We start from the raw sequence: 112,278 nt of genomic DNA on the forward strand, positions 1-112,278 counted from the left end.
CCGCCCCTACGGGTCGGCGCTGCGCCAGGACGCCCCCACCGCCCTGCTCCCCATGGCCCTGGTGCCCGCTCTCACCTATCTGGTGTCCTGGACCGGCTGGTTCGCCACCCCCTACGGCTGGGGCCGCGACTGGGCCCAGGCCACCAGCGCCGGATGGCCCTACTGGGTGTTCAGTTCGCTGCGGTCCTGGGTGGGCTACCAGGTGCAGGTGCTCGGCTTCCACACCGGCCTGACGGACCATCACGACTACCAGTCGTGGCCCTGGCAGTGGCCGCTGCTGCTGCGCCCGGTGGCGTTCTACTACCCCGACAACAGCAAGGGGTGCGGCGCGGACAAGTGCTCCGAGGCCATCCTCGGCGTCGGCACGCCGGTCATCTGGTTCGGCGCGGTGATCGCCCTCATCGCGCTCCTCGCCTGGTACGTCTCCACCCGCGACTGGCGCGCCGGCGCGGTGCTGCTGGCGTACGCCGCCGGGTGGCTCCCGTGGTTCTACTACGCGGTCTCCGACCACCGCACGATGTTCCTGTTCTACATGGCCCCCCTGCTGCCGTTCATGATCCTCGCCCTGACCCTGGCCGCCGGACTGATCATCGGCCCCGCCGGGGCGGGCACCACCCGCAGGGCGGCCGGCGCCGCCGTCGTGGGGGCGTTCATGCTGCTGACCATCGTGAACTTCGGCTGGCTGCACCCCGTGCTGTCCGCCGAGCTCGTCCCGTTCGAGGAGTGGAACAGGCGGATGCTGTTCCGCAGCTGGATCTAGGCCTGTTCCGAGGCCACCTCGCGCGGGCGCCGTACCCACTGGCTGAGCGCGACGGCGGCGGCGAGGAAGGCCAGGGGGGCGGCGGGCAGCAGGTAGCGGTAGTCGAACTCGGCCGTCGCGGCGGGGGACACCACCAGGGCGGCCGCCGCGACCAGGGGGAGCAGCGCGGGGCCGCCGAGCCGCCGCCAGCGCGCGACCACCCCCGCCGCGCCGACCAGCATGGCGATGCCGATGCCGAGCCCGGGAAGGTAGGCCACGCGCTGGTAGCGCTCCATGATCGTGGCCCAGGGCCAGTAGACCTTCGTGCTGGCCCGGCCCTGCTCGTAGGCCACCATCTCGCGGTCGACCGTGGTGCCCCCGTACGCCGGCCAGTGCGGCGGCGACTTCAGCAGCCTGACGGAGTCGCCCGCCGAGACGCCGTTGCTGTCGAACTGGTACTGCTTCCAGGTGTTCGCGTCGGGCCAGACCGGGCGGTCCCAGCGGAAGCTGCGCACCAGGTCGCCCGCGACCACCCGGAGGTAGTCGCCGGGCTGCGCGAGGATCGCCCGCTTGGCGAACGCGCCCGCCGTGTCGTTGACCGCCCTGTTGAACTTGTCGGTGCCGAAGCGGTGGAGCACCTCCCCCTGGCCGGTGTACCAGAGGTAGAGCTGCGAGAACGGGGTGGACGGGCTGCTCGGGTTGTTGCAGAGCGGGATGAGGTCCTGCTCGCGCTGGAGGTCCGGCTTGATCTTCTTGCAGTCGGCGAACTTCGCGGTGCGCATGTACAGGATGAGCCCGTCGCTCTGCGTCAGGGCGAACTGCCCGTGGGCGCTGGCGAACCACCCCATGTACGCCAGGACCGGCACCGCGCAGGCGGTGACGACCGCCGCGATCGGCCTCCAGCCGGTGCGCTTGATGACCAGGAAGACCACGACCACGACCAGGATCGGCAGGCCGATGCTGCGGGTGAGCGCGATCAGCGCGAGTAGCAGCCCCGCCGAGATCCCCGTACGCCATGACATGGAGTCATGCCACAGCACCAATGTGACAAGCCCCACGATCAGCACCGTGAACATGGTGTCGGACATGATCAACTGTTCGAGCTGGATCTGGTAGGCGTCGAACAGCACCGGCACGGTGGCGAGCGTGGCGCCCCAGTCGGGCAGGCCAAATTTGCGTCTCAGAAGCACATAGATCAGCACCGCCGTCGCCAGCCCCATGAGGTGCTGGGTAAAGACGACCAGCCCGAAGCTGTGGAAGGGCTTGAGGATCAGCAGCCAGAACCCGTACCCGTCCGGACGGATCGGGTGCGGGCGGGGGTGCAGGGCGACCGAGACGTACTCGTAGGAGTCGTTGAACCACATCGCCGGCCGGTAGCCCAGCATCGTGATCACCCGGAGCGCGGCGCCCAGCGTGAAGGCGATCACGAACAGGCGGCGCCGCTTCAGGAACCCGAGCAGACGCGCGCCCCTGCGCGGCGTGGGCGCGTCGGCCTGTGCCGGTTCGGCAACGGTCACCATGGTTTACAGGATGCCAGCCGTTTCGTGGACTTGACCCGAGCAGGTTGGGGCAGAGGGCATCATGGTCTAACTACGGACCGAAATGATCGACGCGCAGACGAGAGGTTTCGACGTGGAACTGACCGTGGTCATGCCATGCCTGAACGAGGCGGAGACCGTCGAGACGTGCGTTCGCAAGGCACTCGCCTGCATGGCGGAGCACGGCATCGAGGGTGAAGTCGTGATCGCCGACAACGGCAGCACCGACGGATCCCAGCAACTGGCCCGCGACGCCGGGGCACGTGTGGTGCACGTGGACGCCAAGGGGTACGGCAACGCCCTCATGGGCGGCATCCGCGCCGCCCGTGGCCGCTACGTCATCATGGGAGACGCCGACGACTCCTACGACTTCACCGCGCTGCTGCCGTTCGTCGAGCAGCTGCGCGACGGGGCCGACCTGGTGATGGGCAACCGCTTCCGCGGGGGCATCGCGCCGGGCGCCATGCCCCCGCTCCACCGCTACCTCGGCAACCCCGTGTTGTCGTTCATCGGCCGGCTGTTCTTCCCCAGCCAGATCCGCGACTTCCACTGCGGCCTGCGGGGGTTCCGGCGCGACTCCATCCTCAAGCTGGGCCTGCAGACCGGCGGCATGGAGTTCGCCAGCGAGATGGTGGTCAAGGCCACGCTGCAGGGCCTCGACGTGCGCGAGGTGCCCACCACCCTCAGCCCCGACGGCCGCTCCCGCCCGCCGCACCTCCGCTCCTGGCGCGACGGCTGGCGCCACCTGCGCTTCCTGCTGCTGTACAGCCCGCGCTGGCTGTTCCTGATCCCCGGCATCGCCCTGATGGTCCTCGGCCTGGTGGCGGGCACCGCCCTCACCTTCGGCCCGGTCTACATCGGCAAGCTGGCCTTCGACGTCGACACCCTCGTCGGCGCGTCGGCGATGGTGGTGATCGGGTTCCAGGCGGTGCTGTTCGGCCTGTTCACCAAGGTGTACGCCGCCGAGGAGGGCTTCCTGCCCGAGGACAGGCGGGTCAAGCGCCTGGTCGACGTGGTCACCCTCGAGAAGGGCCTGGTCGCGGGCGGCCTGCTGGCCATCGCCGGTCTGGCCGGCATGGTCGCCTCGCTCGCCCACTGGCAGGTGCGCAACTTCGGCCCCCTGCTCCCCGCGGAGTCGCTGCGCCTGGTCGTCCCGTCGGCGACCGCGCTCATCATGAGCTTCCAGACGATCTTCGCCTCGCTGTTCATCAGCATCCTGGGCATCCGCCGCACCAAGGAGACCCCGGTCGACGTCGCCGCCTCCGCGGCCGAGGAGGCCGCCGAGGCCGTGAAGCGCGACTCCGCCCCGGAGTCGACTCCCGCCTGAGCCGTGCGAGGGCGCGCCGGTGGTCAGAGGGAGGAAGGGAGCGGGACGAGCCCGTCCGAATGACGACCGAAGACCATCGGCCCGAGGAGCGCCCTCGCGCCGCCCGTCGGCAGGACGCGCCGTGAACAAGAGCGCCCAGGCGCGGCGCGTCCGAAGGATGCGCCGTAAACGCGGTAATGAGTTCGAGACGGCGCGTCCGGCCCTCTAGGCTTGTCAACATGTCCCAGCACATTCTGACCGCCGTCGCGTGGCCCTATGCCAACGGTCCCCGCCACATCGGGCACGTCTCCGGGTTCGGCGTGCCGTCCGACGTCTTCAGCCGTTACCAGCGGATGGCGGGCAACAAGGTGCTGATGGTCAGCGGCACCGACGAGCACGGCACGCCCATCCAGGTGCAGGCCGACAAGGAGGGCGTGACCGCCCGCCAGCTCGCCGACCGCTACAACCGGGTCATCGCCGAGGACCTCAGGGCGCTCGGCCTGTCGTACGACCTGTTCACCCGCACCACGACGCGCAACCACTACGCCGTGGCGCAGGAGATCTTCAAGGGGCTGTACGACAACGGCTACATCTTCCCCAAGACCACCCTCGGCGCCGTCTCGCCGTCCACCGGCCGCACCCTGCCCGACCGCTACATCGAGGGCACCTGCCCCATCTGCGGGTACGACGGGGCGCGCGGCGACCAGTGCGACAACTGCGGCAACCAGCTCGACCCGATCGACCTGATCAACCCCAAGAGCCGCATCAACGGCGAGACGCCCAAGTTCGTCGAGACCGAGCACTTCATGCTCGACCTGCCGGCCTTCACCGAGGTGCTCGGGAGCTGGCTGCAGTCCAAGCAGGGCGAGTGGCGGCCCAACGTCCTGAAGTTCTCGCTCAACCTGCTCGGCGACATCCAGCCGCGGGCGATCAGCCGTGACCTCGACTGGGGTGTGCCGATCCCGCTGGAGGGCTGGCGCGACCGCGACGACAAGCGGCTGTACGTCTGGTTCGACGCGGTCATCGGCTACCTCAGCGCCTCCATCGAGTGGGCGCGTCGGTCCGGCGACCCCGACGCCTGGCGGCAGTGGTGGCAGAACCCCGACGCCCGCGGCTACTACTTCATGGGCAAGGACAACATCGTCTTCCACGCCGAGATCTGGCCGGCGATGCTGTTCGGCTACAACGGCCAGGGTGCGCGGGGCGGCTCGCCGGGATCGCTCGGCACGCTCGAGCTGCCGTCCGAGGTGGTCTCCAGCGAGTTCCTGACGATGGAGGGCCGCAAGTTCTCCTCCAGCCGCCAGGTCGTGATCTACGTCCGCGACTTCCTGGAGCGCTACGACGCCGACGCGCTGCGCTACTACATCGCGGTCGCGGGCCCGGAGAACCAGGACACCGACTTCACCTGGTCGGAGTTCGTCAACCGCAACAACGGCGAGCTGGTCGCCGCCTGGGGCAACCTCGTCAACCGGTCGATCTCGATGGCCGCCAAGAACTTCGGCGTGGTGCCCGAGGCCGGCGACCTCACCGACGCCGACCGGGCGCTGCTGGAGCGCAGCCGGGCCGCGTTCCCGGCCGTCGGCGCCGAGCTCGGCCGCTCGCGGTTCAAGAACGCCGTCACCGAGGCGTTCGACGTCGTGCGCGACGCCAACCGCTACCTCGCCGAGCAGGAGCCCTGGAAGCTCAAGGACGATCCCGAGCGCGTGAAGTCGATCCTGCACGTGGCGCTCCAGGTCGTCGACGACGCCAAGACGCTGCTCACGCCGTTCCTGCCGACCTCCTCCAACAAGGTGTATTCGATGCTCGGCGGGCAGGGCGTGTGGTCCGGCATGCCGGAGATCCGCGAGGTCGACGAGGAGGGCGGCGGCTCCTACCCCGTCATCACCGGCGAGTACGACGGTGCCGCCACCTGGGAGTCGAAGCCCATCCGGCCCGGCATCCCCCTGGCCCCGCCGACCCCGCTGTTCACCAAGCTCGACCCGAAGGTCGTCGACGAGGAACTCGCCCGCCTCGGCGAGTGACCGCGCCCCTCGCCGCCGAGCGAAGGCGAGGCAATCAAGTACGGGCGCGGCGGTGGTCTGAGGAGGAGGGAGGGTGAGGTACGAGCCCGTACGACGACGAAGCCCGCCGCCTCAAGGAGCGCCCCTCGCCGCCGAGCGGAGCGAGGCAATCAAGCACCGCGAGGCGATCAAATACAGCCCGATGGAGAGCATGCCTGTGACCAGCATCCCCGCCGCCCCGGAGCCGCTCGGGGCGGAGGTGTTCGACAGCCACTGCCACCTCGACATCATGGTCGGCGACCGGCGGGCGTCCTCCGGTGACCCGGTGGCGCTCGCCGCGCAGGCGGCGGGCGGCAGTGTCGAGCGCATCCTCCGCGAGGCGCGGGCGGTGGGTGTCACGCGTCTGGTGACGATCGGGTACGACCTGCGCTCCTCGCAGTGGAACGCCGAGACGGCACGCGTCCACGAGGGCGTGTACGCGGGCGTGGCGATCCATCCGAACGAGGCCCACGCCGCGACGCCGGAGACGCTGACCGAGATCGAGAAGCTCGCGCGCGAGCCGCATGTGAGGGCCGTGGGGGAGACCGGGCTCGACTACTTCCGCGACTGGGCCTCCAAGGACGACCAGCACGCCTCCTTCCGGGCGCACATCGAGATCGCCAAGCGCACGGGCAAGGCGCTGGTGATCCACGACCGCGAGGCCCACGACGACGTGCTGCGGGTCCTGGCCGAGGAGGGCGCCCCGGACGTGGTCGTCTTCCACAGCTACTCGGGTGACGCCGAGATGGCCCGCGCGTGCGTCGACGCCGGATATTTCATGTCATTCTCCGGCCCGGTGACCTACAAGAACGCCGGCTACCTCCGCGAGGCGGCCGAGGTGGCTCCCCCCGAGCTCGTCCTCGTCGAGACCGACGCCCCCTACCTGCCGCCCACCCCGCACCGCGGCAAGCCCAACGCGCCCTACCTCATCCCGCTGACGTTGCGCTGCCTCGCCGAGGTCAAGGGCATGCATGTGGATGACCTGGCGCGCACCGTCAGCGCCAACGGCGAGCGGGTCTTCGGCGCCTGGTAGCTCCCGCTTCGATCCCGGCGTCCGGCCCGGTGACCCCAAGTGAGGTTCACGTCACCGTCTGGTTTCGGTGAACCGGTTGAGGGGGTGCGGGGCCGGCGTTAGCGTCGGCAGCCGGCCTACCCGAAGGACTCGCTGTGGATCGATCACCGGCTCGAAAACCCTGCGCCCGGCGCGCCGGATCGCGCCGTGCCCGGCGTCGCCGCTCCCGTCTGCTGTCGGGCGTACGCGCGGTGGCCCGCTCCCGCTGGACGGCCATCGTCTGCGCCACCGTCGCGGGCGTGGCCGCCGGGTACCTCGTCGGCGTCGTCCCGGCCAAGGAGGTCCACCTGGCCGTCGACGGCGGTGAGGCGACGGTGCGCAGCTTCGGTGACACCGTGGCGGAGGTGCTGGCCGACTCCGGCGTCCGGGTGGGCCCTGGCGACGAGGTGGCCCCCGTGCCGGGGGCGCAGGTGCGCGACGGCTCGTCGATCGTCGTCCGGCACGCCAGGCCGCTGGTGCTCACCGTCGACGGGCGCACGAGCCGGCACACCGTGACCGCGCTGAACGTCGGCGAGGCCCTCCAGCAGTTGAGCCTGAACCGGCGCCCCGCGACGTTGTCGGCCTCCCGCATGCGCCAGATCCCGATCTCGGGCTTCGCCCTGGACGTCCGCACCCACCGCAGGGTGACCATCGTGCGGGGCCACAGGCGCGTGACGACGGTCACCATGAGCCGTACGGTGCGCGCGGTGCTGGCCCAGGAGAACATCAGGCCGGCCCGGGGCGACAAGGTGCGTCCTCCGCTCGGCGCGTTTCCCGAGGACGGCGCGGTGATCCGCGTCATCCCGGCGGCTCCGCCGCGTCCCGCGGCACCGCGGTTCCCGCCTCGCCTGGTGGCCGTCCAGCCGGCGGTGGCGGGCCTCAACTGGGCCGCCCTCGCGGTCTGCGAGACCCTCGGCAATCCCCGGGCGTTCAACCCCAGCGGCCCCTACTACGGCATGTACATGTTCAGCCTGCCCATGTGGCGGGCGGCCGGCGGTATGAGGACGCCGCTCGACTGGCCCCCGGAGGAGCAGACCTACCGCGCCCAGGTGCTCTACCAGCGGGTCGCGGGCCGCTGGCGCGGCCAGTGGCCCAACTGCGGCGCCCGCCTGTTCAACCGTTGACCGCCCCTGGCCCCGCCTCAGCCGCTGACGGCGGCGCCGAAGTCGGCCGAGGAGCCTTGGGGCACGGCGGGGACCCCGTCGCGTCCCGGCACCAGCAGCGCCGTCTGGCGTCCCTCCCGCAGCAGCGCGACCGCGCCGCCCGGCGCCGCCGTGTCGTCCGGCACCCCCGCCACCAGCCCCGTCCCGGGGCCGTACGGCGCCGTGGCGCCGTAGGCGGCGACGGACCAGCCGAAGTGGTCGTGGGGACGCGGTTCCTGCAGCTGCAGCCGGCGCTCGCCGTGGTCGCCGCTCAGGAAGACCTCTCTGATCACGCCCGCTTCGGCGCCGCTCCTGGAGTCGAGGGGGCTGCCGATGGCCAGGCAGAGGTCCTTGTCCGACCCCACCATGGCGAGCGACCAGCCGAGTCCCGCGCCCGCCTCCGCCGGCCCGTCCAGGCCCTCGGCCCCGAGCCGGATGGTGCGCACGGGTCGCACCTTGCCGGCGGAGTCGGGCTGGAAGATCTCCACCAGTCCCGAGTCCGCGGCGCCGCCGGCGTCGGCGAGCGGGGCGGAGGCCGCCAGGTAGGGCTTGCCGCGGAACTCCGCGTAGGCGAGCGCGTAGCCGTACCGGTCGCCGGGATGCTCGGGGACGTCCCGCACCGACTCCGGGATGCCCCAGTTCACGCTGGTGTAGGTGTTCCCCTGCTCGGCGATGTCGTAGATCACCTCCACGGCCCCGGTGTCCGGCTTGCCGGCCGACCCGCCCTGCTTGCCGACCCCGTCGTCGTTCTCGTAGGGCGTGCCGATGACCAGGTCGACCGAGTCGGCGCGCCCGCCGAGGCGTCCGAACACCAGCGACCAGCCGAACATGTCGCCTTCCTCGCTGTTGCCCACGACGCCTTCGGCGTCCTGTGTGACCCGCTTGGGGGTGCCGGGCTCACCGCGCGCGTCGGCGCAGTAGATGTACAGGGCCCCCGCGTCGGTGGTGCCGTCCGCGTCCTCGTACGGGGCGCCGACGGCCAGCACCGCCGGGCGGGCCCCGGCGGGGGCGGCGGCCAGCGACCAGCCGAAGTGCGCGTTCCGCTCCGGGTGGGGCGGGGAGATCCTGGTGACCTCGGGCGGCGTGTGACCGCCGTGGAAGACGTACACCGCCCCGGCGTCGGCCCGTCCGCCGCCGTCCTCGTACGGGGCGCCGACGACGACGTCGAGGCAGGCGTCCCCGTCGTAGTGGGTGGCCCGTACCGCCCACCCGAACGCCTCGCCCTCCTGCGGGTCGGGCGGCGTGAGGACGATCCCCTTGCCGCCGTCGGCGCTCACCACGTGGACGGCTCCCGCGCCCCGCACGCCCGCCGCGTCGGCCAGCGGGTCGCCCACGACCACGTCGTCGTGCCCGTCGCCGTCGAAGTCGTCGGCCGAGCAACCGGCCGCCGTCTCCGCCCTCGGCGCGGCCGTCGCCGGCAGGGACGCCGAGGCCAGCAGGAACACGGCGAGCAGGGCGGACATCGGAAGTCTCTTCACAGCCGCACCTCGATCGCCGTGGAACCGGAGAACCGCACCTTCAACGTGGCCGCGCCCCGGCCGGAAGGAAGGTCGTAAAAGAGGACGCCGTCGGCCCTGCCGCCGGGCGCCAGCGATTCGGGGACCGACGCGGAGGAGAGCGGCCGGTGCTCGCCGCCGCGGTCGTCCACCAGGACCGGGGACTCGCCGCCGGTCGCGGCCTGTTCGCCGCCCGGGTTCAGCAGGGTCCACCCGATCACGCACAGGCGTCCCTGGGGCGCAGGAGCGCCCTGGTAGGAGGTCAGGCCGCAGCGGGCGGGGCGCGGGACGACGAACTGCGGGCCGTCGGGGAAGCCGCTCGCCGCGAAGCGCCGGCCCACGTCCGGGCCGGGCGAGGCGGCCGGGGCCGTGACGGCGGCCACCCCCGTCGCGCGGACCGGTGGCCGCCCGCCCGGGCTCACCATGACCAGCACTCCCGCCGTGACGAGGAGCCCCGCGGCGACCGTCAGCGCGGGCAGCAGCCACCTGCGTGACCGGCTCGGCGGCGGGACCTCGGCCGGGGACGGCATCGTGGTGACGGACGTGTCCGCCGGAGGACGTGTGTCCTCCCCGGCGTTCCCGGCGGCGGGCATCCCCCTCCGGTCAACGGGGACGTCGGGCCCACGGGGGCGGGACTCGGCCCGGACGTCCACGGGAACGTCGGCGGGGCCGGGCTCGGCGCGGGCGGCGAGCGGCGTACCTGTCCTGGCCGTCAGGACGGGAGGCGTCTCGACCTCGGGGGACGCCGGGTCGATGATCGTCGTGCCCGGCACGGCGGCGGCCACGTTCGCGGGCGGCTCCCAGGACTCGTGCAGCACCTCCGTCGCCACCAGCGTCGGAGGGTCCACCGGCACGGCCGGGGACGCCGGGCGGGCGATCTCGCCGCCGACCAGCGCGATCAGAAGATCCTGGGCGGACGGCCTGCGGGCCGGTTCGGGATCGGTGGCGAGCCGCACCAGCCGGTCGAGCGGCGCGGGGAGGGTTCCGAGGTCGGGCCTGCCGGCCAGCACCCGGGAGGCGAGGGCCAGCATGTCGCCGCGCCCGAACGGGTGCCGTCCGTTCCCGGCGTAGGCGACCAGGCACCCCCAGGCGAACACGTCGGCGGCCGGGCTGATCTCCTCGCCGCGCACCTGCTCGGGCGCCCACCAGCCCGGCGTGCCGAGCAGTTCGCCCGACCGCGTCACGCCCTGGCTGGCGTCCAGCGCGCGGGCGATGCCGAAGTCGATCACGCGGGGCCCGGACATCGACAGGATGACGTTGGCGGGCTTCAGATCACGGTGCACCAGGCCCGCGACGTGGATGGCCGCCAGCGCCGCCGCGACGCCGAGCGCGACACCGTGCAGCGTGCCGGCCTCCAGCGCGCCGTACCGGGAGATCTGCCGCGACAGCGGGGTCCCCGCGATGTACTCGGTGACCATGTACGGCCGGCCGTCCTCGGCGTTGCCGTTGTCGAGGACCTGCGCCGTGCAGAACGACGCGACGCGGCGGGCGTTGGTCACCTCGGCGTGGAAGCGCACGGCGAAGCCCTCGTCCACGGTGAGCTGGGCCTTCACCACCTTGACGGCCACCTGCCTGCCCGTGGGCGCCTCGGCGAGGTACACCGTGCCCATGCCGCCCTGGCCGAGGCGGCCGAGCAGGCGGTACGGCCCGATGTGTTCGGGGTCGTCCGGACGTAGCGGCTCCGCACCGGATCGGTCCATCGACGACGCCTCCTCGCTCGTGGCGCGGTAACGCTACCCACCCACGCTTTCGTCCCGCTTGTAGATCGGTTGCGGCCGGTGGTCGTTGCACACGGCATCCGCCTCAGGGTGTTCGGTGCGGGACACTGGGGGGATGGGGAGTTCAATCGTGAGCCTGCTCGGTCCGGTGGAAATACGCAATCTCGCCGACAAGCTCGATCTTCGTCCGACCAAGAAGCTCGGGCAGAACTTCGTCATCGACGGCGGCACGGTACGGCGCATCGCCAGGGTGGCCGAGGTGGCGCACGACGACGTGGTGATCGAGGTGGGGCCGGGGCTCGGGTCCCTCACCCTCGCGCTGCTTCCCGAGGCCCGGGAGGTGGTGGCCGTCGAGATCGACCCGGTCCTCGCCGCCCAGCTCCCGCTGACCGTCGCCGAGCGCGCCCCTTCGCTCGCCGGCCGGCTCACCGTCGTCCAGGCCGACGCCATGCGGGTACGCCCCGAGGAGATCGGCCGTGAGCCCACCGCCCTGGTGGCCAACCTGCCGTACAACGTGGCCGTGCCCGTCGTGCTCCACCTGCTGGAGGTGCTGCCCTCGCTGCGCAGGGGGCTGGTGATGGTGCAGTCGGAGGTCGCCGACCGCATGGCGGCGGGGCCGGGGTCCAAGGTGTACGGCGTGCCCTCGGTCAAGGCGGCCTGGTACGCCGACGTGCGCCGCGCCGGCCCGGTCGGCCGTACGGTCTTCTGGCCGGTGCCGAACGTCGACTCCGGCCTGGTCGCGCTGACCCGGCGCGAGCCGCCGGCGACGAGCGCCTCGCGCGAGGAGGTGTTCGCCGTCGTCGACGCGGCCTTCGCCCAGCGCCGCAAGACGCTGCGGGCGGCCCTCGCCTCGTGGGCGGGCACCGCCGCCGCCGCCGAGACCGCGCTGCGGGCGGCCGGCGTCGACCCCTCTTTGCGGGGGGAGCAGCTCCACGTCGAGGACTTCGCCCGGATCGCCGAACACCGCCCCTGACCTGTTCAGGGTGTCCGCCGGGTTCGGCAGGGGGCGGCCGTTACGATGAGTTCTCGTGACTTCCGTGACCGTTCGGGTGCCGGCCAAGGTCAATCTGCAGCTCTCCGTCGGGCCGCCGCGTGACGACGGCTACCACGACCTGGCGAACGTCTTCCACGCCGTCTCCCTCTTCGACGAGGTCACGGCGTCCGACGACATCGCCCCCGGCGGCGCCGTGTCCAACGGGGCGGCCCCCGGCGGTGCCGCGGTCACGGTCAAGGTGGAAGGGGAGTCCGCGCACCTGGTCCCGCTCGACGGCGGCAACCTCGCGGTCAGGGCCGCCCATGCCCTCGCCGAGCGCGCCGGGCGGTCGCCCGGCGCGCGGCTGACGATCCGCAAGGCCATCCCCGTCGCCGGCGGCATGGCCGGGGGCAGCGCCGACGCGGCCGCCGCCCTGGTCGCCTGCAACGAGCTGTGGGGTCTCGGCCTGTCCACGCAGGAGCTCATGGAGATCGGAGCCGGGCTCGGCAGCGACGTCCCCTTCGCCCTGCTCGGCGGTACGGCCGTCGGCACCGGCCGGGGCGAGAAGCTCACCCCCGTCACCGCCGAGGGCCGCTTCCACTGGGTGTTCGCCCTGGCCGACGCGGGCCTGTCCGCCGGTGAGGTGTACGCCGAGTGCGACCGGCTGCGCGAGGCCACCGGGGAGCGGGTCGGCTGGCCGCAGGCGTCCGAGCCGCTCATGGCCGCGCTCGCCGCCGGGGACGCCCACGGGCTCGGCAAGGCCCTGGTGAACGACCTGCAGCCGGCCGCCCTGCTGATGTGCCGTCCGCTCGTCCGCACTCTGGCCGCCGGGCGCGAGCACGGCGCCCTCGGCGCGCTCGTCTCCGGCTCCGGCCCCACCTGTGCCTTCCTCGCCGAGTCCGAGGCCCACGCGTCCGGCCTGGCCAGCGCCCTGGACGCCGCCGGTGTCTGCCGCACCGCCGTGACGGCCCACGGTCCCGTCCCCGGCGCGACGATCGTGCCGGCCTAGACCGTCACGGGACGAGCTTCACCTCCGGGTACTCCTTGCTGGGGGCGTCGAACAGGTGGGTGCGGCGTCCCCGAAGGTGGAGGTCGAAGAACGCGGTGACGTACGCGCGCTGGGCGGCGATCGAGCGCTTCGGGTCGATGGTCCCGATGAATTCGGTGGCGGGCAAATCCTTCAGCTCGGCGGCGATCGGCGGGACCATGGCCTGGAGGTCGCAGAACGACAGGTGCTCGGTGCCGGTGAACCGGGCTTCCCGCTTCCAGCCGGTCGATCTCTCCCAGAACGACTTCCAGCCGTGGACGCCGTCCCGGGTCGAGCCGTTGCTCGCCATCTGCAGGAACGGCCTGGTCACGCCGGTGTCCGTGACCGATCCGTAGAGGCTGCCGTCCATGTTGATCCCCGCGTCGACGCGCCGGTCGTCGTGCAGGAGCTGGGCGGCGGTGGCCCCGCCGAAGGAGTGGCCGAACATCCCCACGCGGGAGAGATCCAGGGCGCCGCGCAGTCCGGACGGCAGCGTCCTGTGCTCGGCGTCGGGGTTCTGCCCCCGGTCGACGCGCCCCAGCTGGTCCAGCACGAACTCCATGTCGGCCGTGCGCGTGTCCAGCAGGACCTTGATGAGCTTGGCCCACTCCTTCTCGTCGGGGGACTGGGGGAGCCGGCCCTTTTCGAGCCGCCCGCCCGGGAACTCGACCTGGTCAGGCTGGTAGGTGTGGTCGACGGTGACGACCAGGTAGCCGCGGCTCGCCAGTTCCTCCACCAGGACGGTGCCGAGCGCGCGCGGCCCGTCGAGGCCGGGGGAGTACAGGACGACGGGGAGACCGCCCGCGGTGGCGGCCACGGGCGCGCCGACCCGGGCGTGGGTCATGGTCGCCGCCCAGTCCACCTGGCCGGGCTTGACCCCCAGGTCGGCGGCCGTGTCGGTGTCCACGTCGGCGGCGGCGAGCGGTGGCATCTGCGGTGCCAGGGGGAGGTCCGCCGCCTTTCGGGCGGGATACCACAGGCTCACCATGAGCTCCCGGTACGGCTGGGAGGGGCGCAGGGAGTCCGAGCGCGACCGGTCCACCAGGTGCAGGGCGACCGTCCCGATCCGGTGGCCCCCGGTCGGCGCCGGTAGCGAGATCTTGATGGCGTCCGCCGGCGCGCCGTCCGGTGCGGCCGTCGCCGGCGCGGCGGCGAGCGTCACGAAGGCGGCGGCGATCGCCGCCCCTGCGACGGCGGATCGGGTTCGCGGGGTCTTCGGTACTGCCACGGAGACATCTCCTCTTCAGGGGTGGGACCTGCCACCAGGAGCCTTCCAACGATCTTCCGGCCGCTCCTCCGGCGCGAGCAGGATCCGGGAGTCCCCCCGAGGTCTGACAGCGGGCGGTCGTCACCGGAGCGGGTGGTACGGCGGCTGCACCGGGAGTCGTACGGCCGCCGCCGTGTCGTGGGCGGCGAGAAGGTGGCAAGCCGTCGCATGGGCTGCGGATAGGCTTTGAGGGCGATGAATCTGGTAAACCTCGAATCGGTCTCCCATGCCTACGGGCCGAAGCCGCTGCTGTCCGAGGTGTCCCTCGGCATCGAGGCGGGCGACCGCGTCGGCGTCGTCGGGCGCAACGGCGACGGCAAGACGACGCTGATCTCCGTGATCGCGGGCACCGTCAAGCCCGACGGCGGCCGGGTGACCCACACCCGCGGGCTGCGCATCGGGTTCCTGTCCCAGCGCGACGACCTCGACCCCGCGCTCGCCGTCAGGCAGGTCGTGCTCGCCGATCGCGCCGAGCACGAGTGGGCGGGCGACCAGGCGATCCGCGAGATCCTGGCCAACCTCCTCGGCGACATCGACCTGTCGGCCAAGGTCGGCGAGCTGTCCGGAGGCGAGCGGCGCCGCACGGCCCTGGCCCGGCTGCTGATCGACGAGCACGACCTGGTCATCCTCGACGAGCCGACCAACCACCTCGACATCGAGGCGATCGCCTGGCTGGCGGGCCACCTGTCCGGCCGCAGGTCCGCCCTGCTCGTCGTCACCCACGACCGCTGGTTCCTCGACGCGGTGTCCACGCGCACCTGGGAGGTCGTCGACGGCACCGTCCAGCGTTACGAAGGCGGGTACGCCGCGTACGTCCTGGCCAAGGCCGAGCGGGCGCGCATCGCCCAGGCCGCCGAGGAGCGCCGCCAGAACCTCATGCGCAAGGAGATCGCCTGGCTGCGCCGCGGCCCGCCCGCGCGCACGTCCAAGCCGAAGTTCCGTATCGAGGCGGCCCAGGCGTTGATCGCCAACGAGCCGCCGGCGCGCAACACGGTCGAGCTGCTCAACTTCGCCTCCGCGCGGCTGGGCAAGACCGTCTACGACCTGGACGACGTCACGCTGCACGCGGGCGGCCCCGCGGAGGGGCCGCTCGTGCTGGAGCGCTGCACCTGGCAGTTCGGTCCGGGCGACCGCATCGGGCTGATCGGGGTGAACGGGTCGGGCAAGTCGTCGGTGCTGCGGCTGCTGGCGGGCTCGATCGCGCCCGACTCCGGCAAGGTCGTGCGCGGCAAGACGGTGCGGCTGGCCCACCTGTCGCAGGAGCTCGGCGAGCTCGACCCGAGCCGGCGCGTGCTGGAGACCGTCGAAGAGGTCCGCAAGTTCGTGCAGGTCGGCAAGCGCGAGTGGACGGCGTCGCAGCTGCTGGAGCGGCTCGGGTTCCGCGGCGAGGCCCAGTGGAAGGTCGTCGGTGACCTGTCGGGCGGCGAGCGGCGCCGGCTGCAGCTGCTGCGGCTGCTCATGGACGACCCCAATGTCCTGCTGCTCGACGAGCCCACCAACGACCTCGACATCGAGACGCTGAACGAGCTGGAAGACCTGCTGGACGCCTGGCCGGGCACTCTGGTGCTGGTCAGTCACGACCGCTACTTCCTGGAGCGCGTGACCGACCGCTGTGTGGCGCTGCTCGGTGACGGCCGTCTGTCGCTGCTGCCGGGTGGCGTCGACGAGTACCTCGAACGCCGTTCGTCCGGCACGGCCCTGACCGCGCGGGCGGGCTCGGCGCCGACCGGCACCGAGGCGACGGGCGAGGCGCCCGCCGCCGCTGCCGCGCCCGCCGGGCTGTCGGCGAAGGAGCTGCGCGAGGCGCAGAAGGAGCTGTCCCGCCTCGAACGGCAGCTCGACAAGATCGCCGGTCGTGAGGAGACGCTGCACGCCGCCATGGCGGACGCGGCGGCCGACTACGGCAAGCTGGCCTCTCTCGACGCCGAGCTCAAGGATCTCCAGGCGCAGAAGGAATCCATCGAGCTCGAGTGGATGGAGCTGGCCGAGAAGCTCGCCGAGTAGCCCGGCCGGTTACCCGCGCGCATATTCGCGCTGGTTGGGCTATGGTCGCCTCATGGCGTACTCGGGGCGGGCCGCGCATCGGCCCACCGCCGTCTCGACGGTGGTGGGCCTGCTGCTGTTCGCCCTGGTGCTGATCGCCTCGGCCCCGGCCTGGTACGGCAGCGATCCCGCTCAGCGCTCGGTCAGCGTGGCCAGCGAGCTGTGGGCGCCGGGGGCATGGGTCGAGGAGTCCTCGACCATGCCGTCCACGTCGGCCGGAACGACCGCACATCTGCCGGGGCGGGTCCCCCTCGCCTCCGCGCCCGCCGTCGACCGGGCGGACGAAGGGTCGGTGCCGCGGACGTCGTGGCGCGACCCGAACGCCGATTTCTCTCCGCAGGAGTCGGCTCACCGGCCCGCCGACTCGCGTAGCCCGCCTCTGGCCTAGCCACGCTCGTCGCGGGTGGCCCCTGTCGGACGGCCACAGGTCGTGGTGCCGCGGCTGTCGCGGCATCTCCCTTCCGCGGGCCCTGTGGGGACCCGTTCGCTGACGAGCCTCCATCTTCCCTTTCCTGACGGGTCCGGGCCCGGAGGCGACCGTGCCTCCCGCCCTCCCTTCCAGGCGAAAGCCAAGGCTAGGAGTCGATGTCGTCATGGCGGACATCAGATCAGTGCACACACTCATGCAGGAGTACCAGCGGCATGCCGCCCAGCTCGAACGGTTGCGGGCGTTGCTGGAGGACCGGCTCGAAACGGCCGAAGCCGAGCTGGCTCGGCTCGACGAGCGACTCGCCGGGTCCGACACCGTTTCACGGCAGGCGCTCAAGCAGCGCGCGAGGCACGCGCACGTGACCATCGCGAAGATCCGGGCGGCGATCGTCCGCCTGGACCGCGGCGTCTACGGAACCTGCCGGCGGTGCGGGGTGTTCATCCCGCTCGACCAGCTCGCCAAGGCCCCGCACGTCCTGGAGTGCGACGCCTGCCGGCAGGCCCACCTGGAGCAGGTGGCCGTATGAACCACGACCAGGACATCTGGCTCAGCAGCGTGCAGGTGCAGGCCATCCGCGAGGAACTGCAGGAGCAACTGCTGTGGCGGACCAGCCAGCTGGACAATCTGAAGGCCTCGGTGGACGGGGCGGGCGGCGAGGGGCTGTCATGGCAGGACCTCCTCGCCGACATCACCGCGACCGACCGGGCCATCGCCGAGATCACCCAGGGCCTGGACAACCTGGCCCGAGGTGACTACGGCGTGTGCACCGGCTGCGGCTCGCGCATCCCGTTCGAGAGGTTGAAGGTGCGGCCGCTGACCCGCAACTGCGTCGCCTGCCAGCGCCGCCACGAGATGGGCTGACGCCCTCGGATCACTTCCGGCTGCTGCTCAGCACGTCGAGCAGCAGCCGTCCGAACTCCTCCGGGTGGTCGGTGCTTCCGCTGTGGCCGCCCGGGAACTCGGTCAGCTCGATTCCGAGGCGGTCCGCGAGCGCCGCGGCCGGACGGTACGGCAGGTGCCCCCGCGTCTGGCGTCCGGCCGCCAGGACCACGCGGTCGGAGACGGCCGCGAGCGCGTCCACGTCCGGGACGTGCGAGGTGAACTGCCGCAGCTCGTGCTCCATGAACACCGGGAAGTTGGCGCCGAGCCGGGTGATCATCTCGGCGGCGCGCGGCGGCAGGGTGGCCGGGTCCGGCAGCGGCTTCATGGTGCCGCCGATGCCGGCCAGGAAGTGCGCCCCGGCGGCCTCGAGGCCCCTGGTGTGGAAAATCTCGTACACCTCCTCGAAGAACCCCTGCTCGGCCTCCGGCAGCAGCTTCGCGTACGGCGGTTCGTGGGCGACCACCAGGCGCGGCGTCTCGGGGTGCCGCGCGAGCAGGTCGAGGGCGACGATCGCGCCGTCGCTGCCGCCGAAGACGTAGGCGTCCTCTCCGGAGGGCGTGAGGTGGTCGAGCAGGAGGTAGGCGTCCTCGCTCTGCGTCTCGACCCGCTGGTCGGCGGGTTCGGACGGGTCGAGCCGGCTGCGGGAGTACCCCCGCGGGTCCACGGTGACCACCGTGAAGCGCTCGGCGAGCACGTCGCCGAGCGCGTCGTACACGGCGGCGTCGCCACCTCCTCCGGGCAACATCAGCAGCACCGGGCCACCACCACGTACCTCGTAGTAGATGCTCGCCCCCGGCACCCGCAGAGTATCGCTTCGCACGCGACTCACACTTTCCATGTCTCAGGTCACCTAGGACTCCTAGGCGTAAACCTAATATACCTAGGTTTCGCGGGCATGGGCGAGCCGCTTTCCGGGTCCGTGCGACGGCCCGGAGGGATCAGGAGCCGTTCTCGCCCGAGTCGAAGGGGGCGAGGATGGTGCGCAGGAGGGTGGCGAGGGTCTGCTGGTCGGCGGGGGCGAGGCCGGCGAGGAGCTCGTGTTCGCGTCTGAGCAGGTCGGCGAAGGCCTCGTCGACGCGCTCGCGGCCGAGGTCGGTGAGCGAGACGAGCACGCCGCGCCGATCCTCGGGGTCGGGGCGCCGCCGTACGAGCCGGGCGGCGGCCAGCCGGTCGATGCGGTTGGTCATGGTGCCGGAGGTGACGAGCGTGGCGCGCAGCAGGGCGCCGGGGCTCAGCTCGTACGGCTCACCGGCGCGCCGGAGCGTGGTGAGGACGTCGAACTCCCACGGCTCCAGGCCGTGCTCGGCGAAGGACGCCCGACGGGCGCGGTCGAGGTGCTTGGCCAGGCGGGACACCCGGCTGAGCACGTGGAGGGGTGACACGTCGAGGTCGGGACGCTCGCGCCGCCAGGACGTGACGAGCTCGTCCACCTCGTCACGCAGGGTGTCGTCCCCGGTCACATCTCGTCGCCGCGCCGTCATGTGGCCGAGTCTATCTCTCTTGACATCGAGACACCTGTGTCGCTTAGATTTATCTTGATGTCAAGAGATATTTGGGATCCGGCGGTCTACGGCCGGTACGCCGACGAGCGTGCCCGCCCGTTCTTCGAGCTGACCGCCCGCATCCACGCCGCACACCCCACCTACGTCGTCGACCTCGGCTGCGGGACGGGCGAGCTGACCGCCGAGCTGAGCCGCCGCTGGCCCGGCGCCGCCGTCCACGGCGTCGACTCCTCGCCCGCCATGATCGACAAGGCCCCCGAGGGTCCCACCTTCAGCGTCGGCGACATCCGCTCGTGGCGTCCCGGGCGGCCGGTCGACGTGATCGTCTCCAACGCGGCCCTGCACTGGGTGCCCGAGCATCGTGAGCTGCTGCCGCGCTGGATCGCCGAGCTCAACCCCGGGGGATGGCTCGCCTTCCAGGTGCCCGGCAACCACGGCGCGCCGAGCCATGCCCTGGTCAGGGAGCTGTGCCTTTCGGAGGCGTGGAAGGACGAGCTCGCCGGCCTGGTGGGCCCCGAGCCCGTCGACCGCCCCGAGGGGTATCTCGACCTGCTCGCCGGGCTCGGGTGCGAGGTCGACGCCTGGGAGACCACCTACGTCCACGTGCTGCACGGTGAGGACGCCGTCCTGAACTGGATCCGGGGCACCGCGCTGCGGCCGATGCTCGACCGCCTGGACCCGGGCAGGCGTGAGACGTTCCTGGCCGACTGTGCGCGGCTGCTCGACCGGGCCTATCCGCGCAGGTCCTACGGTACGGCGTTCCCGTTCCGCCGCGTCTTCGTCGTCGCGCGGAAGCCGGAGGAAGAGGGGGCCGGGTGATCGTCGGACTGCACCACGTACAGCTCGCCGCCCCGGCGGGCAGCGAGCCGCGGCTGCGCGCGTTCTACGTGGGCGTCCTCGGGCTGGCCGAGGTGCCCAAACCGCCCGATCTGGCCCGGCGGGGCGGGGTGTGGTTCCGCGGGCCGGGTGTCGAACTGCACCTCGGCGTCGAGGAGGACTTCCGGCCCGCCCGCAAGGCGCATCCCGGGCTGCTGGTCGCCGACCTGCCCGCGCTGGTGGCCCGGCTCGCCGAGGCCGGGATCGAGGCGCGTCCGGACGCCCTGCTGCCCGGCTTCAATCGTTGTTACGTGGACGACCCGGTGGGCAATCGGATCGAGCTTCTGGAGCCCGAGTAGAACCGGATCAGAGCGGTATAAGTCTCCCCTGGCCAGCGACTATTAGCGTTAAATGACGACATAAGTGTTCAAAGCGGGCGGCAGGGGAGCGGGGATGGCCATCGAGATCGAGGACAAGTTCGACGTCCCACCGGATTTCACGATTCCTGATCTCGCTACCGTGCCCGGCTGCGCGGAAGCGGTCGAACTGGTGAGCCATCGCCTGGTCGCGGTGTACTTCGACACCGCCGACCTGCGCCTCGCCGCCCGGGGGATCACCCTGCGACGCCGGCGCGGAGGCGAGGACGCCGGGTGGCACCTGAAGCTTCCCAAGGCCAAGGGGGTGCGCAACGAGATAACCCACCCGCTGACCCGCAGCGCGAAGATCGTGCCCCGCGAGCTCGCCGAACTCGTCCGGGCCCAGACCCGGGGCGAGCCGCTCGTGCCCGTCGCCGAGCTCGAGACCGTGCGCAAGGTGACCAGCCTGCGCGACCCCGAGGGACGGCAACTGCTGGAGGTCGCCGACGACAACGTCAAGGGCACGGTGTTCGGCGAGGAACGGCACGTCGAGCGCTGGCGGGAGGTCGAGGCCGAGCTGACCGGCGGGGACCCCAAGCTGCTCAGACGCGTCGGCAAGGCGTTGCGCAAGGCCGGCGCCACCCCCGCCGGCTCCCAGAGCAAGCTCACCCGCCTGCTCGGCGACCGTATCCCCGGCACCCCGCGCGTCGAGGCCGAGGAGGGCACGGCGGGGCGGGTCGTGCTCGACTACCTCAGGTCGCAGGTGGAGGCGCTGACCGCCCAGGACCCCCAGGTAAGGCAGGCGGAGGAGGACGCCGTCCACAAGATGCGCGTCGCGAGCCGGCGGCTGCGCAGCGCGCTGAAGTCCTTCTCCGGCGTCGTCGCGGAGACCTCCGCGCTGCAGGACGAGCTGAAGTGGATCGCCAACGTGCTGGGCGAGGTGCGTGACCTGGAGGTCATCCGCGAGCGCTTCGCCGGGCTCCTCGACGGGCTCGACGCTGAGCTGATCTCAGGGCCGGTGCGGACGCGACTCGGCGACGACCTGGCCGGGCGCGAGCGGGAGGCGTACGGGCGCGCGAGGCAGGCCATGAGCGGCGAGCGCTACTACGCCCTGCTCGACCGGCTCGACACGCTGCTGGTCAGCCCTCCGCTGACCCCGCTCGCCGCCAAGAAGGCCGACAAGGTGCTCAGGCCGGTGGCCGACAAGAGCTGGGATCGCGTGGTCAAGGCGTACGACCGAGCCCAGGCCATCGAGGACACCGAGCAGCGCGAGATCGCCATGCACGACGTCCGCAAGGCGGCCAAGCGGGCGCGCTACACCGCCGAGGCCCTCGAATCCCTGCTGCCGGAGTTGTCCTCCGAGGTGGCCACGCGCGCCAAGGCCGTGCAGGAGGTCCTGGGCCTGTACCAGGACGGCGTCGTCGCCCAGCAGATCCTCCTGGAGGAGGCCGGCAGGGCCCGGGACGCCGGAGAGGACACCTTCACCTACGGCGTCCTGATCGGCATAGAACACACCACCGCCACCCGAGCCCACGAAGATTTCCCCGACGTCTGGTCCAAGGTCACCAAGAACACCTGACGTCCCCCTTCTGTGCGCGGTCTCTACGCCACAGCTTGGCCGGTCGCAGCCTCACTACACCGGCCCTGCGGCTCCGATTTCGGCGCCGGGTCGGCGGGAGGGGGTGCGGCGGAGTCGGCGCCGTACGGCGGGGAGTGGGAGGGGCCGGCGGCGTGGTGGCGTGAAATGTGGGGGCCGGTCCGGTGATCTTGGAGATATGAGACTCACCGGTGCACGGGTGCTGATCACCGGCGCGTCCTCCGGCGTGGGGGCGGCGACCGCGCGGCTCATGGCCGGGACGGGCGCCCGGTTGCTGCTGGCGGGACGCGACCGGGCGCGGCTGGAGGCGGTCGCCGCCGAGGCCGGCGGGCAGCCCCTGGTCGCCGACCTCACCACCGATGTCGCGGCCCTCGCCGAGCGCGCCGGCCACGTCGACGTACTGGTCAACAACGCCGGCGCCGGATGGGCGGGCCCCTTCCAGAGGATGCCGGCGACCGCGGTGGACGCGCTGGTGGACGTCAACCTGGCCGCCCCGATCCGGCTGACCCGCCTCCTCCTGCCCGCGATGGTCGAGGCCGGCCGGGGGCACGTGGCCTTCGTCGCCTCGATCGCCGGGGCCATCGGAGTCGGGCACGAGGCGGTGTACTCCGCCACCAAGGCGGGGCTGCTCGTCTTCGCCGAGGCCCTGCGCGACGAGCTGCGCCCGATACCGTCACGTGGAGGTGTCGGCGTGTCGGTCGTGCTTCCCGGCGTGGTCGACACGCCCTTCTTCGAACGGCGCGGCACACCGTACGGCCGCCGCCGCCCCGTTCCGATCCCGCCGCAGCGGGTGGCACGGGCTATCGTGGCGGCGATCGAGCACGACCGGCCCGAGACGTACGTGCCGGCCTGGCTGCGCCTGCCGGCCCGCCTGCGCGGCGCCGCGCCGGGGCCGTTCCGGCGGCTGGCGACCGCCTTGGGCGGCGCCCGCGGCTCCTGAGGCGGCCGGATCACGGCGACCCGCGGCTCCTGACGCGGCCGGATCACGCTGACCAGCGGCTCCTGACGCGGCCGGATCATGGTGATCCGTGGCTGACGCGGCCGGGACCACGGCGATCCGCGGCTCGGGACGCCCCTGAGCCCGAGGTTGCCGACCGTGGCACCGGGTATCGGCCGGGTATGGGGGCATGGGGCAAGAGGGACGACATGCTGGTGCACGAGTGGGAGCCGTTCAACGCCGAATCCCCTCGTCACGCGCTCGCCGGACGGCTGACCACCGGCGTGGAGAGCTTCTACAGCCGTAACCACGGCCCGATCCCGCACATCGACCCCGACGCCTGGCGGCTTCGGGTGGACGGCCTGGTGGACCGGCCTCTGACGCTGTCGCTGGGCGAGTTGCGGGAGCGGTTCGCGGCGCGGGAGATCATGGCGACCCTGCAGTGCGCCGGCAACCGCAGGCAGGGACTGATCGAGGTCCGGGACATCCCCGGGGAGGACCCCTGGGGGCCGGGCGCCACCTCCACCGCCCTGTGGACGGGCGTACCTCTGGCGGATGTGCTCGCCGCGGCGGGCCTGCGAGCCGGTGCCGAGCATGTCGCCTTCTCGGCGCCCGACGTCTCACTGCTCGCGGACCCTCCCCAGCCCTACGGCGGGTCGATCCCACTGACCAAGGCGATCTCCGGTGAGGTTCTGCTGGCCTGGGGGATGAACGGCAGGCCGCTGCCCCAGGCGCACGGAGCCCCGCTGCGGGTCGTCGTCCCGGGCTGGATCGGCGCGCGGAGCGTGAAGTGGCTGCGAGAGATCACCGTGCAGGCCGAGCCGTCCGCGAACTACTTCCAGGCCACCGCCTATCGCCTGGTACCCCCGGAAGCGCAGGCCGGTCCGGGGGTGGGTGTCTCCCTCGGCCCCGTCGCCCTCAACTGCGACATCCTCCGCCCCGACGGCACCGCCCCCGTACCGCCGGGCCCGACGGAGGTCACCGGCTACGCGTACGCCGGTGACGACCGCAGTGTGGTGCGGGTGGACGTCTCGCTGGACGGCGGCCGCACCTGGGAGCAGGCCGAGCTCGACGCCCCCGTGAGCCCCTGGTCATGGCAGCACTGGCGCCTCACGGTCGATCTACCGCCCGGTGAGACGGTGCTCACCGCGCGGGCCTGGGATTCCACGGCCGCGACCCAGCCCGAGTCTCCCGCCTCGGTGTGGAATCCCAAGGGGTACGTCAACAATTCCTGGGCCCGTCTCCACGTCACCGCGACGCCCTGACCGACAATGGGCCTCGCTTCGCTCGGACTGTGTTTTCTCAGGAGCTTCACTCCCGTACCTAAGCTCACAGCCCCATGAGATGGCACTACCAGAAGTCGCTTGTGGGGGCATCCGAGGGGCGGTCGTGGCTGATCGAGGAGAGAGACGCCCCAGAGGGTCGCCGATTCGCGGTAGACGCGCGTTTCCAGCTCGCCATGGCAAAAAGAAAGCCTCGCATCGTAGCCTGAAGCCGTCGACTCTTCAAAAGAGGGCAGGGCTGTATGAACGGCGGTACCATGCCGGTGAATTTCGGCGACCGAGTCAGGTTTTTCCGGAAGCGAGCCGGAATGACCCGCGAAGTGCTTGCTGGGCAAATCGGCAAATCCGCGTCCTGGCTCAAAGCCGTCGAACAAGGACGTCTACAGCAGCAGCCACGGCTGCCCATTCTTCTGCAGCTCGCTGAGGCCCTGCGCATCCGGAACCTAGCCGATCTGACCGGCGACCAGTCCATGCCGGTTCGGATGTTCACTGGGCCGGGGCACCCAGCCCTTGATGCTGTACGTCGTGCCATCAACGACTTGCCGCTGACCCCTCAGGGCACCGTGCAGCCCCTCACGCACCTTCGCGCACGTCTGGACGCTGCTTGGCGCGCCCGGCACGCCTCCCCGGACCACCGTACGACCCTCGGCGCCCTCTTGCCCGATCTCGTTCGCGACACCCAGCTCGCCGCGGCCATGTACCGAGACGCGAGCCGGCGCCTGGCGCTCGCCCTACTCGCCGAGGTGTACGGGCTGACGCAGATGTTCGTCGCCTACCAACCCGCGGCCGACCTGCTGTGGCGGGTCGCCGAGCGCGGCATGCTCGCCGCCCAGGAGTCGGAAGACCCGCTCGCATTGTCGTGCGCGGTGTGGTTCCTGGCCCAAGCCCATCGTGACGCCGGTGACTTCGATGCGGCCCAGGAGATCAATGAGCAAGGACTGCGAGTAATCGAGTCACAGCTCGATGCCGAGGGGATCGACCTTCTGGCGATGCGCGGTGCCCTGCGCTTCGAGCTGGCGTTCACCGCGGCCCGGGTCGGCAAGTCCGGGGACGCCTGGCGGCACTGGGAGGAGGCCAGGCGTGTGGCTGAGCGACTACCAGCGGACTACTACCAACCGTGGACGTCTTTCTCGCGGGTGGTGATGGCCGCGCATGCTGTCACGGTGGCTGTTGAACTCCATCAGGGCGGCGAGTCCGCCCGTCAGGCGGCATGGGCGATCAATGCGGCGATCCCCTCACGGCCGCGCCGAGGACGTCACCTCATCGAGGTCGCACGGGCGCATCATCTGCAGCGCGACGAGGCGGCGGTCATCAAGACCCTGGACCTGGCCCATGCGACGGCTCCAGAGACAATCCGGTACAACGGGTACGCGCGGCGCATGACGGTGGAGATCGCCGAGACCGGCCCTGCTCATTTGCGATTTCGGGCCCGTAGCCTCGCGAACGAAATAGGGCTTGTGGTCCAGCCGTAACGAGGGGACACATTCCGTGTCTCCACGTCAGAGCAGGTAGACCTACGGTCGCTCGCATGGCTCACGTGACGTAACCCTAACGTCACATAAACGGGCTCACCGAGGCGGTGCAACGCATCGGCGATCCCTCGATCGGACGACGGAGGTCCGACCCATGCGAAAGCCTAGAGTTGCCCGCCCCCGAGGAAGACATCGGCTGGGCGTACAGCCTGCCCCTAGTCCGTCGCGACAGTGGGATCATGCAAAGAAGGCCGCCGCCGCCCAGCTCGATCAGCTGGAACCAGGATGGCTGATCCTCTATGGCACCCACAGTCGCCGGTTCGTAGCCATGGCGAGCTGGGTCACCAGAGGCCCCGTAAGGGTGGAGGCCTCCACGATTGGGGAGCTGTGCGACCTCATGCGCGAGGCCGAGCTTGAGGAGATGGCAGTCGCGCTTCTTGTGAGGGCCGCATGACCGGTCCGGATGAGCACGGGCCAGGGGCCATCGAGCGCGCCGATGAGGACGGAGTGCTGTGGACATGGGCGGCTGACGACTTCGCCGGCCGCGGCGTGCTCGGTGTGACGACTACCAGGCTGCGCGCGCGTCTGGCGCTCCTGGAGGCACTGGGCACCATGCCGGAGCGCGGCCACGGGACGATCCGCCCTGCCGAGCTGGACATCTACGCACACCCTTATCCGTGCTATCGGTACGGCCCCGTCGTGATGCACGCGCGCCGAGACCGGAACAGTGGGGTCATCGTCATCGCAGAAGGTACATGCCCTTGACCTGGAACAACCAAGTCACTCGGACCTGCGGAGACGTACAGCGTCACGCCCCATTGCTCTGTGGCGGTCGAAAGCTTCGCCCGGCGAAGCCAACCCAGCGGATCGGGCAAAGCTTGAGGCGGGCGGAAGCTCTGAATAAAGCAGTCCGAGCGGAGCGAGGCCCTTATTCGCCGTCGCGGCAGGTCATGCCTTCAGCGGGATCGCCGAGGCCCGACCAGTTCTCCCGGGTCGAATGCGACTGTGAACGGCTCTTCCAGGGCCAGGACACTCCCAGGCCGAGCCTCGGCCACCAGGCCGTACTTCCCGTCCTGCTCGATGAACGCCTCCACCAGCGGCATGGCGCCATCGCCGTGCAGCTCGACCCGCATGAACACCGGCACCCCGGCCTCGGCATAGGAAGGGGGCTTGACGACATAGTCGCGCTTCCGGTTGCCGGGGCTGACGATCTCGACCGCCATCAGCACGTCGTCGGAGTGCAGTACGACCGCCCCGGCCACTATCGGCTCCGCTCGGCCGACCACGATGCCGGGGATGAACCCCTCCTCGCCCACTTGAACGTTCGGCCCTTCGACGACCTCGACATCCTGGGGTGCGGCCTGGAGAAGGATCCGAACCAACCGTTGCGCACACAGCGCGTGATCGGTCGCGGGGGCCGGACTCACTACGAAACTCCCGTCGATGAGCTCGATGCGCTCCTCGGTCTGCGGGAGCGCCAGCCAGTCCTCGACGGTGTAAGGCCCGGGGTGTTCCGGAAGCAACACCAGGTGAGCCCGCGCAGCCTGCGGGGCAGGCCATCCCTCGTGGGGAAGCGCGCTCATCGGGTCTCCTTCCACACCGAACAGTCTGCACCGCCTGCGGGGGACAGGCCAGTCAGTACGGATCCACGCTAGTGCAATGACAACAAGTGTTCAGGTCAATACAGAAAGTTTCGACAGGCGAAGCTCTCTCTCATGCTCTGAACGGCCCCAGGAGCCGCGAGGTGGCCGCGGTGTCGGTGGTGGGCTGGTTCAACGGGGCGCATGGAGAGCGGGGCAAGACGCTTTTCACTGGTTGCGGAGGGCGCGTAGGGACTCCTTGAGCGAGGTGAAGGTGGCGAAGACGGCGGTGGGCTCGTAGCCGCAGTGGGCCATGCAGTTGGCGCAGCGCGGGTCGCGGCCCCGGCCGTAGGTCTCCCAGTCGGTCTGCTCGACCAGCTCCCGGTACGTCCGGGCGTACCCGTCGGCCATGAGGTAGCACGGCCGCTGCCAGCCGAACAGGGAGTACGACGGGATCGCCCACGCCGTGCACGGGAAGTCGATCTTCCCTTCGAGGAAGTCGAGGAAGAGGGGGGAGTGGTTGAACCGCCACCGGCGCCGGCCGCCGCCCGCGAAGGCCTGGCGGAACAGCTCCCGTATCTCCCGCACCCCGGGGAAGTGGTCCTGGTCGGGGGCCTTCTCGTACGCGTACGCCGGGGAGATCATCATCTGGTCGACGCCCAGGTCGTCGTTGAGGTAGTCGAGCACCTCCACCACGGTGCGGGGCGTGTCGGTGGAGAAGAACGTCGTGTTGGAGGTGACCCGGAAGCCGCGCCGCAGGCACTCGCGCACGGCGGCGACCGCCTCGTCGAACACCCCTTCCTTGCACACCGACGCGTCGTGGCGTTCGCGCAGGCCGTCGATGTGGACCGTCCAGGCGAAGTACCGCGACGGCCGGAACTGGTCGATCTTCTTCGGGATCAGCAGCGCGTTGGTGCACAGGTAGACGTACTTCCTGCGGGCGACGAGCTCGCGGACGATGTCGGCGATCTGCGGGTGCATGAGCGGCTCCCCGCCCGCTATCGACACCATAGGCGCGCCGCTCTCCTCGATCGCCGCCACGGCCTGCTCCACCGGCATGCGCCGCTTGAGGACGTCGGCAGGGTGCTGGATCTTGCCGCAGCCCGCGCACTTGAGGTTGCAGGCGAACAGCGGCTCCAGCTCGACCAGCAGCGGGAACTTCTCGCGCCTCCGCAGCTTCTGGCCGAGGATGTAGCCGCCCACGCGTACGCTCTGGCGGATCGGGATGCTCATCGTCCCACCTCCTCGGGAACGAGGCCGGAGGCGGCCCAGCGGATCAGGCCGGGGCCGAGGCGACGCAGGGCGCGGCCGGCCAGGCGGACGCCGCGCACGGTCGCCGGGGTCGGCAGCGGAGCCGCGGGAGTGTCGACGATCACCCGTACCGCCGCCAGGAGACGGCCCGAGGCGACGGCCGCGAGCGGCCCGGTCTCCATGTCGACGGCGTCGGCTCCCTCGCGGGCCAGCCGCCCGCGCTCGGCGCCCGTCACCACATGCCCGGAGGTCAACAGCACGCCGGTGCGGGCGGGCAGACCGGCACGCGACAGCAGTCCGGCGAGGGCCGCAGCGGACGGACAGGAGTACGCGAGGTCGCCGTACCGGATCTCGCTCGCCACCAGCACGTCCCCCGGCCGCAGACTCCCGTTCAGCGCGCCGCCGAAGCCGACCACGGCCAGGGCGCGGGACGGCGGCAGGGCGGCCGCCGTGCGGGCGGCGCGGCGCGGCCCGAACCCCGTGCGCATCACCTGCACCCCCGCGGAGCAGGCCGGAAGACCGCGCCGTACGGCCCGGGACTCGATGCCGAGCCCGGTGCAGATGAGCAGGGGGATCACGGGGTCCCCCCGAGCGCGCGCAGATGACGTCCGAGGGCGCTGATCGGGAAGACCAGCCGGTAGAGGTGGTAGTTGATGTAGAAGTCGCCCGGGAAGCCGGTCCCGGTGAAGTAGGGCTCGTCCCAGGTGCCGTCCGGGCGCTGGTGCTCGACCAGCCACCGCACGCCCTTGTGGACGGCGGCCGAGCGTTCCTCCCGCGCTGCCAGCAGGGCGAGCAGCGCCCACGCGGTCTGCGAGGCGGTGGAGGCTCCGCGCCCGATCCACGACGGGTCGGTGTACGAACGCAGGTCCTCTCCCCAGCCGCCGTCGTCGTTCTGGTGGCCGCGCAGCCAGGCGACGGCCCGTCGCACGGCGCGGCTCTCCGGCCGTACGCCGGCCGCGACGAGGGCGGGGACGACGGCTCCCGTGCCGTACACGTGGTTGGCGCCCCACCGGCCGAACCACGACCCGTCGGGTTCCTGGGCCTTCAGCAGCCAGACGACGGCCCGCCGCACGGTCGCCGTCCCGGCGTGCCCTTCGTGGGCCAGGGCCTCGACGACGTGGGCGGTGACGTCGGCGGACGGCGGGTCGATCACCGCGCCGAAGTCGCAGAACGGCAGCTTGGTGCACAGCGTTCGGGTGTTGTCGGCGTCGAAGGCCGCGAACCCGCCGTCGCGGGACGCCATCCCGGCCATCCACCGTACGGCCCGGTCGATCGCGGGCCGTACGCCGGTGTGGCCCGTGCGGCGCAGCGCGATGATCACCTCGGCGGTGTCGTCGACGTCCGGGTAGCCGTCGTTGTCGAACTCGAACGCCCAGCCGCCCGGCGGCAGCCAGGGCCGTCGGACGGCCCAGTCGCCCGGCCCTCTGATCTCCTCGCTCAGCAGCCAGCCGGCGGCGCCGACGACGGCGGGGTGGTCGGCGGCGACGCCCGCGTCCAGCAGGGCGTTGACGGCCAGCGCCGTGTCCCACACCGGTGACTGGCAGGCCTCCAGCCTGCGGCCCTTCTCGTCGTGCACGGTGAACCTGTCGAGCCCCCGGATGCCCTTGCGCATGACGGGATGGCCGACGTGGTAGCCGGACAGGTTCAGCGCGATCAGCGAGTACACCCAGGGAGGCTGGATGCCGCCCCACGAGCCGTCGAGTTCCTGCCGCGCCACGACCCACTCGACGGCCCGCCGCAGCGCCGCCCGGCGCAGGCCCTTGACCGCATGCGGCTCGTAACGGTGCAGGACCCGGTCCAGCGCGGCGAACCCGGCCTCCCAGCCGGGCCTGGGCGGCCGCCGCGTCCGCCGTCCCGTCCGCAGCTCTGCCAGGTCGAACGGGAGCGGGCGCACCGGCCGGTGCGCGCTGACGACGGTGAGCGGGACGATCGTCTGCCGCGCCCAGCACGCCCAGTCGTAGACGTTGAGCGGGAACCACGGGGGCAGGAACACCAGCTCCGGCGGCAGGACGGGCAGGTCCTCCCACCGCCACTGCCCGAACAGCGCCAGCCAGATCCGGGTGAACACCCGCGCCGCCTCGACACCGCCCGCCTGCCGGACGAACGCGGCGGCGGCGAGCATGTGCGGGGCGTCGACGGGGTCCCCGGCGAGCCGCAGCGCCACGTACGCCTCGACGGTGGTTGACAGGTCGGGCGGGCCGCCGTGGAAGTTGGCCCAGGTGCCGTCGGGACGCTGCTCGGAGCGGATCCAGCGCGCCGCCTCGGCCGTCTCGTCCTCGTCCCGGATGCCGAGGAACTCGCGCAGCAGCAGGTCTTCGGCGTCCATGGTCACGTTGGTCTGCAGCTCGCCCTTCCACCAGCCCTCCGGCGACCGCAGGCCCATGAGGTGCTCGACCGCGGCGTCGAGTGCCCGCTGGGCGAGGCCGGTGGACGGGAGAACATCGGCTGTGGTCATGTCAGTGATCCCGAGAGGTGATGAAACCGGCGATGTCCAGGAACTGGGCGCGCACGCCGGGCGGCATGTCCGCGTCGGCGAGGTGGCGTCCCGCGGCGTCGAGACGGTGCTTGGCCTCCTGCTCGGCCCAGGTGCGGCCGCCGGCCTGGTCGACCAGCGCGGCGGCCTCGCGCAGGACGTCCTCCGGCAACGGCCCGGGGCGGGCCAGCAGCTCGGCCAGGCGGTCGCCGGCCTCGGTGCCGCTGGTCAGGGCGGCGACGACCGGAAGGCTCTTCTTGCGGGCACGCAGGTCCGACAGGACGGCCTTGCCGGTCACCTGAGGGTCGCCCCAGATGCCGAGCAGGTCGTCGGCCAACTGGAAGGCCAGGCCGGTCTCGGTGCCGAAGGCCGCCAGCGCGGAGACCAGCGCGGGCGGGGCGCCCGCCGCCATCGCGCCGATCGAGCAGGCGCACGCGAGCAGGTCACCGGTCTTCCTCGTGGCCATCCGCAGGCATTCGCCCAGCGTCACGTCGTCACGTCGCTCGAACTCCAGGTCGAGGGCCTGGCCGGCGATGAGGCCGCGCACGGCCCGGCTCAGCGCGTGTGCCGCGGCGAGGTGGCCAGGGCTTCCGCGCTCGACGAGAAGCTCCGCGGCGAGCCCGAGCAGGGCGTCCCCGGCGAGGATCGCCTCGGAGCGGCCGAACACCGTCCAGGCGGCGGGACGGTGCCGGCGCATGCGGTCGCCGTCCATGATGTCGTCGTGGAGGAGCGAGAACGCGTGCACAAGCTCGACCGCGGCGGCCGCCGGCCCGCACTCCTCGTCGCTCCCGCCGGCCGCCCTCGCCGACAGGAAGGCCAGCGCGGGTCGCAGCGCCTTCCCGCCCGCCGGTCTCCCCTGGGAGGTCCAGCCGAAGTGGTAGGCGGCGACGCCCGCCGTCATCGGGTCGAGCCGGGCGACGGCCTCCCGCAGGACGGGGTCGACCAGCCCCCGGGCGGCGGCCACCACCGGTGGCACGACCGCGGTCATGAGGCGGTTCCCTGTCGCAGGTGCCGCCTGGCCAGGCGGGCGGCCTGGAGTCCGCTGCGCACGGCGCCCTCCATCGTGTCGGGCCAGCCCGTGTCGGTCCACGCGCCGGCGAGGTAGAGGCCGGGCCACCGGGTGGCGGCCGGCGGGCGGAGCGCGCCACTGCCCGGCCGCTGACGGAAGGTGGCCCGCTTCTCGCGGGTGACGAAGAAGTCGGTCAGCCGGGCGTGCCGGGTGCCGGGGAGCAGCCGGTTCAGCGCCGGGACGAACTCCTCCCTGATCTTCGCGGTGGGCATGTCGATCCACCGCTCCGCCGCCGACACCGAGATCGCCAGGTACTGCCCGGTATCCAGACCCGCGACCCGGGTCTTGTCGAAGATCCACTGAATGGGCGAACCGACCACGGCGACGAACGGCGGATCCATGACCCGGCGGTCATAGACGGCGTGCACGTTGACGATGGGGCTGGCCGAAAGGCCGCTCCAGCGGTCCCGGCCCGGCGCCGCCTCGGCGGGGACGAGCCTGGCGGCCTGCTCGTGCGGGGTGGCGACGACGACCGCGGAGGCCGGGACCCGGACGCCGTCCACGACCAGGGACGGCAGGCCGGGGGAGCCGAACTCGACCGCGCTGACCTTCGCCGACAGGCGGACCTCGCCGCCGCGTCGCCTGATGGCCGTCTCGGCGGTGGCGCCGTGCAGTTCGCCGAGGGGGACGGCCGGGACGCCGATGTCGGCGGCGTCGGCGCGGCCGAGCAGGGCGGTCTTGAACACCATCACCGCCGGCCCGAGGGCCGCGTCCTCGACGCCGATGTTCAGCGCGGCCACCGCGAACAGCTCCCACAGGGCACGCCGCGCCGGGTCGCGCTGCCCGTGCGCGGCCAGCCAGCTCCCCAGGCCCACACGGTCGAGCGCCGGGTCGGCCGGGTCGAGCCGCGACAGCGCGAGCGACCCGAGCACCGCCCGCGCCCGGTCGGCGGGCGGCAGCAGCGTGTACGCCGCGAGGGCGGGCATCAGGTGCAACGGCCCGGGGAGCGCGGCCCGGCGCAGCCGCCCCCGGCGCCCGGAGGGGGTGATGACGTGGACGTCGAAGCGGTCCTGCAGGTGCACCCTCGCGGTGGCGCCGATCCTGTCGAGCAGCCCCCGGTAGGCGGTGCAGCACCGCAGGAAGACGTGCTGGCCGTTGTCGACCACCAGCCCGTCCCGGTCGAACGAATGGGTGGCGCCGCCGAGCCTCGGCCGGGCCTCGTAGAGCGTCACGGGCAGGCCCGCCTCCGCCAGGGCCACGGCGGCGGCGATGCCGGCGAGCCCGCCGCCGACCACCGCGACCGGCGCCATCGCGCTCACCTGCCGGCTCCTGTCGCCCGCGCCAACGGGCTCACCTGCCGGCTCCGGCGAGGGCCCGGGCGGCCACCATCGCCTTCTCCCAGGTGGGGAGCGACGGCCTGGCGTCCAGCGCGCGGGCGGGGTGGGAGGCGATGCGGTCGAGCAGCGACCGGTAGATGCCCGCCATCGCGGCCGTGCACGCGGCGCTGCGCCGGTCCAGCAGCGGCAGCAGACGCATCCCCTGGCCGTACCAGTCGCGTGCCCGGTCCGCCTCGAACCGGAGGAGCCGCGCCAGGCGCTGCGGCGGGTCGGTGAACCGGCCGCGGGAGTCGATGTTCAACGTGCACCCGAATCGTTCGAGGTCCTCGAGGGGCAGGTAGACGCGGCCGGCGAGGCGGTCCTCGCGGACGTCGCGGAGGATGTTGGTGATCTGCAGCGCCACTCCGAGGGCGTCGGCGAGCGGCGCGGCCACGGCGGGGTCCTCGGCGCCGAACACGCCGAGCGAGAGCCGCCCGACCGACCCGGCGACCCTGCGGCAGTAGGTAAGCAGGTCGTCGAAGCTCTCGTACGTCACGCCGCGCACGTCGGCCGTGCAGCCGTCGATCAGTTCCTCGAAGGCGGGAAGCGGGATCGGGTAGCGGCCGACCGCGTCGTTCAGGGCGACCAGGACGAAGTCGGCCTCGTCGGGACGCGCCGCGCGGAGCGCCGCCCGCGCGTCCGCCAGCCGTGCCAGCCGCTGGTCGACCGGCCCCTCGGTGTCGCCGATGTCGTCGATGCGGCGGGCGAAGGCGTACACGGCGCTGAGCGCCCGGCGTTTGGGGGCGGGCAGCAGGCGGATCCCGTAGGAGAAATTGCGTGCCCGGGCGCGGACGATCTGCTCGCACCGCCGGTACGCCGTGGACGCGGTCACCGGTTCACCTCCTTGTGATGCTGGTCATGCCTGTCACGCCGGTCGCGAGCAGGCGCAGCCAGGCGCCCGCGAGCCGGGCGCGGCGCGGGCGTACGGCACGGCCGAGGACGTCGTGCCCCGAGCGCCGCAGGGCGGTCGCGGTGGCGCGGCCCCCGGCGACGTAGCCCGCCACCGCGACACGCGCGGGCCCGGCCAGGGACACCACCAGCGGCACCCCGTTCCCGAGCAGCCGTACGGCCCGTTCGACCTGCAGGGCCACCACCCGGCGCAGCGTCGCCGGGGTCGTGGTTCCGGCGAGGTCGTCCTCGGTGCAGCCGAAGCGGCGCAGGTCGCGGCCGGGCAGGTAGATCCGGCCCCGCGCGTAGTCCTCACCGACGTCCTGGCAGTGCTCCAGTACCTGCAGCGCCGAGCACACCCCGTCCGACCAGGCGAGCCTGCGGGGGGTCGCCGCGCCGAAGACGTGCAGCACGAGGTGCCCGACCGGGTTCGCCGACAGCTCGCAGTATCCGAGCAGGTCGTCGAAGGTCTCGTAGCGGCTGACGACCTGGTCGCGACGGTTGGCCTCGGCCAGCCGCCGCAGCGGCTCGGGCGGGATCGCGCACGCCTCGACGGTCGGCGCGAGCGCTCGGATGTACGGCAGGCGCGGCGCCGCCCCGGCGTACAGGCGGGCGAGGTCCGACTCGACGGCGTCCAGCAATCGCAGCCGCTCGCCCGGCTCGGCCTCGTCGCCGACGTCGTCCACGAAACGCGCGAATCCGTACACCGCTGAAAGGTGGGCGCGGTATCGGCGGGGCAGCAGCCGTAAGGCCACCGGGAAATTCTCGCGGGCGGCCTTCGACATGAGGTCGTCGTTACTGTCCAGCCGTGCTGACACCGCTACGGAATTCCCGTGTCATTGCAGGTGAAACGGCATCTGTTGAATACATTGCGCCGCCTCGATCATGAATTTACGCGTTTCCGCGCAGCGGCGGGCGCCGGCGGGGAAAGTATTGGGAATTCACCGTTGAAACGGCGAAAGGAACTGTTTCGGGGAGCGCGCCGAGGAGGACCGTCGTGGCCAGCCCATCAGGTGACGCCGTGGTCGCGCAGCGGTCCGACGCGCAGCCCCATGGCGCGGCAGCGGGCCACCACCTCGGGCAGGGCGCCGAGGGCCGCCCGCCACGATCCGGGGGCCGAGGTGTGGTCGGTGTCGTGGAGCAGCACGGTCGCCCCGCCCCGCAGCCCCGGGGCCAGCGCCGCCATCACCGAGGCCGGGCTCGCCGCGGACGTCCAGTCCCTGCCCCAGACGGTCCACAGCACCGGTCGCAGCCCCGCCGCCCGGGCCGCGCACAGGGTCTCGGCGCTGAGCACCCCGTACGGCGGCCGGTACCAGGCGGGACGGGCACCGCTCACCGCGTGCGCGAGCTCGGCGGCCCCGCGGACCTCTCTCGTGACGCGGCCGGGGCGGGCGAGGAGGGCGTTGACGTGCCGCCAGCCGTGGACGGCGAGCTCGTGTCCCTCGGCGACGATGCGGCGCCCCACCTCGGGGTGGCGTTGGAGCATCTCGCCGAGGACGAAGAACGTGGCCAGGCACTCCAGCCGCCGCAGTTCGTCGAGGAAGCGGGGCGTGGAGACCGGGTCCGGCCCGTCGTCGAAGGTCAACGCCACATGGCCGGGGCTCCCCAGCCCCGCCAGGGCGGGCAGCCGGCGCCGTACGACGGGAAGCCACGTCGCGGCGGGGCCGGCGTGCAGCAGCGCCAGCCCGGCGACCGCCGCCGGTACGACGGCACGGCCCCTGCCCTGCGGTGCTGGGCGGGCCGAGGACGCCCTGGTCATGGCCATCTCAGCGCCGCCTGGAGGTGGCCGTGACGGCGCGGCGGAGGCTGCTGATCCTGACCGCGAGCATGGGCGCCGGGCACGACGGCGTCGCCGCCGAGCTGGCCGGGCGGCTGGAGGCGGAGGGCGCCGAGGTAGAGGTCATCGATGTCCTCCGGTTGCTCCCGATGCGGCTCGGCGCGGTGCTGCGCGGGTGGTACCGCTGGACGGTCAGACGGGCGCCGTGGCTCTACGAGCTCATCTACCAGGTCTTCTTCGTCGCCAAACGGGCGCCGTCGGCCTCCCCGGTCACGGTGCTGATCGCGTCCCGGCTCGCGCGGCTGATCGGCCGCCGCCCGCCCGACGAGGTCGTCTCGGTCTTCCACGTGGCCGCCCAGGCGACCGGGTGGCTGAGGCGGCACGGGCGGCTGCCGGCACCCGCCACGGTGCTGGTGACCGACTTCGCCGTCCACAGGCTGTGGACGGACGGCGGCAACGACCGCTACCTGTGCCCGGCCCCGGCCGCGGTCCGGCACATCACCGCCGCGACCGGTCGTCCCGCCTACGCCTGCGCCCCGGTCGTGCGGTCCGCGTTCACCGTGCGTGGGCGACCGGCGGGGCAGGCACGTGCCCGTATCGGGGCGGGACCGGACGATCTGCTGGTGCTGGTCTCCGCCGGAGCGTGGGGCGTGGGGCACGTGGCCGGGACGGCCCGCCTGCTCGCCCGTTCCGGCCGCTACACCCCGGTCGTCCTGTGCGGGCGGGACGCGCGGCTGCGGCGCCGTCTCCAGCGGGCCGGGCACGGCATCGCCCTCGGCTGGCGCGACGACCTGCCCGACCTCATGGCGGCGGCCCACGCGCTGGTCGACAACGCCGCCGGGCTGACCTGCGAGGAGGCCTTCGCCGCCGGGCTGCCGGTCGTCTCCTACCGGCCCATCGCCGGGCACGGCCGCGACGGCGTGCTGGCCATGGCACGCGCGGGCGTCAGCCTGCACGCGCCGGACGCGGCGGCGCTGCTGGACGCGCTCGACCGGCTCAGGGACGAGCGGCGGCGCGCTCTCCAGATCGCCCGCGCCGGCGCCCTGTTCGCGTCCCCACCGGCGCAGACCGCCCTGATCACCGCCGGAGGCCGGGAACGTGAGGCCCGGAGCCGGTGACCGGCCTAGGTCGCGTAGCGGTCCACGGCCACGATCTTGCCCGCCACGTGGTGGAGCACAGCCACACCGCCCTTGCGGAGGTGGGGATCCTCGACATGGCCCTCGAAGCGGCTCTCGCACATCGCGGAGATCAGTTCGGGCAGCACCTTGCCGTGCCCGCACAGCGCCGTGGGCTCACCCTCGTCCAGCAGGGACAGGGCGAGCGCCAGCGTCAGCGGCGGGTCGTGGTCGGTCTCGGTCAGCAGCCGCTCGGTGCGGATCCGCAGCGCCTCCTCGGCGGCGTACGGCAGCAGCGTCTGCACGCATCGCCTGCTCGGTGAGCTGACCAGCGAGGTGGGGCGGTAGCCGGTCAGCAGCTCGGCGACCGTCCTGGCCTGCTCCTGTCCGGCCTCGTCGAGCGGGCGCAGGTCGTCGTCGCCGTGCCAGTCCTGGCGGTTGCCCGCGTACCCGTGCCTGACCAGCACGAACGGCGTGGTGTCCAGTGGGGCGGCCATGAGGGCCCGCAGCAGCCCGGCGTCCCATTCGTACGTCAGCCGGGTGCGCGCCTCCTCCAGGGACAGCCACTCCAGCGCGTCGACCTCGTCGGAGGGGTCCTCGGCGACCTGCTCGACGACCCGGGCCGCCCAGTAGTCGACCCGCTTGAGCCGCCCGCCCTTGAGGTAGTGCACGGGCGGCAGGTGGCGGCCGAGCGCGACGCTCAGCCCGGTCTCCTCGGCGACCTCGCGGACCGCGCCCGCGACCACGTGCTCGCCCGGCTTGAGCTTGCCCTTGGGGAACGACCAGTCGTCGTACTTCGGCCGGTGGACCACGGCCACCTCGGGCGCCCGGAGGTCGCCCCGCCACACGACCGCGCCGCCGGCCCTGATCAGGTCGGTGGGCTGGATCTGGCCCTCAGTCATCGATCGTCCTCCACCGGCGGGTCGAGACCAGGTGGGACTGCAGGTCGGTGAGCGGCTCGCCGTTCTCCCCCTGGTGGTGGCGCACCCAGGTGCCGTCCCCGTTCAGCCACCACGTGCTCGTGGTGTCGGCCATGGCGAGGTCGAGCAGCTCCGACAGGTACGCCCGGTGCTGGGCGCTGTTGACCTTCACCAGGGCCTCCACGCGGCGGTCGACGTTGCGGCGCATCAGGTCGGCGCTGCCGATCCAGATCTCCGGCCGGCGGCCGCCGCCGAACTCGTAGATGCGGGAGTGTTCGAGGAACCTCCCGAGGATGCTCCTGACCCGGATGTTCTCCGACAAACCCGGGACGCCGGGCCGCAGCGTGCAGACCCCGCGCACGACGAGGTCCACCGGCACGCCGGCGCGGGAGGCGGCGTACAGGGCGTCGATCAGCGGCTCGTCCACCAGGGAGTTGGTCTTGATCCGGATCCGCGCCGGGCGCCCGGCCTGGTGGTGGGTGATCTCCCGCTCGATCCTGGTCAGCAGGCCGGCGCGCATCGAGTGGGGCGCGACGAGCAGGCGCCGGTAGGCCGAGTGGTGGGAGTAGCCGGTGAGGTGGATGAACAGGTCGGTGATGTCCTCGCCGACCAGCGGGTCGGCCGTCAGGATGCCGAAGTCCTCGTACTGCCGGGCCGTCTTGGGGTTGTAGTTGCCCGTGCCGATGTGGCAGTACTGGCGCAGCTCGCCGGAGGCCTCCTGCCGCACCACCAGGGCGAGCTTGGCGTGGGTCTTGAGCCCGAGCACGCCGTAGACCACGTGGCAGCCGGCCTTCTCCAGCTTGCGGGCCCAGGTGATGTTGGCGTGCTCGTCGAACCTCGCCTTGATCTCGACCACGACGACGACCTGCTTGCCGGCCTCGGCGGCGTCGATCAGCGCGTCCACGATGGGCGAGTCGCCGCTGGTGCGGTAGAGGGTCTGCTTGATGGCGAGCACGTTCGGGTCGGCCGCCGCCTGCTCGATGAACCGCTGCACGCTGGTGGAGAACGAGTCGTACGGGTGGTGGACCAGGATGTCGCGCTCGCGCAGCACCGAGAAGATGTCGTCCTCGGCGTGGACGGCCTCCGCCGGGACGAAGGGGGGGAAGTGCAGCTCCCCGCGGTCGAGGTCGGCGATCGAGTGCAGCCCGGAGAGGTCGAGCGGGCCGGGCAGACGGTAGATCTCGTGGTCGGAGACGTCCAGCTCGTCGACGAGGAGGTCCAGGACCGCCGGGCTGATGGTGTCCTCGACCTCCAGCCGGACGGGCGGCCCGAAGCGCCGCATCAGGAGTTCCTTCTCCAGCGCCTGCATGAGGTTCTCGGTGACGTCCTCGTCCACGTCGAGGTCCTCGTTGCGGGTCACCCGGAAGACGTGGTGCTCGACGATCTCCATGCCCTTGAACAGGTCGCTCAGGTGCGCGGCGATCACGTCCTCCAGGGGGACGAAGCGGTCCTTGGAGGCGGCGACGAAGCGGGGGAGCTGCGAGGGGACCTTGACCCGGGCGAAGACGGTGTTGCCGTTGGCGGGGTTGCGCACGACGACCGCCAGGTTCAGCGAGAGGCCCGAGATGTACGGGAAGGGGTGCGCGGGGTCCACGGCCAGGGGGGTCAGCACCGGTCGGATCCGCTCGCGGAAGAGCTTGCGCAGGGAGGTGCGCTCGTCCCTGCTCAGGTCGTCCCAGCGGACGATCTCGATGCCCGCGCCGGCCAGTTGCGGGCAGATCTGCTTGTGGAACGTGGCGGCGTGCCGCTGGGCGAGGTCGTCGGCGATGGCGGCGATCCGCGCGAGCTCCTCGCGCGGCTTGAGGCCGCTCTTGGTGCGGAGCAGGAGGCCGGTGGCCATCCTGCGTTTCAGGCCCGCCACCCGTACACGGAAGAACTCGTCCAGGTTGCTGGCGAAGATGGCGAGGAACCGGACCCGTTCGAGCAGCGGGACCTCGGGATCCTCGGCCAGCTCCAGCACGCGCTCGTTGAAATGGAGCCAACTTTCCTCGCGGTTGAGGAAGCGGTCCTGTGGGAGGGGAAGGTGGTCAAGTCCTTCCGGGGAGGGCAGCGCGGCATCGGCGGACATATGTCCAAAATGCCCTGCTCACTTGAACGCTAAGTTAACTTTTCCGCAACGGGGGTCTTAATTACGCTACGCGACCGTGTCGTCGCCGTGGGTCTCGCCCCGCGCGAGCTCCGAGCGCTCCACCAACGGCACCCGCTCCACGAGCTCCACCACCTCGGGCCGCTCGCCCCGCTCGGCCGCGAGCCTCGCCCGCCGCGCGGCGTCCTTGGCCCGCTGCTCGGCCAGCTTCGCCGCCTGTGCCCGTAGCCGCTCCTGGTCACGCAGTTCCCGCGCCCGCAGCTTCTCGCGCTCGCGCAGCTCGCGTGCCCGCAGCTTCTCCTGTTCGCGGAGGAGCTTCTCCTGCTCGCGCTGCTCGCGGGCGCGGGCCTTCTCCTGCTCCTTGAGCTCTCTCTCGCGGGCCTTCTCGAGCTCCTTCAACCCCTTCTCGCGGGCCTTCTCCAGCTCCTTGAGGTGCTTGTCGGAGGCGCGCGGGGCGACGGTGAGCTCGGCGGGCAGCTGGGGCTGGGGCAGGCCGCGCACGGAGGCGGCGGTGAGGCCGGGGTAGGGCTCCAGCCCCGTCAGGCCGTTCCAGGCCAGGTTGACCAGGTGGGCGGCGACCTCCTCACGGCTGGGTCGGCGAGCGTCCAGCCACCACTGCCCGGTGAGGGCCACCATGCCGACCAGCATCTGGGCGTACATCGGGGCGAGCGTCGGGGCGTACCCTCGGTCGGCGAACTGGTCGGCGAGGACGTCCTCGACCTGGCTCGCGATGTCGTTGATCAGGCTGGCGAAGGTGCCGGTGCCGGAGGCCGCGTGGGAGTCGCGCACCAGGATCCGGAAGCCCTCGCTGGACTCCTCGACGTACTGCAGCAGCGCCAGGGCCGCTCGCTCCAGCCGGATGCGCGGGTGGCCGGCGTTCAGCGCGACGCCCACCAGGCTGAGCAGGCGCTGCATCTCCCGGTCGACGACGACGGCGTAGATGCCCTCTTTGCCACCGAAGTGCTCGTAGACGACGGGCTTGGAGACCTTCGCGCTCGCCGCGATCTCCTCTATGGAGGTGCCGTCGAACCCCTTCTCGGCGAACAGGCTGCGGCTGACCCTGATGAGCTGCTCTCGACGCTCCTTCCCGGTCATGCGGACGCGGGAACGGGACTCGGTCATGGGTCTAATCATGACTGCCTGAGCAGGGGCGGCAACCGCCGCTGTCCGCTTTAGTGGAGCTATATCCCGATTTTCACTTGCGGATTCCGCATCCCGGGGGGTGCGGGCCGCCGTAGGGCGGCCCGGCAGAGAGGCTGAGTCAGCCAAGCCGCTTCGCCGCCAGCCGCTCCGGCGTGGGCCACCGGACGTCGTACGCCCAGCCGGCCTGCTCGAACCAGCGGATCACGCGGGCGCTGGGGTCGATCTGCCCCTTGAGCGCGCCGTGCCGGGCCGAGGTCGGGTCGGAGTGGTGCAGGTTGTGCCAGGACTCGCCGAAGGACGGGATCGCCAGCCACCACACGTTGCGGGACTTGTCGCGCACCTCGAAGGCCTCGTCGCCGAACACGTGGCAGACGGAGTTGATCGACCAGGTGACGTGGTGGAGCAGCGAGATGCGCACGAGGCTGCCCCAGAAGAAGGCGGTGAGCGCGCCCATCCAGGACCAGGTGACCAGGCCGCCGATCAGCGCGGGCAGCAGCAGGGACGCGGCCACGAACCAGGGGAACGCCTGGTGGATGCGGTTGACGTCCTTGTCGTTGATGAGGTCCTTGGCGAAGCGCTCCCGGTTGGTGCGCTCGGAGGAGAACATCCAGCCGATGTGGGCGAACAGCAGGCCCTTGGTCAGAGCCTTCCAGTCGTTGCCGAAGCGCCACGGCGAGTGCGGGTCGCCCTCCTTGTCGGAGTACTTGTGGTGGCGGCGGTGGGTGGCGACCCAGTCGATGACGCCCATCTCCAGCGACATGCTGCCGGCGACGGCGAGGACGATCTTCAGGCCGCGCTTGGCCTTGAAGGAGCCGTGGGTGAAGTAACGGTGCAGTCCGACCGTGACGCCGAGTCCGGTGAACACGTAGAAGACCGCGGTGATGGCGACGTCGGTCCAGCCGAGGAAGCTTCCCCAGGCCATGGGCACGGCCGCGACCAGCGCGAGGAACGGGACCGCCACGAAGATGACGAGAAGGACGCGTTCGAAGTTGCTCTTGGGCTCGGGCTCGAGATCGGGCCTGGGCCCCGGCGGGTTCGGACGGTCTACGACAACGGTCATGGGCTACCTCACATGATTCAAGACGAAGTCGGACCTTCTGGAGCTACGTAACCGTAACCTACGCCATCGTAAGTTAGGAATCCCTAAGCTCGGAATGTGGGGAAGGTGACGGTTCGGCACTCATCCCGTGGCGGATCCATGCCTTGCGGATCCATGCCCGCATCTGTTAAAAGCACAGACCCGCCCCTACCCAATGTGCGGTAGGGAATCCCTATAGGGCCCGAGACCCGCCGCTCGACCGCTTCCGGCGGAGGTAATCCGTTGAGCGGTAAGGGGCTGCGGTGGGTATCCTTGTCACCGCGGTTTGGGAAGGTCTCGAATCGGTCCGGCGTAGGGTAATTGGCAGCCCACCTGCCTTTGGAGCAGGGTTGTCCTGGTTCGAGTCCAGGCGCCGGAACTCTTCTTGTGCGCGTCCGCGACGACCGTCGATTCTTGGCCAGGGGGCTGGATCCCGCCGGGGAGGCGACAGGTAAGCTCACGGTGTCGGGTGGGTGGCCGTGCGGTGCCTGACTGGTAGCCGCGGTCGTCCCGCCATGTTTCAGCCGCGACGCCGAGGGAGCCTCAGTCCGTGAGTGTGCCGCGCCCGGCAGCCGTCATCGTCCTCGCCGCCGGCGAGGGCACCCGGATGAAGTCCAGCAAACCCAAAGTCCTCCACGAGCTATGCGGTCGCGCACTGGTCGACCACATGCTGGCCGCCGCCAGAGGGCTCGATCCCGAGCGCCTGATCGTCGTGATCGGCCACGCCCGCGAGCAGGTCCAGGCCCACCTGGACACGACCGGCTCCGACGCTCTCGCCGTGGTGCAGAGAGAGCAGAAGGGCACCGGACACGCCGTCCGCACCGTCCTCGAATCGGTCGGCGCGGTCAACGGCACGGTCCTGGTCACCTACGGCGACACGCCGCTGCTGCGCACCGAGACCCTGGCCGAGCTCCTCGCCACCCACGCGGCCGAGGGCAACGCCGTCACCGTCCTCACCGCCGAGGTCCCCGACCCCACGGGGTACGGCCGCATCATCCGCGACACCACGGGAGCCGTCCTCGAGATCGTCGAGGACAAGGACGCCTCGCCGGAGCAGAAGGCGATCAAGGAGATGAACTCCGGCGTCTACGCCTTCGACGGGCTCCTGCTGGCCGACGGCGTCAAGCGGGTCGGCAGCTCCAACGCCCAGGGCGAGGAGTACCTCACCGACGTCCTCTCGATCCTTCGCGAGGACGGCCACCGGGTGGGCGCCTACGTCGCCGCCGACCACGTCGAGGTCGAGGGCGTCAACGACCGCGTGCAGCTCGCCTTCGCCCGCCGGGTGCTCAACACCCGCGTCCTGGAGGGCCACATGCGCGCCGGGGTCACGATCATCGACCCCGCCTCCACCTGGATCGACGTCGGCGTCGCCATCGAGCGTGACGTGGTCGTCCACCCGGGCACGCAGCTCCACGGCCGCACGTCCATCGCGACCGGGGCCGAGGTGGGCCCGGCGACCACCCTCACCGACACCGCCGTCGGCGCCGGCGCCGTCGTCCGCAACGCCGTCTGCGAGGGCGCCGAGATCGGCGCCGAGGCGACGGTCGGCCCCTACACCTACCTCCGTCCCGGCACCCGGCTCGGGCGCAAGGCCAAGGCCGGCAGCTACGTCGAGATGAAGAACGCCGAGGTCGGCGACGGCTCCAAGGTGCCGCACCTCACCTACGTCGGCGACGCCACCATCGGCGTCGGCACCAACATCGGCGCTGCCACGATCTTCGTCAACTACGACGGCGTCAACAAGCACCACACCACGATCGGCGACCACGTCCGGGTCGGCAGCGACAGCATGCTCGTCGCCCCGGTCACCGTGGGCGACGGCGCCTACACCGCCGCCGGCTCGGTCATCACCAACGACGTCCCGCCCGGGGCGATCGCGGTGGCGAGGGCCCGGCAGCGCAACGTCGAGGGATGGGTCGAGCGCAGGCGCGCCGGCACCGCCTCGGCGGAGGCCGCGCGGCGTGCCGCGGCCTCACAGGACGGCGGGTCCTCCCATCCAGAGGATCTTCCCGAAACGGCCGACCAGGCCGGGCAAGCCGCGCGATCGGGGGAACGAACCCCAGGGAGCGGTAAATGAACCAGTGCGGCGAGCGAACCGAAAGGCACGGCGTAGTCTCGCGGGCGTGTCCGGCGAATCGCCAGGCAAGGAGGCGAGCATGAGCGGCAAGAAGACGACCGGCGAGAAGCACCTGATGCTGTTCTCGGGGCGGGCCTACCCCGAGCTGGCGGAAGAGGTGGCGCAGAACCTCGGTGTCGACGTCACCCCGACCACGCTGCGCGACTTCGCCAACGGCGAGATCTACGCCCGTTACCTCGAGTCGGTGCGCGGCAGCGACGCCTTCGTGATCCAGAGCCACACCGGGCCGATCAACAAGTGGATCATGGAGCACCTGATCATGGTGGACGCCCTGAAGCGGGCGTCGGCCAAGCGCATCACCGTGGTCGTCCCCTTCTTCGGCTACTCCCGCCAGGACAAGAAGGGCCGCGGGCGCGAGCCGATCACGGCCCGGCTCATGACCGACCTGTTCAAGACCGCGGGCGCCGACCGGCTCATGTCGGTCGACCTGCACACCCCGCAGATCCAGGGATTCTTCGACGGGCCGGTCGACCACCTGTTCGCGATGCCCGTGCTCCACCGCTACCTCAGCGGCAAGCTCGACCCGGCCACCACCACGATCGTCTCGCCCGACACCGGCCGCGTGCGCCTGGCCGAGCGCTGGGCCGACTCGCTCGGCACGCCGGTGGCGTTCATCCACAAGCGCCGCGACCTCGACGTGGCCAACGAGGTGAAGGTGCACGAGGTCGTCGGCCAGGTGCAGGGACGCACCTGTGTCCTGATCGACGACATGATCGACACCGGCGGCTCCATCTGCAAGGCGGCCGACGCACTGTACGAGCAGGGCGCCACCAACGTCATCGTGGCCGCCACCCACGCCATCTTCTCCGACCCCGCGGTGGACCGCCTGAAGAACTCCCGCATCTCCGAGGTGGTCGTCACCAACACCCTCCCCATCGCCGAGGAGAAGAGGTTCGACAAGCTGACCGTACTGTCGATCGCACCCCTGATCGCCAGAGCCATCAGCGAGGTCTTCAGCGACGGCTCGGTGACCAGCCTCTTCGAGGGCGACAGCTGACCATCGCTCCTTGAGACCCCACGGCCCCTGCCCGGCATGACCGGCAGGGGCCGTCTCGTGCGTCCGGTAGTCTTTGAGGGTTGTCCGCGCTCGTAACGCCTTCCGCTAGGGCGGGTGAGGGTGAGCGCCTTCCCAACATCGACACTCCCTAGGAGACACCGTGTCCGAGGTACGCATCGCCGCCGAGCCGCGCTCCGAGTTCGGCAAGGGCGCCGCGCGCAAGATCCGCCGCGCCGACAAGGTTCCCGCCGTCCTGTACGGACACGGCATCGAGCCCAAGCACCTCACCCTGCCGGGCCACGACCTCATGATCGCCCTGCGCACCCCCAACGTGCTGATCCGCCTCGAGGGCGAGGGCGTGAACGAGATCGCGCTGCCCAAGGGCGTCCAGCGTGACCCGCTCAAGGGCTTCCTCGAGCACGTCGACCTCCTGCTCGTCAAGCGCGGCGAGAAGGTCACCGTCGAGATCCCGGTCACCACCGCCGGTGAAATCGCTCCCGGCGGCCTGCTCGACCAGCAGCTCGTCGCCGTCAGCATCGAGGCCGAGGCCACCCACATCCCGACCGGCGTCGAGGTCGACATCGAGGGCCTGGAGGTCGGCTCCGTGGTCACCGCCGCCGACCTGAAGCTGCCCGAGGGCAGCTCGCTCATGGCCGACCCCGAGACGGTCGTGCTCCACGTCATCGCCCCGTCCGCCCCCGCCGAAGAGGCCGAGGAGGGCGCCGAGGCCGGCGAGGGCGCGTCCGCCGAGGCCGCGGAGTAACGTCTTCACGTATCGTCGGCAGGGCAGCCAGGAGGCCGTTCACACGGCCACCGGGCTGCCCTGTTCGATGCGACGGCCGTCACCCGGCCGCGAGCCGACACCATGGCCGAGTTGGAACGAAAGAGGTCTGTCGTGGACCGCTGGTTGATCGTCGGGCTGGGCAACCCCGGCCCTGAGTACGCCGGTAACCGGCACAACGCCGGTTTCATGGTGCTCGACGAGCTGGCCGGGCGCGTCGGAGGCCGGTTCAAGACCCACAAGTCCCACGCCGAGGTGGTCGAGGGGCGGCTCGTCGGCGCCCCTGTCGTGCTCGCCAAGCCCCGCTCGTACATGAACCTGTCGGGTGGGCCGGTCAAGGCCCTGGCCGACTTCTACAAGGTGGCCCCGGCGAACATCATCGTCGTGCACGACGAGCTCGACATCCCGTACGGCGCGCTACGCGTCAAGCTCGGCGGCGGCGACAACGGGCACAACGGCCTGCGATCGATCACCAAGTCGCTGGCCACGAAAGACTACCTGCGGGTGCGCTTCGGCGTCGGGCGTCCGCCCGGCCGCATGGACGCCGCCGACTACGTGCTGCGCGACTTCGCCACGGCCGAGCGCAAGGACCTCCCGTTCCTCGTCGACCGCGCCGCCGACGTCGCCGAGTCCCTCATCACCTCAGGCCTGGAAGCCACCCAGAACACCTTCCACCCCGCCGACCTGAAACCCGCCAAGCCCCCCCGCTGACACACCCGGCGCCCTGGTACGGCGGGGACGCGGAGGGCTTCGACTTTCGGGGTTCTCCCAAGAATCGCCCATGGTGGCGCTAGCATCCTTCACGCGGCGTGTCCGGTCGGCTACGTGGAGGGATGAGTGGGGTCTGGTGAGGAGCCGGTGGTCACCGTTCGGGGGGCGGCGGGGCGCAGGGCGGTCACCGAGTCCCGGGGCCACCCCTGCCTCCCCCGGTGGGCGAGGCGCTACCGGGTACGGGCCGCGGCGCTCGACCTGGCGTGCGGCCTGGTCGCCGGCGCCGCCGCCGTGTTCGTCCGCTTCGGCCAGGTGCGGCCGTACGTCGCGCCGTACATCGTCCTGAGTCTCGTCCTGCCCCTGCTGTGGACCGGCCTCCTCGCCCTCAACCGGGCGTACGAGCCGCGCCTGATCGGGGTCGGTTCGGAGGAGTTCCGCCGCATCTCGCAGTGCGGCTTCCTGCTCACCGCCGGCGTGGCGACCGCCGCGTACGTCACCAAGACCGACCTCGCCCGCGGGTACGTCGTGCTGGTCCTGCCGATGGTGACGGTCCTCACCCTCTGCTGCCGGTACGGGCTGCGCCGCAGGCTCCACGCGCTGCGCGCCAGGGGCCTGTGCATGCGCGAGGTCGTGGCCGTGGGCCACCGGGCGTCCATCGCCGATCTGGTCCGCCGCTTCCGGCGCGAGCCGTACCACGGCATGCACATCGTGGGGGTGTGCCTGCCGCGCGACGACGCCCGGGGAGAGGTCGAGGGGGTCCCCGTGCTGGGTGACTTCTCCGATGTCCCCCTCGTGGTCTGCCAGGCCGGAGCCGACACCGTGGCCGTGCTGGCCTGCCCCGAGCTCGACGGCACGGCGCTGCGCCGCCTGGCCTGGCGGCTGGAGAAGACCCGCACCGACCTCGTCGTCGCTCCCGCGCTCATGGAGGTGGCCGGGCCGCGCACCACCATCAGGCCGGTGGCCGGGCTGCCGTTGCTGCACGTGGAGCATCCCGAGCTGTCCGGCGTGCGCCAGCTGCTGAAGAACGTCTTCGACCGGACGGTCGCCGCCCTCGCCCTCGCCCTGCTCGCGCCTCTCCTCCTCGCCCTGGTGCTCGCCGTACGCTTCACGAGCCCCGGCCCCGCGCTGTTCCGGCAGACGAGGGTGGGCAAGGACGGCGTCGAGTTCACGATCCTGAAATTACGCACCATGACGCTGGACGCCGAGCAGCACAAGATCCACTTGGTGAGCGACTCCGACGGCGTGCTGTTCAAGATCAGGCGTGACCCCCGCGTCACCCCTCTCGGCGGCTGGCTGCGCCGCCGGTCCCTCGACGAGCTGCCCCAGCTCGTCAACGTGCTGTGCGGCGAGATGTCACTGGTCGGCCCCCGCCCGCCGCTGCCGGAGGAGGTCGCGGGGTACGGTGACGACGTACGGCGGCGGCTGGTCGTCCGTCCCGGCATGACCGGGCTCTGGCAGGTGAACGGCCGCTCGGACCTGTCCTGGGAGGAATCAGTGCGGCTCGACCTGCGTTATGTCGAGAACTGGTCTCTCACGCTCGATCTTCAGATCCTGTGGAAGACATGGTCCGCCGTGGCACGCGGCTCGGGTGCTTATTAACCTGAGGCGAGACGAACTCGGGTGCGGCATCGGGAGAAAAGGGCATCGTGACGATACGGGACGACCACGCGCTCGCGAGAGACCTCGCTTCCGAGGCCGGTGAGGCGCTCCTGGCGCTGCGCGCCGGCGAAGGATTCGATGACCCGGCGGCGCTGCGTGACACGGGCGACCGGCAGTCCCACCTCCTGCTGATGGAGGCGCTGTCGCGGCTGAGGCCGGACGATCTGGTGCTCTCCGAGGAGGCCACCCGCGAGGAGCGGTTCGACCCCCGCCGCCAGTCCGCCGAGCGTGTGTGGATCGTCGACCCGCTCGACGGCACCCGCGAGTTCGGCGAGGACGGCCGGGCCGACTGGGCGGTCCACGTGGCGCTGTGGCAGCGCACGCCCGGCGCCGACGCCGGCGGCGCTCTGGCCGCCGGGGCCGTCGCCCTGCCCGCCCAGGGCGTGACCCTCAGCACGGTCGCTCCGCCCGAGCTGCCCCCCACGCCCGCCGGGCGCGTCCGCATCGCCGTCAGCCGCACCAGGCCGCCCGAGTTCGTGCGAAAGCTCGCCGACCTCCTCGACGCCGAGCTCGTCCCGATCGGCTCGGCCGGCGCGAAGATCTCTGCCGTGCTCACCGGACAGGTGGACGCGTACGTCCACGCCGGAGGCCAGTACGAATGGGACTCCGCCGCCCCCGTGGCGGTGGCGCTGGCCGCCGGAGCCCACGCGAGCAGGATCGACGGCTCCCCCCTGACCTACAACCAGGACAACCCCTCACTGCCGGATATCCTGGTCTCCCTACCGGATCTGGCGCCAACGTTGCTCGCCGGCATCCGCGACGTGCACCGTTAGGGCGACCGAACCCCCTGGCGAATACCCGGAGGAAGAGTAGATGCTGCAGAGCGACTACACGACGTCCCAACTCGACGTCCTCGAAGCCGAGGCGATCCACATCATGCGTGAGGTCGCCGCCGAGTTCGAGCGCCCCTGTCTCCTCTTCTCCGGTGGCAAAGACTCCATCGTCATGCTCCGGATCGCCGAGAAGGCCTTCTGGCCGGCGCCGATCCCCTTCCCGCTGATGCACGTCGACACCGGGCACAACTTCCCCGAGGTCATCGAGTTCCGCGACCGCCGCGCCGGCGAGCTGCACGTCCGGCTCGTCGTGGCCTCCGTCCAGGACTCGATCGACGCCGGCCGGGTGGCGGAGGAGACCGGCAGGCGCGCGAGCCGCAACCGCCTGCAGACCACCACGCTGCTCGACGCCATCGAGGAGCACGAGTTCGACGCGGTCTTCGGCGGCGCCCGCCGCGACGAGGAGAAGGCCCGCGCCAAGGAGCGGGTCTTCTCGTTCCGCGACGAGTTCGGCCAGTGGGACCCGAAGAACCAGCGTCCCGAGCTGTGGAACCTCTACAACGCGCGCATCCGCAAGGGTGAGCACATCCGCGTCTTCCCCCTGTCCAACTGGACAGAGCTCGACATCTGGGACTACATCCGGCGCGAGGGCATCGAGATCCCGGCGATCTACTTCGCTCACACGCGGAAGGTCTTCGAGCGCGACGGCATGCTGCTCGCCGACTCCGACGTGGTCAACCGCGGCGACGACGAGCCGACCTTCGAGGCCGTCGTCCGCTACCGCACGGTCGGCGACATGACCTGCACCGGCGCCGTACAGTCCACGGCCGTCACCGTCGAAGAGATCATCTCTGAGATCGCGGCCACCCGTATCACCGAGCGCGGCGCCACCCGTGCCGACGACCGCGCCTCCGAGGCCGCCATGGAAGACCGCAAGAAGGAGGGCTACTTCTGATGGCGTCCCTCCCCAGCCGGGGCCGCGTGCCTTCGGCGAGCCTCGTGAGCCGTGTCTTCCCCCGCCGCGCCGGCGGTACGACCCCTGGAGAGCAGTTCTGATGGACATCCTGCGTTTCGCCACGGCGGGCTCGGTCGACGACGGCAAGTCGACCCTCATCGGACGCCTGCTCTTCGACTCCAAGGCGATCTTCGAGGACCAGCTCGAGGCCGTCGAGCGCACCAGCCGTGACCGCGGCACCGAGTACACCGACCTGTCGCTGCTCACCGACGGACTGCGGGCCGAGCGCGAGCAGGGCATCACGATCGACGTGGCCTACCGCTACTTCGCCACGCCGAAGCGGAAGTTCATCATCGCCGACACCCCCGGCCACATCCAGTACACCCGGAACATGGTTACCGGCGCCTCCACCGCCGACCTGGCGATCGTCCTGATCGACGCGCGCAAGGGCGTGCTCGAGCAGTCGCGGCGCCACGCGTTCCTCACCACGCTGCTCCGGGTGCCCCACCTGGTGCTCGCGGTCAACAAGATGGACCTGGTCGACTACTCCAAGGACCGCTTCGAGGAGATCCGCGAGGAGTTCACCGCCTTCGCGGCCAAGCTGAACGTCGCCGACCTCACGTTCATCCCGATCTCGGCCCTCCACGGCGACAACGTCGTCTCCCGGTCGGAGAACATGCCGTGGTACCAGGGCACCTCGCTGCTGCACCACCTGGAGAACGTCCACATCGCCTCCGACCGCAACCTGGTCGACGTGCGCTTCCCGGTGCAGTACGTCATCCGTCCCCAGCGCGCCACCGACCCCGCCTTCCACGACTACCGCGGGTACGCCGGGCAGGTCGCGGGCGGCGTGATCAAGCCGGGCGACGAGGTGATGCACCTGCCGTCCGGCCTCAGCACCCGGGTGGCCGCGATCGACACCTTCGACGGACCCGTCGAGGAGGCGTTCGCGCCGATGTCCGTCACCCTCCGCCTGGAGGACGACATCGACATCTCACGCGGCGACATGATCTGCCGTCCCAACAACAGGCCGCAGGTCGCCCAGGACCTTCAGGCCATGGTGTGCTGGATGACCGACGGCCTCAAGCTCGCCCCGCGCTCCAAGCTGGTCATCAAGCACACCACTCGCACGGCCCGCGCGCTGGTCCGCGACCTGCACTACCGGCTCGACGTGAACACCCTGCACCGCGACGAGTCGGCGACCTCGCTCGGCCTGAACGAGATCGGCCGGGTGTCGCTGCGGGTCACCCAGCCGCTGTTCGTCGACGACTACGCCAGGAACCGCCTGACCGGCGGTTTCATCCTGATCGACGAGTCCACCAACGGCACGGTGGGCGCGGGTATGATCGTCGAAGCACGCTGAGACCAGCGGCCTATCGCTGGTGACCGCTCGGGTGGCGCCGCGCCAGGTCCTCGTTGAGGAAGTCGAGGACCGCCGGGGTCGCGACCTCGCGGAACTCCTCGAAGTAGGCGTGGCGGGCCCCCGGGATGAGGTGCGGTCGGGCGCCGGGGATCCGGCCGGCCAGCAGCGGCGCGTTGGTGGCGGGGTTGAAGACGTCGTCGGCGCCGTGGATCACGAGGGTGGGCGCGGCGATGCGGGGCAGCGCGTCCCAGGCGTCGTGGCCCGCGCTGGCGGCGAAGTGACGGCGGCGGGCGTGGGCGGGCATGCCGGGATCGCCGGTCGTGTGGTACGGGCCGGGGTGGGCCGCGAGCCACTCCGGCGTGTACATCAACTCCAGCAGCGCCCGCTCGGCGGCGGCCCGGTCCGGCTGGGCCAGCGCGCGGCGCACATCCCGGCTCCGCTCCACCCCGTGGGCGCCTCCAGGTGAGGTACACCCCAGCACCAGCGCCGCCACCCGTTCCGGGTGATCGGCGGCCAGCCACTGCGCGACCCGCCCGCCCATGGACGTGCCGTAGACGTGCGCTCGCTCCACCCCGAGCGCGTCGAGCACGGCCAATACGTCCAGCGCGAAGCCGCGTGTCGTGTAGGGCTCGTCGGGCGTGTCGCTGTCCCCGGTCCCCCGGTAGTCGAAGGTGATCGTCCGATAAAGGGCCGCGAAGTCCGCCCGCACGCTGTCCCACCAGTGATGGTTGTTGGCCTGGCCGGAGAGCAGCACGAGCGGGAATCCCTCCCCGCTCACCTGGTAGGCCAGCTTCACCCCGTCTTTCGCCATCGCAAAAGGCACGTCACGCATTCTCTCCCGACAACCGGCACCGTAGCCACCCAGGGAGAATCTCCCGGGCCTGATCGCTCCTCGACGGCGCCGTCGAGGAGCGATCAGGGCCCGCGGCGCCACGGTTGTGATGCTGCGGTTGTCGTGACCGGTCGTGGGCTGATCGAGTCGCGCCGCCGGGATGGCCCTTCCGTTTCCACTGCCGATCGTCGGCTTGGGGTTGTCAGATGCCGGCGTCGTGCCCGGTTCGCTTCGCGTAGCCGTAGAGGAAGGTGTGTACGCCGGCGGCGACCATTTCCCTGAGCGCCTTCTCATCGTGCAGAGCGGCTTGGTCGGTCAGGTTGTCGGCGACCCGCTGCGTGCTCTCCTGGATCACGGTCTGGAACAGCTCGGCCTTGTCGGTGAAGTGGTTGTAGATGGTGCGGTTGGAGACGCCGGCCTCGGCGGCGAGTCGAACACCTCCGGCTGATCCTGGCCGAGCTCAAGGTCGCCACCGTCCGCCCTCAGGTGGCGCTGTCCCTGCACCACGACTTCACCATCTCCGCCCCCACCGAGCCGGGCGACGTCACTCCCGGCCCACACCAGCACCAGACCCTCACCGCCCTGCTGGACGACGTCGTCGTCTGGTCGCAGGCGCTGCAGACGATCCGCGAAGGAGCCCCGGCATGACCGCCGCATCAAACCCGCTGCCCGACACCGCGCTCGACGACCTGGCGGACACGATCGCCGCCGGCGCGACGATCGCCGGGCTCGGCGAGTCCACGAGATTCGCCCACGAGACCTTCGACACGCGCGACCAGATCTTCCGCCGGCTGGCCCGGCAGCATGGCTTCCGCGCGCTGGCCCTGCAGGACGACGCCTCCGTCGGCGCGACGCTCGACGCGTACGTCACCGGCGGCGCGGGCACGGCCGCCTCCGCGCTGGAAAGCGCCTGGCGTCCCTGGCGCACCGCCGAAATGGCCGCGGCGCTGGAGTGGATCCGCACCTTCAACCAGGACCACCTCAGCGATCCCATTCGGATCTTCGGGGTCAAGCCGGCCCAGGCACGGCCCGAGGACTACGACGCCGTGCTCGACCACGTCCGCCGCATAGCCCCGCACCGGCTGGCCGAGCTGGCGGCCCACCTGGAACCGATCCGCACCGCGCACGAGATCGACGAGCACGTGCAACGCGCGCGTGGACTGCATCCGGGCCGCCCCTTCGCCGAGCACGCCCGCGACGCGCTCGCCATTGTCGAGCAACTGCCCGGCGACGCCGTCCTGGCGCGAATGCGCCTCATCGTGGACTTCCACGAGCGCAGCGTCGCCGGACGCGGCGACTACGCCGGCGACGCCGAGGTCTGGGCCGAGACGATCACTGAGCACCAGCGCCGTACAGGACACCGCGTGGCCTACTGGGACGGCATCGCACACACCTCTGCGGTTCCGACGGTCCTGGGCCTGGCTCCCCGGCGCGGCTCTCAGCCCACGGTCGGCAGGGTGCTGCGCGACCACCACGGCTCCGGATACGTTTCGGTGGCGATCGGCTTCCACCACGGCGACCTCGGTGTCGCGGCCGTCCCGGAACCCGCCCCGGACTGGCTCGACGCCCGGCTCGCCGCGCCCGACCGCCCCGCCCACTGGCTGGACCTGCGGCGCGCCGACCTGCGCCGTCATTGGGGAGGACCCGCGAAGGCGCGCGTCATCAGCGGCGTCTACGACCCCTCCCATGACGCCGCCGAGCACCTCGTCGTCGCCTCGCTGCCTGACGCGTTCGACGTACTCGTGCATCTGCGCCGGGTGTCCCCCGTGCGGTGGCTGGGCGCATGACCCTCGTTCAGGCAGGGACGGTGTTTCCGCAGTTCGCAGTGGCCATGCCTATCGTGATCCATCTCACCGCTGATGGCTGTCCCGTTGTTCCTCGGGCCTGGTGATCAATTCGGCGAACAGTTCGGCGGCGTCGTCGACTGCCGCCTGGTCGCCGGTGGCGAGGAGATCCAGAAGCAGTCCGCGGCCGACGGCGAGCGAAAGCCGGGCCACGCGGACGGCTTCTTGCGGAGGGAGACCGTGCTTGATGAGCATTTCGGTGACCGGATCGGTCCAGGCCGTGACGACCGACCTGCGGAACTCGACCGTCCAAGGGCGCCGGTTCAAGGCATGCGCGTAGATCTCGAAGAACAACCGCTCGGCCGGCGCGAGTGCGGGGTCGCTGAGGCGTTTCCAGAAGGCTCGGGACAGTTCGGTGAGATCTCTGGTGTCGGCTTCGAGCGCCGCGAGCGCGGCGCGCTGGCGGGCCTCCATCAGATTGACGATCTCGACCAGCAAGCCTTCGCGTGATCCGAAGTGGTAGTGCAGCATGCGATGACTCGTACCGATCGCCGCGGCGAGTTCGCGCATGCTGAGATCACTGAAGCCGACCTCCTGCAAGTGCTCGATGCAGCGTTCGAGCAACGCCTCTTTCGCCGTCCCTGACAGGGCAGCCCTCTTGACCATGTACCAAATAGTACATGTACCATTTGGTACACAAACGTGTCCTGTCGAGGCGGAGATTCTCATGCGGATATCAACCACCATCGCGGCTCCGGTCCCGGCGGTTTGGGCGGTGTTGCTCGACATCGAGCGCTGGCCTGAATGGACCGACACGGTGACCACGGCCACGTGGCTCGATTCAGGCCCGACGCGGCCAGGGCGACGTGCGCGCCTGACCCAGCCGCGGCTGGGCAGCGCCGAGTGGGAGATCACCGAACTGGATCAGGAGAGGTCCTTCTCCTGGGCTCGGCGTTCAGCCGGCGTGACCACGCTCGGGGGACACCTGCTGTCCGCGAGCCCCGAGGGTGGAACGATCATCACACTCAGTATCGATCATTCCGGTCCTCTGGCCGGCGTGGTCCGGCTGCTCACCGATCGACTCACCCGCCGATACATCGACACCGAAGCGCGCGGCCTCAAGGCGTACTGCGAACACTCCCGCGGCTGATCCGAGGCCGAGGAGCAACGGGACAGCCATCAGCGATCGGTCGACGATGCGCGAATCCTGGGTCTGTCACAGATTTCGTGATCCCCAGATGGACTCGGCCCGGAACTTGTCGATCACGCCGGCTGATCGTCGCAGCGCTGTTGGAAGTCTCCTTCCCCCACTTGGTGCAGGGCATCACCCAGTTCGCCGGCCCAGCGGTGGCTCCAGGCACTGAGCGGGGCGAGTGCCTCGACGAGGTCTCGGCCGTGGTTCGAAAAGCGAAACACCAGGGAGCACAGTATGCCGCGTATCGAACCGCTCAACCCGCCCTATCCCGCCTCCATCGATCAGGCGCTGCGCCGCTGGATGCCGCCCGGCGTGTCGTACGAGCCGCTCACGCTGTTCCGTGTCCTGCACCGCAACCACGAGCTGGCCTCACGAATGTTCGCCCTCGGAGCAGGGCTGCTGGGCCACGGGCTGCTGCCGGCCGCCGACCGGGAGCTCGTCATCACCCGGGTCACCGCACGCGCCGGGTGCCGCTACGAGTGGGGCGTGCACGCCGCGACCCTCGCCCGGCAAGCCGGCCTCAGCCTGGAGCGGCTGCGGGCTACGGCCGCCCCGGGAATCGACGGCTCATGGCCTCCGCGCCATGCGGCACTGCTGCACGCGGTCGACGAGCTGCACGAGACCGCGCGGCTGTCGCAGCCCGTCTGGGACGCCCTGCGCATGCACTACCAGGACGAGCAGTTGCTCGAATTCCTCGTACTGGCCGGCTGGTACCGCACCATCGGCTATCTGGCGAACGGGCTCCTGCTGGAGGAGGAGCCCTGGGCCGTCCCGTTCCCAGAAGCGCCGCAAGGCCCGCAGCCGGACGGGGCCGAGCGGGCCGGCGGGAAGGACCGCCGATGAGCGGCGACGACGCGCAGCTCACGATCGTTCGCGCCTGCCTGCGCGACGGCGAAGGCGGCAGTCCCACCGCGGTGATGGAGGAGACGCCGTTGAGCGACGACGAGCGCCGCCGCGTGCCGGCTCTGATGGGAACCTCGCACGCGGTCTTCGTCTCCGCGCACGATGGAGCGGATGGTCCGGTCGCCCGGCTGCGCTTCTTCACCGCCGAGGGTGAGCTGCCCGCATGTGGTCACGGGACGATCGCGGCCCTGGCCTTCCTCGCCGAGCGCGCCGAGAGGGCGGAACACCGCACCACGCTCCATACGCCGGGGGGCGCCTTCGCCGGCCGGGCCGTACGGGAGGAGGATCACATCACGGCCTCCTTCGACACCGGCCCCGTCGACCTGCGCGAGGCCACCGCGACCGAGTGCGACCTCGTCCTGCCCGCCCTCGGCGTCACCCCGGACATCCTCGCGCCGGGTGCCCGAACCGCCGCGCTGGGGCGGCCACGTCTGCTGATCCCCGTCGCCACGCGGTCGGCCGTGGCCGCACTGGACCCGGACCTCGAACGGCTCCGCGCCGCCTGCGACCGGCTCGGCCTCCTCGGCTGTTACGTCTACTCCGTCCCGGAGCCCTCCGGCCGGGCCGCGGCCCGCATGTTCGCCCCGTCGATCGGCGTGCCCGAGGACGTGGCCAACGCCAACAGCACCGCCTGCCTTGCCGCTCACCTGGCCGATCAACGGCTCACCGGCGTCACGGTGGACATGGGCGACTCGCTCGGCAGCCCTTCCACGATCAGCGCCGCGGCGCGGCCCGGTTCGCCCGGTGGCCTCGTCCGCCTGTGCGGCGCCGCGAGGATCGAGCACGTCCTCCACACAGACCGGCTCCTCAGGAGCGAACCCGGAAACAGGCCGGGCTGACCGGCCCCTGCCTACCGGTCGTGGTCGTACTCTGCCGCCGCGAGCCGGTAGCGCTCCTTCTCCTCGGCGAAGTCGGGTGCGTCGGCGGGGTTCCGATCGCCCGGGGAGAAGGCTCTGTCGAGTCCCTCCGTGCCGCTCGCGGTGGCCTCGGCCGAGCGGGGCATCATGACCTGTTCGTAGGCGAGGACCGCCTCGTCCAGGGTGTCGTGGCGGGCGATGGCCAGAGCCAGTTCGGCGCCGTCGAGCATGGCGAGGTTGGCGCCCAGCCCGCCGAACGGCGACATCAGGTGGGCGGCGTCGCCGAGCAGGGTGACGCCGGGAGTGTGGGGCCAGGTGTGCTTGGGCGGCAGCACGTACAGCGGACGGTTGATGTACGGCCCGTCGTTGTCGGTGATCATGTGGAGCAGGCGCTCGTTCCAGCCGGCGAACCGTTCCAGCAGCGCCGCCCGCACCGCCGCCATGTCCTCCAGGTCGACGTCGGCGGCGCGATACCAGTCCGCCTCGACGCGCATGCCGATGTAGACGCGCACGTGGTGGCCGCTGTTGCGCTGCCCGATGAGCCCCTTGTTGTCGCCGGTGGCGAAGACCATCCCGTCGCCCACCAGCTCGGCCACGACGGGGTGCGCGGTGTCGACGTCGTCGAAGTGGGCCTCCACGAACGTCACTCCGGTGTAGACGGGGGTGGCGTCGCTCACCAGCGGTCGTACACGTGACCGGGCGCCGTCGGCGCCGATGACGAGGTCGACGACGGCGCTGGTGCCGTTGCCGAAGGTGAGCAGGTGGGTGCCGTCGCCGTTGGAGGTCGCGGTGGTCAGGGTGTGGCCCCAGCGGATGGTGCCGGGCTTGAGGGAACCCGCCAGCAGGGAGCGGAGCTGGCCGCGGTCGATCTCCGGGGCGCCGTCCTCGCCGTCATCGGGTCTGTAGTCGACCAGGACGTCGCCGTGTGGGGTGAGGCTTCGGTGCGCCTGCCCTTCGGGGCGGGACAGCGCGAAGAACTCGTCGAGCAGTCCGGCTTCCCGCAGTGCGATCTGCCCGTTGTCGGCATGCATGTCGAGTGCGCCGCCCTGGTCACGGACGTCGAGGGAGGCGTCGCGGTCGTGGACGGTGACGTCGACGCCGTGCCGTTGCAGGACGCGGGCGCAGGTCAGGCCGCCGGGGCCGGCGCCGATCACGGCGATGCGAGGGGTGGTGTTCATGAACGCTCCTTCAGAGAGGTCTGACGCCCTCCAAGGAGAGCAGACTCACTCCAAAAGTGCAACAGTCAACTTTTTGAGTGGACAACCTTGGAGTAGACTTCCCGTATGACGGAGACACTCGGGCGTCGTGAACGCAAGAAGGCCGCCACACGGGAGGCCCTGGCCGACGCGGCGCTGCGACTGTTCCTGGAACGCGGGTACGACCAGGTGAGCGTGAAGGACGTCGCCGACGCCGCCGACGTCTCGACCACGACCCTCTTCAAGTACTTCCCGTGCAAGGAGGCGCTCGTCTTCGACAAGGACGCCGACCGGGAGGCCGCCCTGGTCGCCGCCGTACGCGACCGTCCCGCAGGTCAGTCCGTACCCGAGGCCCTGCGCGCACACGTCCTGCGCAGCCGCGAACTGTCCCCCAGCGGCGATCCGCGCTTCCCCGACTTCCTCCGCATGACCCAGGAGACGCCGGCCCTGCTCGAGTACTCCCAGCGCATGTGGCTACGCCACGAGACGGCCCTGGCCCACGCCATCGCCGCCGCCGCCGGCGCCCCCGCCGACGATCCCGTCTGCGCCGCCCTGTCCCGCTTCGCGCTCGAAACGATCCGCCTCGCCCACGACCACGACGACCCCGAGCAGGCGATCCACCGCATCTTCGACCTGCTGGAACAGGGCTGGAACCGCACGATGGGCACGCGCTGACACATCTGACGAGGCCGAAAACCGTACCGACGAGAGCCGAGGCGCGGTGACAAAGGCCGTGTTCGGGGCGACAGGGGCCGAGGGCGGCGGGGAGGGTCGGGGGCGCGGCGGCGAGGGGCGGGTTCGGGGGTGACGAGGGCTGGGTTCGCGGCCACGTCGGCACCGGGGAGACCTGACAGTGGCGGCCCCGTCCCCGCTCTTCCCGGCTCACGGGCGATGCGTTAGGTTCTCGGCATGAATCCCGACGCCTATCTCCTCCACCTGCGTCGCGAGCTCGATGCGTTCCGCACCTGCCTCGACGGCGACCTGTCCGCGCCCGTGGTGCACTGCGGCGACTGGACGTTGCGCGACCTCGCCGGGCACCTGGGGGGCGGCAATCTGTGGGCGGCGAGAGCGGTGACCGAGCGGCGGGGCGACTACCAGCGTCCCGAGCCACCGCAAGATGGGGCAGAGCTCAGGCGATGGTACGAGGAAGCGGCCGAGACCCTGCTGGACGCTCTCGACACCGATCCTTCCACCGAGGCCTGGACGTTCTGGCCGCCGCATACGGTCGGCTTCTGGCAGCGGCGGCGGTGCCAGGAGACACTCATCCACCTCTGGGACGCCGAGAACGCGCTCGGTGAACCGCGTCCCTTCGACCTGGAGCTGGCCGCGGACGGGGTCGCCGAGGTGTTCGACACCATGGCGCCCCGCCAGGTCGCCCGCGGCCGTTCGGCCCCGCCCGCGCACGCGATCCGCCTGCACGCCACCGACGCCGGCACCTCGTGGACGTACGGCCCCGGCGACCCGGTCGCGGAGATCGAGGCGACGGCGGAGACTCTGCTATTGATGCTGTGGGGCCGCATCCCGAGCACCGACCCGGAGATCGCCTGGTCCGGCGACCAAGAAGCCGCCCAGAAAACACTCAACGGCCCCCTGACTCCCTGATCCACCTCTTCGCGTCCCCACCCCGGGGTGGCTTCCGCTGTCGTGCCTGCCTCGGGGTGGCTTTCGCTGTCGTACCTGCCTCGGGATGGCTTTCGTGTCGTGCCTGCCTCGGGATGACTTCCGTGCCGTTCCCGTCTCGGGTGGCTTTTCTGCGGGTCCCCGTCTCGGGGTGGCTTTTCCGCGGGTTCTCGCTTTGGGCGGGGTTCAATCGGCGCCGCGGCGGCGAGTCGGGGTACGGCGATCTCGGCGCCGCCGTACGGCGGGAGACCGGTCGAACCCTGATGCCGTCGCAGACGGGGCCGGGAATCTCCCGTGTCGTGGCTGCCTCGGGGTGGCTTTTCCGAGGGTCTCCGCTTTGGGCGGGGTTCAATCGGCGCCGCGACGGCGAGTCGGGGCACGGCGATCTCGGCGCCGCCGTACGGTGGGGGACCGGTCGAACCCCGATGCCGTCGCAGAGGGGACAGGGAATCTCCCGTGCAGTTGTTTCTTCTCCGTTGCCGGTCGCCTCTCCGCCGGCTGTGCTCCCTTTCCTTCTCCCGCCGGGTGGTCAAGGGAACGGGAAGCCCTCTCTCACTCCAAGGGAGGAATCGCTGCGAACGGCCCGTCGATGAACGGCTCCGGAAACGATGCGGGGGTGAAGCTCTCGGTCAGGCGCTCCTCGTAAGAGGGAGGGGCGGCTGGGATCTCACACCAGACGGTCCTGCCGGGGCCATCCGGGTTGGCGTGGAAGCCCCAACGGCCCTCGGACAGCATGTCGATGATGGCCAACCCCCGGCCGCCCTCCGCAAGCAGCGACACCGGGTCGACCTTGAGCTGCGGGTTCACGGCAGCGAGCCCCCTGTCGGTGACCTCGACGCGCACCTGATCGCCGCATGACGACAGCCGCAGGACCAGCGGCTCAGCTTCGGACGTCCCGGCGCTCACGCCGTGCCGGGCGTGCCGGACGCCGTTGGTGACCAGCTCCGAGACGGCCAGTCGTACCGGTTCGTACGCCCGGTGCTCGGCCCCGAGCCAGTCGCGGACCTCGGCGCGGGCGCGCGCGGCGGACTCGGGAGTGCTGGGCAGTAAGACCTCTTTGAGGGTATCCGGCGCCATTGATATGCCTTTCCCGGTCGCTTCCGGCTGAATTGCTGTCCCACTCGGCCAGCCGGCCGAGGTGCCGCCGTGGGCATGACGCGGCCCTCACACGGTGACAAACAAACAAGGGTCTTAATGCCGCTTCGGTGTTCGCAATGCATTCACAATCGCGTGAACTATCTCGTCCGACCTTGCGAATTGCCTGATGATGGGCTCGACGTGGCGCTCGGCGGCGAGAGAGGAGCTCGGACGTGAATGTCCCCCTGGAGCCGGATCCGTCCATATCCCCGCGTATCCAGTTCGGTACAGAGCTACGTAAATTCCGACTTTCCGCTGGATTCACGCAGAAGAAACTCTGCGACGCCGTCCACCTGTCGGTCAGCCAGTTGAGCATGATCGAGAACGGCCACCGGTCGCCGTCCCCGGAACTGGCTCAGCAGGTGGACGAAGCCCTCGGGCTCGGCACGGCCCTCACCGGCCTCCTCGACCGCCTGAACCGCGCAGCGGCCCAGCTTCCACTCTGGTTCCGCCCGTGGTTGGACTTCGAACGAGAAGCCGAGGTACTGCACATCTGGGAACTCGCCATAGTCCCTGGTCTTCTACAGACGGAAGAGTATGCACGAGCCCTCATCGCCAACGAGCCTGGAGTCACGGCAGAGCAGGTCGAAGAGCGCGTAGCGGCTCGGCTGGAGCGTCAGAAAATTCTCCAGAGGCCGAAGCCACCACTGCTGTGCGTGGTGTTGGACGAGAGCGTGCTGCATCGTCCGGTAGGCAATCCGGAGACGATGAGGATCCAGCTCGATCACCTTCTGCAGATCGCGCAGAACTCCTGGATCTCGCTGCAGGTCCTGCCTTACTCGGCATATGGCACCGTCGGTCTTCTCGGTAGCTTTATGGTTGCTGAACTACCGGACGGAGCACCACCCGTCGCTTACATCGACTCTCAGAGCACAGAGGATCGAGTAAGTGATCGGCCTGAAGAGGTCAAAAGGTTAGTATTCAGGCATGGCGTGATACGGGCAGATGCCTTGTCCCAGCGCGCGTCACTCGGCCTGATCAAGGAGACGATGCAGAGATGGACGACGTGACTAACGAACTTGAGGCCGCCCATTGGCGCAAGTCGAGCTTTTCTGGCGGCGATGGAAGCAACTGCGTCGAGGTGGCCCACCTGTCGCGTGGACGTCGAGCGGTACGTGACAGCAAGGACCACAGCATCCCGGCCCTGACTTTCTCCGACAGGGAGTGGACTGTCTTTCTGGAGACCGTGAAGACCAGCCGCTTCGCCTGAGCCGTCCGATCAGAGCACGTTGAAGCCCTCCGGGACCTCCCGGAGGGCTTCCTGCGCTTTCCGCCAAGGCGCACCGGGCGGGCCGCCGTACAGCGGCGCCGATTTCGCCGTAGCGCCGTCTCGCCGTCGCGGCGCCGGGTCAGGGGTTGGCTGGTCGGGAGGTGTGGGGCTGGTTGGGCGCGGAGGGTGTGGGGTTGGCTGGGCGGGAGGTGCGGGACAGGCTGGCGCGGAGGGTGTGGGCTGGCTGGGCGCGCGCGGAGGGTGCCGGGCCAGCAGGAAGGCCGTAGCCCGCTGCTTCACGCACCACCACTCCCGCCTGATGACAGATTCCCTGCAAGATCTTCTGTCGCCCCGACAGAGTAGTGTTCGCTTTCATGTCTCGGCGATCATTGGTGCTCTGGGTGATGGCGTTGCTCACCGCTTCGGCACCCGCCGTCTCCTACCTGGTGGCGTCCCTTTACGGGAGTTACAGCAGCCAGAGCTATGTGTGGTGGGGGTTCTCCGGTCAGTGTCCAGGCCGTCAGGTGTACGACCTGATCGAATACCCGGAAAGGACGCTCGTCGACTTCCCTCTCTTCTCGTACGGGGGAGCGCCGCTGATCCTTTTGGGGTTCGCGGGTTGGTGTCTGGGTGTCCGGAAGGGACATGTCAGGGCCGCCAAGGTCGTCGCCCGCTCCGTCGCCGCCGTACCACTTCTCCTCCACCTCCCTGAACCCCTGCTGTTCACCCTCGACTCGGCCATCGATTCGGCGTGCTCAAACGCGTGGGGGCCGCCGGAGATCATGGACCAGAACGTCGCGATGGGTCTCTACTACCTGATCCCCTCGCTTCTGGTGCTGCTCGCCGTCCGTACTCCGCGGCCTCCGGCGTACGTGCGGCGCGGCCCTCTCGTCCGTACGCTGCTCGCCGCCCTGACGGTCATGGTGACCGTTCTCTTCGCGGTGGAGTCCGTTCCGCCCGGCAGGGTGAGCAGCGAAGAGGAGCTCGACTGTGCAGGGTTCGGGGACGGTACGGTCACCGGGCTGAGCAAGGCGGAGAAGATTTTCCTGTGCGACGTCCGAGGTTACGGCTTCTCTCGCGGGCAAGGAGAGGTCCCTGGATGGAGCGAGGTTTCCGACCATGAGGTGCTGGCCCAGGGGCACCAGCTGTGCGATCTGGCCGTACAGCATGGGGGCGATGTGAACGCGCCCGCCGTCCAGCAGGCGCCGCAGGCGTCGTTGACCCAGGTGCTGGCGGGCCTGTGTCCCGCGGTCGCTGAGGCACGGAAGGCCGAGGATCGGCGGCAGGACGAGGAAGAAAAGGCGTACGTCGCCAAGAAGGAGAAGGACTGCGCGGTGCGTCCGGCACACCAGCCGAAGATCAGGGCGCTACGGCAGAAGCGGGCCACGATGTGGACCGAGTTCTGGACCATCGACGGGTGGGACGAGGGCTACGAGGGAACCGTTCCCGAACTGGTCAAGAATCTGGTCGGGAGTGAGCGGGGCGCTCTGAGCATCTGGGCGGCCGACGAGATCGGGCAGGCGTGCGTGACCGTGGAGGCCTACTCCAGGCGGCCACCGCTGGAGATCAAGGGCTGGGAAGAGGTGGTCGAGGTCGGCTACGAGAGCCCGAGCGGTTCTCTGACGCTGGTCGACGGTCGCGGAAAACGTCTGCCCGGCCTCACGCCTGCCGGACCGGGGCTCTACCGGGTGCGGGTGCACCTACGGGGCCGGAAGCTCGTCGAGCAGAGGATCCACCCTCCGGACGGCGCCGTCCAACTACTGATCATGGTGTTCCCCGGCGGCGAGAAAGCGCCGGTCGTCTACAGGTGAGGCCGAGTCGATGAGTGGCGGGGCCGGAGTCTTCGGTACAGGTGCCGTCGGTCGGCGCCGCCCACTCGGTTGTCTCGCCGTCGGCACACGTGCCGCCGGCGGGCGCTGCCCATTCGAATCGCATGTCTTCGGCCGCGGAGTCCTACTGCCGTCCGGGCCGGTCGCCGTCGCGGACGGCGGCGACCGGCCCTGCTTCCTACCGGCCGCCGCCGTTGGGAAGTCCCCTGTCCGGAGTGGAATCGCGGCGGGGTGAGGCGGGGCAGACCTGCTTGATGCCGTGCGCCTGATCGCGGCCCCAGCCGAGCCGCACCGGATAGGACTGGCCGTTGTCGTCCCCGAAGGAGATCCTCTTCACGTTGGTTCCCGAGCCGATGAACTGGAATCCGTTCACGGGGTCTTCGTTGAAGCGAGTCCTTCTGACGGTTCCGGAGCGGCTGTCGCCGCTCTGCCAGGTGAACGCCAGCACGCCGTCGGCGTACCCGTTCGGGACATAGAAGTAGAAATCGCAGGGGCCGTACGCGTCCACTGTCACGTAGCCGACCTCCACGCACCGGTAGTTCTTGTTGGCGTAGGTCCAGGTGATGGGGGCGGCGTCCCTGCTTCTGTCCATGGTGTCGAACGTCTGGCCGTCGTTCAGGCACCGGGAGGTGTTGTTCTCCAGCACCCGCACGTTCGGCTTGAGATCGTGCACGGTCGTCTGGCTCGCGCCGGCCGGCGTCGAGGGGAGCAGGGGCAGGAGGGCGGCCGGAGCTAGTGCTGCCAACCACTGCCTGTACTTGATCATGGCTCGACTCCTCATCGGAAGGGCTGGACGGCCCTGGCGAGGCCCCGCGTCGCCAGGCGCTACGACAGGAGGATCGACCTCGTGAGGCCCCCGGATCCAGGCCACCGGCGTTTCGATGAGTAATGCGCGAACAACCCGCCGCGGGCAGCCTCGTTATCCGTGGCGTAAGGGTTGACGTGGCCGAACAACACCGAACAATCGAAAAGGATCACCGGGCCGTCTGGAGGGTGCCGTGGCGCGCAGGCAGAAGCCGTTGGAAGGTGAAGGTCCTCTGGTCAAGCTCGCCGGACGACTTCGCATGGCACGGGAGGACGCCGGGATGACCCTGCGCGACCTCGCGGAGCGGTCCGGCTACTCCATCAGCACGCTCTCCATGGCCGAGGGCGGCAGGAGGCGGCCCTCCTGGGAGGTCACCGAGACCTTCGCACAGGCGTGTGGCGAGACCGACCTGGGGCGCTGGCGTACCTGGTGGGACGCGGCCGTCGAGTACCACGACGAGCCGGCCGAGCGGGCCGATGTGGCGGGGCCCGCAGAGGACCAGGTCGTCGGTGCGACGCGACGATTACGATTCCGGCGCACTGTCCCTTTATGGGGTGCGGCAGTGGCCTGCGTGGTGTCCTCGCTGCTGACGGCCGGGGTGTTTCTCACCGTCGTGCGCCCTGGTTCCTCTGGTGCGCCCTCGGCGGCGAAAGACGGAGCACTCCCCTCCTCACCGGGGACGCCGCTGTTTCCCACGGGCGAAGACCCGACGCCGACGAAATCATGCGACGGAGCAGCTCCCGGATACGGATGCGAGCGGAAAGACCCGGAGGCCACCGGCTGCTTGGAGGACGGGAGAACCTCGGCCAGCGCCACCTTTTCGTACAGGGGTACGGCCGTCGGCAAGCTGGAGAATTGGTATTCGAAATCCTGTGGGACGAACTGGGCCCAGCTTCGGATGCCGGACGGCTGGGAAGCACGCATCCAGATCGTCTCCAAGACGACCCGGCTGTGCTTCCCGACCGACTGCTCCACCTACTGGAAAGGAGCGGTGCCGATGTGGACGAACATGGTGTTCGGCATGAACAGGTTCACGGCGGCGATCGCCTGGGTGAAATACCCGGACGGCACGATCAAGCAGTTCGAGGCGGACAGCTAGAGCCATGATCACTTGCCTTCGCCCGCTCTCTCCAGCTCCGCTTCGTGTCACTTGCGCCGGATGATCTCCACGCCCTGCCCTGGACGCCAGAGGCGGATGACGAGCTCATCGCCCTCCACCGATGTGACCACGGCCTCGCGCAGGTCGAGGCGGAAGGCGTGGAAGTCGCCGGGCGGCTCGGAGCCGGTGGTGTAGGAGGCCTTCTCGGCCCCGCTCACCTCGATCGCGACGCCGGCGACCTTCGCGTCGCCCTCCTTGCTGGGATGGGCGTGGATGGCGCAGCGGCCGTCTCGCCGCAGGTCACGGGCCTTGACCGCGTTCAGCATCGAGCCGAACGACAGGTCGGGGCCCTGGAAGTCGACCTCCGAGCCGCTCACCCGAGGCGAGCCGTCCTTGCGCAGCGTCGCCAGCACGTGGGTCTCGGCCGCCTGGAACCGCGCCTTCACCGTGGACGCGAGCTCACCAGCTTCGTTCTCGAACTGCTCCCATGTGGCCATGGCCGCAGTCTCACAGAGACCACCGACAAAACGAGGACGGCGTGAGGAAGCGGGGTCAGGTGGTGAGGGGTTCGTCGGCGAGGTAGGGCGGGGCGGGGTCGTACTGGATCTGGCGGCGGACCTCGCGGGCGTGGTCGCGGCCGTGGAGGCGGCCGACGAGCCACAGCGCGCTGTCGATTCCCGCGGAGACGCCCTGGCTGCTGACCAGGTCGCCGTCCACGACGTAGCGCGCGTCCCGGACGACCGTCACCTCGCCGTGCGCCTCCAGCGCGTCCTCGAAGGCCCAGTGGGTGGCCATGCGCCGGCCGCGTCCGAGGCCGGCCGCGCGCGCCAGGAACGCGCCGGTGCACACGCTGGCGACCCAGGTGGCCTGGGCCGCGGTCGTGGCGATCCAGTCGGTGACCACCTTGTTGCCTGGCTGGGCCTCGCGAGCGCCCCGGCCGCCCGGGATGAGCAGGACGTCCAGCGGAGGGTGGTCGTCCAGCGTGTGGTCGGGCAGCACGCGCATGCCCTTGGCGCAACGGACGGGGCCGGGGTGTTCGGCGATGAGCGCCAGCGTGTCGGCGCCGCCGCGGATCATGGAGGAGGCGCCGAACACCTCCCAGGGGCCGGCGAAGTCCAGCTCCTCGGCGTCGTCGAATATCAGCAGACCGTAGGTGGTCATGAGTGCTCCAACTCTCGGCTGGTCGATCGGAAACGTTCCCGGTAGTCGGACGGCGCGACGCCGAGGTACCGGTGGAAGGTGCGGCGCATGGTCTCCGCGGTGCCGAAGCCGCAGCGCCGCGCGATGGCCTCGACGGGGTCGTCACCCTCGGCGAGCGCGCGCTGGGCCGCCTCGACGCGTACCCGCTCCACGAACGCCCCGGGCGGGAGGCCGAGTTCGGCGGTGAACCGGCGCTGCAGGTGGCGGGGGCTCAGCCGGGCGTGCCCGGCGAGGTCGGCGATGCCGTGCCGGGCTCCGGGGTCGGCGTGGATGGCCGCCACCGCCGCCCTGATCGGGTCGGTGGACGGCTGCGGCGACCACAGTGCCATGCTGAACTGCGACTGGCCTCCGGGCCGGCGCAGGAACATCACCAGATGCCGGGCGACGTCCAGCGCGACCTGCTGCCCGAGGTCCTCCTCGACCAGGGCGAGCGCGAGATCCATCCCCGCGGTCACCCCCGCCGACGTCCACACGCGGCCGTCCCTGATGAAGATCGGATCGATGTCGACCCGGACCTCGGGATGTTCCCGCGTGAGCTGCCGCGCGCGGGCCCAGTGCGTCGTCACGCGGCGGCCGTCGGCCAGGCCGGCGGCCGCCAGCAGGAAGACCCCGCTGCAGACGGAGGTCACCCGCCGGGCGCCGGCGCCGGCCGCGGCGACCCAGTCCGTCAGCGCCCGATCGTGCCGGGCCTGGTCGACGCCCGTGCCGCCGGCGACGACCAGAGTGTCGACGCCCTGCGGATCCAGGTCCGCCACGCCGTGCTCGACGTGCACCGGCAGGCCGCTCTCCGCCGGGACCGGGCCCGGGCGAGGGGCGACGATCTGGCAGGCGTAGTCGCCTCCTGACCGTCCCGCACGCTGGAACACCTCGTGCGGGCCGACCAGGTCGAGGGGCTGGAACCCCTCGAAGACCACGAAGACGATGCGGCGCCGGTTCACATCTCCACCCTGCGCCGCAGGTCTTCGTGGCGTCAACGACGCCCACCCCACACATCGCGCCATCCGTACATGAGCCGACGCCGATGCGTAGCCTGCTCCGTGACTCTGAAAGGTCTCAGCGCCTTCGGCGCGGTGTCACGGGTAGTACGTGGCGAGCTTCTTCTTGATCTTGGCGACGGTGTCGTCGAAGGGCATGGGCTGCGGGTCGCCGTTCCGGTAGTCGAGGAGCTGGACGGCGTACACGGCGGTGCCCTGGCGGACCACGGCCACCCACCAGTGCTGCGTCGCCGGGTACGGATTGACGCCGGAGGTGAAGCGCAGGACCTCCACCCCGTCCGCGTCGCCCACCTTGGTGACGTCGAGGACGAACGAGCCGGTCTCTCCCGGCGGGTTGCGGTCGACGCAGGTGCTCAGGTCGGCCCGCCACTGCCGTTCGAAGGCCGCCGCCTGGTCGGCGCTCGGGAAGACCCAGACGTCGTTGTAGGAGTGGAACCACGTCTGCGTGGAGAACCGGGCGCTGATGCCCGCGCTCGCGTGCGTGTCGCGCCCGTACTGCCAGCAGATCGGTCCGGTGACGCCGGGCTCGAAGTACGGGTTGACCCATGGGTCCCCGTACGCCTCGCCGGCCGGGGGCTGGTCCGCCTTGGTCAGGAGGACTCGGCGGTCGACCCCGGTCTGGGTGGCGGCGGCGTTGGCGGGGGTGCCCTGAGCGGGGGTGCTGTGAGCGGGGGCGGCGCTCGCGGGGCCGGCGGTGAGAAGCACCGCGAAGGCGACCGCGACGCCGCCTAAAGCGGTCCGGGTTGCGGACAACGGCATGGAGACCTCCTCATCTCTGGATGGTTTGACTCCTTTGATCATCTGATTTCACAGCTCGCGTCATGTCATGCAAATTTTAACGATTGTGATCGAAGCGCAACCGTGATCGTGCGCGGCCGGTCCGTCTCGGCGTGAACCCGTACAGGGGCTTGTGGCGAGACAGCATGACAAGTCCCCTACGGGAAGGCCGGCTTCATGCGATGGTGCCGACGATGACCGCACCTCCTGTCACCCACACCAGCGACTCCGAGCTGATCGCGGAGTCCAGGACGCGACCGGAGGCGTTCGCCGCGCTGTTCGACCGTTACTCGGCGATGCTCTACCGGTACGTGTCGCGCCGCCTCGGCCCCGAGGTCGCCGAGGATCTCGTCGGCGAGACCTTTCTGATCGCCTTCGACCGGCGCGACCGCTACGACCTGACCTATCCCGATGCACGGCCCTGGCTGTTCGGCATCGTCACCAAGCTCGTCTCCCGCCACCACCGCACCGAGGCCGCGCGGTACCGGGCACTGCTGCGCAGTCCGGTGGACGACGTCGCCGAGGGGCCCGCCGACCGGGTCGCGGACGGCGTCACCGCGTCGGCGGCCCGCCGCCTGCTCGCCCCCGCGCTGGCGCGGCTCTCCAAGGGCGACCGCGACGTCCTCCTGCTCTTCGCGTGGGGGGACCTGTCGTACGAGGAGGTGGCGCAGGCCCTCGGCATACCCATCGGAACCGTGCGCTCGCGCCTGAACCGCGCGCGCCGCAAGGTACGCGAGGCACTCGGCCACGCCAACCCCATGCAGGACCAGGAGTAGCCATGGACGACCTCACCATCCTTCGCGAGCTCGGCCGTGAGATCGAGCATCAGCCGCCCGCCGGCCTGGTGCGCCAGCGGCAGCGTCTGGTCGACAGGACGGCCGGCGTCGCCCCGCGCCGCAGGCGGTTCGGTATCGCCTTCGGTGTCGGGATGCGCGGCCGGGCCGGCTGGATCGCCCTCGCGGCACTCGCCGCGGTCACCGCCGCCCTGCTCGTGGTGCCCACGGTGCTGCTGCGCGGGAAGACGGTGGACAACGCCATGGGTTCCCCCGACTGGCAGCGTCCGCCGAAGCAGAGCAAGGCGCTCAACATCCTCCTGCTGGGTACGGACCGGAGGCCCCCGCCGACCGGCACCAACCTCGATATGGGTGAGCGGAGCGACACGATGATCCTCGTGCACATCCCGGCGGACCGGAAGAACATCACCGCGGTGAGCCTGCCGAGGGACTCGATGGTCAAGGTGCCCTCATGCCGAACCGCCGGCGGTAGAACCGACCCCGCGAGGGTGGACATGCTGAACTCGGCCTTCATGACGGGTGGGCGGAGCTGTGTCTGGAAGACGGTGGAGTCCACGACAGGTCTCCATGTCGATCACGTCGTCGCCCTGAACTTCTCCGGTTTCAAGGACATCGTCGACGCGGTGGGCGGGGTGGAGATCGACCTGCCGCAGGCCGTGAACGACCCCAAGTCCAAGCTGCGCCTGCCCGCCGGCCGGCGCATGGTCGACGGAGAGACGGCACTGGCGTACGTTCGGACGCGCTACGCGATGGGGGACGGATCCGACATCTCGCGGATCCAGCGGCAGCAGACGTTTCTCAAGAGCCTGGTCAAGCGGGTCGGCGACCAACTGGACAACCCCGAGCGCTTGCTCGCCCTGCTGAAGGCCATCACGAAGTCGGTCAGCACCGACGAGGACTTCGGGATGGACGAGATGATCTCCATCGCCCGGGACGTACAGAAGGCCAAGCCGCGGATACGGTTCGTCACCGTGCCGTGGGAGCCCTACCCGAAGGACCCTAACCGGCTCCAGTGGAAGCAACCCGAAGCCGGCCGGCTCTTCAAGCAGCTCCAGGGCGAGTAGCAGCCCCGGTCAGAGGGTGGTGGTGTGATAGCGGGCGCGGAACTCGGCCAGCAGTTCGTCCGTGGCCTCCACGCCGGAGGCCACGGCGGCGTGCACCTCGCGGAAGTACCCCTCGTACCCGGCGGGGGTGTAGAGGCACAGGGCCCGCACGAGCTGCGGACCGGCGTTGCGGAACCCGTGCGGCGTACCGCGCACCGCCGCCAGCAGGTGGCCCGGGCCCGCCGTGATCTCGCCGTCGCCGTTGTGGAGGGTCAGTTCGCCCTGAAGGACGTAGAAGTACTCGTCGTGCTCCATGTGGATGTGCGGCCGGGCGCCGATGGTGTCCGGCGCCAGGGTGAACTCCTCGAACGCGAAGCGCCCCCCGGTGTGCTCACCCGTCAGCCGGAAGAAGTGCTCCACCCCGGCGACGTCGATCAGCTCCCCGTCCTCGGGACGCCGCAGCAACGGACGCGCCCCCGATCCCCTCTGCTCACTCACCCCCGAATTCTGACAGACCCCCAGGCATCCACGCTCTCCGTGCGCTTGTGCCCAAGCCGGGGATGGCGGCGGCCACCAGGAGCCCCAGAGCTCGGTCTCCGTGTCCAGGTGGCCAAGCCGGGGATCACTTCGGCGGGCAATGGCCTCGTTTGGGGGCAAGGGCCTCGCACCTGGTCTTCAGGTGTTCGTGGCCCCCCTCTTCGGCATGCGGTGAGTCCGGGGTTCAGGAACCCAGGAAGGTGGTTATCGCTGAGATTGACCTTGTCCGGGCCGGCCACCGACGAACTCGTGCTCATACCCGTGGCGTTCAACGCCGTCCTTGAGAAGGTGGACTTCTTCGTCTTGGAGCTGGCCGGGCTGGTCAGGCGATGGCGCCTCTGGCGTGGCCCACCCGGCCGTCGTTGGCGACGGTGACGCCCGCCGTCGATCTGGTCGTCGCCGGGCCCTCCCGTCTTATGGCCGCCCGTGTTGTGCTCGAGAGGGCTGTGGCGCCGGCAGCGGGAGGGCCAGGCCGGTCTTGATGGTGTCGAAGACGAGCAGGGTTTCGTAGCGCCTGATGTTGTCGTCCGCTTTGAACAGGCGGTCGCCGAGGCGGCTGCAGTCGCGCATGCTCCGCGCGGCCAGGACGACCACGTAGTCCCACGGTCCCGCGACCTGGTAGCACTGCTGGACCTGCGGGTTCGCGCGCATCCGTTCGGCGAAGGCTCGGTGGTGTTCGAACGATTCCTGGTCAAGGGTCACCAGGACCGTGGCCAGGACGGTGGGGCCGAAGCGGTGTGGGTCGAGGACGGCGACCTGCCTGGTGATGAGGCCGTCCTTGCGGTAGCGGGCGATGCGTCGCTGGACGGCGCTCGGTGAGAGCCCGACCCGTTCGCCGAGGTCGTGCAGCGTGCGTCCGGCGTCGCGCTGGAGGAGGTCGAGGAGCTGCGCGTCGATCTCGTCCAGGAGTGGCGGCGGCGGTTCAGGCATGCAAAATTATTGCGTTTCAGCGCGAAAATTCTCAATCGCTTCGCTCGGGTTTTGGATTAGCGTCGGCCGGGTCCGGAAGCCCCCAGGAAAGGCGACGCGCATGGATCTGGACGTGGCGCGGATCGAGAAGGCCGTGCAGGTGATCGATCCGGTGTTCCTCAACACCCCGCAGTACCTCGACGAGCAGCTGTGTCAGGCGCTGGACGGCCGCACGGTGACGGTGAAGCTGGAGACGGCCAATCCGGTGCGCAGCTTCAAGGGCCGGGGGGCCGATCTGATGCTGAGCACGCTCGCCCCTGGCACGCCGGTGGTGTGCGCCAGCTCAGGCAACTTCGGGCAGGCCGTCGCCTACGCGGGACGGGCCCGCGGGATGCCGGTCGAGGTGTTCGTGCCCGAGACGATCAATCCCGCCAAGCGGCAGCGGATGGAGACCTTCGGCGCCCGGGTCGTTGCGGCAGGGCCGGACGGCACGTCGGCACGGAAGGCCGCGGCCCTCCACGCCGAACGCCATCCGGACTGCGTCCATCTGCAGGACGGTCTCCAGGCGGCGATCGCCGAGGGCGCCGGAACGATCGGAGTCGAGTTGACCCGCGGCGCGCCAGGCGGCGCGCGTGGTCCGGGCTTCGACGCCGTCGTTCTCCCAGTCGGCGACGGCGCGCTGATCAACGGCGTGGCGCGCTGGATGAAGGAGCACGCGCCCAGCACACGGATCGTGGGAGTCAACGCCGAAGGCGCCCCCTCAATGCTGGAAAGCCTGCGCGTCGGCCGCGCGGTCTCCATCGAACGCGCTCGCACCTTCGCGGACGGCATCGCGGTTTGCTCCCCGCTGGAGGCCTCGGTGCGGCGGGCCCGCGCGCTGGTGGACGAGATCGTCCTGGTGACGGACGAGGCGATCGCCGCCGCCATGGAACTGGCGGCGCGCACGCTCGGGATCGTCCTGGAACCGGCGGGGGCGGCGGGCCTGGCGGCGATCGCCGAGGGCATGGTCCCCGGCGATCGGCCGGTGACGGTGCTGACCGGCGCCAACCCCCGCCCCGAGCAGGTCCGCGAACTCGCGGCCCGGCTCGCACGACCCGTCCCGGACACGCGAATCCCAGAGGGCCGACCTGGTGGTTCACGGAACCGATGAGCGCGTCGTCGTGTGCGCGGGGATGTCTCGCGGCAGGAGCGCCTCAGTGGGTTGCCTGCCGTGCGGCCTGGTCCCGGATCCCGCTCAGCACGGCATCGAGCAATCGGTCGAACTCCGTTTCGGACCCGAAGTCGGTTTGGAGAGGTGCGAGGGCGACCATTGTCGGGTACGCGGTGGCGTCGATCGCGGGCCTGTCGGGGCTGCCGCTGAGGACCGCCAGCAGATAGCCGTTGAGAAAGCCGAACAGCGCCATCGGCGCGTCGGCGGTCACCTGGTCGGGCAGGCCGGCCTGGCGCATCGCGGCGACCAGGCGTTCGAGCGTGGCCAGGGCCACCGGTGAGGTCTGAGGGCGGGTGGCCAGCAGCGGGAACACCCGAGGGTGCCGGTAGGCCATCTGCCGGTAGGCGTGCGCTGTTCGGCGGGCGACCTGTTCCCAATCGTGAGGTACTTCCTCCGCGTCGACCTCCATCTCGGCGATCACGGCCTCGCAGATCACGTCCAGCAGCGCCGCCTTGCCCTTGATGTGGTGGTAGATCGACATCGGGTCGACGCCGAGGTCGTCGGCGAGCCGCCGCACCCCGAAGCGGTCCAGGCCGTCGCGGTCGACCAGTGCGACGGCGGCGGCCGCGATTCGTGTGCGGTCGAGCCCCGCCGAGGTGCCCCGTGCGCGTCTGGTCACGTCTGCTCCTCCTTGGTTGCCAAATCTACACCGTAGAATCTACGGTGTCGGATTAAACCTACGGCGTAGGTTTCATGAAGGGAAGAGTCATGGCCAGCACTACCAACCGCCTCCCGTTCGAGGGGGAGTCCCTGAGCGAGGTCCCTGTCGCGGAGCGGCCGCCGGAGCCGGACTTCTCGGCGATGACGGAGAAGGAGCTGGTCGCCTACCGCGAGGCGGAGAACCGCTGGCGGGCGTCCAGCGCGGCGCGGGCGATCCTCGGGAATCCGGATCCCGGCGCCGCCATCGGCTGGCAGCGGGTGGCGCTCCCAGGCCGCGACCTGCCGGTCCGGGTATACCGCTCTCGCCGCTGTATGCCGACGACCTGAACGGACTGGCCCCGGCGCTGGTGGTGGTGCCGACCCACGACCCGGTGGCCGATCACGGCCGCCACTACGCCGAACGACTGCGAGCGGCCGGGACGTCCGCGCGGCTATCTGAGTACCCCGGGGCGGGGCACGCGTTCCTCAGCACGCCGGGCGTGGCGCCCAAGGCCGGAACCGCACGGACGGAGATCCTCGAGTTCCTCCGATCCTCCCTGACCGCGTGAGGCGAAAGGAAAGCACTCTGATGACGAGGAAACATCATCGGCGATCGGCGATCGCAGCCATGTACACGGGCCTGGGGCTCACCGTCATCGCCACGATCGCCCCCTACCTCGACCGTGCCACCACCCATCTGCTGGCCGATCACATCAAGGCCGGCTATCCCACCTACACCCAGACGCGTGTCGACTCGGCCGTCACCACCTACCTGGTCCTGTTGTCGGTCATCGGAGCGTTCGGCGTCATCGCCTGGCTCTGGACGACGTGGGCGGTCAAGGCGGGCAAGCGCTGGGCCCGTCCCACCTCGACCGTGATGTTCGTACTCGGCGCGAGCGTCGGGCTGACCGGGCTGCTCACCAAGGACACCTCCGGCGACACCGGCCTGCCGCCGGCACTGGGCTGGGCCGGCATGGCGCCCTGCCTGGCAGGACTCCTGGCGGTCGCGTTGTTGTGGAGACGATCACGATCGGTGTGACGCCGGCTTGCGGCGGACTCCGCAGGTGATGGGGCGGGCGGCACCGGCCCGAGCGACAGCCCCGCCCGGGAACATGCGCACCGACGCCAGGTCACCGATCTGAAGTAGCCCTGGGCGAAGCCTCACGCCCGAAAACCCCGTGAGAGGAACGATGCACACCACCATCCTCGGCACCGACGGCCCAGCGGTCAGCCGACTCGGCCTCGGCTGTATGAGCATGACCGGCAGCTACGGCCCCGCCGACCCACGCGAGGCCGCCGCCACCTTGCTGGAAGCCCTCGATTCCGGCGTCACCATGTTCGACACCGGCGACTTCTACGGCGACGGAGCCAACGAGGAACTCGTCGGCCGGGCCCTCGCACCGCACCGCGACCGCGTCGTGCTGGCCACCAAGTCGGGCGTCCGGCGCACCGCCGAAGGGCTGGTCCCCGCCGGTGCACCCGACTATCTGCGCCGCGCCTGCGAAGCGTCCCTGCGCCGGCTCCGCACCGATCACATCGACGTGTACTACCTCGCCCGCATCGACCCTGCCGTACCCGTCGAGGAGTCGGTCGGCGCCCTGGCCGATCTGGTCGCCCAGGGCAAGATAGGTCACATCGGCCTGTCCGAAGTCTCGGCCACCACTCTCCGCCGCGCCCACGCCATTCACCCGATCAGCGCCGTCCAGACCGAATACTCACTGTGGGAACGCCATGTCGAAGACGACATCCTGCCCACGCTCCGCGACCTCGGCGCCGCCCTGGTCGCCTACAGCCCCCTCGGTCGCGGCCTGCTCACCGGAGCCGTCCGTACCACCACCCGCTACGACAGCGGCGACTTCCGCGCCACCGCTCCCCGTTACAACGGCGACGACCTCAAGGCCAACCTGGCCATCGTCGACGCCATCTCCCACCTCGCCGCCACCAAGGGCGTCACCTCCGCCCAGGTCGCCCTCGCCTGGCTCCTCACCCGCGGCAACGACGTCATCCCCATCCCCGGCAGTTCCCGCCGCCCCCACCTGCGCGACAACCTGGCCGCACTCGACCTGCACCTGACCGCGACCGACCTCAGTCACATCGACGCGGCCGTCCCCACCACCGGCGCCCACGGAGCCCGATACGGCGACCACAGCATCCGCATGATCGACCAATGAGACCCGCGGCGAACGGCGCTCTCGACACGGACCCGACCGCCACGGGTCCCGACCAGCATGGACCATGGAGGAGGACACGGTGAAGCGCATCGGCATCATCGGGGTAGGCGAGATCGGCCGGGCCATCGTGGAAGGCCTGTATCACCGGGGCGGTGATACGCCTGAGGTGTTTCTTTCCCCGCGCGGAGCCCGCACGGCCGCGGAGCTGTCCGAGCGCTACGAGGGCCTGCGGGTGTGTCCCGACAACCAGACGGTGGTGGACCACTCCGACATAGTGATCATCGCCGTACGCCGCCAGGACCGGCACGAAGCACTCGCCGGCCTGACGGTGGACGACGACAAGATCGTGATCAACGTGATGTCCGGCCTCGGCAACGACGACCTGCGCGCGACGCTCGCCACCGATGCACCGCTCGTACGGGCCATTCCCCTGCCCGCCATACGCGAACGCCGTTCCATCACGGTGACGTATCCGTCCCACCCGGTGGTGGACTCCCTCTTCGAGCACCTGGGCGGGGTGCTCCCGGTAGCGGACGAGAAAGCTTTCAACGTCTTCTCCGCGGTGACGGGGACGCTGACCACCCACTACTCCTACCTCGCCACGCTCACCTCCTGGGCCGTCGGCCACGGCATCGCCTCCAACGACGCGGACCGCTACGTACGCAGCCTCTTCCAGGAGGTCGGCCGTGCCCTGAGCGACCAGACCCGCACCCTGCAGCAACTCGCGGCCGACCACGAGACCCCGAAGGGAAACAACGAGCGCATCCGCACCACCTGGTTCACCGCTGCCAACTCCGAAGCCCTCACCCAGGCCCTCGATGACCTCCTCGCTGGCCTTGAGGGGACAACGGGGCGGTCGTCTCTCACAAACCGCTGACATCCGCATCGGGTACGCCCGCTGCTCCTCACTCCCCCAGGAACTGCAGTCCCAGCTCGACGCCCTGACACGCGCACGGCATCGACCGCGACAAGATCTTCTCTTGGGGGCCGGAGGGGTATTGGGCAGGCAGCATCGCTCGTCGGCGTGCCCCGACGGTAAGTAGATCCTTTACTGTTTCCGCACCTTTCGATTACGTAGAGCGCTAGCGTCGACACGTTGCGTATCGGTCGTAGCGGCGGGGGTTCGGGTCAGTGGCTGTTCGTGTGGTGTTCATCGGAGGGTTGGGGCGCAGCGGCACGACTCTGCTGGAGCGGCTGCTCGGCGAGGTCCCCGGGGTCGCGCCCCTCGGCGAGGTGGTCCACCTCTGGGAGCGGGGGATCGGCGCCGGAGAGCCGTGCGGGTGCGGTGAGCCGTTCACCGCCTGCGCGTTCTGGCGCAGGGTCGGCATCAGGGCGTTCGGAGGGTGGTCGCCGGGGCTCGCCGACCGCGTCCTCACCCTGCGGCACAGGGTCGACCGCACCCGGCACATCCCGGCGCTGGCCGCCCACCGGCACAAGGTGGGCCTCAGCGGGTACACCCGGGCGTACTCCCGCGTCTACGAGGCGGCGGCCCAGGTGACCTCGTGCCGTGTCGTCGTCGACTCCAGCAAGCACGCGTCCCTGGCGTTCTGCCTCAACACCTCGCCGGTCGTCGACCTCAGCGTCGTCCACGTGGTCCGCGACCCGCGCGCGGTCGCCTATTCGTGGCGGCGGCGGGTCACCAGGCCCGAGAACGGGCGGCCGATGACCCGCTGGCGCCCGTTCCGCACGGCAGTGCACTGGGTCGTGCAGAACCTCGCGTTCGAGCTGCTCGCCCGCCGCGGTGGCACGGTCATCCGTGTCCGCTACGAAGACCTGATGGCCGATCCCGGAGCCGTCCTCGGCACCTTGCTGGCCAGGCTGGGGCTCGGCGGCCACGCGGGCGGCACCGCCCTGGCGTTCATGCGCCCAGGTGTCGCCGAGCTGTCCATGGCGCACACCTGCGCCGGGAACCCGATGCGGTTCACGGCCGGGTCGCTCGCGCTCTCGAGGGACGACTCCTGGTGCCGCCACCTGTCCCGCCGCCATCGATGGCTCGTCACCGCGCTCGCCTGGCCGCTGATGGTCCAGTACGGCTACCGGCTGCGTGACCAGCGGGGGCCGGAAGAGATCGCGTCCCGATGGGTGACCGCGGGCGTCGCCGCGCAGGAGTGCCGGTGAGCCCGACCGTGGGGGTGGTCATCCCGACGAGGGGAGACCGGCCCCGGCTGCTCCGGGCCGCCGTACGGGCCGTCCAGGCGCAGGAGGATCCGGCGGTTCCCGACATCGTCGTGGTGGTCGACGGCGGCCTGTCTCCTCAAGTCGTTGCCGCCCAGCTCGTGGAGGGGGGCATCCGTGGCTTGTCTTCTGAGCCGGTTGCCGCCGAGCTCGCGGGCGAGGGCGTCCGGGGGGGCGACGATGGTCTGTCTCCTGGGGCGGTCGCCGCCGAGCTCGGGGGCGAGGGCGTTCGGGTGGTCGCCAACCGGTTCAGTCCCGGTCTGCCGGGTGCCCGTAACACCGGGATCGCCGCCCTCCGCACCGACCTGGTGGCGTTCTGCGATGACGACGACCTGTGGCTGCCCGGAAAGCTGGCCGCCCAGCTCGCCGCCCTCGACGCCGATCCGGGGGCCGAGTTCGCGGCCTGCGCCATCGAGGTCGAGTACGGAGCCCACCGGGTGCCGCGCCTCGCCGGTACTAGCCGGGTGACCAGGGCCGCTCTCACCCGTTCCCGCATGGCGATGGTCCACTCCTCGACGTTCCTGTTCAGGCGCGGATCCTTCTGGGTCGACGAGAGCGCGCCCGCCGGCCAGAACGAAGACTGGGATCTCGCGCTCCGCGCCGCCGCCCGCCACCCCATCGCGTACGTCGACCGGCCCCTGGTGCGGGTCCGCTGGGGCGCCTCCGCCTACGTGACCCGCTGGGCCGACCGCATCGCGGGCCTGGAGTGGATGCTCGCCCGCCACCCCGGCCTCGCCGCCGACCCGCGCGGCGCGGCCCGCGTCTACGGTCAGCTGGCCTTCCACAACGCGGCCCTCGGACGCCGCCGCGAGGCGACGCGCTGGGCGATCAGGGCGTTCGCCGCGCGCCGGGGCGAGCCGCGGGTGCCGATCGCCCTCGCCGTCGCGCTCGGCGTGGTCCCCGCACACGTCGTGCTCGGTCTCCTCCACACGCGAGGGCACGGCATCTGATGACACGCCATCTACTTCACGGCAAGCGGGCTCGTGAGGGCGTCGCGCTCGTGGCCACTGGGAGCCGCCCCCGTGTCACGGTCGCGGGCGTCGTGGTCGACGCTCTCACGGAGGGGGAGGTGGTTGGCCACGTCGTCGCCGCCCTCGCGCGGGGGGAAGGCGGGCACGTGGTCACCCCCAATGTCGACATCTGCCGTGCCTGCGCGAGGGATCCCGAGGTCCGGGCCATCGTGGCGGGCGCCGACCTGGCCGTGGCCGACGGCATGCCTCTGGTGTGGGCGTCGAAGCTGCTCGGCACGCCCCTTCCCGAGCGCATCACCGGGGCCGACCTGATCTGGTCGCTCTCGGAGGCCGCCGCGGCCGAGGGGTTGCCGGTCTACCTCCTCGGTGGGCCACCCGGTGTCGCGGCGAGGGCGTCGGAGGTGCTGCGCGGGCGCTGTCCCGGCCTGCGCGTCGCCGGGGTGGCGAGCCCGGCGCGGGGGTTCGAGACGTCGGTTGAGGCTCTCGCCGACGTACGCGAGGCGCTGGTCGCCGCGCGGCCGCGGGTGGTTTTCGTCGGGCTCGGCTTCCCCAAGCAGGATCGGCTGGTCCGCATACTGCGGGCCGATCTGCCGGGCACCTGGTTCGTCGGCTGCGGCTCGGCGATCGCGTTCACGGCGGGCGCGGTGCGCAGGGCGCCGGAATGGATGCGGCGCTCCGGGCTCGAGTGGCTGTTCCGCCTGGCCTCCGAGCCGGGCCGCCTGGCGCGCCGCTACCTCGTCGACGACCTCCCCTTCGCCCTCCGCCTCCTCACCGGCTGCCTGCTGAAACGCCTCACCCAACGGCTCCCCTCCGGACATTCCCGCGAGCCACAGCGCCCCTGGTAGCTGCCGCACGCCGAAGCCACCACACTCCGCTGGCCACTTCGTCGGCTGTCTTGCCTGCCTTTTCGGCGCCGCGTGGGTGGGAGGTGGTGCGGTGAATCCGGCGCCGCCGTACGGCGGAGCCGTGGTGATGTCAGAGGTGAGGAGTGGTGAGGGTTTGGATGCGCGTGATCTCTTCCGGGGTGAGCCGGTCGTGGTGGGCGGTGAGGGCGCGGCGGGAGTCCATGGGGCGGTAGGCCGTGCGTGACAGGCCGGTCCAGGCGAAGCCGTTGCCGGGTGACAGGCCGCGCGCCGGGGCGGTGCATGCCCTGGTGATGCGGCGGGCGGCGCGGTCGGACCAGGCGAGCCCGCACCAGGCGTACAGGTCACGATAGGCGGCGACGGGGTCGGCGGCGAGGTGCTCGTATCGCACGACGCGGATGGACGGGTGCCGCGCGGCCAGGTCTTCCGCGACGGCGCGTGCCACGTCCCACAGGGCGGCGGTCCTCGCGATGCGGTCCTGGGAGCCGGCGAGCCGGCGCACGCTCTCCACCTGGGGATGATCGCGGACGAGGAGCGGCTGTCCGAGCAGTTCGCGGACGTCCACGCTCCACCCGAGCCGCTGCCAGCTCCCGACGAACGACACCGGGTCGCGGACCAGCAGGACCACCCGGCAGCCGAGCCGCTCGGCGAACCAACCGGCGGAGAACAGTGCGAACGGGTCGTCCAGGAGGGCCCTGCGGCCCCGCAGCCGGCCCACGGTGAAGGCCGTGGCGTACTTGACCAGCCGCGCGAGGTCGGACGGCGAGCGGTTGCGGCGCAGCTCGGCGGCGTACCCGTAGCGCAGCGCGACGGTGTCGGAGAACGCCCGCAGCCAGGGATCTTCGTCGTCCGCACAGATGTACTGGAAACGGTGAGTGACCTGGGCGTTCAGCACGCCGGGGGAGCGGCCCGGCGGGCGCTGGGGGTTGAGCGGCTCATTGACGTACACGACCTCGCCGCCGGCCGCGAGCATCTTGCCCGCCCAGCTCGTACCGCTCCTCGGCAAGCCCGTGACCAGGATCGGATTCCCGGCCTCCGTCCCCCGGATTCCGGCGTCTTCGGGGGAGACCGCCTGTTTCGCTGACATCGGATCGGACGGGGACGCGTCCTCACCTGCGGGGCCGGCCGGGGAGGCTGGTTTCACGCCGCCTCCTCCGGACGCCAGGCGCGCAGCGCGGAGAGGCTGTGCGCGCCGAAGGGACGAAGGCCGTACCGGCGGGCCATCTGCAGCAGCGGCAGGAGGTTCTTCGCCACGACCCCGCCCGACCAGCCCAGTGCCGCACCCAGGGCGCCGTGCGCGGGGACCAGGGCGAGGTCGAGGGCGACGGTCACCGCCGTCGCGGTGAGGATGTTCGCCATGCTCGACGCCGTGTGCCCGGCCGCGATCAGGACGACGTCCACCATGCCGCACGCCGTGGCGACCGCCATGGTGAGGGCCAGTACGACGGCGACGGCGGCCCCGTCGCGGTAGCCGTCGCCGAACACCGCGAGCAGCCAGGGCGCGAGCGCGGCGTACCCCAACCAGATCGGCCAGGTCACCACGACCAGCCACATGGTCGTCGTCTGGTAGAGCCTGCGGGCGAGCGGCAGGTCGCCGTTGGCCATCGCCCGCACCAGCCGGGGGTGTACGGCCTGGGCGAGCCCCTGGTTGACGAGCTGGCCCACCACCTTGAAGCGGGTCGCGGCGGTGTACAGGGCCGCGTGCTCCGGACCGGCCAGGACGGCCACGATGACGATGTCCAGCCGCTGGAAGATCGCCTGCACGGCCCCGCCGAGAGCGCGTGGCGCGGCGTACCGCCAGAACTCGCGGGCGGCGTCCGGGACGGCGGGCCGAGGACGAAGCCGGGCGGTACCGGAGGGACGGGGGGCGGCAGAGGCGTGACGGCGTGGCGGGAAGGCGCCGGGAACGGGACAGCCGGGAGCGGCGAGGTGGTGTGGCGGGGAAGCGCTGAGTGCGGGGCGGGTGCGATCGGCGAGGTCGCGTGGCGGGACGGCAGCGGGAGCGGGGAGACGGAGGCGGCGGCGTAGCCAGACGGTGGCGAGGACGAGCACCGGCAGGGCGGGCAGGGCCCACGCGACGCAGAGCGCCTGGAGGGGGTCCGCCGTGACTCCGGCCAGGGCGAGGAGCCCGACCAGGACGAGCTGCCCACCCGGTTGGAGCACCCCGGTGAGCAGGGCGGTCGGGCGCATGACGCCGAAGCCCCTGGTGGCCGAGACCAGGACGTCGGCGCAGACCAGGACGGGCAGCGCGACGGCCAGCGTGCGCAGGGCGGTGGCGAGCCCGGACGTCTCGTGGCCGGGCAGGGTCACGGTGGCCAGCCCGTCGGCGTACAGCAGCACGGCGGTGCCCGTGAGCAGGGAGAGGACGCTCACCGGCAGCAGGGCCACCCGGAAATATCGGGAAATGTCGGAGGAGATAAGGGCGGGTCTGTGGGAGCGGGCGATGAAGTAGATCAGGGCGTTGCCGGAGTCGAGCTTCAGGACGCCCGCGGTCATCAGGCACAGTGTCGTGGCCGTGAAGAGGGTGCCGGCCGTGTGGGCGTCGTACGTCCGGGTGACCGCCACCACGAGCAGGAGCTGCGACCCGGCACCGACGACCGCCGCCACCAGGCCCGCGAGACCGCCCTTGACCAGAGACGCCTGTGACACCAGAGAGGCCACGCGGCTCGTGGGTGCTGAGGCCGCAGGTTGTGGGGAGGCCTTCTGCGGTTCTGAGGAATCAGGTGTGAGCGGTGGGGCCGAAGGTTCTGCGGAATGGGCTGTGAGCGGGTGGGGTGGTGTGCTGCCGGCTTCTGGGCGCTCCGGGTCGCCGGTCAGCAGCGCCATGATGGCCTGGTGCCGAGCCAGGGCTCCAGCTCGTCGTCCCATGGGGCGAAATGGGCCGACAGGGCGCGCCGCACCGGATCGGGCATATCGATGGCGCGAGGTCGGGCGTTGTGCCGTTCGAACGCCGGGTCGCCCATGCGGGGAAGGCCGAGGAATTCCAGCACCCGGTCGTACACCGTCTCGGGAGAGGTGAAGAAGCGCCCGCTGTCGACCACCAGGATGCGCTCGCGGTCCACCAGCGGCTCGATCCGGGCGAGCTGTTCGGCGTACCGCCCCCGGGCGAGGTAGGCGTGGTGGCGGTGGGCGTGGCTGACGGCGTACGGGTGGTCGCGGAGCCGTTCGGCCTCCCCGGCGAGCCGCCGGACCTCCATCTCGACCGCCCGCTCGAACGACGGCTCGGTCTCGAACCCGCGGGCCAGCTCGTGGGCATGGGCGGAGTACGCGCGCTCGACCGGGTCGCGCACCAGCACGATCAGTTTCACCCCTGGCAGGTCACGTGCGATGCGCGAGGCGGCCAGGGGGTGGAACAGGTAGTACGGCGAGGACTCGAAGGCGAGCGGGCGCGCGCCGTACCTCCGCCGCAGCCGCTCGGCCGTGACCTTCAGGGGGAAGTGGGCGCGGTACCACGACATGCCTCTGCCGTAGGAGGTGTCGAAGTAGTGGACGCCCTTGCGGAGCACGGGTTTGAGCATCAGGGGATGCTGGGCGAGCGCGCGGTACAGCGAGGTGGTGCCGCAGCGCTGCGCCCCGATGATGAGGAACGACGGCAGGAGGCGCCCGCCCACGGTGAGCCGTCCGGCCGTGTGGGAGATGGCGTGCGCGGACCGTTTCACGGCTCGGTTCATGTGAGGACTGGGTTCATGTGAGGACCTCTTGGTGGTCGACGAGGGGATTGAGCCACTCGGACACGGGGCCGAGGGGGTGGTGGCCGTCGTTGTCGTACCGGTCGGCGAGGGCGATGAGGTAGCGGATCGCCGTGTGCCGCGCCTCGGCGGCCGACAGCCCGAAGGGCGCCAGGGTCGGCACGGCCTGCGCCAGGCACGCCTCGGCGGCGACCCGGGGGCGCATGCGGCGCAGGCACCGCTGGAGGAAGTGGTGGAGGGCGTCGAAGCCGAGGGGCACGCCGGTGGCGAAGCGCTCCCAGTCCCACACCAGGAGGCGGCCGCCGGGCGCCGCCGCCATGTTCCAGGGGGAGAAGTCGCCGTGCCACGCGTGGCCGTCCCCGGCTCCCGCCTTCGCAGGGCTCGGGCCGCCGGCGATCCCTGGCCGGGACGGCCGCTCGTCGGGAGCCGTCCGCTGGGCGGGGACGCGGGCATGGGCCGGGGCCGTGGCGTGCGCGGGGAGGGTGGCGCGCGCGGGGGTCGGTGCGAGGGCGGAGATCTCCTTGATCGCCTCGTTCAGGACCGCCGGGGAGATCCGGCGGCGGCGGGCGGGAAGGGGGGACAGGGCCAGCACCTCGAGGCCGTTCCAGGTGCCGTGGTGCAGCACGGTGGGCGCCACCACGACGTCCAGGTGGGCGGCGGCGAGGGTCTGGAGCGTGGCGGACTCGTGCCGTACCAGGGCCTGCGCCCGCTCCGTGTCGCCGATCTTGACGAAGGCCAGGAGCTCGCCGCGTGCTCCGTGGACCTCCAGGACGGGCTTGCGGTTGGCGCGCCGGGCCGGTCGTACGTGGGCGGTGGCGCGCACGCGCTCCCCGAACACTTCGCTGAGGTGGCCGTCGATCGTGTCGGGACCCTGCGGCAGGAGCCGCCGTCCCGGGAGCCAGTGGGAGCGGGGGGCGAGGCGGCGCGGGACGAACCGGCCGGGCAGCAGGGCGTACGGGGCGTGGGACGTGGGGCCGTCGGTCGATGGGCGGTACAGCAAGGCGATCACCTCGTCCAGATAGCGCAGGCGCGCGCGGTAGTCGTTCACCGGCCCCCCTCCCCTGCCCCGGAGACGGCTGCCAAGGCCACTTGGGACGATTCAGTCGAAAACGCCGGTGGAAAATCGGCGCGGCCGTTGCGCCAGAGCAGGGCGAACGAGATCAGGTACAGGCTGAGCGCGGTGACGAGGCCGTCGTAGACGAACATGTAGAGCAGCACGAGGATCATGACGAGCGTGCCGGCCTGCCCGATGGGGGTGCGGTCGCGCCAGAAGCGGCGGACGGCCCCGGCGAAGAACGCGACGTACAGCAGCGCCCCCGTGAACCCCTGGGTGATCAGCAGCAGCCACAGCTGGCCGTCGCTGCCGAGCGGGGGATGGCCGCATTCGGCGCACCAGTCGGTCTTGCCCGTGGTGATCGTCTGGTAGTTGCCGTAGGCGTTGCGCGTGTTGCCGTACCCGATGATCGGCGAATGGGCGGCCGCCTCCAGCGTGGAGGTGACCGTGAACGCCCTGATGCGGTTGCTGTGCGGGCTGTCGATGCGCTGGGCCACGATGGCGGTGAGCGGTCCGGCGAGGAACACCGCGGCCGCCGCCGCGAGCGCCGCGCCGGCCACGAGGCCGGTACGGCGGCGGGCGCGCACCAGGGCGTACGCCACGCTGACGGCCAGGCCGATCCACAGTCCTCGGTTGAGGGAGTAGACGATCGGGATCGCGGCCAGCGCCGTGATCGCCACGCACAGCACGCGCCGCGCCGGCCCGCCGTACGTCCACCAGCCGACCGCGAACCAGATCAGCAGCACCGAGATGTTGCCGCCCCAGGCGTTGGCCCACTCGAACGGCGCCTCCGGGCGCGGGGAGGCGTGCCCGAGGACATGCTGGACCTGGGCCGCCGTCGGGTGGATGAGGTTGCGGACGAAGGAGTTGCCGCTGATCCACCCCGGCAGCAGCATCTCGACCGGCGAGGTGAACTCGAACCGGGGGGCCACCACCCCGAGCAGCCCCCCGGCCACGGTGACGACGAACAGCACGCCGAGCATGCGCACCAGCGCGAGCTGCGGCAGCTCCTGCTCGGTGAGGTTGCCGAGGTAGAGCACCATGACCAGCAGGGCGAGGTAGAGCGCGAGCCGCATGAGGTAGCCCATGACGCGGCCGGTGCCGAGGTCGCCGTACGTGCCGGGCGGCGTCTGGCCGAGCATGAGGGCGCTCACGAGGTAGCCCGCGACGAGCAGTGCCCACAGGCCCATGCCCTTGGGCACCGCGATCGGCCGCCGCCGCCAGAGCACGACCGCCATGGGGAACGCGACGACGATGATCGACAGGCCCCCGAAGCCCAGCGCCCACCAGACGGGGTACCCGACGAGGAGCGCGGCGATCGGCCACGCGGCGGGAGGAGGCGGCCTGAGCCGGGAGGCGGGGGGAGAGGGCCTCACGACGCGCGTGCCGTGGGTGCGGACGGCGGACGGCGGACGTGGCCGTGCCGGGCGTCGCCGCCACCGGGCAGCATGATGACCCCCAGCGGCGCGGTGTCGGTGCGCCGGAGCTGGCGAACGGCGTGCGCCAGCTGTTTGGAGCGCACGGAGCGGCTCTCGACGACCAGGAGGGCGGCGTCGGCCCTGGCCGCCTGGTCGGTGCGCACCCAGATCGGCGCGAGGCCGGTCAGCGCGACGCGTAGGTCGTCGGCGATCGGCTCGGGGTCGGTGCCGGGGGTGACGCCGCGGACCAGCAGCTCACCGCCGTCCCGCAGGTGCCGGGCGACGGCCATGGCCAGCTCGCGCAGCTCGCGGGCGTTCTCGCCGTCGCACAGGACGGGCAGCCCGGTGAGCCGTTCGACGTCGGCGGGCGTGCGCAGCCGGGTGTCGAGCCGGTCGCGCAGCATGGCGGCCCCGGCGCCGGCGAGCAGGCCGAGGAACAGCCCGCTGCCGACGTACAGCGGCCGGCTGGGCTGGGTGGGGGACGTCGGCGGGCGAGCGTCGCTGATCACGGTGCCGGGTGTGACGGCGACGGTCTTGAGGGCGTCGTACTTCTCGGTGAGGGTGAGGACCTGTTTGCCGAGGAGGTTCTGCCGCTGGACGGCCATGGTGCGCGCCGCCGACCCGGAGGCCGTGCGGGGGATGCCGGTCACGGTGCGCGCGAGGGCAGACTGCACCTCGCGCAGCTTGCCCGCCAGCACCTTGAGCTGGGCGTCGAGGGTGTGGGTGGCGGTGGCCTCGCGGTTGGCGAGGTAGGCCTTGGCGAACGCCTCGGCGCCCGCGGCGGCGGTGGCCGGGTCGCCGGCGGTATAGGAGATCGCGAGGACGGCCGAGTTGGGCGGCACGGCGACGGTGACCCGGTCTCTCAGCGGGCCGGGGTCGGGCTCGCCCGTGCCGGTGCGCGACTTGACCTTCAGGGCGTGGGCGGCCCGGGCGGCGACCACGGTGGAGCGGGCGATCTGGGCCTCGGTGTCGAGGTTGAGCGGCTCGCGCTGGCGTGGGGTGGTGGGATTGATCTGGTCCTGCACGCCGGTGGCGGACACGAGCACCTCGGCGGTCGCGGTGTACGACGGCGGGGTGGCCGCCAGCAGGGCGCCTCCGCAACAGGCGCCGGCGAGCAGGAACCCCGCGACGGTGACCCGGCGCCGCAGGAGCATGGAGCCGAACTCCGCGAACTCGCGCCCGGTGGCCGGGCGGGGGACTGAGGACGCCGGGTGGCTCATGGAACAGCAGACCTCTCGGTGCGGGTCGTCGCGGGTGCGTTCTGGGGCTTCCGGATCGGTTGTTGGTGAACTGACCCTTTGCATGCGTCACGCGGCGGCCGATCCCTTTTCGGGATCGGCCGCGCGGTGAACTGACCCTCCTGGGAACGGGACCAGAGAACTATAGGCACATCTCAAGATTTCTCAATCGCATACGAGAGTTTTTGTGGACGGCCGGATGGGGTGGTTCGGGGGGTATAGCCGGATATTTCTGTGCTTGTGAAGCCGCAGCTCGCGCCCAGGGTGGCGAGTTCCCGGCGGTGCGGACCCGATTAATGGGAAGGTGAATACCGGTCTCCGCTGGAAACGGTGAAAAGGGGGTTTGGCCGCCTTGCGCAGAGTGACGGGAATATGGGTTTTCGGTGCCGGGCTAGCCGTCGGCTGCGGGCTGATCCTTTACACGCTGCTGTCGGTGAGACCCATGCGGGAGACGGTGGCCAACGACACCGCGAACAGGCTGGGCGTGTCGTCCCCCGAGGGGGTGCCCGGCTGCGCCGCCACGGCGAAACTCATCCCGAGCTGTGGCGCCTGGTGGGGCATCGCCCCGGACGTCTTCGGCGGCAGGCCGCCGGTGCAGGCCGTCGCCACCGCCGAGAGGCGCATGGGGCGCCGCGCCGACATCGTGCACGTCTACCACCGCGGCGGCGAGGCGTTCCCGACCCCGCAGGAGGCCCATCTCGCGAGGAGGCGCCTGCTACTGATCAACTGGAAGCCGTCCGTGCGCGACACCTGGGCCGAGATCGCCGACGGCGCCATCGACGACCGCATCGACCGTGTGGCGGAGACGATCAGGCATCGGCTGCACGAACGCTTCTTCCTCACCATCCACCACGAGCCCGAGAACGACGTGCGCCCGCAGCCGGGGTCGGGCATGACGGCCGACGACTACGCCGCGATGTACCGGCATGTGGTGTTCCGACTGCGCCGGCACGGGGTGCGGAACGCCGTCATGGTCATGACCTACATGGGCGCCCCGAACTGGGCCACCAAGCCGTGGTTCGAGCGCCTCTACCCGGGCGACGACGTCGTCGACTGGATCGGGCTCGACCCCTACGCCGACCGCCGCGTGGACGACTTCGCGGGCCTGGTCGACAAGACCCGAGACGACCACGCGAGCTGGCCCGGCTTCTACCGCTGGACGCAGACGCGCTTCCCCGGCAAGCCGATCATGCTGGCCGAGTGGGGGGCGTTCGAGCGGCCGGGCGACCCGGGGTTCAAGGAGACGTTCTTCAACTCCGTACGCCGTCAGATCCGTGGATATCCGCAGATCAAGGCCCTGGTGTACTTCGACTCGCCGTCCGCGCCGCGCGGCGACACCCGGTTCGACTCCAGCGAGACCGCCGCCCGCGCGTTCTCCCAACTGGCCCGCGACCCCTACTTCAGCTCCACTCCCGTTCCAGATCACTGAACACGGAGCCAGCCGCCCGAGGTCAGAACGTTCAGGACGGTGTCGACGGCGCGCTGGATCGGCATGCCGGTGGTGTCGATGGTGACGTCGGCGTCGTCGGGTTCCTCGTAGGGGTCCGAGATGCCGGTGAACTCCGGGATCAGACCGGCCCGCGCCTTCGCGTACAGCCCCTTGCGGTCGCGCCGCTCGCACTCGTCGAGCGGCGTGGCGACGTGGACGAGGATGAAGTCGGCCCCCACCCCTTCGACCATGTGACGCACCTCGTCGCGCGTCGCGGCGTACGGGGCGATGGGGGCGCAGATCGCCAGGCCGCCGTGCCGGGCCACCTCGGCGGCGACGAAGCCGATCCTGCGGATGTTCAGGTCGCGGTCCTGCTTGGAGAACGTCAGGCCCGCCGAGAGCAGCCTGCGCACGACGTCCCCGTCGAGGTAGGTGACGGTACGGCTGCCGTTCTCCAGCAGCGCGTCGTGCAGCCCCCGGGCGATCGTGGACTTGCCCGAACCGGACAGTCCGGTGAAGAACACCACCACGCCGCGCCGGTGCGGCGGGCCGGGGAGCGTGACGGGCTCCGGGCCGGCCAGGTGCTCCTCGGCGCCGTAGGCCGCGGCGACGTGCTCGCGCAGCTCCAGGTCGATCTCCGGCTCGCGGGGCGCCAGCGGCACCACGGCGACCTGTGTGCCGGACGGCAGCTTGTCGCGTGCCTTCAGCGCCGCCCGTACGACCGCCGGGCCGCCCTCGCCGAAGGCCAGGGGCAGCAGCAGGATGACCGCGTCCAGCTCGCGGGCCGTCGCGGTGATCTCGTCCAGGTCGTCCAGCGGCCCGCGCATGGTGACGGCGAGGACGGGACGGTCGCCGAGCTCCGCCCTGACCTGTGCGGGAGAGCGGCGCAGGCGGGCGAACGGGCCGTGCTCGGGCTCGCCCAGGGAGCGGACCGGCCCCGCGACGAGGCCGTCGCCGGTGCGCTCGGTCACGGTCAGCACGGCGACCCCGGCGCCCTCCGGGTCGCGCAGCGTGACCTCCTGCCCCACCGAGGCGGGGTGGTCGTGCGGCAGCTCCAGGGTGACGGGGTCGGGCCAGGGGGTGCCGTCGGCCAGGCGCCCCTCTTCGGTCACCGACGCGATGTCGGCCGCGCCGAGGAAGCCGGTGAGGGGGGTGAAGGCCCCGGAGAGCAGCAGTTCGAGATCGGCGAGCTCCCGCGCGTCGGGAGTCCACTCCAGGACGGTGGCCGGCTCGGCGGCGGTCGTCTGTTCCGCGTTTCGCACCGAGCCAGGATATTTGCGCGGCGGGGAGACGGAGGAGGGAGGCATAGCGACCGGACGGCGGGGGCGTCTGTGGGGATGTACATCTGACCCTGGAGGTGATCGTGGACGTTGCCGAGGAGCGACGTTTCCGCGAGTTCGTGGCGGCTCGTTCGCCGGCGCTGATGAGGCTGGGGTTCCTGCTCACGGGCGGGGACCAGCACGCCGCCGAGGATCTGCTGCAGACCGTTCTCGCCAGGGCGGCCGCGCGGTGGTCCCGCATCGACGAGCCCGAGGCGTACGTGCGGCGGGCCATGTACCGGCAGCAGGTCAGCTGGTGGCGCCTGGCGTCCCGGCGGCCGGAGACGGTCGTGGCCGAGACGCCCGACGTCGCCGGCCCCGACGACGCGCACGCCGCCGAACTGAAGCTCGTGCTGCGCCGCGCGCTGACCAGGCTGACCCCGCGGCAGCGTGCGGTGCTGGTGCTGCGCTACTTCGAGGACCTGCCGGAGGCCGAGGTGGCCCAGATCATGGACTGCTCGGTCGGGACGGTCCGCAGCACCGCCCACCGCTCCCTGGCCCGGCTGCGCGCCGTCGCGCCGGAACTCGCCGATCTCCGAGCCCCCTCGTTCGCGTTGAAGGAGGCAAGATCATGAAGCCTGAGACCCTGGTGGCCGAGACGCTCCGGGAGTGGTCGGAGGAGGTCCGGATCCCGCATGACCTCGCCGACCGGGCCCTGCGGGGGCGGGTCCGCCGTCGCCTGAGGAGGACCGCGGTGGCCGCCGTGCTCGTCGCGGCCGTCGCCGGCATCGGCCTGGCCGTCCCCCCGGTCGCGCTGACCCGCGCCATGCATTCCCCGGCCGCCGCCCCCGACCCGTCGAGCACGAGCCAGGTCGGCGTGGCGCCGAGCGAAGCCCCCTTCTTTCCGACGCTGACCGACACCCACAACAGCCCGCCACGCACGCTGGTCGCCGCCGGCGAGAAGGCGGTGTCGGCCTACCACATCGACAGCCAGGAGAAACTCCCGGACGGCAGGGTGCGCGACCGCTCCACCTGGTACCTCTACAACCCCGTCACCGACAGGTACGACAAGACCGACTGGGCGAAACTGGACGTCTCGAGCGGTCTGGAATACGCCGCTGTGCTGGAGTACCCGCTGCCGGCCCACAGGGTCGGGATCCTCGATATGCGCACCCGAGAGATCGTGAAGTGGATCGACCTGGAACACCCGGTGGGTGCCGTCTCCTGGTCGCCGACCAAGGGGCTGCTCACCACCACCTACGATCGTGACCCCGGCATCCACGGCGATCGGACGAAGTCTCCGGTCCGACCGATGCCGCCCAGCCGGACCGGCTTCCAGATGGTGAACATCGACACCGGGCAGAGCGAGTTCCACGCCGTCACGCCCTCCCCGCAGGTGGTGAGGGCGCCGGACGCCGATCTCGGCCCGTTCGGCTGGACTCCCTACGGGGAGCTGATCTGGGAGGACACCAACACGAACCCGAGCAAGGTGTTCTATGACATGCAGGGCAGGCGCCATGACCCGCCCGACGGCTGGACCCATGCGTTGCAGGACACGGAGGACGCCGGCATCGCCGTCTACGGCAAGAAGTACGCGGCGAAGGGTGATCGACCCGGAGCGGAGACGGCCGTCAAGGACATCAAGACGGGGAAGACGGTGGGCGTCCAGAAGATGCGCCGGCTGCTCGCCTGGGCCGACGACGAGACCCTCATCGCCCTCGGCTGCGCCGCCTCGTGCGAGGACGGGTCCCGCGGCCAACTGGTGATGGTCGGGATCGACGGCAAGAACCCGGTGCAAATGTCCGCCGACCTCAAGATCCCCGGCTCCTCCGACACGTGGCAGCCACTGCTCACCCGCCGGTGACGGCTCGCAGGCCACCCGCCGGGCCCACGGAACGACGGGCGCGGTGGCGGTCAGATGAGGCGGGCGAAGTGGTTCTGAGGCTTACGGATGACCAGAGTGATCTCGTCCCCGGCGGTGGAGAGGCGGTCGCCGGAGAGCTTGGCCACGAGGTGGCAGGTGAACCGGGCCAGCCTGGCGTGCGGGCCGCGCAGGGCCGGCCCGGAGGTGGCGGAGTAGTCCTCGGCGATCATCAGCCCGCGCATCAGGCAGTAGGAGTGGATGCCCTCGCGGGAGGCCACCTGTTCGTAGACCGCCGGGAGCGGGCCGACCGCGCCCGGCGGGGCGAAACGCGGCCACAGCAGCCGTCGCGGCCACGACGGGAGGAAACGGTCGCAGAAGCCGTACGCCGAGGCGCGGTCGCGCATCCGGACCAGCAGCAGCCCGCCCGGCCGCAGGGCGTTCACCAGGCGGTCGAGCACCAGCTCGGCGTGGTGCACGCGTTCGAGCAGGAAGGGGGCGTGCACGACGTCGAACGTGCGGGGCAGCAGGGGCGCGTCCCTCAGGTCGCCGAGGAACCGCGCGTCGAGGTCGGTGCGGCGCTCCATCGCGGCGCGCAGTTCGGGGAGATCCTCGTCGATGCCGGTGACGCGCGTCTCGATGCGGTCGGTCTCGAGGACGTGGCCGCCCCCGCACCCGGCCACCAGGATGTCGAGCCGCCGGCCGAGCTGCTCGGTCCACAGCTCGCGGATCCGCTGGCCGAACACGTCGCCCTGGGTCGCAGGCCACCATCGCACATCTGACATGTGACTCAGCGTAGCCATTGAAGGCCGGTCAGTAGCGGATTCGAGGCGATCCGGCTCACCCTCACGGGCGTGGAGAGGACCTGGGGGTGCGCTCGGCCCCCCCGGCGGCGGCACCTCGCCGCCGCCGTCGGCCATGTGGGCGGCCTCGGGGCGATGATTCGACGAGCCCGGCCAGGTCCCCCGCGACGCCCTGGGCACGCGTACGGCCGGTCAGCTCGGGGTGACGAACTCGGGCTGGTCCAGCACGCGCAGCCAGCTCCCGTCGGGCTGGCGTCGTACGACCTGGGCCCGGGCGCCGGCCCCGTCCTTGGGCGGGGTGGAGGTGAGCGCGAGGTCTCCGCTGATCAGCGTGGGCAGCGGGGTCTCCGGCTCGAAGCGCGGGCGGTTGGCCAGCACCTTCTCCCACAGCGCCTGGATGGCCGCCCGGCCCACGGTCTGACCGCCCGGCGGGTAGGCCAGGACCGCGTCCTCCTCGTACAGCGCCGCGACCCCGGCCGCGTCCCCGGCGTTGGATCGCTCGACGAACAGGCGCGTGATGTCCTCGGGCCGCAGCGCCTTCTCGTATTCGGTCATGGTGTCTGCCTCCTTGTCTGGTTCCGCTTTCCAGCCTGCCGAGCCGCCTCCCAGAAGTCCAACAGATGGTTCTTATGAGAGCTAGAATTCACAGTTATGGAGTTGCGTCAGCTGGAGTACTTCGTCGCGGTCGCCGAGGAGCGCAGCTTCACCCGCGCCGCCGAGCGGGTGCACATCAGCCAGTCCGGCGTCAGCGCGCAGATCCGCCAGCTCGAACGCGAGCTCGGCGCAGAGCTGTTCGACCGGTCGGCCCGCGCGGCCACCCTCACCGTCGCGGGCAGGGCCGCGCTCGAACACGCCCGCGCCACCCTCGCCGCCGCGGCGGCGGTGGACCAGGCGGTGGGCGAGGTGACCGCTCTGATCCGCGGCCGGCTCACGGTCGGGATGGTGATCGGCTGTACGGTCACGCCGCTGTTCGACGCGCTGGCCGCCTTCCACACCGCGCATCCCGGCGTGGAGATCACGCTGCTCGAGGACGGCTCCGACCGGCTGGTGGAGCAGGTCCGCGGGGGCGCGCTCGACCTGGCGCTCGTCGGCACCGCGACCGCCACCCCCGAGGGGCTGGAGGCGATGACGATCATCAGTGATCGGCTCGTCGCGGCGGTCCCGCGCGGCCATCCCCTCGCGGCACGGGGCCGCGTCACCCTAGGCGACCTGGACGGACACCCGATCGTGTGCATGCCGCCGGGCACCGGGCTGCGGACGGTGTTCGACGAGGCGTGCGCGGCCCGGAACCTTCGTCCCGCGATCGCGCTGGAGGCCAGCGCCGCCGACGCCATCGCCGACCTGGCCGCACGAGGGCTGGGGGTGGCGATCCTCGGCCGGTCCATGGCCCAGCGCTACGACGACCGGCTCACCGCCCTGATCATCGACGACGCCGAGGCCCCGGGCCTGCTCGCACTGATCTGGAGGAACACCAGCAGCCCGGCGGTGCGCGAGGCGCTGCGTTGCTGCCGCCGCGCCTTCGGAGAATCTCCTCCGGATCGTTGAGTGCGATCGCCGTGATGCGGGCCGAGGACGCGGCGATCCGGTCGCCGGTGGAGGGAGTACTGGTACTCGCTTTCGAACATGGCGGGGCCGGCGGGGAAGTAGCCTTGTGGCGACCCCGGAGATCCGACCGCCCGGGGTCGCGCCTGCCGCCGGATAAAGTGGCCTATGGCCGCATCCACTCAGTGTGGTCGTTTCCGGCGCGCAGTGATGGGGCGCCACGTGGGGTTGGAGCTGAGCAGGCCGTCCGCGCGGCGTACGTTCCAGGCGGGCGTGACCATGTGGGGGCATTTCTAATGAGTCTTTCCGGACTGCTCGACCTTGTCGTCGCCGAACCGCACCTGGCCGAGGCGCTCGAACGCGCCGGCGAAGACGTCAATCTGATCGGGCCGCCCGCGCTGCGGCCGTTCGCGGTCGCCGCCCTGGCCCGCAGGCGGCCCGTGCTGGCGATCACGGCGACCGGGCGGGAGGCCGAAGACCTCGCCGCCGCGCTGACCGGCCTGGTGGGCGACAACGCCGTCGCGGTCTTCCCCGCCTGGGAGACCCTGCCGCACGAGCGGCTGTCTCCCCGCAGCGACACCGTGGGCCAGCGTCTGGCGGTGCTGCGCCGGCTCGCCCACCCGATCCCCGGCGACCCGGCCGCGGGCCCGCTCCAGGTCGTCGTCGCGCCGATCCGCGCCGTGCTGCAGCCGCTGGTCAGAGGGCTCGGCGACCTCTCGCCCGTGCGGCTGCGCGCCGGCGACGACGCCGACCTCGAAGACGTGGTCGAGCGCCTGGTCGCCAACGGCTACCACCGGGTCGACATGGTCGAAAGGCGCGGAGAGGTGGCCGTCCGCGGCGGCCTGCTCGACGTCTTCCCGCCCACCGAGGAGCATCCTCTGCGCCTTGAGTTCTGGGGCGACACGGTCGAGGAGATCCGCTGGTTCAAGGTCGCCGACCAGCGGTCGCTGGAGGTGGCCGAGGGCGGCCTGTTCGCCGCCCCCTGCCGTGAGCTGCTGCTGACCGACGAGGTCAGGCGGCGGGCCGCTGATCTCGCCGAGGAGCACCCGGCCCTGAAGGAGACCCTCGACCAGCTCGCGGACGGCATCCCGGTCGAAGGCATGGAGGCCTTCGCCCCCGTGCTGGTCGACGGCATGGACCTCCTGCTCGACCACCTGCCCGCCCGCGCGTCGGTGTTCGTCTGCGATCCCGAGCGCATCCGCGGCCGGGCGGTGGAGCTGGTCCACACCAGCCAGGAGTTCCTGGAGGCGTCGTGGATCAACGCCGCGGCGGGCGGCGAGGCGCCGATCGACCTCGGCGCCGCCGCCTTCCGCGACCTGGCGGAGGTGCGCGCCCAGGCGCGCGAGCTCGGCCAGCCCTGGTGGACGATCGCCCCGTTCGCCGCGTCCGCGCAGGCCGGGGCGTCCTCGGCCGCGCCGGCCCCCGCCGACGACGACGTGTACGCGCAGAGCGAGGCCGTCGAGCTTTCCGCGCGGGAGGCCGAGGCGTACCGCGGCGACACCCAGCGCGCCATGGCCGACATCAAGGGATGGCTCGGCGACGGGCGTGCCGTCGTGCTGCTGAGCGAGGGACACGGGCCGGCCGAGCGCATCGTGGAGCTGCTCAAGGGCGTCGACGTCGCCGCGCGGCTCGTGCCTGACCTCGACACCGCCCCCGGCAGGGACGTCGTGCACGTCACCACCGGCCGGGTCGAGCACGGCTTCGTCACCGACGCGGTCGCGGTGCTCACCCACCTCGACCTGGTCGGCCAGAAGGCCTCCACCAAGGACATGCGCAGGCTGCCGTCCCGCCGCCGCAACATGGTCGACCCGCTGCAGCTGAAGGTCGGCGACCACGTCGTGCACAGCCAGCACGGTGTCGGCCGCTACGTCGAGATGGTCCAGCGATCGGTCCAGGGCGCCACCCGCGAGTACCTCGTGATCGAGTACGCCAAGGGCGACCGGCTGTACGTCCCGACCGACCAGCTCGACGAGGTCACGCGGTACGTCGGCGGCGAGTCGCCCACGCTGAACCGCATGGGCGGCGCCGACTGGGCCAAGGCCAAGTCGCGGGCCAAGAAGGCCGTCAAGGAGATCGCGGGCGAGCTGATCCGCCTCTACAGCGCCCGCATGGCCTCCCCCGGCCACGCCTTCGGCGCCGACACGCCCTGGCAGCGCGAGATGGAGGACGCCTTCCCCTACGCCGAGACCGGCGACCAGCTGGAGGCCATCGACGAGGTCAAGCGCGACATGGAGCGCCCGGTGCCGATGGACCGCCTGATCTGCGGCGACGTCGGCTACGGCAAGACCGAGATCGCGGTGCGCGCGGCGTTCAAGGCCGTGCAGGACGGCAAGCAGGTCGCGGTGCTCGTGCCGACGACCCTGCTCGTGCAGCAGCACCTTTCGACGTTCGGCGAGCGGTTCGCGAGCTTCCCGGTGGTGGTCAGGCCCGTCTCCCGCTTCCAGACCGACAGCGAGGTCAAGGCCGCCCTCGAAGGGCTGAAGGACGGCAGTGTCGACGTCGTCATCGGCACCCACCGGCTGCTCAACCCGGACGTCAGGTTCAAGGAGCTCGGCCTCATCATCGTCGACGAGGAGCAGCGCTTCGGCGTCGAGCACAAGGAGGCCATGAAGCACATGCGCACCCAGGTCGACGTGCTCGCCATGTCGGCCACGCCGATCCCGCGCACGCTGGAGATGGGCATCACCGGCATCCGGGAGATGTCGACCATCCTCACCCCGCCGGAGGAGCGGCACCCGATCCTCACCTTCGTCGGTCCCTACGACGAGAAGCAGATCGCGGCGGCGATCCGGCGCGAGCTGATGCGCGACGGCCAGGTGTTCTTCGTGCACAACCGGGTCTCCTCGATCAACAAGGTGGCCGCCCGGCTGCACGAGCTGGTCCCCGAGGCCAGGGTCGCGGTGGCCCACGGGCAGATGAACGAACAGCAGCTCGAGAAGATCATGGTGGGCTTCTGGGAGCGCGAGTTCGACGTGCTGGTCGCCACGACGATCGTCGAGTCGGGCCTCGACATCCCCAACGCCAACACGCTGATCGTCGACCGCGCCGACAACTACGGCCTGTCCCAGCTGCACCAGTTGCGCGGGCGGGTCGGCCGGGGCCGCGAGCGCGGGTACGCCTACTTCCTGTACCCGCCGGAGGCGCCGCTCACCGAGACCGCCCACGAGCGCCTCGCCACGATCGCCCAGCACACCGAGATGGGCGCCGGCATGTACGTCGCCATGAAGGACCTGGAGATCCGCGGCGCGGGCAACATCCTCGGCGCCGAGCAGTCCGGCCACATCGCGGGCGTCGGGTTCGACCTGTACGTCCGCATGATGGCCGAGGCCGTCAAGGAGCAGAAGGCCAAGCTGGACGGCGAGGAGGGCGCCGAGGAGCGGCCCGACGTCAAGGTCGAGCTGCCCGTCAACGCCCACATCCCGCACGACTACGTCACCTCCGAGCGGCTGCGCCTGGAGGCCTACAAGCGGCTGGCGGCGGTGGGCAGCGACGACGACATCGCGGCCGTCCGGGAGGAGCTGGTCGACCGGTACGGCCGGCCGCCGCAGGAGGTCGACAACCTGCTGGAGGTCGCCCGCTTCCGCGTCCACGCGCGCAAGGCGGGGCTGACCGACGTGGCGCTGCAGGGTCAGCACATCAGGTTCGCGCCCGTGAGGCTGCGCGAGTCGCAGCAGGTGCGCCTCGACCGGCTGTACCCCAAGTCGATCTACAAGGTGGCCGCCGAGACGCTGCTGGTGCCGGTGCCGAAGACCAGGCCGCTGGGCGGTCAGCCCCTGCGCGACCTCGACCTGCTGAAGTGGTGCAGCGACCTGGTGGAGGCCATGTTCCTCGAACCGGCCAGGGCGGGAACCGCTCGATGATTTCTGCCTCGCTCCGCTCGGCGGGCGAGGGGCGCTCCTTGAGGCGGCGGGCTTCGTCGTCGTACGGGCTCGTTCCTCGCCCTCCCTCCTCCTCAGTCCACCGCCGCGCCTGTGCTCATGGCCTCGCTCCGCTCGGCGGCGAGGGGCGCTCCTTGAGGCGGCGGGCTTCGTCGTCGTACGGGCTCGTCCCTCGCCCTCCCTCCTCCTCAGTCCACCGCCGCGCCCCTCGCCGGTGACGGAACCGGTGCGTGGTTTGAGTAGAGTAGCCCGCGTCTGTTGAAGGGACCGCTTGTGAAGTCGAATCGTGTGCGCGTGTTGCCGGCCCTCGCGGCCGCCGTCCTCGCCGGCGTCGCGCTGACCGCCTGTTCCTCGCCCGTGCAGGTCGGCACGGCGGCCACCGTCGGCGGCGACCAGATCACCTCGAAGCAGCTCGACTCGGAGGTGAGGGAGTACAAGGACGCGCTGAAGCAGGCCAAGGTCAGCGAGGCGCAGCTCCAGAGCCCCATCCCGAAGACGGTGCTGACGCAGCTGATCTTCTTCCACCAGTTCGACCAGTTCGCCAAGAAGACCGGTCTCACGATCACCGAAGGCGACATCGACAAGCTGATCAACGACCAGGGCGGCATCCAGAAGATCGGCCCGGAGGGTCTCAGCAGGGGCATCCCCCCGTCGCAGACCCGCCAGTGGATCCGCACCACCCTGATCTACCAGAAGGCCCTGGAGCGCTTCGGCGCCAACCTCACCGACCAGGCCTCGGTGCAGGCGGCGCAGGAGAAGCTCTTCGGCGAGCTGGGGAACATCCCGGTGAAGGTCTCCCACCGTTACGGCACCTGGGACCTCCAGCAGGGGCAGCTGGTCGAGGAGGCGCGGTTCGGCAAGCCGGCCGCAGGGTCGGCCGACACCGCGAGCCGGCCGGATCCCGCCACCGGTCAGTGACATGACCTTCGTCGTCGTCACGACCTCGCCCCGGGTGGCCCCGGGGCTGTTGAGCGGCCGGGCGTGGGCGGTGCTGGGCTCGGGCCGGGTGCTCACCGGCTCCGACGACCACCCGCTGCTGCCCTACCTCGCCGACGAGGGCATCCCCGTCGAGGTCGTGACGCCCGACCCGGCCGAGCTGGCCAGCCGCGCCCGCGACGAGACGCTCGTCTGGCTGGCCGCGACCGACGGCGACGAAGAGCTCATGCGCGCGGTCGGCCGCGCCGCCCTGCAGGAGGACGAGCCCCCGGTCATCGAGCACGTCCCGGGGTCCTACGACCTGCCGGGCGCCCGCCTGCTCGACCTCGTGGGCGTGATGGACCGGCTGCGCCGCAACTGCCCCTGGGACGCCAGGCAGACCCACGAGTCGCTGGTGCCCTACCTGCTGGAGGAGTCGTACGAAGTCCTCGAGACCATCGAGGACGGCGACTACGCCGCCCTGCGTGAGGAGCTGGGCGACCTGCTCCTCCAGGTCGTCTTCCACGCCCGTCTCGCCCAGGAGCGCTCGCCGGGCAACGGGGGCTTCGACGTCGACGACGTCGCCGGCGGCATCGTCGACAAGCTGGTCCGGCGCCACCCCCACGTGTTCGCCGACACGGTGGTGAGCGGCGCCGAGGAGGTCAGCGACAACTGGGACGCCATCAAGGCGGCCGAGCGCGCCGCCAAGGGCCGCGAGTCGCTGCTCGACGGCGTCCCCATGGGTCAGCCCGCCCTGTCGCTCGCCCACGGCCTGCAGAGCCGGGCCGAGCGTGCCGGGGTTCCCGAGTCGCTGTCCCGGGCCGTCGGGCAGGGCATCGGCCGCGAGCTGTTCGACCTCGTACGGCGGGCCCGCGCCGCCGGCCTCGACCCCGAGGCCGAGCTCCGCGCGGCCGCCCGTGACTACCGGGCCCGCGTCCAGGCCTGGGAGCGCTCGCGCGCGACCCCGGCGGGTCAGGAGTAGCCACAGGCGGCGGGCGGCGCGCCGAGAGAGAGGGCGAGCCGTACCGGCGAGTAGAGCCCGGTAGGCTCATCAGGCAAACCGTCCGCAACCACATCGCGCACGACGGCGCGGTGATCCGGGGCGCCCGGCCCCGGGCTGACCATCTAGGAGCGCTCGTGGCTGCCATCGAGGCCGTTACCGCCCGCGAGATCCTCGACTCCCGGGGCAACCCCACGGTCGAGGTAGAGATCCTGCTCGACGACTACAGCACCGGTCGCGCGGCGGTGCCGAGCGGCGCCTCGACCGGCCAGTTCGAGGCCGTGGAGCTGCGCGACGGCGACAAGAAGCGTTACGGCGGCAAGGGCGTCGAGAAGGCCGTCCTCAACGTCACCGACGTCATCGCCGACGAGATCGTGGGCTTCGACGCCGAGGAGCAGCGCCTCGTCGACCAGACCATGATCGACCTCGACGGCACGCCCAACAAGGGGCGGCTCGGCGCCAACGCGATCCTCGGTGTCTCCCTGGCCCTGGCCAAGGCCGCGGCCGACAGCGCCGACCTGCCGCTGTTCCGTTACGTCGGCGGCCCGAACGCCCACGTGCTGCCGGTCCCGATGATGAACATCCTCAACGGCGGCGCCCACGCCGACAGCAACGTCGACATCCAGGAGTTCATGATCGCGCCGATCGGCGCCGAGACGTTCTCCGACGCCGTGCGCATGGGCACCGAGACCTACCACGCGCTCAAGGGCGTGCTCAAGGAGAAGGGGTACGCCACCGGCCTCGGCGACGAGGGCGGCTTCGCCCCCAACCTCCCGAGCAACCGCGACGCGCTCGACCTGATCCTCGTCGCGATCGAGAAGGCCGGCTACACCCCCGGCCAGGACGTCGCGCTGGCCCTCGACGTGGCGGCCAGTGAGTTCCACTCCGGCGGTGTCTACACCCTCGACGGCAAGGGGCACAGCTCAGACGAGCTGATCTCCTTCTACGAGGAGCTCGTCCGCTCCTACCCGCTGGTCTCCATCGAGGACCCGCTCAACGAGGAGGACTGGGAGGGCTGGAAGGCCATCACCACCGCCCTCGGCGGCAAGGTGCAGCTGGTGGGCGACGACCTGTTCGTCACCAACCCCGAGCGCCTGGAGCGCGGCATCCTCGAGGGCGCCGCCAACGCCCTGCTGGTGAAGGTCAACCAGATCGGCACCCTGTCGGAGACCCTCGACGCCGTCGACCTCGCCCACCGCAGCGGCTACCGCTGCATGATGAGCCACCGCTCCGGCGAGACCGAGGACACCACGATCGCCGATCTCGCCGTCGCCACCAACTGCGGCCAGATCAAGACCGGAGCCCCGGCCCGATCCGACCGCGTCGCCAAGTACAACCAGCTGCTCCGCATCGAGGAGCTGCTCGACGACGTCGCCCGCTACGCGGGTCGCACCGCCTTCCCACGTTTCCAGGGTTAGTTTTCTCCGTACGGCTTGCGCGTCCGGCGCAAGCCGTACGGACCCGGGAGGAGCATGAAGAAACGACCGCAACTGACGGGACGGGCGGCGATCCTCGCGGTCGTCGTGTGCGCCATCGCCATGAGCCTCGCCTATCCTGTGCGCGAGTACGTCGCCCAGCGCCGTCAGATCGCCCAGCTCGAGAAGCAGCAGGCGGAGGCGCTCAAAGACCTGCAGGAGCTCGGAGAGCGCACCAAGCAGCTCGACGACCCGGCCTACATCCGGCAGCAGGCCAGGTCCCGGCTGTTCTACTGCGGCAAGGGCGAGAAGTGCTACGTCGTGCTCGACCGTGCCAAGAAGGCCGAGCGGCCCAAGAGCGGCACCACGGCTCCCGAGGAGCTGGACCCGTGGTACCAGACGTTGTGGGAGTCGATCGAGGCGGCCGACCGCGGCACCGGGCGCCGGGTGGAGGCGGGCCGCACGCCCGCTCGCTGAGGGCCGGTCCCATGGCGGGACGGCCGGGCGTACCCGGAGCCGGGCAGGGCGCTCCGGCGGCAGAACGAGGTTTCGAGGGGCCGCGCGGTCCCAGGGGGAGTTGACGATGGTGGATCCGGCCGACGCGGCCGCGGTCGAACAGCAGCTCGGCCGGCCGCCGAGAGATCTGCGGGCGGTGGCCCACCGGTGCCCGTGCGGGCTGCCGGACGTCGTCGAGACGGCCCCCCGCCTGGCCGACGGCTCGCCGTTCCCGACGCTGTTCTACCTGACCTGCCCGAAGGCCGCTTCGGCGATCGGCACGCTGGAGTCGTCCGGGCTGATGAAACAGATGCAGGCCCGGCTGGCCGACGACCCCGAGCTGGCCGAGGCGTACGCCCGCGCCCACGACGACTACATCGCCCGCCGTGACAAGGCCGCCGCCGAGGAGGGCCTGGAGCCGCTGCCGCGGGGCATGCAGAGCGCGGGCGGCATGCCGAACCGCGTGAAATGCCTGCACGCCCTGGTCGGCCACGAGCTCGCCGTCCCGGGAGGCAACCCCTTCGGCCGTGAGGCCCTGGACGCCCTGCCCGAATGGTGGTGCGACGGGCCCTGCGTCGAGCTTCCCAGTGATCCCGCGGTCCCCCAGGAGGGCGCATGACCCGCGTGGCCGCCGTCGACTGCGGCACCAACTCCGTCCGCCTGCTCATCGCCGACATCGGCTCGGGCGAGCTGTCCGACGTCGAGCGCCGCATGGAGATCGTCCGTCTCGGCGAGGGCGTCGACAGGACCGGCCGGCTCGCTCCCGAGGCCCTCGAGCGCACCTTCACCGCGATGCGCGGCTACGCCAAGCTGATCACCGAGCACGGCGCCTCCGCGGTGCGCGTGGTGGCCACCAGCGCCACCCGCGACGCCGCCAACCGCGCCGACTTCGTCACCGGCGTACGTGAGATCTTCGGAGTAGAGCCCGAGGTGGTCACCGGCTCGGAGGAGGCGCACCTGTCGTTCGTCGGCGCCACCGCCGGGCTCACCGGGGTGACGCCGCCGGTGCTCGTGGTCGACATCGGCGGTGGCTCCACCGAGTTCGTCCTCGGTTCGGCCGACGTCGACAGCGCGATCTCGGTCGACATCGGCTGCGTCCGGCTCACCGAGCGCCACCTGGCGTCCGGCGTCACGCCCGAGGCCGTGGCGGCGGCGACCGCCGATATCGAGGCGGCCCTCGACCGGGTCTCCGCCGAGGTGCCGGTCGGCCGGGCGCACACCCTCATCGGGCTCGCCGGTTCGGTCACCACGGTCGCCGGCATCTCGCTCGACCTCCCGGCCTACGACCCGGCGCGCATCCACGGCTCGCGCATCCCGGCCGCCCGGGTGCACGAGGTGTCGCGGCGGCTGCTCGCCATGACCCACGACGAGCGCGCGGCCATCCCCGTCATGCACCCCGGCCGGGTCGACGTGATCGGCGCGGGGGCGCTCATCCTCGACCGCATCGTGGCCCGCTACGGCTTCGGCGAGGTGCTGGTCAGCGAGCACGACATCCTCGACGGCATCGCCCGCGGCCTCGTTCCCTGACGCGGCCGTCCGCATCGGGCGGCTGCCGGTACTGTCCACGGTATGAGCTTCGTTCCCCCTGGCAGCGGCTGGCCTGAGGATCCCGCCGGTCCCGGTACGCCCGTGGCGCACACCCCGGAGGACGTACGCGAGCTGGCCGCGTCGAGCGGCACGCTCGCCGAGGTGACGGCCAGGGAGTCGGTGTGCCGCGCCTGTCCGCGCCTGGTGGAGTGGCGCGAGGAGGTCGCGCGGGTCAAGCGGCGGGCGTTCGCCGACGAGACGTACTGGGGACGGCCGGTCGCGGGCTGGGGCGACGAGAAGCCCCGGGTGCTCATCGTCGGGCTCGCCCCGGCGGCGCACGGCGGCAACCGTACCGGGCGCATCTTCACCGGGGACCGCAGCGGCGACTGGCTGTTCGCCTCGCTGTATCGCACGGGGTTCGCCGCCCAGCCCACCAGCACACATGCGGGCGACGGCCAGCGGCTGCTCGGGGCCCGCGTGGTCGCGGCCGTGCGCTGTGCCCCTCCGGCGAACAAGCCGAGCGTCGAGGAGCGCGCGGCGTGCTTCCCCTGGCTGGCCAGGGAACTGCGGCTGGTCGCCGATCCGGTCCGCGTGGTGGTCTGCCTCGGCGGGTACGCCTGGCAGGCGGTGTGGCCGGCGCTGCGCGAGGCGGGCTACGAGCTGCCCCGCGGCAGGCCGCCGTTCGGACACGGCGCCGAGGCGGAGATCGCCTACGGCGGCGCCCCCGTCCACCTGCTGGGCTGTTACCACCCGAGCCAGCAGAACACCTTCACGGGCCGGGTGACCGAGGCGATGCTGGACGCCGTCTTCACCCGCGCCGGCGAGCTCTCCGCCTGACAGCCACCTCGCCGATTCGCGCGAGTATGCCCCGAGGGTGACGGGGAACGGTTCCGGCGAGGTGAGAGCCCTGTGACGAGAGTGACAGGAGTCCCTTTCGGGGTGGCCGGAGAAGTGAAGTTGGTCACTAGACGAACATTTTGCGGTTTTTCTGCGAAGAATCTGCCGCCTAGGTGGACGGTTTCGGAAAAACGGGCAGAGTTGCCGAGTAGGGGATTGGCGCTGATACCGGGTCGTGACGTAGCCTTGTGAATGGTTTCACAAGCAACGCCATGCCACGAAGGGGCACTCAGGTGGACCACAAGGCCAAGCACATCCTGATCGTCGGCGGAGGTTACGTCGGTCTCTACACGGCGCTCCGGCTCCAGAGCCTGCTCCGTCGTCCGCTGCGGACCGGGACGGTTCGCATCACGCTGGTCGACCCCCAGTCCTACATGACCTACCAGCCCTTCCTCCCCGAGGCGGCGGCGGGCAACCTTTCCCCGCGCCATGTGGTGACGCCGCTGCGCCGCGTGCTGCCGAAGGTCCGGATCCTCAACGGCAAGGTCACCAACGTGAGCCACGCCACCAAGTCGGTGACGTTCGAGCCGAACACCGGCCCCGTCGAGGAGATCGACTACGACGTCATCGTCATGGCGGCCGGCTCGGTCTCCCGCACCCTGCCCATCCCCGGCCTGGCGGACGCCGCGATCGGCTTCAAGACCATCGGCGAGGCCATCGCGCTGCGCAACCGTGTGCTGGCCCTGCTCGACCGGGCCGACTCCACCGACGACGAGAAGGTGCGCCGGCGCGCGCTCACGTTCGTCGTGGTCGGCGGCGGCTTCGCGGGCGTCGAGGCCCTGGCCGAGCTGGAGGACATGGCCAGGGACGCGGTGAAGTACTACGACACCCTCTCGGAGGCGGACCTGCGCTGGGTGCTCGTCGAGGCCAGCGACCGCATCCTGCCCGAGGTGGGCCCCGAGATGGGCAAGTGGACGGCCGAGGAGCTGCAGAAGCGCGGCATCGAGGTCAAGATGAAGACGCTGCTGAAGTCCTGCGAGGGCGGCAACGTGGTGCTCTCCGACGGCGACGAGTTCGAGTCGGCCACCATCGTGTGGACCGCCGGCGTGAAGCCCAGCCCCGTCGCCAACGCGGGCGACCTGCCCCTCGACGAGCGCGGCCGGATCAAGACCACGACCAGGCTCACCGTCGCCGGCACCAAGGGCGCCTTCGCCGCCGGTGACGTGGCGGGCGTGCCCGACGTGACCAACCCCGGCCAGTACTGCGCTCCCAACGCCCAGCACGCGGTCCGGCAGAGCAAGGTGCTCGCCGAGAACGTCGTCGACTACCTGCGCGGCCGCCCGCTCCGCGAGTACCGGCACAAGTACGTCGGCTCGGTCGCGGGGCTCGGCCTGCACAAGGGCGTCGCGAACGTCTATGGCGTGAAGCTTCACGGTTTGCCTGCGTGGTTCATGCACCGCACCTACCATCTGTCCCGGGTGCCTACGTTGAACCGCAAGGTCCGCGTGGTGGCCGACTGGACGCTCGCCCTGTTCTTCAAGCGGGAGACGGTCTCGCTGGGTGAGATCGAGTCGCCGCGTGAGGAGTTCAGGGCCGCGGCCGCCACAGGCTGACGAGAGAGGTTCGGGTACGGCTCGCGCGCACGACGTTGCCGCGCGAGCCGTACTGTTCTCTGAAGGCATAACAAGGACGGGGTGGTGAAATTGGACTACTTGAGCGGTCTGATGTTCATTGCCCGAGTCACCGGGGCGCGTGACGTATACGGTTATCTTGCGGACTGCGGAAGGAAGAGCCGACTCGTAGGCTCTGACCCGTTACGCAAGTGTGGTCCGTTACGTATGATTTACGGCGCCCCCGTAGCCCAATGGCAGAGGCAAACCCCTTAAAAGGGTTCCAGTGTGGGTTCGAGTCCCACCGGGGGCACTCTGCCGTCTATAAGAAACGCCCCGCTCGCAGTATCGGTGCCCCCGGGCCTATATCCTTGACGGTTTGCCGTCGCTCCGGACGTTTATCGAGACCGTTCCAAACCGGTCACCCACCCGGGGTCAGGAAAATCGTTACCGTTCTGTGTTGTCGTATTAGCGTCGCCGGTTAATCACCAAGGGTGTCCGTCGCGGCGATTCCGCGCTGCCGATCCAGTGCGCCCCGCATGCCGGAACGAGGATCCCGGCTGGTCAGAAGGGCGGCCGTCGCCTCGTCCGCGGGCAGGAAGGCCTCAAGCTTCAGCTCGGCGATCGTGACGTCCACTGCCGTGGCGAACGTCGTCACCGTCGTCATCAGCCGCAGCTCGCCGTGCTCGGTGCGCAGGCGCAGCGGCACCGCGAACCCCAGGTGGTCGGCCGCCGGGGGCTGGCTCGGCACGTACCCGCGCAGCTCGGCGTGCAGCTCCGCCAGTCGTTCGTCCGGGTTGCGCAGGGATTCCTGGTGCAGCCGCTCCAGGATGTGTCCGGCCCACTGGTCGAAGTTCGCGATCCGGGACGCCATTCCCGCCGGGTGCAGGGCGAGCCGGTAGACGTTCGCCGGGCGGGCGAGCAGTTCGGGCGCCGATCCCTCGGAGAGCAGGCCGAACGCCGCGTTGACGGCCACCAGGTCGCCGCGCCGGTCCACGACGATGGCCGGGTAGGGGAGGTGCCCGGTGAGGATGTGGCCGAGGGCCGTGCGCACCGGGGCCAGCGCCGGGTCGTCCAGGCTCGTCTCGGGATAGACCGGGGCGTAACCCGCCGCGAGCAGCAGGCCGTTGCGCTCTCGTAGCGGCAGCTCCAGCGACTCGGCCAGCCGTATCACCATGCCTCGCCCGGGAGCCGAGCGGCCGCTTTCGATGAAACTGATGTGCCGCTGCGTCGTGCCGGCACGGATGGCGAGGTCGAGCTGGCTGAGGTGGCGCCGGGTCCGGCGTTCGCGCAGAGCCTGGGGGAAGTCCACGGGCCAGTTCTAGCCGCCGCGTCCCGCTTGTGGCGATTCCTCGCCGGGAATTGCCGCCATTCACCGCCACCCCGCACGCTACGGCCCATGGAAGACGACATTCGCCTGGGCGTCCTGCTGCCGACCGGGCAGGCCCAGTGGGGCGAGGGCACGGACCCCCGCCGGTTGACCGATTTCGCCGTCCGGGCCGAACGGCTCGGCTACGCCTCGGTGTGGACGAACGACTCCCTGGTCACACCCCGGATCGAGGCGCTGGTCATGCTGGCCACCGCGGCCGCGGTGACCGAAGGGGTCACCCTCGGCACCGCCACGCTGATGCCGGTGCTGCGCCGCCCGGTGCAGGCGGCGCAGTCCCTCGCCTCTCTCGACCTGATGTCCGGCGGCCGGCTCACCGTGGCCGTGGGCGCGGGCTTCCCGGGGCGCTTCGGCCGGCCGCTGCACGAACTGTCGGAGGTGCCGTGGGAGGGGCGCTTCGCGCGCCTGGACGACACCGTGGCGCTCTGGCGGCACATCTGGAGCAATCGGGAGCCGAGCTCCTATCGGGGGCCCGTGCTGCGCTTTGAGGAGCTTCCAGCGGGCATCGCGCCGTACCGTCCCGGCGGTCCGCCGATCTGGCTCGGGGGCGCCACACCGGCCGCGCTGGCGCGGACGGGACGGCTGTACGACGGCTGGCTGCCCTACCCTCCCGACCCGGCCGGCTACGGGACCGGGCTGGCCGCGGTTCGCGAGGCGGCCGCAGGTGCCGGGCGGGACCCGATGGCCCTCACGGCGGGCCTGTTCGCCACGCTGCTCGTCACCGACGACGAGGAGGCGGGCATGCGGGACCTTGCGGAGTACACCAGGGCGGTCTACGGGATGACGCCGGAGGAGGCCCAGCGGATCCAGCTCGTTGCGGCCGGCTCGCCCTCCTCTCTGGCGGACCGTCTGCGCCCGTATGTCGAGGCGGGTGCCCGTCACATCGTCTGCCGGATCGGCGTGCTGGACCTCCGGTCACAGCTGGAGCAGCTGGAGCGGATCGCCGAGCTGGGGAAAACGCTGAATGCCCTGCGGCCGGAATACGCCGCATGATTCGGGGAATCGGCCGGGGGACCGCGTCCCGAGTTTCGGTGGTCTGTCCGATTCGGGTGGGGGAGAAAGGGGAGTGAAAACGTTTACTGATGCGGTTCTATCTCTCGGGCGATAGCGACGCGGCGCCCTGGCCCCAACTAATCGCATCGGCATGATCGACGCTCCGTGATTACCTGGAAGCTTTACTGTCCGGGTGAAAGGGTTTACTCCCCGTCATTGACGGAAAAATCCCCCCAGCGACCGGTTATCGGGCTGGTCGGAACCACCCTCCGAGCGTCCTGTGCCAAGGGGGCGCCGACCGACGGGCCCGGGGGAGAGACCCGGGCCGGCCCCGAAACGCGGGACGGGCCGTTCATTCGGCGGACGCGAGCAGCGCGGCGATGCCGTCGAGCATCCGGTGCAGGCCGAACTCGAAGACGTTCTCCGGCTCGGACGCCTCGAACGCCTCCGGGCCGAATTCGGAGATCATGGGAAGCCGCGCGGCGCGCAGGGTCTGGTCGACCGCGCCCTGCCGGGCGTCCGCCCACTGCTGCCGGGTCGTCCGCGCGACCAGCGCCTCGTGGGCGAGGGGGACCGCCGCGCTCTGCAGGTAGGTGCCGATCATGATGGCGACCTGGACCATGGTGGTGAAATCCAGCCCGTGACCCTGCAGGGCTCTCATCCGCCAGTCGGTGTACGCCATGAGGTTCGGGGCGACGGGCGGGCGCGTGGTCACCGCGACGAGGTGGGAGACCCAAGGGTGGTCGCGGTAGATCGCCCACTCCTCGCGCGCGGACAGCTCCAGCCTGGCCCGCCAGCCGTCGGGCCCCGGCTCGGGCAGCGGCCGTTCGCCGAAGACGGTGTCCACCATCAGGTCGTTGAGCTCTTCACGGCTGGCGACGTAGCGGTACAGCGACATGGCGCCCGCGTCGAGCCGCGTGGCGATACGCCGCATGGACACCGCCGCCACGCCCTCCTGGTCGGCTATCTCGATGGCGGCGCGCACGACGAGCGACCGGTCCAGGGCCGCCTCGGGATGGCCGGCCCCGGTCGGCTCGGCCGTCCGCCGCGCCTCGCCCTGGACGCCGGCCGTCGAATGCTCCGCGACGCGTATTCGGTAGGCCCGCGCCCGGCAGGCGCGCGAGCAGTACCGCGGCGGCCGTCCCCGCTCGGCCGGCCGCAGTGTACGTCCGCACATCTCGCATGTCGGCATGGTGTGGGCCACTCCTGATTTCGTCACGAATCCGATTCCGTGACGAAATTATAGGCCGCAAGCGGGCAAGTGACTAAATTCATGCTATCTACCTGCATAAATAGTAATTGATGCCTCATATGGCAAAGTGTGCTGTACGGTGTATTTATGACTCGTACATCGTACTCAGCCACGTCACGGCAGGCACCCTGGCCGTACGCCCTCGAACTGCGCGGCGTGGTCAAGCGCCACGGGCACGGTGACGCGGCCGTGACCGCGCTGGACGGGGTGACGATGCGCGTCCCCCGGGGCGCCTTCGTCGCGGTGATGGGCCCCTCGGGCTCGGGGAAGAGCACCCTGCTGCACTGCGCCGCCGGGCTCGAGCGGCCCACCTCCGGCTCGGTGCTCCTGGACGGCCGAGAGCTCACGGGCCTGGACGAGGCGGCTCTGACCCGGCTCCGGCGCGAGCGCATGGGCTTCGTCTTCCAGTCGTTCAACCTCGTCCCGACGCTGACCGTGGCGCAGAACGTGACCCTGCCCCTGGAGTTCGCCGGTCGCCGTCCCGACCAGCGCCAGGTGCGCACCCTCCTCGCCCGCCTCGGCCTCGGCGCCAGGATCGGCCACCGGCCGGCGGAGCTGTCCGGCGGACAGCAACAGCGGGTGGCCATCGCCCGAGCCCTGCTCTCACGGCCCGCCGTCCTGTTCGCCGACGAGCCGACCGGCGCGCTGGACACCCAGGCCGCCAGGGAGGTGCTCGGCATCCTCCGGGAGGCGGTGGCCGAGGAGGGGCAGACCATCGTGATGGTGACCCACGACCCGGTCGCGGCGTCCTACGCCGACACCGTCGTCTTCTTCGCCGACGGGCGGATCGTCGACTCCATCCCGCATCCGCGCCCCGAGACGGTCGCCGCGCGGATGGCCCAGCTGTCCGCCCCCGCCGCCTCGATGGCGGGCGCCGGCCCGGTCCGCCGGGACGGTGACGGCCGATGAAGTGGAAGCTGGCTCTGCTGACCGTCCGCGCCCAGAAGGCGTCGTTCCTCGCCTCGGCCGCCGTCATGGCGGCAGGCACCGCCCTGCTCACCGCGTTCGCGACCCTGCTGGAGACCGGTCTGCGCACCGGCCGGGAGCCCGGGTTCCTGGTCATGCTGCCCGCCATCCTCGGCGGCTGGACCGTGGCGATCGTGGCGTTCGGCGTGGTCTCCACCGTCTCCCTGACGATCCAGCACCGCGAACGGGAGCTCGCGCTCCTGCGGTCGATCGCGGCCACGCCGTGGCAGGTCCGGTGGGCCGTCGTCCGGGAGACGGCCATGGTGGCGCTGCCGGCGATCGCCGTGGGCCTGCTGCCCGGCGTCGGGCTCGGCGCGGTCGTCCTCGGCCGGCTGGTGGACGGCGGCCTGGTCGGCGCCACGACCGAGCTGACGGTCGGCCCGTTGTCCTTCGTCGCCGGCGCGGGCACCTCCCTGTGCGCGGCCATCGGCGCCGCCCTGATCTCCAGCCGGCGCGCGGCCTCGATCCCGCCGGTGCGGGCGCTCGCCGACGCCACCGTCCCGGCGGGCCGGCCGCTCGCCCGCGCTCGCGCGGTCGCCGGAGCCGGACTGCTGGTCGTCGGCCTCAGCCTGGCGGCGGCGACGCTGTTCATGGACGACGGGCCGCTGCTGTCGAGCACGGCGGGCCCGGCCGGGGTCGCGGTGGCGGTGGGGCTCGCCCTGCTCAGCCCGGCGGCCGTGACGCCGCTCAGGGTTTTCGCCGAGGCCCGGATCGGGCCGACCGCCCGGCTGGCCGCGCGCAACATCCACGTCCGGGCCAAGCACAGCGCCGCGGTGGCGTCCCCGCTGATCCTGCTGGTCGGCATCGCCGCCGGCACCCTCTACATGCAGAGCACCGAGGACAGCACCCACCACGGCCCGGCCGCCGCCGGCGACGTGGCCGTGCGGCTGGCCCCCGTGAACTACCTGGTGGTCGTCATGATCATCGGCTTCTCCGCGATCGTCGTGGTCAACACGCTCGTCGCGGCCACCCGCCGCCGCAGCCGCGAGTTCGGCCTCCTGCGGTTGTCGGCCGCCACCCGGGGCCAGGTGCTGAAGATGGTCGCGGCGGAGGCCGCGGTCGTCGCCGGTACGGCCGTCGTGCTGGGCACCGTCGCCGCCGCGGCGACGACCGTCCCGTACAGCCTGGTCAAGACCGGTTCGCCGCTCGCGGCGGGCCCGGTCTGGATGTACCTCGCCATCGCCGGCGGCGCCTTCGCGCTCGTCATGCTGGCCGCGATCCCCACGGCGGCGGGCGCCCTGCGCACCCGGCCCGTCGACGCTCTCTCCGCGCC

At 71.2% G+C, this 112,278-nt stretch carries 109 protein-coding genes, 2 tRNA genes and 1 pseudogene (1 of these 112 only partly in view); 67 read left to right on the forward strand and 45 right to left on the reverse strand.

Translation table 11 applies throughout. The annotated features are described in order from the left end of the window. On the forward strand, positions 1–760 hold a 760-nt coding region (locus tag KIK05_RS38515; RefSeq protein ID WP_504740206.1), incomplete at its 5' end, for a dolichyl-phosphate-mannose--protein mannosyltransferase. Here KIK05_RS38515 and KIK05_RS38520 read toward each other — a convergent pair. Beyond that, complete coding sequence (locus KIK05_RS38520) at positions 757–2,259, reverse strand: hypothetical protein (protein ID WP_214415820.1); 1,503 nt, start codon at positions 2,257–2,259, stop codon at positions 757–759. The genes KIK05_RS38515 and KIK05_RS38520 overlap by 4 nt on opposite strands. A 112-nt stretch (positions 2,260–2,371) precedes the next feature. On the opposite strand from KIK05_RS38520, the gene KIK05_RS38525 reads away from it, so the two are divergent. The 4 genes from KIK05_RS38525 (at position 2,372) to KIK05_RS38540 (ending at position 7,797) form a co-directional block, all read left to right on the forward strand. Then, a complete protein-coding gene (locus KIK05_RS38525) occupies positions 2,372–3,604 on the forward strand; it encodes a glycosyltransferase (protein WP_214415821.1) in 1,233 nt (410 codons plus the stop codon). Between the two features lie 218 nt (positions 3,605–3,822). Then, positions 3,823–5,604: a methionine--tRNA ligase gene (metG, locus tag KIK05_RS38530; protein ID WP_214415822.1), complete on the forward strand. Its 1,782-nt coding sequence runs from the start codon at positions 3,823–3,825 to the stop codon at positions 5,602–5,604. A gap of 190 nt (positions 5,605–5,794) precedes the next feature. Next, on the forward strand, positions 5,795–6,655 hold the full coding sequence (locus KIK05_RS38535; protein ID WP_214415913.1) for a TatD family hydrolase: 861 nt from the start codon (positions 5,795–5,797) through the stop codon (positions 6,653–6,655). Positions 6,656–6,789: 134 nt separating this feature from the next. After that, positions 6,790–7,797, forward strand: coding sequence for a resuscitation-promoting factor (locus tag KIK05_RS38540; RefSeq protein ID WP_214415823.1), 1,008 nt, complete (start codon positions 6,790–6,792; stop codon positions 7,795–7,797). Positions 7,798–7,814: 17 nt separating this feature from the next. Here the strand turns inward: KIK05_RS38540 and KIK05_RS38545 are convergent, their stop codons facing one another. Then, positions 7,815–9,293 carry an FG-GAP repeat protein gene (locus KIK05_RS38545; protein ID WP_214415824.1) on the reverse strand — a complete coding sequence of 493 codons (1,479 nt, stop codon included), beginning with the start codon at positions 9,291–9,293 and terminating at the stop codon, positions 7,815–7,817. Next, positions 9,290–11,011, reverse strand: coding sequence for a serine/threonine-protein kinase (locus tag KIK05_RS38550; protein WP_214415825.1), 1,722 nt, complete (start codon positions 11,009–11,011; stop codon positions 9,290–9,292). The genes KIK05_RS38545 and KIK05_RS38550 overlap by 4 nt, the downstream gene beginning before the upstream one ends. A 133-nt stretch (positions 11,012–11,144) precedes the next feature. On the opposite strand from KIK05_RS38550, the gene rsmA reads away from it, so the two are divergent. Both rsmA and KIK05_RS38560 read left to right on the forward strand, forming a co-directional pair. After that, positions 11,145–12,002, forward strand: coding sequence for a 16S rRNA (adenine(1518)-N(6)/adenine(1519)-N(6))-dimethyltransferase RsmA (gene rsmA / locus KIK05_RS38555; protein ID WP_214415826.1), 858 nt, complete (start codon positions 11,145–11,147; stop codon positions 12,000–12,002). A 64-nt stretch (positions 12,003–12,066) separates the two neighbouring features. Continuing rightward, the gene (locus KIK05_RS38560; RefSeq protein ID WP_214415827.1) at positions 12,067–13,011 is read left to right on the forward strand and encodes a 4-(cytidine 5'-diphospho)-2-C-methyl-D-erythritol kinase; all 945 of its coding nucleotides are present in this window, start codon (positions 12,067–12,069) and stop codon (positions 13,009–13,011) included. A gap of 4 nt (positions 13,012–13,015) precedes the next feature. On the opposite strand, the gene KIK05_RS38565 is transcribed toward KIK05_RS38560, so the two are convergent. Then, positions 13,016–14,257 (reverse strand): alpha/beta hydrolase family protein, encoded by a 1,242-nt coding sequence (locus KIK05_RS38565; protein ID WP_214415828.1) that lies wholly within the window; start codon positions 14,255–14,257, stop codon positions 13,016–13,018. Positions 14,258–14,491: 234 nt separating this feature from the next. On the opposite strand from KIK05_RS38565, the gene KIK05_RS38570 reads away from it, so the two are divergent. The 4 genes from KIK05_RS38570 to KIK05_RS38585 all read left to right on the forward strand — a co-directional run bounded on the left by KIK05_RS38570 (position 14,492) and on the right by KIK05_RS38585 (position 17,630). Further along, a complete protein-coding gene (locus KIK05_RS38570) occupies positions 14,492–16,300 on the forward strand; it encodes an ABC-F family ATP-binding cassette domain-containing protein (protein ID WP_214415829.1) in 1,809 nt (602 codons plus the stop codon). Between the two features lie 52 nt (positions 16,301–16,352). After that, positions 16,353–16,727, forward strand: a complete 375-nt coding sequence (locus KIK05_RS38575; protein WP_214415830.1) for a hypothetical protein — start codon at positions 16,353–16,355, stop codon at positions 16,725–16,727. A 205-nt stretch (positions 16,728–16,932) separates the two neighbouring features. Continuing rightward, complete coding sequence (locus KIK05_RS38580; protein WP_214415831.1) at positions 16,933–17,295, forward strand: TraR/DksA family transcriptional regulator; 363 nt, start codon at positions 16,933–16,935, stop codon at positions 17,293–17,295. Then, on the forward strand, positions 17,292–17,630 hold the full coding sequence (locus KIK05_RS38585; protein WP_214415832.1) for a TraR/DksA family transcriptional regulator: 339 nt from the start codon (positions 17,292–17,294) through the stop codon (positions 17,628–17,630). Before KIK05_RS38580 ends, KIK05_RS38585 begins: the two co-directional genes overlap by 4 nt. Positions 17,631–17,640: 10 nt before the next feature. Here KIK05_RS38585 and KIK05_RS38590 read toward each other — a convergent pair whose 3' ends face one another. Continuing rightward, a complete protein-coding gene (locus tag KIK05_RS38590; protein WP_214415833.1) occupies positions 17,641–18,471 on the reverse strand; it encodes an alpha/beta fold hydrolase in 831 nt (276 codons plus the stop codon). A 118-nt stretch (positions 18,472–18,589) separates the two neighbouring features. Further along, positions 18,590–19,093, reverse strand: coding sequence for a MarR family winged helix-turn-helix transcriptional regulator (locus KIK05_RS38595; RefSeq protein WP_214415914.1), 504 nt, complete (start codon positions 19,091–19,093; stop codon positions 18,590–18,592). A gap of 96 nt (positions 19,094–19,189) precedes the next feature. Here KIK05_RS38595 and KIK05_RS38600 point away from each other — a divergent pair, with 96 nt between their 5' ends. The 7 genes from KIK05_RS38600 (at position 19,190) to KIK05_RS38630 (ending at position 26,379) form a co-directional block, all read left to right on the forward strand. Continuing rightward, positions 19,190–19,972 (forward strand): trans-aconitate 2-methyltransferase, encoded by a 783-nt coding sequence (locus tag KIK05_RS38600; RefSeq protein ID WP_250564156.1) that lies wholly within the window; start codon positions 19,190–19,192, stop codon positions 19,970–19,972. Beyond that, positions 19,969–20,328 carry a VOC family protein gene (locus KIK05_RS38605; protein ID WP_214415834.1) on the forward strand — a complete coding sequence of 120 codons (360 nt, stop codon included), beginning with the start codon at positions 19,969–19,971 and terminating at the stop codon, positions 20,326–20,328. The genes KIK05_RS38600 and KIK05_RS38605 overlap by 4 nt, the downstream gene beginning before the upstream one ends. Before the next feature lie 94 nt (positions 20,329–20,422). Next, entirely contained in the window at positions 20,423–21,904 is a 1,482-nt protein-coding gene (locus tag KIK05_RS38610; protein ID WP_214415835.1) for a CYTH and CHAD domain-containing protein, read from the forward strand. Positions 21,905–22,100: 196 nt separating this feature from the next. Continuing rightward, positions 22,101–22,862, forward strand: coding sequence for an SDR family NAD(P)-dependent oxidoreductase (locus KIK05_RS38615; protein ID WP_214415836.1), 762 nt, complete (start codon positions 22,101–22,103; stop codon positions 22,860–22,862). Positions 22,863–23,041: 179 nt separating this feature from the next. Further along, the gene (locus KIK05_RS38620) at positions 23,042–24,124 is read left to right on the forward strand and encodes a sulfite oxidase (RefSeq protein ID WP_214415837.1); all 1,083 of its coding nucleotides are present in this window, start codon (positions 23,042–23,044) and stop codon (positions 24,122–24,124) included. A 260-nt stretch (positions 24,125–24,384) separates the two neighbouring features. Further along, positions 24,385–25,614: a helix-turn-helix domain-containing protein gene (locus KIK05_RS38625; RefSeq protein WP_214415838.1), complete on the forward strand. Its 1,230-nt coding sequence runs from the start codon at positions 24,385–24,387 to the stop codon at positions 25,612–25,614. A gap of 450 nt (positions 25,615–26,064) precedes the next feature. Beyond that, positions 26,065–26,379 (forward strand): hypothetical protein, encoded by a 315-nt coding sequence (locus tag KIK05_RS38630; RefSeq protein ID WP_214415839.1) that lies wholly within the window; start codon positions 26,065–26,067, stop codon positions 26,377–26,379. Positions 26,380–26,570: 191 nt separating this feature from the next. Here the strand turns inward: KIK05_RS38630 and KIK05_RS38635 are convergent, their stop codons facing one another. From KIK05_RS38635 to KIK05_RS38675, 9 genes are all read right to left on the reverse strand, one after another. Further along, a complete protein-coding gene (locus KIK05_RS38635) occupies positions 26,571–27,197 on the reverse strand; it encodes a Uma2 family endonuclease (RefSeq protein WP_214415840.1) in 627 nt (208 codons plus the stop codon). 225 nt (positions 27,198–27,422) lie between these two features. Beyond that, positions 27,423–28,427: an adenosyl-hopene transferase HpnH gene (gene hpnH / locus KIK05_RS38640; protein ID WP_214415841.1), complete on the reverse strand. Its 1,005-nt coding sequence runs from the start codon at positions 28,425–28,427 to the stop codon at positions 27,423–27,425. After that, positions 28,424–29,023 (reverse strand): phosphorylase family protein, encoded by a 600-nt coding sequence (locus KIK05_RS38645; protein ID WP_214415842.1) that lies wholly within the window; start codon positions 29,021–29,023, stop codon positions 28,424–28,426. Before KIK05_RS38645 ends, hpnH begins: the two co-directional genes overlap by 4 nt. Then, entirely contained in the window at positions 29,020–30,900 is a 1,881-nt protein-coding gene (gene shc / locus KIK05_RS38650; protein ID WP_214415843.1) for a squalene--hopene cyclase, read from the reverse strand. Before shc ends, KIK05_RS38645 begins: the two co-directional genes overlap by 4 nt. A gap of 1 nt (position 30,901) precedes the next feature. Then, complete coding sequence (locus tag KIK05_RS38655) at positions 30,902–31,906, reverse strand: polyprenyl synthetase family protein (RefSeq protein WP_214415844.1); 1,005 nt, start codon at positions 31,904–31,906, stop codon at positions 30,902–30,904. Then, positions 31,903–33,237 carry a hydroxysqualene dehydroxylase HpnE gene (gene hpnE / locus KIK05_RS38660; RefSeq protein WP_214415916.1) on the reverse strand — a complete coding sequence of 445 codons (1,335 nt, stop codon included), beginning with the start codon at positions 33,235–33,237 and terminating at the stop codon, positions 31,903–31,905. Before hpnE ends, KIK05_RS38655 begins: the two co-directional genes overlap by 4 nt. Before the next feature lie 40 nt (positions 33,238–33,277). Continuing rightward, positions 33,278–34,135, reverse strand: coding sequence for a presqualene diphosphate synthase HpnD (hpnD, locus tag KIK05_RS38665; protein ID WP_214415845.1), 858 nt, complete (start codon positions 34,133–34,135; stop codon positions 33,278–33,280). A 4-nt stretch (positions 34,136–34,139) separates the two neighbouring features. Then, positions 34,140–34,976, reverse strand: a complete 837-nt coding sequence (gene hpnC / locus KIK05_RS38670; RefSeq protein ID WP_214415846.1) for a squalene synthase HpnC — start codon at positions 34,974–34,976, stop codon at positions 34,140–34,142. Between the two features lie 224 nt (positions 34,977–35,200). Then, positions 35,201–35,956: a polysaccharide deacetylase family protein gene (locus KIK05_RS38675; RefSeq protein WP_250564157.1), complete on the reverse strand. Its 756-nt coding sequence runs from the start codon at positions 35,954–35,956 to the stop codon at positions 35,201–35,203. Positions 35,957–35,979: 23 nt separating this feature from the next. On the opposite strand from KIK05_RS38675, the gene KIK05_RS38680 reads away from it, so the two are divergent. Further along, the gene (locus tag KIK05_RS38680) at positions 35,980–37,086 is read left to right on the forward strand and encodes an MGDG synthase family glycosyltransferase (RefSeq protein WP_308250294.1); all 1,107 of its coding nucleotides are present in this window, start codon (positions 35,980–35,982) and stop codon (positions 37,084–37,086) included. 5 nt (positions 37,087–37,091) lie between these two features. Here KIK05_RS38680 and KIK05_RS38685 read toward each other — a convergent pair whose 3' ends face one another. The 4 genes from KIK05_RS38685 to KIK05_RS38700 all read right to left on the reverse strand — a co-directional run bounded on the left by KIK05_RS38685 (position 37,092) and on the right by KIK05_RS38700 (position 42,292). Further along, a complete protein-coding gene (locus KIK05_RS38685) occupies positions 37,092–37,985 on the reverse strand; it encodes an NUDIX hydrolase (protein ID WP_214415847.1) in 894 nt (297 codons plus the stop codon). After that, a complete protein-coding gene (locus tag KIK05_RS38690; protein ID WP_214415848.1) occupies positions 37,978–40,071 on the reverse strand; it encodes an RNA degradosome polyphosphate kinase in 2,094 nt (697 codons plus the stop codon). The genes KIK05_RS38685 and KIK05_RS38690 overlap by 8 nt, the downstream gene beginning before the upstream one ends. Before the next feature lie 66 nt (positions 40,072–40,137). Continuing rightward, positions 40,138–41,211 (reverse strand): TetR/AcrR family transcriptional regulator, encoded by a 1,074-nt coding sequence (locus KIK05_RS38695; protein WP_250564158.1) that lies wholly within the window; start codon positions 41,209–41,211, stop codon positions 40,138–40,140. A gap of 139 nt (positions 41,212–41,350) precedes the next feature. Next, the gene (locus KIK05_RS38700) at positions 41,351–42,292 is read right to left on the reverse strand and encodes an acyl-CoA desaturase (RefSeq protein WP_214415849.1); all 942 of its coding nucleotides are present in this window, start codon (positions 42,290–42,292) and stop codon (positions 41,351–41,353) included. Positions 42,293–42,616: 324 nt separating this feature from the next. Between KIK05_RS38700 and KIK05_RS38705 the strand changes: the two genes are divergently transcribed. The 9 genes from KIK05_RS38705 to cysN all read left to right on the forward strand — a co-directional run bounded on the left by KIK05_RS38705 (position 42,617) and on the right by cysN (position 51,686). Next, positions 42,617–42,689, forward strand: a tRNA-Gln gene (locus tag KIK05_RS38705). A gap of 171 nt (positions 42,690–42,860) precedes the next feature. Then, positions 42,861–44,387 carry a bifunctional UDP-N-acetylglucosamine diphosphorylase/glucosamine-1-phosphate N-acetyltransferase GlmU gene (gene glmU, locus KIK05_RS38710; protein ID WP_214415850.1) on the forward strand — a complete coding sequence of 509 codons (1,527 nt, stop codon included), beginning with the start codon at positions 42,861–42,863 and terminating at the stop codon, positions 44,385–44,387. Between the two features lie 79 nt (positions 44,388–44,466). Next, on the forward strand, positions 44,467–45,444 hold the full coding sequence (locus KIK05_RS38715) for a ribose-phosphate diphosphokinase (RefSeq protein ID WP_214415851.1): 978 nt from the start codon (positions 44,467–44,469) through the stop codon (positions 45,442–45,444). A gap of 160 nt (positions 45,445–45,604) precedes the next feature. Continuing rightward, a complete protein-coding gene (locus KIK05_RS38720) occupies positions 45,605–46,207 on the forward strand; it encodes a 50S ribosomal protein L25/general stress protein Ctc (protein WP_214415852.1) in 603 nt (200 codons plus the stop codon). Between the two features lie 102 nt (positions 46,208–46,309). Then, positions 46,310–46,936, forward strand: coding sequence for an aminoacyl-tRNA hydrolase (gene pth / locus KIK05_RS38725; RefSeq protein WP_214415853.1), 627 nt, complete (start codon positions 46,310–46,312; stop codon positions 46,934–46,936). Positions 46,937–47,083: 147 nt separating this feature from the next. Further along, on the forward strand, positions 47,084–48,535 hold the full coding sequence (locus KIK05_RS38730) for a sugar transferase (RefSeq protein ID WP_308250295.1): 1,452 nt from the start codon (positions 47,084–47,086) through the stop codon (positions 48,533–48,535). Positions 48,536–48,579: 44 nt separating this feature from the next. Further along, positions 48,580–49,368, forward strand: coding sequence for an inositol monophosphatase family protein (locus KIK05_RS38735; protein ID WP_214415920.1), 789 nt, complete (start codon positions 48,580–48,582; stop codon positions 49,366–49,368). A gap of 40 nt (positions 49,369–49,408) precedes the next feature. Continuing rightward, positions 49,409–50,323: a sulfate adenylyltransferase subunit CysD gene (gene cysD / locus KIK05_RS38740; protein ID WP_214415855.1), complete on the forward strand. Its 915-nt coding sequence runs from the start codon at positions 49,409–49,411 to the stop codon at positions 50,321–50,323. A gap of 100 nt (positions 50,324–50,423) precedes the next feature. Further along, a complete protein-coding gene (gene cysN / locus KIK05_RS38745; RefSeq protein ID WP_214415856.1) occupies positions 50,424–51,686 on the forward strand; it encodes a sulfate adenylyltransferase subunit CysN in 1,263 nt (420 codons plus the stop codon). Between the two features lie 10 nt (positions 51,687–51,696). Here cysN and KIK05_RS38750 read toward each other — a convergent pair whose 3' ends face one another. The 3 genes and pseudogenes from KIK05_RS38750 to KIK05_RS49200 form a co-directional block, all read right to left on the reverse strand. Then, on the reverse strand, positions 51,697–52,509 hold the full coding sequence (locus KIK05_RS38750; protein WP_214415857.1) for an alpha/beta fold hydrolase: 813 nt from the start codon (positions 52,507–52,509) through the stop codon (positions 51,697–51,699). A gap of 211 nt (positions 52,510–52,720) precedes the next feature. Then, complete coding sequence (locus tag KIK05_RS38755; RefSeq protein WP_250564159.1) at positions 52,721–52,873, reverse strand: hypothetical protein; 153 nt, start codon at positions 52,871–52,873, stop codon at positions 52,721–52,723. 12 nt (positions 52,874–52,885) lie between these two features. Then, positions 52,886–52,939: pseudogene (locus KIK05_RS49200) on the reverse strand (hypothetical protein); the annotation flags it as partial. Between the two features lie 65 nt (positions 52,940–53,004). On the opposite strand from KIK05_RS49200, the gene KIK05_RS38760 reads away from it, so the two are divergent. Together KIK05_RS38760 and KIK05_RS38765 are read left to right on the forward strand one after the other, a co-directional pair. Continuing rightward, the gene (locus KIK05_RS38760) at positions 53,005–53,166 is read left to right on the forward strand and encodes a hypothetical protein (RefSeq protein ID WP_214415858.1); all 162 of its coding nucleotides are present in this window, start codon (positions 53,005–53,007) and stop codon (positions 53,164–53,166) included. After that, on the forward strand, positions 53,163–54,305 hold the full coding sequence (locus KIK05_RS38765) for an erythromycin esterase family protein (protein WP_214415859.1): 1,143 nt from the start codon (positions 53,163–53,165) through the stop codon (positions 54,303–54,305). Before KIK05_RS38760 ends, KIK05_RS38765 begins: the two co-directional genes overlap by 4 nt. 63 nt (positions 54,306–54,368) lie before the next feature. Here the strand turns inward: KIK05_RS38765 and KIK05_RS38770 are convergent, their stop codons facing one another. Then, positions 54,369–54,968, reverse strand: coding sequence for a TetR family transcriptional regulator (locus KIK05_RS38770; RefSeq protein WP_214415860.1), 600 nt, complete (start codon positions 54,966–54,968; stop codon positions 54,369–54,371). A gap of 61 nt (positions 54,969–55,029) precedes the next feature. Here KIK05_RS38770 and KIK05_RS38775 point away from each other — a divergent pair, with 61 nt between their 5' ends. The 3 genes from KIK05_RS38775 to KIK05_RS38785 all read left to right on the forward strand — a co-directional run bounded on the left by KIK05_RS38775 (position 55,030) and on the right by KIK05_RS38785 (position 57,239). Further along, a complete protein-coding gene (locus tag KIK05_RS38775) occupies positions 55,030–55,452 on the forward strand; it encodes an SRPBCC family protein (protein ID WP_284681554.1) in 423 nt (140 codons plus the stop codon). 279 nt (positions 55,453–55,731) lie between these two features. Next, positions 55,732–56,340 carry a carboxymuconolactone decarboxylase family protein gene (locus tag KIK05_RS38780; RefSeq protein WP_214415862.1) on the forward strand — a complete coding sequence of 203 codons (609 nt, stop codon included), beginning with the start codon at positions 55,732–55,734 and terminating at the stop codon, positions 56,338–56,340. Next, positions 56,337–57,239, forward strand: a complete 903-nt coding sequence (locus tag KIK05_RS38785; RefSeq protein ID WP_214415863.1) for a PhzF family phenazine biosynthesis protein — start codon at positions 56,337–56,339, stop codon at positions 57,237–57,239. The genes KIK05_RS38780 and KIK05_RS38785 overlap by 4 nt, the downstream gene beginning before the upstream one ends. A gap of 11 nt (positions 57,240–57,250) precedes the next feature. On the opposite strand, the gene KIK05_RS38790 is transcribed toward KIK05_RS38785, so the two are convergent. Further along, positions 57,251–58,435 carry an FAD-dependent oxidoreductase gene (locus KIK05_RS38790; RefSeq protein ID WP_214415864.1) on the reverse strand — a complete coding sequence of 395 codons (1,185 nt, stop codon included), beginning with the start codon at positions 58,433–58,435 and terminating at the stop codon, positions 57,251–57,253. 105 nt (positions 58,436–58,540) lie between these two features. Here KIK05_RS38790 and KIK05_RS38795 point away from each other — a divergent pair, with 105 nt between their 5' ends. Next, positions 58,541–59,128, forward strand: coding sequence for a TetR/AcrR family transcriptional regulator (locus tag KIK05_RS38795; protein ID WP_214415865.1), 588 nt, complete (start codon positions 58,541–58,543; stop codon positions 59,126–59,128). A gap of 234 nt (positions 59,129–59,362) precedes the next feature. Next, positions 59,363–60,055, forward strand: a complete 693-nt coding sequence (locus KIK05_RS38800; RefSeq protein WP_214415866.1) for a maleylpyruvate isomerase family mycothiol-dependent enzyme — start codon at positions 59,363–59,365, stop codon at positions 60,053–60,055. A 570-nt stretch (positions 60,056–60,625) separates the two neighbouring features. On the opposite strand, the gene KIK05_RS38805 is transcribed toward KIK05_RS38800, so the two are convergent. Continuing rightward, positions 60,626–61,150: an ATP-binding protein gene (locus tag KIK05_RS38805; RefSeq protein WP_214415867.1), complete on the reverse strand. Its 525-nt coding sequence runs from the start codon at positions 61,148–61,150 to the stop codon at positions 60,626–60,628. Positions 61,151–61,383: 233 nt separating this feature from the next. On the opposite strand from KIK05_RS38805, the gene KIK05_RS38810 reads away from it, so the two are divergent. From KIK05_RS38810 to KIK05_RS38820, 3 genes are all read left to right on the forward strand, one after another. Further along, entirely contained in the window at positions 61,384–62,220 is an 837-nt protein-coding gene (locus KIK05_RS38810; protein WP_214415868.1) for a helix-turn-helix domain-containing protein, read from the forward strand. After that, entirely contained in the window at positions 62,208–62,420 is a 213-nt protein-coding gene (locus KIK05_RS38815; RefSeq protein ID WP_214415869.1) for a DUF397 domain-containing protein, read from the forward strand. Before KIK05_RS38810 ends, KIK05_RS38815 begins: the two co-directional genes overlap by 13 nt. A gap of 374 nt (positions 62,421–62,794) precedes the next feature. Beyond that, entirely contained in the window at positions 62,795–64,231 is a 1,437-nt protein-coding gene (locus tag KIK05_RS38820) for a hypothetical protein (RefSeq protein ID WP_214415870.1), read from the forward strand. 196 nt (positions 64,232–64,427) lie between these two features. Here KIK05_RS38820 and KIK05_RS38825 read toward each other — a convergent pair whose 3' ends face one another. Then, positions 64,428–65,015, reverse strand: a complete 588-nt coding sequence (locus tag KIK05_RS38825) for a hypothetical protein (RefSeq protein WP_214415871.1) — start codon at positions 65,013–65,015, stop codon at positions 64,428–64,430. Between the two features lie 232 nt (positions 65,016–65,247). Here KIK05_RS38825 and KIK05_RS38830 point away from each other — a divergent pair, with 232 nt between their 5' ends. Beyond that, a complete protein-coding gene (locus tag KIK05_RS38830; protein WP_214415872.1) occupies positions 65,248–66,153 on the forward strand; it encodes a helix-turn-helix domain-containing protein in 906 nt (301 codons plus the stop codon). Between the two features lie 47 nt (positions 66,154–66,200). Here KIK05_RS38830 and KIK05_RS38835 read toward each other — a convergent pair whose 3' ends face one another. From KIK05_RS38835 to KIK05_RS38850, 4 genes are all read right to left on the reverse strand, one after another. After that, positions 66,201–66,650 (reverse strand): pyridoxamine 5'-phosphate oxidase family protein, encoded by a 450-nt coding sequence (locus KIK05_RS38835; RefSeq protein ID WP_214415873.1) that lies wholly within the window; start codon positions 66,648–66,650, stop codon positions 66,201–66,203. Positions 66,651–66,705: 55 nt separating this feature from the next. Then, positions 66,706–67,314: a DJ-1/PfpI family protein gene (locus KIK05_RS38840; RefSeq protein ID WP_214415874.1), complete on the reverse strand. Its 609-nt coding sequence runs from the start codon at positions 67,312–67,314 to the stop codon at positions 66,706–66,708. After that, positions 67,311–68,291: a GlxA family transcriptional regulator gene (locus KIK05_RS38845; protein ID WP_214415875.1), complete on the reverse strand. Its 981-nt coding sequence runs from the start codon at positions 68,289–68,291 to the stop codon at positions 67,311–67,313. The genes KIK05_RS38840 and KIK05_RS38845 overlap by 4 nt, the downstream gene beginning before the upstream one ends. 135 nt (positions 68,292–68,426) lie before the next feature. Next, on the reverse strand, positions 68,427–69,107 hold the full coding sequence (locus tag KIK05_RS38850) for a phospholipase D-like domain-containing protein (protein ID WP_214415876.1): 681 nt from the start codon (positions 69,105–69,107) through the stop codon (positions 68,427–68,429). A gap of 212 nt (positions 69,108–69,319) precedes the next feature. Between KIK05_RS38850 and KIK05_RS38855 the strand changes: the two genes are divergently transcribed. Further along, positions 69,320–69,901, forward strand: a complete 582-nt coding sequence (locus KIK05_RS38855) for an RNA polymerase sigma factor (protein WP_214415877.1) — start codon at positions 69,320–69,322, stop codon at positions 69,899–69,901. Between the two features lie 2 nt (positions 69,902–69,903). After that, the gene (locus tag KIK05_RS38860) at positions 69,904–70,983 is read left to right on the forward strand and encodes an LCP family protein (protein WP_214415878.1); all 1,080 of its coding nucleotides are present in this window, start codon (positions 69,904–69,906) and stop codon (positions 70,981–70,983) included. A 9-nt stretch (positions 70,984–70,992) separates the two neighbouring features. On the opposite strand, the gene KIK05_RS47590 is transcribed toward KIK05_RS38860, so the two are convergent. Together KIK05_RS47590 and KIK05_RS38870 are read right to left on the reverse strand one after the other, a co-directional pair. Continuing rightward, on the reverse strand, positions 70,993–71,460 hold the full coding sequence (locus tag KIK05_RS47590) for a cupin domain-containing protein (RefSeq protein WP_214415879.1): 468 nt from the start codon (positions 71,458–71,460) through the stop codon (positions 70,993–70,995). Positions 71,461–71,913: 453 nt separating this feature from the next. Further along, positions 71,914–72,429: an Lrp/AsnC family transcriptional regulator gene (locus KIK05_RS38870; protein ID WP_214415880.1), complete on the reverse strand. Its 516-nt coding sequence runs from the start codon at positions 72,427–72,429 to the stop codon at positions 71,914–71,916. Positions 72,430–72,529: 100 nt separating this feature from the next. Here KIK05_RS38870 and KIK05_RS38875 point away from each other — a divergent pair, with 100 nt between their 5' ends. After that, on the forward strand, positions 72,530–73,558 hold the full coding sequence (locus KIK05_RS38875; protein WP_214415881.1) for a threonine ammonia-lyase: 1,029 nt from the start codon (positions 72,530–72,532) through the stop codon (positions 73,556–73,558). A 43-nt stretch (positions 73,559–73,601) separates the two neighbouring features. Here KIK05_RS38875 and KIK05_RS38880 read toward each other — a convergent pair whose 3' ends face one another. Further along, entirely contained in the window at positions 73,602–74,237 is a 636-nt protein-coding gene (locus KIK05_RS38880; RefSeq protein WP_214415882.1) for a TetR/AcrR family transcriptional regulator, read from the reverse strand. Positions 74,238–74,326: 89 nt separating this feature from the next. Here KIK05_RS38880 and KIK05_RS47595 point away from each other — a divergent pair, with 89 nt between their 5' ends. The 7 genes from KIK05_RS47595 (at position 74,327) to KIK05_RS38910 (ending at position 79,553) form a co-directional block, all read left to right on the forward strand. Then, on the forward strand, positions 74,327–74,605 hold the full coding sequence (locus KIK05_RS47595; protein WP_250564190.1) for a hypothetical protein: 279 nt from the start codon (positions 74,327–74,329) through the stop codon (positions 74,603–74,605). 26 nt (positions 74,606–74,631) lie between these two features. Beyond that, positions 74,632–74,826 carry an alpha/beta hydrolase gene (locus KIK05_RS47600; RefSeq protein WP_308250296.1) on the forward strand — a complete coding sequence of 65 codons (195 nt, stop codon included), beginning with the start codon at positions 74,632–74,634 and terminating at the stop codon, positions 74,824–74,826. Positions 74,827–74,846: 20 nt separating this feature from the next. After that, the gene (locus KIK05_RS38890) at positions 74,847–75,296 is read left to right on the forward strand and encodes a PGF-CTERM sorting domain-containing protein (protein WP_214415883.1); all 450 of its coding nucleotides are present in this window, start codon (positions 74,847–74,849) and stop codon (positions 75,294–75,296) included. Between the two features lie 151 nt (positions 75,297–75,447). Further along, complete coding sequence (locus KIK05_RS38895) at positions 75,448–76,428, forward strand: aldo/keto reductase (RefSeq protein WP_214415884.1); 981 nt, start codon at positions 75,448–75,450, stop codon at positions 76,426–76,428. Positions 76,429–76,507: 79 nt separating this feature from the next. Beyond that, complete coding sequence (locus KIK05_RS38900) at positions 76,508–77,305, forward strand: NAD(P)-binding domain-containing protein (RefSeq protein WP_308250297.1); 798 nt, start codon at positions 76,508–76,510, stop codon at positions 77,303–77,305. A 254-nt stretch (positions 77,306–77,559) separates the two neighbouring features. Beyond that, complete coding sequence (locus tag KIK05_RS38905) at positions 77,560–78,546, forward strand: sulfotransferase (RefSeq protein ID WP_308250298.1); 987 nt, start codon at positions 77,560–77,562, stop codon at positions 78,544–78,546. Further along, positions 78,543–79,553: a glycosyltransferase family 2 protein gene (locus tag KIK05_RS38910; protein ID WP_214415886.1), complete on the forward strand. Its 1,011-nt coding sequence runs from the start codon at positions 78,543–78,545 to the stop codon at positions 79,551–79,553. Before KIK05_RS38905 ends, KIK05_RS38910 begins: the two co-directional genes overlap by 4 nt. 11 nt (positions 79,554–79,564) lie before the next feature. On the opposite strand, the gene KIK05_RS49205 is transcribed toward KIK05_RS38910, so the two are convergent. Further along, on the reverse strand, positions 79,565–79,720 hold the full coding sequence (locus KIK05_RS49205; RefSeq protein WP_250564162.1) for a hypothetical protein: 156 nt from the start codon (positions 79,718–79,720) through the stop codon (positions 79,565–79,567). Between KIK05_RS49205 and KIK05_RS38915 the strand changes: the two genes are divergently transcribed. Continuing rightward, entirely contained in the window at positions 79,646–80,419 is a 774-nt protein-coding gene (locus tag KIK05_RS38915) for a WecB/TagA/CpsF family glycosyltransferase (protein WP_504740207.1), read from the forward strand. The two genes, KIK05_RS49205 and KIK05_RS38915, sit on opposite strands and share 75 nt — an antisense overlap. 130 nt (positions 80,420–80,549) lie before the next feature. Here KIK05_RS38915 and KIK05_RS38920 read toward each other — a convergent pair whose 3' ends face one another. From KIK05_RS38920 to KIK05_RS38945, 6 genes are all read right to left on the reverse strand, one after another. After that, the gene (locus KIK05_RS38920) at positions 80,550–81,524 is read right to left on the reverse strand and encodes a sulfotransferase (protein WP_214415888.1); all 975 of its coding nucleotides are present in this window, start codon (positions 81,522–81,524) and stop codon (positions 80,550–80,552) included. 53 nt (positions 81,525–81,577) lie between these two features. Further along, positions 81,578–83,098, reverse strand: coding sequence for an oligosaccharide flippase family protein (locus tag KIK05_RS38925; protein ID WP_308250300.1), 1,521 nt, complete (start codon positions 83,096–83,098; stop codon positions 81,578–81,580). Between the two features lie 152 nt (positions 83,099–83,250). Next, positions 83,251–84,108 (reverse strand): sulfotransferase domain-containing protein, encoded by an 858-nt coding sequence (locus KIK05_RS38930; RefSeq protein WP_214415889.1) that lies wholly within the window; start codon positions 84,106–84,108, stop codon positions 83,251–83,253. Positions 84,109–84,121: 13 nt separating this feature from the next. Beyond that, the gene (locus KIK05_RS38935) at positions 84,122–85,174 is read right to left on the reverse strand and encodes a hypothetical protein (RefSeq protein ID WP_214415890.1); all 1,053 of its coding nucleotides are present in this window, start codon (positions 85,172–85,174) and stop codon (positions 84,122–84,124) included. Further along, positions 85,171–86,556 carry an O-antigen ligase family protein gene (locus KIK05_RS38940; protein ID WP_308250301.1) on the reverse strand — a complete coding sequence of 462 codons (1,386 nt, stop codon included), beginning with the start codon at positions 86,554–86,556 and terminating at the stop codon, positions 85,171–85,173. Before KIK05_RS38940 ends, KIK05_RS38935 begins: the two co-directional genes overlap by 4 nt. Further along, positions 86,553–87,818 (reverse strand): Wzz/FepE/Etk N-terminal domain-containing protein, encoded by a 1,266-nt coding sequence (locus KIK05_RS38945; protein ID WP_214415891.1) that lies wholly within the window; start codon positions 87,816–87,818, stop codon positions 86,553–86,555. The genes KIK05_RS38940 and KIK05_RS38945 overlap by 4 nt, the downstream gene beginning before the upstream one ends. 460 nt (positions 87,819–88,278) lie before the next feature. Here KIK05_RS38945 and KIK05_RS38950 point away from each other — a divergent pair, with 460 nt between their 5' ends. Then, positions 88,279–89,265, forward strand: coding sequence for a glycoside hydrolase family 26 protein (locus KIK05_RS38950; protein WP_214415923.1), 987 nt, complete (start codon positions 88,279–88,281; stop codon positions 89,263–89,265). On the opposite strand, the gene cysC is transcribed toward KIK05_RS38950, so the two are convergent. Beyond that, positions 89,259–90,527 (reverse strand): adenylyl-sulfate kinase, encoded by a 1,269-nt coding sequence (gene cysC, locus KIK05_RS38955; RefSeq protein WP_308250302.1) that lies wholly within the window; start codon positions 90,525–90,527, stop codon positions 89,259–89,261. The two genes, KIK05_RS38950 and cysC, sit on opposite strands and share 7 nt — an antisense overlap. 101 nt (positions 90,528–90,628) lie before the next feature. Between cysC and KIK05_RS38960 the strand changes: the two genes are divergently transcribed. Then, positions 90,629–91,159 carry a SigE family RNA polymerase sigma factor gene (locus KIK05_RS38960; RefSeq protein WP_214415893.1) on the forward strand — a complete coding sequence of 177 codons (531 nt, stop codon included), beginning with the start codon at positions 90,629–90,631 and terminating at the stop codon, positions 91,157–91,159. After that, the gene (locus KIK05_RS38965; RefSeq protein ID WP_214415894.1) at positions 91,156–92,388 is read left to right on the forward strand and encodes a hypothetical protein; all 1,233 of its coding nucleotides are present in this window, start codon (positions 91,156–91,158) and stop codon (positions 92,386–92,388) included. The genes KIK05_RS38960 and KIK05_RS38965 overlap by 4 nt, the downstream gene beginning before the upstream one ends. A gap of 50 nt (positions 92,389–92,438) precedes the next feature. Here the strand turns inward: KIK05_RS38965 and KIK05_RS38970 are convergent, their stop codons facing one another. Beyond that, complete coding sequence (locus KIK05_RS38970) at positions 92,439–93,170, reverse strand: class I SAM-dependent methyltransferase (RefSeq protein WP_214415895.1); 732 nt, start codon at positions 93,168–93,170, stop codon at positions 92,439–92,441. Between the two features lie 210 nt (positions 93,171–93,380). Continuing rightward, on the reverse strand, positions 93,381–93,743 hold the full coding sequence (locus KIK05_RS38975; protein ID WP_214415896.1) for a YybH family protein: 363 nt from the start codon (positions 93,741–93,743) through the stop codon (positions 93,381–93,383). Positions 93,744–93,839: 96 nt separating this feature from the next. Between KIK05_RS38975 and KIK05_RS38980 the strand changes: the two genes are divergently transcribed. From KIK05_RS38980 to KIK05_RS39030, 11 genes are all read left to right on the forward strand, one after another. Next, positions 93,840–94,733 (forward strand): LysR family transcriptional regulator, encoded by an 894-nt coding sequence (locus KIK05_RS38980; protein WP_214415897.1) that lies wholly within the window; start codon positions 93,840–93,842, stop codon positions 94,731–94,733. Positions 94,734–95,026: 293 nt separating this feature from the next. Beyond that, entirely contained in the window at positions 95,027–98,590 is a 3,564-nt protein-coding gene (gene mfd / locus KIK05_RS38985; protein ID WP_214415898.1) for a transcription-repair coupling factor, read from the forward strand. Between the two features lie 312 nt (positions 98,591–98,902). Further along, positions 98,903–99,526 carry a SurA N-terminal domain-containing protein gene (locus KIK05_RS38990; protein ID WP_214415899.1) on the forward strand — a complete coding sequence of 208 codons (624 nt, stop codon included), beginning with the start codon at positions 98,903–98,905 and terminating at the stop codon, positions 99,524–99,526. 1 nt (position 99,527) lies between these two features. After that, the gene (locus KIK05_RS38995; RefSeq protein WP_214415900.1) at positions 99,528–100,505 is read left to right on the forward strand and encodes a nucleoside triphosphate pyrophosphohydrolase; all 978 of its coding nucleotides are present in this window, start codon (positions 99,528–99,530) and stop codon (positions 100,503–100,505) included. A gap of 155 nt (positions 100,506–100,660) precedes the next feature. Further along, positions 100,661–101,941, forward strand: a complete 1,281-nt coding sequence (gene eno / locus KIK05_RS39000; protein WP_214415901.1) for a phosphopyruvate hydratase — start codon at positions 100,661–100,663, stop codon at positions 101,939–101,941. Between the two features lie 54 nt (positions 101,942–101,995). Further along, positions 101,996–102,415 carry an FtsB family cell division protein gene (locus tag KIK05_RS39005; RefSeq protein WP_214415902.1) on the forward strand — a complete coding sequence of 140 codons (420 nt, stop codon included), beginning with the start codon at positions 101,996–101,998 and terminating at the stop codon, positions 102,413–102,415. Between the two features lie 106 nt (positions 102,416–102,521). Next, positions 102,522–103,052: a DUF501 domain-containing protein gene (locus tag KIK05_RS39010; protein WP_214415903.1), complete on the forward strand. Its 531-nt coding sequence runs from the start codon at positions 102,522–102,524 to the stop codon at positions 103,050–103,052. Continuing rightward, positions 103,049–103,960: a Ppx/GppA phosphatase family protein gene (locus tag KIK05_RS39015; protein ID WP_214415904.1), complete on the forward strand. Its 912-nt coding sequence runs from the start codon at positions 103,049–103,051 to the stop codon at positions 103,958–103,960. The genes KIK05_RS39010 and KIK05_RS39015 overlap by 4 nt, the downstream gene beginning before the upstream one ends. A gap of 42 nt (positions 103,961–104,002) precedes the next feature. Beyond that, positions 104,003–104,797 carry a uracil-DNA glycosylase gene (locus tag KIK05_RS39020; RefSeq protein WP_214415905.1) on the forward strand — a complete coding sequence of 265 codons (795 nt, stop codon included), beginning with the start codon at positions 104,003–104,005 and terminating at the stop codon, positions 104,795–104,797. A 272-nt stretch (positions 104,798–105,069) separates the two neighbouring features. Next, positions 105,070–106,410 (forward strand): NAD(P)/FAD-dependent oxidoreductase, encoded by a 1,341-nt coding sequence (locus tag KIK05_RS39025; protein WP_214415906.1) that lies wholly within the window; start codon positions 105,070–105,072, stop codon positions 106,408–106,410. A gap of 237 nt (positions 106,411–106,647) precedes the next feature. Further along, positions 106,648–106,720: transfer RNA gene (locus KIK05_RS39030), tRNA-Leu, on the forward strand. 168 nt (positions 106,721–106,888) lie between these two features. Here KIK05_RS39030 and KIK05_RS39035 read toward each other — a convergent pair. After that, positions 106,889–107,719: a helix-turn-helix transcriptional regulator gene (locus KIK05_RS39035; RefSeq protein ID WP_214415907.1), complete on the reverse strand. Its 831-nt coding sequence runs from the start codon at positions 107,717–107,719 to the stop codon at positions 106,889–106,891. Between the two features lie 87 nt (positions 107,720–107,806). Here KIK05_RS39035 and KIK05_RS39040 point away from each other — a divergent pair, with 87 nt between their 5' ends. After that, on the forward strand, positions 107,807–108,787 hold the full coding sequence (locus tag KIK05_RS39040; protein ID WP_214415908.1) for an LLM class flavin-dependent oxidoreductase: 981 nt from the start codon (positions 107,807–107,809) through the stop codon (positions 108,785–108,787). Positions 108,788–109,139: 352 nt separating this feature from the next. On the opposite strand, the gene KIK05_RS39045 is transcribed toward KIK05_RS39040, so the two are convergent. Then, complete coding sequence (locus tag KIK05_RS39045; RefSeq protein ID WP_214415909.1) at positions 109,140–109,964, reverse strand: TetR/AcrR family transcriptional regulator; 825 nt, start codon at positions 109,962–109,964, stop codon at positions 109,140–109,142. A gap of 162 nt (positions 109,965–110,126) precedes the next feature. On the opposite strand from KIK05_RS39045, the gene KIK05_RS39050 reads away from it, so the two are divergent. After that, complete coding sequence (locus KIK05_RS39050; RefSeq protein ID WP_214415910.1) at positions 110,127–110,948, forward strand: ABC transporter ATP-binding protein; 822 nt, start codon at positions 110,127–110,129, stop codon at positions 110,946–110,948. Continuing rightward, positions 110,945–112,278, forward strand: the 5' portion of a protein-coding gene (locus KIK05_RS39055; RefSeq protein ID WP_214415911.1) for an FtsX-like permease family protein. The gene runs 4 nt beyond the window's last position; 1,334 of the gene's 1,338 nt are visible here — the first part of the coding sequence; the start codon lies at positions 110,945–110,947; the stop codon falls past the right edge of the window. The genes KIK05_RS39050 and KIK05_RS39055 overlap by 4 nt, the downstream gene beginning before the upstream one ends.

Source organism: Sphaerisporangium fuscum (genome assembly GCF_018531465.1).
Lineage (GTDB): Bacteria > Actinomycetota > Actinomycetes > Streptosporangiales > Streptosporangiaceae > Sphaerisporangium > Sphaerisporangium fuscum.

Excerpts from the sequence above, each read along its gene's own strand:
- KIK05_RS38520 (WP_214415820.1), bottom strand. The coding sequence starts at position 2,259 with ATGGTGACCGTTGCCGAACCGGCACAGGCCGACGCGCCCACGCCGCGC.
- metG (WP_214415822.1), top strand. The coding sequence starts at position 3,823 with ATGTCCCAGCACATTCTGACCGCCGTCGCGTGGCCCTATGCCAACGGT.
- KIK05_RS38535 (WP_214415913.1), top strand. The coding sequence starts at position 5,795 with ATGCCTGTGACCAGCATCCCCGCCGCCCCGGAGCCGCTCGGGGCGGAG.
- KIK05_RS38550 (WP_214415825.1), bottom strand. The coding sequence starts at position 11,011 with ATGGACCGATCCGGTGCGGAGCCGCTACGTCCGGACGACCCCGAACAC.
- rsmA (WP_214415826.1), top strand. The coding sequence starts at position 11,145 with ATGGGGAGTTCAATCGTGAGCCTGCTCGGTCCGGTGGAAATACGCAAT.
- KIK05_RS38570 (WP_214415829.1), top strand. The coding sequence starts at position 14,492 with ATGAATCTGGTAAACCTCGAATCGGTCTCCCATGCCTACGGGCCGAAG.
- KIK05_RS38575 (WP_214415830.1), top strand. The coding sequence starts at position 16,353 with ATGGCGTACTCGGGGCGGGCCGCGCATCGGCCCACCGCCGTCTCGACG.
- KIK05_RS38580 (WP_214415831.1), top strand. The coding sequence starts at position 16,933 with ATGGCGGACATCAGATCAGTGCACACACTCATGCAGGAGTACCAGCGG.
- KIK05_RS38585 (WP_214415832.1), top strand. The coding sequence starts at position 17,292 with ATGAACCACGACCAGGACATCTGGCTCAGCAGCGTGCAGGTGCAGGCC.
- KIK05_RS38600 (WP_250564156.1), top strand. The coding sequence starts at position 19,190 with ATGTCAAGAGATATTTGGGATCCGGCGGTCTACGGCCGGTACGCCGAC.
- KIK05_RS38610 (WP_214415835.1), top strand. The coding sequence starts at position 20,423 with ATGGCCATCGAGATCGAGGACAAGTTCGACGTCCCACCGGATTTCACG.
- KIK05_RS38615 (WP_214415836.1), top strand. The coding sequence starts at position 22,101 with ATGAGACTCACCGGTGCACGGGTGCTGATCACCGGCGCGTCCTCCGGC.
- KIK05_RS38620 (WP_214415837.1), top strand. The coding sequence starts at position 23,042 with ATGGGGGCATGGGGCAAGAGGGACGACATGCTGGTGCACGAGTGGGAG.
- KIK05_RS38625 (WP_214415838.1), top strand. The coding sequence starts at position 24,385 with ATGAACGGCGGTACCATGCCGGTGAATTTCGGCGACCGAGTCAGGTTT.
- KIK05_RS38630 (WP_214415839.1), top strand. The coding sequence starts at position 26,065 with ATGACCGGTCCGGATGAGCACGGGCCAGGGGCCATCGAGCGCGCCGAT.
- KIK05_RS38635 (WP_214415840.1), bottom strand. The coding sequence starts at position 27,197 with ATGAGCGCGCTTCCCCACGAGGGATGGCCTGCCCCGCAGGCTGCGCGG.
- hpnH (WP_214415841.1), bottom strand. The coding sequence starts at position 28,427 with ATGAGCATCCCGATCCGCCAGAGCGTACGCGTGGGCGGCTACATCCTC.
- shc (WP_214415843.1), bottom strand. The coding sequence starts at position 30,900 with ATGACCACAGCCGATGTTCTCCCGTCCACCGGCCTCGCCCAGCGGGCA.
- KIK05_RS38655 (WP_214415844.1), bottom strand. The coding sequence starts at position 31,906 with ATGACCGCGGTCGTGCCACCGGTGGTGGCCGCCGCCCGGGGGCTGGTC.
- hpnE (WP_214415916.1), bottom strand. The coding sequence starts at position 33,237 with ATGGCGCCGGTCGCGGTGGTCGGCGGCGGGCTCGCCGGCATCGCCGCC.
- hpnC (WP_214415846.1), bottom strand. The coding sequence starts at position 34,976 with ATGTCGAAGGCCGCCCGCGAGAATTTCCCGGTGGCCTTACGGCTGCTG.
- KIK05_RS38675 (WP_250564157.1), bottom strand. The coding sequence starts at position 35,956 with ATGGCCATGACCAGGGCGTCCTCGGCCCGCCCAGCACCGCAGGGCAGG.
- KIK05_RS38685 (WP_214415847.1), bottom strand. The coding sequence starts at position 37,985 with ATGACTGAGGGCCAGATCCAGCCCACCGACCTGATCAGGGCCGGCGGC.
- KIK05_RS38690 (WP_214415848.1), bottom strand. The coding sequence starts at position 40,071 with ATGTCCGCCGATGCCGCGCTGCCCTCCCCGGAAGGACTTGACCACCTT.
- KIK05_RS38695 (WP_250564158.1), bottom strand. The coding sequence starts at position 41,211 with ATGACCGAGTCCCGTTCCCGCGTCCGCATGACCGGGAAGGAGCGTCGA.
- KIK05_RS38700 (WP_214415849.1), bottom strand. The coding sequence starts at position 42,292 with ATGACCGTTGTCGTAGACCGTCCGAACCCGCCGGGGCCCAGGCCCGAT.
- KIK05_RS38715 (WP_214415851.1), top strand. The coding sequence starts at position 44,467 with ATGAGCGGCAAGAAGACGACCGGCGAGAAGCACCTGATGCTGTTCTCG.
- pth (WP_214415853.1), top strand. The coding sequence starts at position 46,310 with ATGGCCGAGTTGGAACGAAAGAGGTCTGTCGTGGACCGCTGGTTGATC.
- cysD (WP_214415855.1), top strand. The coding sequence starts at position 49,409 with ATGCTGCAGAGCGACTACACGACGTCCCAACTCGACGTCCTCGAAGCC.
- cysN (WP_214415856.1), top strand. The coding sequence starts at position 50,424 with ATGGACATCCTGCGTTTCGCCACGGCGGGCTCGGTCGACGACGGCAAG.
- KIK05_RS38765 (WP_214415859.1), top strand. The coding sequence starts at position 53,163 with ATGACCGCCGCATCAAACCCGCTGCCCGACACCGCGCTCGACGACCTG.
- KIK05_RS38770 (WP_214415860.1), bottom strand. The coding sequence starts at position 54,968 with ATGGTCAAGAGGGCTGCCCTGTCAGGGACGGCGAAAGAGGCGTTGCTC.
- KIK05_RS38775 (WP_284681554.1), top strand. The coding sequence starts at position 55,030 with ATGCGGATATCAACCACCATCGCGGCTCCGGTCCCGGCGGTTTGGGCG.
- KIK05_RS38780 (WP_214415862.1), top strand. The coding sequence starts at position 55,732 with ATGCCGCGTATCGAACCGCTCAACCCGCCCTATCCCGCCTCCATCGAT.
- KIK05_RS38785 (WP_214415863.1), top strand. The coding sequence starts at position 56,337 with ATGAGCGGCGACGACGCGCAGCTCACGATCGTTCGCGCCTGCCTGCGC.
- KIK05_RS38790 (WP_214415864.1), bottom strand. The coding sequence starts at position 58,435 with ATGAACACCACCCCTCGCATCGCCGTGATCGGCGCCGGCCCCGGCGGC.
- KIK05_RS38795 (WP_214415865.1), top strand. The coding sequence starts at position 58,541 with ATGACGGAGACACTCGGGCGTCGTGAACGCAAGAAGGCCGCCACACGG.
- KIK05_RS38800 (WP_214415866.1), top strand. The coding sequence starts at position 59,363 with ATGAATCCCGACGCCTATCTCCTCCACCTGCGTCGCGAGCTCGATGCG.
- KIK05_RS38805 (WP_214415867.1), bottom strand. The coding sequence starts at position 61,150 with ATGGCGCCGGATACCCTCAAAGAGGTCTTACTGCCCAGCACTCCCGAG.
- KIK05_RS38815 (WP_214415869.1), top strand. The coding sequence starts at position 62,208 with ATGGACGACGTGACTAACGAACTTGAGGCCGCCCATTGGCGCAAGTCG.
- KIK05_RS38820 (WP_214415870.1), top strand. The coding sequence starts at position 62,795 with ATGTCTCGGCGATCATTGGTGCTCTGGGTGATGGCGTTGCTCACCGCT.
- KIK05_RS38825 (WP_214415871.1), bottom strand. The coding sequence starts at position 65,015 with ATGATCAAGTACAGGCAGTGGTTGGCAGCACTAGCTCCGGCCGCCCTC.
- KIK05_RS38835 (WP_214415873.1), bottom strand. The coding sequence starts at position 66,650 with ATGGCCACATGGGAGCAGTTCGAGAACGAAGCTGGTGAGCTCGCGTCC.
- KIK05_RS38840 (WP_214415874.1), bottom strand. The coding sequence starts at position 67,314 with ATGACCACCTACGGTCTGCTGATATTCGACGACGCCGAGGAGCTGGAC.
- KIK05_RS38850 (WP_214415876.1), bottom strand. The coding sequence starts at position 69,107 with ATGCCGTTGTCCGCAACCCGGACCGCTTTAGGCGGCGTCGCGGTCGCC.
- KIK05_RS38855 (WP_214415877.1), top strand. The coding sequence starts at position 69,320 with ATGACCGCACCTCCTGTCACCCACACCAGCGACTCCGAGCTGATCGCG.
- KIK05_RS38860 (WP_214415878.1), top strand. The coding sequence starts at position 69,904 with ATGGACGACCTCACCATCCTTCGCGAGCTCGGCCGTGAGATCGAGCAT.
- KIK05_RS38870 (WP_214415880.1), bottom strand. The coding sequence starts at position 72,429 with ATGCCTGAACCGCCGCCGCCACTCCTGGACGAGATCGACGCGCAGCTC.
- KIK05_RS38875 (WP_214415881.1), top strand. The coding sequence starts at position 72,530 with ATGGATCTGGACGTGGCGCGGATCGAGAAGGCCGTGCAGGTGATCGAT.
- KIK05_RS47595 (WP_250564190.1), top strand. The coding sequence starts at position 74,327 with ATGGCCAGCACTACCAACCGCCTCCCGTTCGAGGGGGAGTCCCTGAGC.
- KIK05_RS38890 (WP_214415883.1), top strand. The coding sequence starts at position 74,847 with ATGACGAGGAAACATCATCGGCGATCGGCGATCGCAGCCATGTACACG.
- KIK05_RS38895 (WP_214415884.1), top strand. The coding sequence starts at position 75,448 with ATGCACACCACCATCCTCGGCACCGACGGCCCAGCGGTCAGCCGACTC.
- KIK05_RS38920 (WP_214415888.1), bottom strand. The coding sequence starts at position 81,524 with ATGTCAGCGAAACAGGCGGTCTCCCCCGAAGACGCCGGAATCCGGGGG.
- KIK05_RS38930 (WP_214415889.1), bottom strand. The coding sequence starts at position 84,108 with ATGAACCGAGCCGTGAAACGGTCCGCGCACGCCATCTCCCACACGGCC.
- KIK05_RS38945 (WP_214415891.1), bottom strand. The coding sequence starts at position 87,818 with ATGAGCCACCCGGCGTCCTCAGTCCCCCGCCCGGCCACCGGGCGCGAG.
- KIK05_RS38950 (WP_214415923.1), top strand. The coding sequence starts at position 88,279 with ATGCGGGAGACGGTGGCCAACGACACCGCGAACAGGCTGGGCGTGTCG.
- KIK05_RS38965 (WP_214415894.1), top strand. The coding sequence starts at position 91,156 with ATGAAGCCTGAGACCCTGGTGGCCGAGACGCTCCGGGAGTGGTCGGAG.
- KIK05_RS38970 (WP_214415895.1), bottom strand. The coding sequence starts at position 93,170 with ATGTCAGATGTGCGATGGTGGCCTGCGACCCAGGGCGACGTGTTCGGC.
- KIK05_RS38975 (WP_214415896.1), bottom strand. The coding sequence starts at position 93,743 with ATGACCGAATACGAGAAGGCGCTGCGGCCCGAGGACATCACGCGCCTG.
- KIK05_RS38980 (WP_214415897.1), top strand. The coding sequence starts at position 93,840 with ATGGAGTTGCGTCAGCTGGAGTACTTCGTCGCGGTCGCCGAGGAGCGC.
- mfd (WP_214415898.1), top strand. The coding sequence starts at position 95,027 with ATGAGTCTTTCCGGACTGCTCGACCTTGTCGTCGCCGAACCGCACCTG.
- KIK05_RS38995 (WP_214415900.1), top strand. The coding sequence starts at position 99,528 with ATGACCTTCGTCGTCGTCACGACCTCGCCCCGGGTGGCCCCGGGGCTG.
- KIK05_RS39005 (WP_214415902.1), top strand. The coding sequence starts at position 101,996 with ATGAAGAAACGACCGCAACTGACGGGACGGGCGGCGATCCTCGCGGTC.
- KIK05_RS39010 (WP_214415903.1), top strand. The coding sequence starts at position 102,522 with ATGGTGGATCCGGCCGACGCGGCCGCGGTCGAACAGCAGCTCGGCCGG.
- KIK05_RS39015 (WP_214415904.1), top strand. The coding sequence starts at position 103,049 with ATGACCCGCGTGGCCGCCGTCGACTGCGGCACCAACTCCGTCCGCCTG.
- KIK05_RS39020 (WP_214415905.1), top strand. The coding sequence starts at position 104,003 with ATGAGCTTCGTTCCCCCTGGCAGCGGCTGGCCTGAGGATCCCGCCGGT.
- KIK05_RS39025 (WP_214415906.1), top strand. The coding sequence starts at position 105,070 with ATGCCACGAAGGGGCACTCAGGTGGACCACAAGGCCAAGCACATCCTG.
- KIK05_RS39040 (WP_214415908.1), top strand. The coding sequence starts at position 107,807 with ATGGAAGACGACATTCGCCTGGGCGTCCTGCTGCCGACCGGGCAGGCC.
- KIK05_RS39045 (WP_214415909.1), bottom strand. The coding sequence starts at position 109,964 with ATGTGCGGACGTACACTGCGGCCGGCCGAGCGGGGACGGCCGCCGCGG.
- KIK05_RS39050 (WP_214415910.1), top strand. The coding sequence starts at position 110,127 with ATGACTCGTACATCGTACTCAGCCACGTCACGGCAGGCACCCTGGCCG.